The sequence below is a fragment of the Arthrobacter sp. Soc17.1.1.1 genome, from assembly GCF_036867195.1.
Lineage (GTDB): Bacteria > Actinomycetota > Actinomycetes > Actinomycetales > Micrococcaceae > Arthrobacter_D.
On sequence record NZ_JBAJII010000001.1, the window covers coordinates 624,108 to 737,079 of the forward strand.

Sequence of the window (112,972 nt, forward strand, 5' to 3'; positions counted from 1 at the left end):
GCCGTCAGCATCGCGTCCATCACCTCCTGCACCAACACGTCCAACCCGTCCGTGATGCTCGCCGCCGCCGTGCTGGCCCGCAACGCCGTCGAGAAGGGCCTCGTGTCCAAGCCGTGGGTGAAGACCTCCGTGGCCCCCGGCTCCAAGGTCGTCACCGACTACTACGAGAAGTCCGGCCTGATCCCGTACCTCGAGAAGCTCGGCTTCTTCACCGTGGGTTACGGCTGCGCCACGTGCATCGGTAACTCCGGCCCGCTGGAGGACGAGATCTCGCAGGCCATCCAGGACAACGACCTCGCCGTCACCGCCGTCCTGTCCGGCAACCGCAACTTCGAGGGCCGCATCAACCCCGACGTGAAGATGAACTACCTGGCCTCGCCGCCGCTGGTGGTCGCCTACGCACTGGCCGGGACCATGGACTTCGATTTCGACACCGAGCCCCTGGGCCAGGACGAGGCCGGCGACGACGTCTTCCTGAAGGACATCTGGCCCAACCCGGTGGAGGTCCAGCAGGTCATCGACGCGTCGATCGACGAGGGCATGTTCACCTCGAGCTACGCCACGATCTTCGAGGGCGACGAGCGCTGGCAGTCCCTGCCCACGCCCGCCGGCGACACGTTCGCCTGGGATCCGGAGTCCACGTACGTGCGGAAGCCCCCGTACTTCGAGGGCATGCAGCGCGAGGCGAGCCCGGTCGAGGACATCGACGGCGCACGCGTGCTGCTGAAGCTCGGCGACTCGGTGACCACCGACCACATCTCGCCCGCGGGATCGTTCAAGTCGGACACCCCGGCCGGCCGCTACCTCACCGAGAAGGGCGTGCAGCGGAAGGACTTCAACTCCTACGGCTCACGCCGTGGCAACCACGAGGTCATGATCCGCGGCACCTTCGCGAACATCCGCATCAAGAACCAGCTGCTCGACGGCGTCGAGGGCGGGTTCACGAAGGACTTCTCGCAGCCTGACGCACCGCAGGCGGCCGTGTACGACGCCGCCGAGAACTACCGCGCAGCGGGAACGCCGCTGGTGGTCCTCGCGGGCAAGGAGTACGGCTCCGGTTCGTCGCGTGACTGGGCGGCCAAGGGCACCGCGCTGCTCGGCGTGAAGGCCGTCATCGCCGAGAGCTACGAGCGCATCCACCGCTCGAACCTCATCGGCATGGGCGTCCTGCCGCTGCAGTACCCCGCCGGCCAGAACGCGGAGTCCCTCGGGCTCACGGGCACGGAGACGTTCGCGGTCAGCGGCGTCACCGAACTCAACGAGGGCCGCACCCCCCGTACGGTGAAGGTCACGGCCACCCCGGCCGACGGCGGTTCACCGGTCGAGTTCGACGCCGTCCTGCGCATCGACACCCCGGGCGAGGCGGACTACTACCGCAACGGCGGCATCCTGCAGTACGTGCTGCGCCAGCTCGCCGGCTAGCGCCGCGAGATTCCGGGCCGGGAGTGCACCTCCCGGCCCGGACCGTACGCAGGGCCCGCGCCCTGCCACCCGAACCGCGACACCGAGGGGGCGCCATGACCGAGTCAACGGAACTGTCGGCGCGCGTGGACGGCGATGCCATCTTCCGCGTCCTCCGCGGCGAGATCCTCGCCGGCGTCCACCCGCCGGGCACCGCCCTGCGGGAAGTGGTGATCTCGGAGCGTTTCGGCGTCTCGCGGACCCCGGTGCGGGAGGCACTCAGCAGGCTGCAGCACGAACGCCTGCTCGAGCGTGCGGCCCGCGGCCTGCAGGTCCCGCAGATCGACCCGCAGGAAGTCATCCAGATCTACGATCTGCGCGTGATGCTCGAGGAGGAGGCCGCCGGCCAGGCCGCCCTCAACCGGGGCACCGCGGACATCATGCGTCTCGAGGCGCTGCTGGAACGCGACCGCGCCGTCGTCGATCCCGACGACACCACGAAGGTCACCAACAACCTCGAATTCCACACGTCGCTGTGGGCCTCCGCGCGGAACCCCATCCTCATGGACCTCCTCCAGCGGCTCTCCACGCACCTCATCCACACACCGCGCTCCACCCTGTCCGTGGGGGACCGGTGGCAGGAGGTGCTCCTCGAGCACGAGTCGCTGATCTCCGCCATCACCGAGCGGCGCAGCGACGACGCCCGCGCCATCGCCCGCACGCACATGGAGACGGCCCGCACCCTCCGCCTGCAGCTGCTCCGCACCACCGCGGCGGACTGACCGTGGCCACCGAGGGCGGCAGGCACCGCCTCCTGCTCGACGTCGACACCGGGATCGACGACGCCGTCGCCCTGCTGTACCTGCTCGCGACGCCCGGGGTCTCCCTCGAGGGGATCACCTGCACGGCCGGCAACGTCGGGGCACGGCAGGTCGCCGTCAACAACCTGGCGCTGCTGGAGCTGTGCGGCCACGCCGGCGTCGAGGTCGCGATCGGCAGCGAGGTGCCGCTGGAGGTGCCCCTCGTGACCACGGAGGAGACGCACGGGGACCAGGGCATCGGGTACGCCGTCCTGCCCCCGCCGCGCGGGCGCGTCTCGGCGCGCCACGCCGTCGACGTCTGGCTCGAGGCCGTCCGCTGCCATCCCGGGCAGATCACCGCGGTGGTGACCGGGCCGCTGACCAATCTCGCGCTGGCCCTCCGCGCCGAGCCGGAGCTGCCGATGCTCCTGAAGGGCCTCGTGATCATGGGTGGCGCGTTCCACCACCCCGGGAACACGACACCGGTGGCCGAGTGGAACATCCACGTGGACCCGCATGCCGCGAAGGAGGTGTTCGCCGCGTACGAGGGACTGCCGGTCGAGAAGCTGCCCGTCGTGTGCGCGCTCGAGACCACGGAGCGGATCGAGTGCACGCCCGCCCACGTCGACGCGGTCGCGCGTGCCGCCGGTGCCGGGCCGGAACTGCTCTCGCCCGACGATCCCGCGGGGACCCTCAGCCGCAGCGACAACAGCGTCGTCGCCTGCGTCTCGGACGCGCTGCGCTTCTACATGGAGTTCCACCGCCTGTACGACCAGGGCTACATCGCGCACCTGCACGACCTCTTCGCGGCGATGGTCGCGACGGGGGAGGCCGACATCGAGGAGCGCCTGGCCACCGTGGACGTGGAGACGGCGTCGCCGCTGACCGTCGGGCAGACGGTCGCCGACACCGCGGGGATGTGGAAGCGGGCGCCCAACGCGCGGATCGTCACGGGCAACGACCCCGCGGCGGTGTTCGAGCTGATGGTCCGCCGCCTGTCCGACCTCGCGAGGATGCACGGCTGACCCGCACGCGGTGCCCCCCCCGCCTGTCCGGACCCCCGGTACACTGGACGTGCCCGCACTGCTGCGTGGCCGGCGCCGAGGTGACATGAGGTGCGTCCCCCTCCCTCGATCGCGCCCTAGGACTATCGTGAGTTCACCCCTGACCCTCGCACCCGCCACCACCGCGCAGCGGCCCCGCCGCCTGCTCGGTGTCCTCGGCGGAGCCCTGATCGTCGCCACGTACGTGTTCCTGGTGACCGTGCAGCCCGCGGAGATCGCCGGCGGGATGGGCAGCGCCGCCTCGCTCGTCACGCTCTTCGGGTTCCTCGGGGGAGGTGCCCTGCTGGTCGCCGGGATCCTGCCGACGCTCAGCACCGCGTCCCTGGTGGTGATGCCGCTCGGGATCGCCCTCAACATCGCGATCGGGCAGATCGCCGGATCGCTGGGCATGCAGATCTACCTCGACGCCATCGGGACCGTGCTCGTCGCCGTCCTCGCCGGACCCGCGGCAGGAGCCGCGACCGGCGCGCTCAGCAATGCGATCTGGGGCCTCTTCAACCCGTTCGCGCTGCCCTTCGCCGCCGGTGCCGCCCTGATCGGGCTGCTCGCGGGCCTCGCCGCCCGGTACGGCGCGTTCCGCCGCGTGTACCTCGCGCCCGTCGCAGGGCTCGTGGTCGGCGCGATCGGCGGGCTGGTCGCGGCCCCGGTGGCGGTGTTCATGTTCGGCGCGGCCGGCACCTTCGGGACCAACGCGATCATCGCCGTCTTCCGCTCGATGGGCGACAAGCTCCTGGTCGCCGCCACGAAGCAGGGACTGCTGTCCGATTCGCTCGATAAGATCGTGGTCTTCGTCGTCGTCGCGCTGATCGTGTACGCACTACCGCCGCGCGCCGTCCGCCGGTTCCCCTTCGCCCGCACCCACCGCGTGCTCGGCAGGCGCACGGGCGCACCGGCCGCCGCGGGCCCGATGACGAGCGCCCACGGAGACGGCGCCGCCTGAGCCATGCCGCGCCGTCGGATCTACAATCCGCTGACAGAGCTGCTCGCCGCCGTGCTGCTGGTGGTGCTCGTCCTCGTGGTGGACCGCTGGCAGTTCTCCCTCGCGGTCCTCGTGCTCGTGGTGCTGCCCGCCGTGCTCCTCTCCGCCAGGGCCCGGCAGATCGGACTCGCGATCACCCTGGTCGCCGGGCCGCTGCTGATCTCGTCGCTGCTCCTCCACGGCCTGTTCTATCCCGAGGGGCGCACCGTCCTCGCCGACCTCGGGGTCGCGCGCGTGACGGCCGAGGGGCTCGCCTTCGCGGCGCTCATGGGGCTGCGCATGAGCGTCTTCACGGGGGTCCTGCTGACCGCCGCCATGACGCTGGACCTCCCCGACCTCCTGGCGAGCATGACGCACCGCGGCTGGAACAGGAAGCTCGTCTTCATCGTGGGTTCCGCCGTCGGGCTCGTCCCGCACGTCGCCCTGCGCGGACAGCAGATCACCCGGGCGCAGCAGGCACGCGGCCTGGTGGTCGGGCGCAGCCCGCTCTCCCGGTTCCGGGCCCTGCTCACCGTCCTGACCCCGCTGGTCATCGGGCTGCTCGTGGACGCCTCCGAACGCAACCGCATGCTCGAGGCGCGGGGCTTCTCGTCCTCCGCGGCCCGCACCAGCTACCTGCCGGACACGGACTCCCACCGGCAGCGCCTGGTGCGCCGCGGCATGGTCGTCGCCGTGGCCGTCGTCTCGGCCGTCGTCGTGGCCGTCCGGTTCGCGGTGACGCCGTGATCACCCTCGAGAGCGGTTCCTTCGCCTACGACGACGGCACGACGCTCCTCACCGACCTCACCCTGGCGGTCGCGCCGGGGGAGTACGTGATCGTCGCCGGCGCGTCCGGCTCGGGCAAGACGACGCTCGCCAGGCTCCTGGCAGGGCAGACCGGGGGCGACGCCGGGTCGTCCTTCCGCGGGGCGATCACGCTCGACGGCGAGACGGTGCGGTTCGACGGCATGCCCACCGATCCCCGGATCGACCCGTCCGCATGGAGCGCGAAGGTGGGCCACGTGGCGCAGGGCGCGTGGGGCCAGCTGTCCATGATGTCCGCGACGGTCGGCGAGGAGATCGCCTTCGGCCCCGCCAACCGCGGCGTGCCCGCCGACGACCTGCGTCGGCTCGTCGGGGACGTGGCCGCGGCCCTCGGGCTCGGGGACCTGCTGCACCGGGACCCGCGACGGCTCTCCGGCGGCCAGCTGCAGCGGACGGTGATCGCCGCGGCGATGGTCCAGCGGCCGGGGATCCTCGTCCTCGACGAGCCGTTCCAGGGACTCGACGAGCACGCGGCACGGGGCGTCGCGACGGCGCTGGAGGAGCTGCGCCGCGACGGGGCGGGCATCGTCGTCTGCGAACCGCTGATGCCGCGGACCGCGCCGCCGGGCGCCCGCGTCCTCGCGCTCGCCGACGGGCGGTGCGTGTTCGACGGTCCGCTGGCCGACGCCCACCGGGCGGGTCTCGGGCGGCACGGGATCGGCATCGGCGGCGATCCGCCGCGCGCAGCCGCCCCCGGTCCGGTGGACCCCTCGGCGCCCGTCCTCGTCCGGATGGAGGGCGTCGGCTTCCGCCACACACCCGACGGGCCGACGGTAGGGGCCGGACTGACCGGCGTCGACCTGGCCGTCCGCGCCGGGGAGATCGTCGCCGTGCGCGGCCCCAACGGGTCCGGCAAGTCCACGCTGCTCCAGCACCTCAACGGGCTGTATCGGGCCGGGACCGGCCGGGTCACCGTGGGCGGGGTGCCGATCCTCTACCAGCCGACCGGCACGCTGGCTGCCACCGTGGGCTACCTGTTCCAGGACACCGACCAGCAGCTGTTCGAGCGCACCGTCCTCCGCGAGGTCTCCTACGGGCCGAGGGCCGCCGGACTCGCGAAGGACGCCGCCGTCCTGCGGGCCGCCGACGTGCTCGATCGGCTGGGGCTCGGGGGGTCGAAGCAGGCCCACCCGTACGAGCTGGGCTTCGTCCAGCGGCGGATCGTCGCGCTGGCGTGCCTCATCGCCACGGGCCCCCGCGTGTGGGCACTCGACGAGCCGACGGCCGGCCTGGACGCACCGACCCGCTCCCTGCTCGCCGGCCTGCTCGCCCGGCACGCCCGGGAGGGCGGCGCCGTGGTGCTGGCCACGCATGACGCCGCGTTCGCCGACGCGGTGGCGCACCGCACCGTCCGGCTGGACGCCGGCAGGGTCCTGGCGGACGACGTCGGCCTCCCCGGGAGCGGTTCCAGCCCCTAGGGTGGGTCCCATGGACGTATTGCGGCAGAGGCACAGGACCATCCGCTCGGAGGGCGCCGACCTCGCCGTGTTCGAGTACGGCCTGGAGCCCGGCCCGGAGGTGCCCACCGTGGTGTTCGTCCACGGCTACCCCGACGATCACCGTGTCTTCCACCCCGTCCTCCGGGAACTCGCCGGGACCCACCACCTCGTGGCCTTCGACACCCGGAACGCCGGCCGCTCGCGCCCCCGGGACGGCGCCGGCTTCAGCCTCGCGGAACTCGTCGACGACATCTTCGCCGTGATCTCCGCCGTACTGTCCGCTGTGACCGCCGTCTCCCCTCCCGGCCCTGCGACCGGCGCGGGTGCGCCGGGCCGCGTGCGCCTCGTGGGCCACGACTGGGGATCCATCCAGGGCTGGGCTGCGGTCCAGGACGAGCGCTCCGACGGCCTGGTCGCGGACTACACCAGCATCTCGGGCCCGGACCTCCGCCACTTCTCCCGCTGGTTGAGGAGCCGGTTCCAGGATCCCCGGCGCGCGCTGCAGGGGGTGGGGCAGGTGCTGCGCAGCTCGTACGTCGGTGCCTTCCGGCTCCCGGTCCTCCCGGAACTGGTGTGGGAGTACGGCCTGACCCGCCGCTACGAACTGACGGCGCGGCGCAATGTCGGCGCGGACCCCGTCCGGGGCCTGGCGCTGTACCGGACGAACATGGCTCCGGACGCGGCGCCGCCCCGGCGACGGCGGGTGACCGTGCCCGTGCACGTCATCGTGCCGCTGAAGGACCCCTTCCTGTCCCCGCACCTCGTGGAGGGCCTGGAGGACTGGGTGGAGGACCTGACGGTGACCACGGTGCCCGGCGGGCACTGGTGGATCGCCCGGGAGCCCCGGACCTTCGCGGGACTGCTCGCACCCGCGCTGCGGGCCGGTGACGCCTGAGCGGAGGAGCCCGGGGTGCCGCCGGCCCGGCTACGCCTCCAGCAGGCCCCGGATGTCCTCCGCCGTGAGCGCCGAGCTGAAGACGGCGTCGTCGTCCATCACGGACGTGAACAGCCTGGCCTTCTGCTCCTTGAGCTTCATGACCTTCTCCTCGATGGTGCCCTTGGACACCATGCGGTAGACCATGACGTTCTTCGTCTGCCCGATCCGGTGCGTCCGGTCCACGGCCTGTGCCTCGGACGCCGGGTTCCACCAGGGGTCCAGCAGGAAGCAGTAGTCCGCCTCGGTCAGGTTGAGGCCGAACCCGCCGGCCTTGAGGCTGATGAGGAAGACGGGCGCGTCGCCGTCCTTGAAGGAGTCGATGACCTCCCCGCGGCTGCGCGTCGAGCCGTCCAGGTAGGCGTACGGGATGCCGCGGGCGTCGAGCTGCTCGGCCGCCTTCTTGAGGTAGGACGTGAACTGGCTGAAGACGAGCGCCCGGTGGCCCTCGGCGATGATGCCGTCGAGGTTCTCGAAGAGCACCTCGAGCTTGGCGGAGGGCACCCCCTCGTGCTCCGGGTCGACGAGCGAGGCGTCGAGGCTGAGCATGCGCAGCAGCGTCAGGGAACGGAAGACGATCATCCGGTTGCGGTTCATGTCCTCGATCAGCCCGAGGAGCTTCTGCCGCTCGCGCTGGAGGTACGTCTCGTAGATGTGCCGGTGCTCCGGGTGCAGCTCGACCTCCAGGACCTGCTCCTGCTTGGGCGGCAGATCGGAGGCCACGGCCTCCTTGGTGCGCCGCATCATGAGGGGCCGGATGCGCTTGCGCAGCCGGACGAGCGGCCGGTTGTCGCCGATCTTCTCGATCGGCGTGCGGTAGTCCTCGGTGAACTTCCGCGCCGAGGGGAACAGCCCCGGCGCCACGATGTTGAACATGGACCACAGCTCCATGAGGTTGTTCTCCATGGGCGTGCCGGTGATCGCGAGCTTGAAGGGCGCGTCGAAGTCCTTGGCCGCCTGGTGCACCTTGGAGGCGCGGTTCTTCACGAACTGCGCCTCGTCCAGCACGAGGCCCGACCACGGGAGGTCCTGGTAGGCGGCGAAATCGAGCCGGAAGAGCGTGTAGGACGTGATGACGATGTCCGCACCGCGTACCTGGTCGCGGACGGGGATCCCGGAGGCGCCCTGCGTGTCACCGATGGAGACGACGTCCAGCCCGGGAGCGAAGCGGCGTGCCTCGTTGGACCAGTTAGGCACCACGGAGGTGGGGGCGACGACGAGGAACGGCGCGTCGAGACCGGTGGTCTCCTTCGCGTAGGTCATCAGGGCCAGGGCCTGCAGGGTCTTGCCGAGGCCCATGGCGTCGGCGAGCACCCCGCCGAGCTGGTGCCGCCACAGGAACGCCAGCCAGCTGAACCCCTCGGCCTGGTACGGGCGCATGTCGGCGTCGAGGCCCTCCGGTGCCGGGGTGGCCTCGACGTCCTCGAGCTCGAGCAGCCCGCTCACGGCATCCCGCCACGACTGCGCCTGCTCGGTCTCCTCCGCGAGGTCCTCGAAGTCCGCCCAGAGGCCGGCCTGGTAGCGGCTGATCTGCAGGCCGGACTCGGGGTCCCACTCGCTCAGCGACCGGGCCTCCTCGATGAGCTCGCGCAGCTGGTCGAAGACGGGCTGCTCGAGGGACAGGTAGGTGTTGTCGACGAGCTTCAGCTTCTTCCGGCCCTGGGCGAGGGCCCGGAAGATCGAGTCGAACGGGATGGTGCGCCCGCTCACGGTCACCATCACGCCGAGGTCGAACCAGTCGCGGTTGTCCGTCTCCACGGTGCTGATGCGCAGCGTGGGCGTCTCCGTCAGTTCGCGGTAGTCGGGCTTCTCGCCCACGACGTCGACGCTCACGCCGTCGAGTTCCGCGAGCCTGGGCAGGACGTCCTCCACGAACTCGACGGCCTGCATGTCCTCGAGCTTCAGCGACTTCAGCGGGACGGGCCCGAGGACCGCGCGGGCGGCGGAGGCGAGCGCGTCCTCGGCGTCGGCGTCGCGGTAGCCGTCGTCGCTGCCGGGTCCGCCCCTGCGGAAGGGCCGGCGCTGCACGGTCTCGCCGAGGGGGTAGTCGAAGTGCCAGTCGAGGGACACGGAGCCGTCGGTGCCGTAGGCGGTGGTCAGCACGAGGACCGGCGGCTGGATCTCGGGCAGCTCCACGCTGCCGTCGCTGCTGTCCACCTCGATGGACTGCCGCAGCTTCGGGTAGTACTCCTGCAGGAAGAGGGATCTCTCCTCCTCGGGCACGACGACGGAGCGGCCGCGCTGCAGCAGTTCGATGTCCCTGGGCGTCAGCTTCCGGGCGGTCGGGGCGAGCGTGATGGTGTCGTCGGGCGCCACGGTGTAGAGGCCGTGGGTGCTGATGACGTGGGCCGTGTCCGAGGGGTGGGGCTGTCCGTCGATGTCGAGGGCGGGTCGCAGCCGCAGGGAGCCGTCGTCGGTCTCGGTCGCGTCGAGCTTCAGGGTGGCCTGTTCGGCGAGCTCGATGGTCACGGACTTCTTGGCTCCCACGAACGCGATCCCGAGGCGCTGCGCCTCGTCCAGCAGCTGCCACAGGAGCGGGTTGCTGAAGTCGTCGAGGTACAGCCAGGAGTCGTTGTTGCCGAAGTAGTTGACCCCGGTGCCGCGGTGCAGCGCGGGGAACTGGGAGAACCAGCGGTGCTGCTCGGGGTCGAGCTTCAGCCCGTACGTCTGGTAGCTGATGCTGCCCCAGGACAGGTTGTTCTTGATCCACTTGCCCTTGCCGTTCTGGCTGACCGGCCGCACACCGAGGCGCGTGTTGAGCGTGCGCTGGCCCTGGCGCTCGGCCGCGGACCCCCATCGCTGGACGGCGACCTCGGGCGTGCGCAGCTCGAACTGCAGCCCGAGGGGCGTCAGGGGAGCGGTGGGCGCGCTGTCGTCCGACCCGAGGAGGTCCAGGAGGGACGCCTGCCAGCCCTCCGGCACGGACGGCCGGGGGGCCCGCCGCGCGCCGAGCTCGCGTTCGTGCTGCGCCAGGAGGCTCTCGGTGTTGCTCTGCAGGGCGGTCGCCGCGACGTGCTTGCAGTCCGCGCCCACCGGGCAGCTGCAGAAGTTCTCGAGCGGCCGGAACCGCCCGTCGCCCTTCAGCCCCAGGCGGAGCTTGGTCCTGTACTCGGAGGGGGCGCTGCCGCGGACGTGGCCGGTCAGGAGCTTCGCGTCGGCGTCCCAGGCGAGGGAGCTGACGGCGCCGTCCTTGGCGTAGGTCTGCCCGCGCTGGAACGCGGCCCCGCCCACGATCCTGATGATGTCGGTGACATCGACCATGGGGTGGCTGGAATTGGGCATAATTCCATGCTCTCACGCGACGGCGACGCTCTCCTGCACAGACCGCCGCATTCTCCGACGGCTGACCGGTTCCCGCCGTCGGTCCGTCCGCGCGCGATCCCTGCCCTACTGTTGGAAAGGGCACTGATGATCGGCGGGGGGCCGGCGGAGACGGAAGAGGGCACGCGTGTTCGAAGCAGCAAGCATCACCTATGCGGCGGCAGGGCTCGCGGTGTTCGCCGCGGCACTCCTGCCCCGGCTGCTCATGCGCGCCCCGGTCTCCATGCCCATGGTGTTCCTCGCGGCCGGCATCCTCGTGTTCAGCTTCTCGCCCGGCCTGCCCGACCCGGATCCGATGCAGTACAGCGACCTGACGATCCATCTCAGCGAAGTCTGCGTCATCGTCTCCCTCATGGGTGCCGGGCTCGCCCTGGACCGCCGGGTCGGCTGGCGCCGCTGGTCGACGACCTGGCGGCTGCTGGGCATCGCGATGCCGCTGTGCATCCTCGTCCTGACCCTGATGGGGATGTGGCTGCTCGGGCTCGGACTGGCCTCGGCGCTGCTGGTCGCCGCCGCGCTGGCCCCCACCGACCCCGTCCTGGCCTCCGAGGTGCAGGTGGGCGAACCGTCCGAATCGGAGGAGGACCTCGAGGCCGAGGACGAGGTGCGCTTCGGCCTGACCTCGGAGGCGGGTCTCAACGACGGACTCGCGTTCCCCTTCGTGTACCTCGCGATCCTCATCAGCACCGTCGGCATGTCCCCGTCCGCGTGGTTCCCGGAGTGGGCCCTCCTCGACGTCCTGTGGCGCATCATCATCGGCTGCGCCTTCGGCTACGGCATGGGTAAGCTGCTGGGCCGCATCTTCTTCCGGGCCCCCATCAAGAGCGCCCGCCTCGCCAACCACTCCGAGGGCTTCGTGGCGCTCGCGGCCACGTTCCTGACCTACGGCGTCACCGAGGCCGTGGAGGGCTACGGCTTCATCGCCGTGTTCGTCTGCGCCGTCACCATCCGGGCCGGGGAGCAGACCCACGGCTACCACGGTGTCCTCCACAGCTACATCGAGCAGCTCGAGCGGCTCCTGACCGTCGTGGTGCTGGTCCTGCTGGGCGGCGCGGTGGCACGCGGCCTGTTCGAGGGGCTGCGTCCCCTCGAGGTCGTGGTGGCCGTCGCGTTCATCCTCCTGATCCGCCCGGTCACGGCCTGGCTGAGTCTGGTCCGCGGCAAGACCGGGCCGTGGGAGCGCAGCGTCCTCGCGTTCTTCGGGGTGCGCGGGATCGGCTCGATCTACTACCTCGCCTACGCCCTGTCGAAGGGCGAGTTCACGGCGGACGAGGCGGCGCTGTGGCGCATCGGCGGCCTCGTGATCGTCCTGTCCATCGTGGTGCACGGCATCACCGCCGCGCCGGTCATCAACGCCCTGGACCGTGCCCGGCAGCGGAAGGCCCGCGCGCAGGGCGACGAGGCGCAGGCGCCGTCGACGCCGGTCTAGGCCCGCGGGTGGGCCGGCCGTAGCAGGTGGGTCCGGCCGTGGGTCGGGCCGTGGGTCGGGCCGTGGGTCCGGCCGCGCGTCAGGGACGCGCCGTCGGCCGCTCGAGGGTCGCCCGGACCAGCAGCCCGCCGACCAGCGCCCAGAAGGCCCCGCCGATGCCGAGGACGGACAGGCCGGACGCCGCCAGGAGGAACGTCACCGCGCCGCTCATGCGGCCCCTCGCATCGCTGAAGGACGCCGTCACGGCGGTGGCCATGGTGCCGATGAGGGCGAGCCCGGCGACGGCCTCCACGAGACCCGCCGGCGCGGCGCCGACCACGACGACGAGCGCGCCCGACCCCGCCGCCAGTACCAGGTAGGAGATCCCCGCCGTGAGGGCGGCGACCCAGCGCCGGTCCCGGTCCTCGCCGGCGCCCTCACCGGCCGCCAGGGCGGCGGACAGGGCCGCGAGATTGACGGCATGACCGCCGAACGGTGCTACGACGGCCGTGCCGAGTCCCGTCACGGTGAGCGCCGGCCGCCAGGGCGCGGTGTAGCCGAAGGAGGACAGGACGGCGACCCCGGGGAGGTTCTGCGACGCCATGGTCACCACGTAGAGCGGCAGGGCGATGCCCACCACGGCGGCGGGGTCGAGCACCGGGACGGTGGCCGTGACGGACGGGGCGAGCGAGGAGGCGTCGATCACGGTCCCGTCGACGGCGAGCCGGACCCCGATCACGGCCAGCGCCGTGACGAGGGCGAGCGGCACGGCCCAGCGGGGCAGGAGCGCGGACGCGGCCAGCCACACGAGGATCACCGGCAGCACGAGGAGCGGGATGGTGCCGAGCGACTGGAAGGGTGCGAGGCAGAGCGGCAGCAGCACTCCGGCGAGCATGGCCTGCGCGAGGTGCTGGGGGATCCGCGCCACGAGACCGCCCAGCCACGGCACGGCGCCCGTCAGCACGATCAGCAGGCCTGTCACGAGGAACGCGCCCACCGCCGCCGGCCACCCGCCGGCGGGCATGGCCGCCCCCGCGAGCAGGGCAGCGCCGGGCGTGGACCAGGAGAGGGTGACGGGGATGCGGTAGCGGAGCGCCAGCAGCACGATCCCGAGCCCCACGACGGCCGTCAGGGCCAGCAGGCCCGACGCCGCCTGTCCGGGCGTCGCCCCGGTGGCCCGCAGCCCCGCGAGGACGACGGCGAAGGAGGACGTGAAGCCGACGAGTGCTGTGACGATGCCCGCGAGGATCGGCTCCTGCAGGCCGGACTGCCGGTTCAGGCGCCGCGGCCCTGCTCGAGGAGCCGCTGCACGGCCTCGAGCTCGTCGCTGAGGGACTGCAGCCGGGCCGTGTTCTGCTCCACGGCGAGCCTGCGGACGAGGAGGTCCTGGCGTTCGCGCAGGTCGGCTTCGGAGACGGGCTGGTCGGCGGTCGGCTGGTCACTGGTCGGCATGGCCCCAGTCTGTCAGGACGCCGGGGCGCGCGCGACCACGCCTCACAGGGGTGTCACGTACGCGCCGGTGACACCGCCGTCCACCGAGAACTGGCTCGCGGTGATGAAGGAGGCGTCGTCCGAGGCGAGGAAGGCCACCGCGGCGGCGATCTCGTCCGGCTCGGCGAAGCGGCCCAGCGGTACGTGGATGAGCCGCCGCTCCGCCTTCTCGGGGTCGCTCGCGAACAGTTCCGCCAGCAGCGGCGTGTTGACCGGCCCGGGGCAGAGCGCGTTGACCCGGATGCCCTGGCGCGCGAATTCCACCCCCAGTTCACGGCTCATCGACAGCACGCCGCCCTTCGACGCCGAATAGGAGATCTGGGACGTCGCCGCGCCCACCAGCGCCACGAAGGAGGCCGTGTTGATGATCGAACCCCTGCCCTGGGCCTGCATGTACGGGAGCACGTGCTTGCAGCAGTAGTAGACGCTGGTCAGGTTCACCTCCTGGACGCGCCGCCAGGCGTCGATCCCCGTGGCGAGGATGGAGGCATCGTCCTCGGGCGAGATCCCCGCGTTGTTGAAGGCGATGTCGATCGACCCGTAGGTGTCCTGCGTGAACGCGTACATGGCCCTGACGTCGTCCTCGTCCGTCACATCCGTGCGCACGAACCTGCCCCCGATCCGCTCCGCGATCCCCTGGCCCGTGCTCTCGTCGCAGATGTCCGCGATCACCACGCCCGCCCCCTCGTGGGCGAGGCGCCGGGCGGTGGCGAGGCCGATGCCCGACGCGCCGCCGGTGATGACGGCGGTGCGATCCTTCAGGCGGTTGGTGACGAGTCCGTTGTAGGGCAGGTCCGTCATGGAGCACTCCTCGGGGTGGGCGGGATGGGGGCGGGGTGCGCGGGTCAGGCGTCGGTGGCGAGGAAGACGTTCTTGGTCTCGCTGAACGCGTCGAGCGCGGAGGGCCCGAGCTCGCGGCCGAAGCCCGACTGCTTGAAGCCCCCGAACGGGGTGGAGTACCGCACGGAGGCGTGCGAGTTCACGGACAGGTTCCCGGCGTCGATCGCACGCGAGACGCGCAGCGCACGGCCGATGTCGCGGGTCCAGATGGAGCCGGACAGGCCGTACGCCGAGTCGTTGGCGATCCGCACGGCGTCCGCCTCGTCGTCGAACGGCACGACGCACACGACGGGTCCGAAGATCTCGTCCGTGAAGGCCGGCGAATCGGGGGCCGACGGCGTGAGGACCGTGGGCGGGAACCAGAAGCCGGGCCCCGACGGCGCGGATCCCTGGAACGCGACGTCCGCGACGGCCCTCCCGTCCCCGTCGTAGACGAACCGGGCCACCGCCTCCCGCTGGCCGGCCGAGATGAGGGGCCCCATGGTGGTGGCGGCGTCCCGGGGGTCGCCGACGCGGACGGACGTCATCGCGCTCTCGAGCAGGGCGAGGACCTCGTCCAGGACCGGGCGTTCCACCAGGACGCGGGACCGCGCGCAGCAGTCCTGGCCCGCATTGTCGAACGCCCCGTCCGGGATCGCCGCCGCGGCCTTCCCGAGATCGGAATCCGCGAAGATGACGTTCGCGCTCTTCCCGCCGAGTTCGAGCGTCACCCTCTTGACCTGGTCCGCGCAGCCGGCCATGATCCGCTTGCCGACCGCGGTGGAGCCCGTGAAGACGACCTTCCGTACCGCAGGGTGCGTCACGAAGCGCTCGCCGACCACGGTCCCCTTGCCGGGCAGCACCGTGAGGACACCCTCGGGGATGCCCGCCTCCAGTGCCAGTTCACCGAGCCGGACGGCGGTCAGGGGCGTCAGCTCGGCGGGTTTGAGCACCACGGTGTTGCCCGCGGCGAGGGCGGGGGCGAATCCCCAGGCGGCGATGGGCATCGGGAAGTTCCAGGGCACGATGATGCCGACGACCCCGAGGGGTTCGTGGAACGTGATGTCCACGCCTCCCGCGACCGGGATCTGCTGCCCGACGTGCCGTTCCGGAGCCGCGGAGTAGTACGTGAGGACGTCCCGCACGTTGCCGGCCTCCCACCGCGCGAGGGCGATCGTGTGGCCGGCGTTGGCCACCTCGAGCGCCGCGAGGTCGTCGATCGCGGCGTCGACGGCCGCCGCGAACCGGCGCAGCAGCAGGGCCCGGTCGGCCGGTGCCACCTGCCGCCAGGCGGGGAAGGCCACCGCCGCCCGGGCGATCGCGGCGTCGGTCTCCTCGGGTCCGGCCATCGGCACGGTGCCGATGGGCTCCTCGGTGGCGGGGTTGAGGATCTGCCGTACAGGGCTCATGACGCGGCCCTCACGGTCCCGCGGCGCTGCAGCGCGTGGGCGAGGGCGGCGTCGACGAACCCGCCGAACAGGCGCCGGTCCTGCCCGTTCTCCTCGGGGTGGAACTGCACGCCGAGGAGCCATCCCGGAGAGGTCCCGTCGGCGCTCTCCACGACCTCCACCGTGCCGTCGGCGGCCCGTGCCGTGACCCGCAGCCCGCCCGCGACGGCGTCGAGCCCCTGGTGGTGGTAGCAGGGGCTCGACGCATGCTTGCCGAGCAGCCGGCGCGCGATCGACCCGGGTGTGGTGGTGAAGTCGACTCTCCCGAACACGCCGGGCGCGGGCCGGTACCGTGCAGCGTCCGGGTGGAGGTCGGGCAGGTGCTGGTGGAGGGTGCCGCCGAGGGCCACATTGAGGACCTGCGCACCGCGGCAGATCGCGAACAGCGGCAGGCCCGCGGCGAGGGCGGCACGGGTCAGTGCGAGGTCGTGCTCGTCGCGTTCCGGCTGGCTGACCGTGCGGGGGTGCGGCGCGGCGCCGTAGTACGAGGGGTCGACGTCCGAGCCTCCGATGACGACGAGCCCGTCGAGCAGGGACAGCACGTCCGCGTCGGTGCCGACGGGGGGCAGCAGGAGGGGGGTTCCTCCCGCGTCGTCCACCGCCCGGATGTAGGCGGCAGGCACGAGCGCCGCCGCCCGGTCCCAGACGCCCCAGGCCGCCGGCTGCCAGTACGTGGTGATGCCGATCCTCGGCCGGTAGGTGTCGCGCGCCTGATCGCCTGGCACAGCTGTCCTAGTGCCGCTCAAACCCGCGCCGCATTTCCCAGTCCGTGACGGCGGCGTTGAACTGCGCCATCTCGACGTCCGCGTAGTGCGTGTAGTGCTCGACGACGTCCTTGCCGAAGACCTCGAGCGCGACCGCGGACCCCGCGAAGAGATCGCGCGCCTCCTGCATGGTCACCGGGACGTGCTCGGCGTCCGAATGGTAGGCGTTCCCGTCCATCCGCGGTGGCAGCTCGAGGCTGTTCGCGACACCGTGGAGGCCGCCCGCGAGCATGGCCGCCAGCGCGAGGTAGGGGTTGGCGTCGGCGCCGGGCAGGCGGTTCTCGAGCCGTGCCGAGCCGCCCTGGCCCACGAGGCGGACCGAGCAGGTGCGGTTGTCCAGCCCCCAGGCGACCGCCGTCGGGGCGAAGGAGCCCTCGGCGAAGCGCTTGTACGAGTTGATGTTCGGGGCGTAGAAGAGCGTGAACTCGCGCATCGTGGCCAGAACCCCTGCGATGAAGTGGTCGTAGAGCGGTGTGCGCTCGTTCTTCCCGGCATCCCAGAACACCAGCCCGCCGTCCTCGCCCCGCAGGGACATGTGGATGTGGCAGGAGGAGCCCTCACGCTCGTTCGGCTTGGCCATGAACGTCACGGCCTGCCCCCGCTGCGACGCCATGTCCTTCGCCGAGAGTTTGTACACGCTGTGGTTGTCGGCGGTGACGACGACGTCGTCGTACTTGAAGGCGATCTCGTGCTGGCCGAGGTTGCACTCGCCCTTGGCGGACTCGACCACCATCCCCGCCTGGTACATCGCGTTGCGGATGTCCCGCAGGAGGGGCTCGACGCGCAGCGAGCCCAGGATCGAGTAGTCGACGTTGTACTGGTTCGCTGGGACGAGGTCGCGGTACTCCTTGAGCCGTGCGCCCTCGAAGGACTCGTTGTAGACGAGGAACTCGAGCTCGGTCCCCGAGAAGGCCCGCAGGCCGAGGTCGGCGGCCTTCGCGGCCTGTGCCTTGAGGATGCTGCGGGGGGCGACGTCCACCGGCTCGCCCGTCGTGAAGGACAGGTCCGACTGGATCATCACGGTGCCCTCGCGGTAGGGCAGGCGGCGGATGGTGTCGTAGTCCAGATCGAAGACCATGTCCCCGTACCCGGTCTCCCAGCTCGACATCGCGTACCCGTCCACGGTGTTCATCTCGGTGTCGACGGCCAGCAGGTAGTTGCAGGCCTCGGTGCCGTGGCCGAGGGCCGTGTCGAGGAAGAACTGGCCGTGGATCACCTTGCCCTGCAGCCTGCCCTGCATGTCCGTGAAGGCCAGCACCACCGAGTCGATCTCCGCGGACCGGATTGCCGAGGTGAGCTGGTCGATCGTGAGCATGCGCTCGTTGCGGGGATGCGGTTCCATGGGCTTCCTTCGGGGAGGGGCGGCGGTGGTGACGGTAGCGAGGGTGATGGCGACGGGCGGAGGGTCAGGTGAGGGTCGAGCCCTCCTTCTCCAGCAGGGCGAATTCCTCCTCCGGCGCGCTCGCCACCAGGTGGTGCCGGCTGTAGAACCAGAAGTACGCGAGGGCGGCCAGGAAGACGGCGGCGGTGATGGAGGCCGCGAGGATGTCCACGAAGAACGTGGCGATGAGGGCGATGACCGCGAGGACCAGGGCGATGCCCGTCGTCACCACGCCCCCGGGGGTGCGGTAGCCGCGCTCGAGGCCGGGCTCCCTGACCCGCAGGAGGATGTGGGACAGGTTCAGCAGGACGTACGAGACCGTCGCCCCGAACACGGCGATGTTGATGAGCAGACCGCCGTTCCCGGTCAGGGCGGCCAGGAGGAAGCCGATGGTCCCCGGGACCAGCAGGGCCACCCACGGTGTCTGGCGCCTCGAGGTCAGGGAGAGGAAGCGCGGGAGGTAGCCGGCGCGGGAGAGCGCGAACAGCTGGCGCGAGTAGGCGTAGACGATGGAGAAGAAGCTCGCCACGAGCCCGGCGAGTCCCGCGTAGTTGACGAAGTCGGCGAGGACGGAGTCCCCGCCCGCGGCGGCGCGCAGGGCCTCGGGCAGGGGGGAGTCGGAGCTGCCCATGGCCTCCGCGCCCGCCGCCCCGGGCACGAGGACCAGCATGAGTGCGCCGAAGACCAGGAGCAGCAGCATGGCCACGATGATGCCCCGCGGCATGTCCCGCTTCGGGTCGTGCGACTCCTCGGCGGCGAGGGGGACGCCCTCGATCGCCAGGAAGAACCAGATGCCGAAGACCAGTGCGGCGAGGACGCCGGAGAAGCCGTAGGGGAGGAAGGCCGATGATCCCGCCGACCCGTCGGGGACGATGTCGAACAGGTTGGCGGTCGAGAAGTGCGGCAGCAGTCCCACGACGGTGACGACGAGCGCGACGACGGCGATCACGGTGATCCCGAAGATCAGCTTCAGGGCCTCGCCCACGCCCCAGAGGTGGATCCCGATGAAGACGAGGTAGGTCACGAGATAGACGGGCCAGGAGTTGGTGAGACCGAAGAGCCCCAGCGCCTCGATGTACCCGCCGATGAAGGTCGCGATCGCGGCCGGGGCGACGGCGTACTCGATGAGCACGGCCATGCCCGTGGCGAAGCCGCCGAGTGGCCCGAGGGCGCGCCGGGCGAATCCGTAGCCGGCACCCGCGGTGGGCAGCATCGACGACATCTCCGCGAGCCCGAAGACCATGCACGTGTACATGATCCCCATGAGGATGAAGGCGATCAGCAGTCCGCCCCACCCGCCCTCGGCGAGCCCCAGGTTCCAGCCCGAGAAGTCACCCGAGATCACGTAGGCGACCCCGAGGCCTGCCAGCAGCACCCAGCCGGCAGCGCCGCTCCTGAGTTTTCGCTGCCTGAGGTACTGATCGTCGACGGTGGTGTAGTCGATCTTCCTGCGTGCCACGGGTACTCCTGGGGTGGACGGCCGGATGGAGCGGGAGGGCGGCCTTCCTCGGTGCGACGGACGGTACCGGGGGAGGCGATCGATGGCGCGGAACCCAATGGAGTGATATCAGTCCATTGAGTGCCCCCATGATTGACGCCGCCGCCGCGTTCGTCAAGGGGTGCGCGGAACGCCCGCCCGGGGCGTGCGGCACGGGTGCGGGCAGGCCCTGCGTAAGCTGGCACGATGAACAGCCCCGCTGATCCGGCGTTCGGGCTCATCCAGCCGGCGCGCAGGGGGAACGCGTTCGAGGAGACCGTCGAACGCCTCCTGCACGCCATCAAGCTGGGAGTCTTCCCCGCCGGGGCACGACTGCCGGCGGAACGTGACCTGGCGGAGCACCTCGGCGTGTCCCGCTCCACGCTGCGGGACGGCCTGGCGGACCTGCAGGCAGCCGGCTACCTCACCATCCAGCGCGGCCGGTACGGCGGCGCGACCGTCAGCGCTGAGCTGCCGAGCAGCGCCCCCGGTCGGGGCGGGGAGCCCCCGGAGCGCTCCGACGTGGAGGACGCCCTGACGTTCCGGGCCGTCGTCGAACCCGCCGCGGCGCGCCTGGCCGCACAGGCGACGCCCTCCGACGGGGCACGCACCCACCTCCTGGAGCTGCTGCACGCCGTGACGGGCGCCGATCCGGCGCGGTACCGGCCCCTGGACGCCCGCCTGCACCTGGCCATCGCCGAACTCGCCGGTTCGCCGTCCCTGACACTCGCCGTGGCCCAGGCGCGGTCCCGCACCGACGACCTGCTGGACCGCATCCCCTTCCTCGCGGTCAACCTCCACCACTCGGACCGCCAGCACGCCGCGATCGTCAGGGCCGTCCTCGGGCGCGATCCGCACCGGGCGCAGGAGGCGATGATGGCCCACCTGGACGGCACGGCCGCTCTCCTGCGGGGATTCCTCCTCGACGAGACCGGGGACCGGCGGCCCGGGAAATAGATGTGCCTCGGCAACCGTTCCCTCAAGAGGTCCACGGCTCCCGCCGTCGTTCCCGAATCGAGAGGTGCATCATGTCCGTCCCCCTGTCCATCCTGGATCTCGCGCAGGTCGCCGAGGGCTCGACGCCGGCCGAGACGTTCGCGTCCAGCGTGTCGCTGGCCCAGCACGCCGAGACCTGGGGATACCGCCGCATCTGGTACGCGGAGCACCACAACATGGGCAGCATCGCGTCCTCGGCCACCAGCGTGCTCATCGCCCACGTCGCCGCGCACACCTCGAGGATCCGGCTCGGCTCGGGCGGCGTCATGCTCCCCAACCATTCGCCGCTGACCATCGCCGAGCAGTTCGGCACCCTCGAGAGCCTGCACCCCGGCAGGATCGACCTCGGGCTCGGCCGGGCCCCCGGCAGCGACCAGACCACGGCGCGCGCGCTGCGGCGCGACCCCATGTCCGCCGACAGCTTCCCGCAGGACGTCCTGGAGCTGCAGGGCTACCTGACCGGTGACACGCGCGTCCCCGGCGTCCAGGCCACCCCCGGCAGGGGCACCAACGTGCCGCTGTACATCCTCGGCTCGTCGCTCTTCGGCGCCCGGCTCGCCGCGGCCCTCGGCCTGCCGTTCGCCTTCGCATCCCACTTCGCCCCGCAGGCACTGCAGGACGCCGCCTCGATCTACCGTCGCGAGTTCAGGCCCTCCGAGCAGTCGGAGAAGCCGCACTTCATCGCCGGGGTCAACGTCATCGCGTCCGACACCGCGAGCGACGCCCACCACGAGTTCCACGAGGCCATGCTGCGCCGCGTGACCCTGCTCCTCGGGCGTGGCCAGACCTTCACGCGGGAGGAGTCCGAAGCGATCCTCGCATCCCCCGGAGGCCAGCAGATGGCGGACATGGCGCGCTACAGCGCCGTGGGGACGCCCGACGTGGTCCGCGACTACCTGGAGCGCTTCGCGGCCCAGATCGGGGCGGACGAACTCATCGTCGCGACCCAGGCAGGCTCCACCGAGACGTGGCTCCGGTCCTTCGAACTACTGGCCGGCGCCATGCTTCCCGTGACGGTCTGAAGGTCACGGAACGAAGAGAGTTGGAACTCCTGCTTGCCATTACCCTCCCGGGTTTGGTTTAGTGGGACGCAGTTGTAGTGTTGCGCATTTGTATTTCGCACGGCCTGGCCCTTGCGGGGTAGGCCGCGTCTCTGAAAGAGCGGACAAGCACGCCGCGACTGGGGCACTCCGAAAGTCGGAGTGCGTCTGAATTTCAGAAGGATGAAAAAAATGGCAACAGGTACCGTGAAGTGGTTCAACGCTGAAAAGGGCTTTGGATTCATTGCTCCCGACGACGGAAGCGCAGACGTGTTCGCACACTTCTCCGCCATCAACGCAAGCGGCTACCGCTCGCTCGATGAGAACCAGAAGGTCAGCTTCGACACCGAGCAGGGCCCCAAGGGTCCTCAGGCGTCGAACATCCAGCCCCTCTAGGGTTCGGATCTTCTACTAGATCTTCCTTGACGAAGCAGGTCGGACCCCGGTCCGGCCTGCTTCTTCTTTTCCCCACCAGGAGCTCCCCATGAACCCCCGCACGCTGTTCCGCCTCGTCGCCGTCGCAGAGGCGGTGACCTGGGCCTTCCTGCTGCTGGGCATGTTCCTCAAATACGTCACACGCTCCACCGAGGCCCTCGTGCCGCCGGCCGGTGCCGTCCACGGCTTCGTGTTCCTCTGCTTCGTCGTGACCCTCGTGTTCGTCTGGATCAACCAGCGCTGGTCGCCGGCCACGGGCCTGCTCGGCCTCGCCTCCGCGATCGTGCCGTTCGCCACGGTCCCGTACGAGTGGTGGATCGAGCGCCGCGGACAGCTCGCCGGCGCGTGGCGGCTCGCCCCCGGCGCCGAGACACCCCGCAACCCCCTCGAGCGGGTGCAGGCGTGGGTGCTGCGGAGCCCGCTCGCGGCCCTGCTCGTCGCGGTCGTCGGGATCTCCGTGGTCTTCTCGGTCCTGCTGCTCGTCGGGCCTCCCGGATCCTCGAGCTGAGGCGTCATGACCGACCTGGCGAACACCGGCGACGACGAGCGGTTCTTCCTCCACAGCGGGCGCCGCTGGCGGAAGACCGACCCCTCTCTGCCCGAGGACGTGCGGAAGCGCCTGATGTCCCATCTCGGGCGCGGCCGCTCGGGCGTACGGAACAGTGCCCGGGGCGACGACGGTGCGGCACTCCCACGTGCCCGGCGTACTGTGCAGCTGGCCAAGGAGGGCCTCGGCGAACGGGGGACGCCCTGGTGGGAGCAGTCGGCGGCGGAACGGACGGCGCGGTGGAGTGCCGCGCTCGAGGAACTCGACGCGCTGCAGGCGAAGCGGTCCGCGCCACGGCAGGACGGCACCGGCCGGAATGATGCGGGCCCGGACGACGACGGTGCCTGAACGGCCGGAGGAACCGCACGGCGGGAACGCCGAGCCGGCCGGGTACTCCGGGCCGTCCGGCGCCGAGCTGCGCGCCGAGATCCTGCGCATCGCGGAGCAGCGGGGAAGCGGGAAGACGCTCTGCCCGTCCGACGCCGCCCGCAGCATCGGCGGTGACGCCTGGCGGGACCTCATGCCGGCGGCACGTCGCATCGCGTTCGAACTGGCGGGGGAGGGGCTGGTGGATGTGACCCAGCACGGCGACCGGGTGGAGCCCGACGTCCGTGGTCCCATCCGGATCGGCTGGATCGGCCGGTCCGCGAGCGGAGACGAGCGCAGGAACCCGCCGACGCCGGGAGGCCGCCGGTCCTGACGACGACGGACGACGGCGCCCCCGGAAGGAGGCGCCGTCGTCCACGGCCGTGCGGGCTGGGGAGCTACTGGCCGCCGAGGCCCGAGGTGGCGAAGCCCTTGACGATCTGGCGCTGGAAGATCATGAACACGATCAGCAGCGGCAGCGCGGCGAGGATGGCGCTCGCCATGGTCTGCGCGTACTGCACACCGAACGCGTTCCTGATCGTCGCGAGGCCCACGGGCAGCGTCAGCAGGTCCGGGTTGTTGATGACGATGAACGGCCACAGGAAGTTGTTCCACGCGCCGATGAACACGAAGATCGAGACCGCTATCAGGATGGGGCGCGAGAGCGGCAGCACGATCGTCATGAACGTCCGGAACCGCGAGGCGCCGTCGAGCCGCGCGGCCTCCTCGAGCTCGATCGGCACGGTGTCGAAGAAGTTCTTCAGGATGAACACCATCATGGGCGCCACGATCTGGGGGAGGATGATCCCCGGGTACGTGTCGATGAGCCGCAGGGCGTTCATCTGCTGGAACAGCGGCACGATCAGGATCTGGCCGGGCACCATGATCGAGGCGATCGTGACGGCGTAGAGCCACCCGCGGCCACGGAAGGTGGTGCGCGAGAAGCCGTAGGCCGCGAGGGCCGAGATGGCCACGGTCAGCACCGTCACCGCCACGGAGACGAGGAACGAGTTCATCATCCAGATGGGGACGTCACCCGCGGCGATGACGGCACGGTAGGACTCGAGCGTCAGGCCCTCCCGCGGGAGGATCGCGAAATCCGCGTTGGACGCGTCCGACTCCTTCTTCAGCGAGGTCAGGATGGCCCAGAAGAGGGGGACGAGCCAGAGGGCCGCGGCGATGACGAGGGCGATGATGCCGACGGCCAGCACACCCTTGTTCTTGCCGACGGTCGCGGCGAGGGTCTTGTTGCGCTCGTTGCGGGTCTCGTCGGCCTTCGAGATGGATCGGGCCGACGTCGTGGTCGGAGTCACGGTCGAGGACATGTCAGGCCGACTTTCTGTTCATGACGCGGAGCTGGACGATGGAGATGACGATGATGAGGGCGAAGAACAGGTACGAGATCGCCGACGCGTAGCCGAGGCGGTAGCCGGTGAAGCCGACGTCGTAGATGTACTCGAGCACCGATCGTGTGGCACCGTTCGGCCCGCCGTTGGTGAGCAGGAAGATCTGCTCGAAGACCTTCAGCGATGCCAGGATCTGCAGCATGATGATCATGACCGTGGTGCGGTTGATCATCGGGATGGTGATGGAGAACAGCCGGCGCCACGGCCCTGCGCCGTCGATCGACGCAGCCTCGTACAGGTGGTCCGGGATGTTGTTGAGCGCGCTCAGGTACAGCAGGAAGTTGAATCCGAGGGTCCACCAGACGGTGACGACGACCACGGAGAACATCGCCAGGTTCCCCTCGCTGAGGAACGGGATCTGCGCGAATCCGGCGCGCAGCAGCAGCCCGTTGAAGAGGCCGAAGTCCGGCTGGAACATCCACTGCCAGATCGCGACCGCCACCGACACGGGCAGCAGGTAGGGCGCGAAGAAGGACAGGCGCCACAGCCACTGGCCCGGCAGCCCGATGTACACGAGGTAGGCGAGGACGAACGACAGCACCACGAGCGGCACGGCGGTCAGCACCGTGAAGATCACGGTGTTGCCGAGCGCCTGCCACAGGGCGGCGTCCCCCAGGGCCTCGGTGTAGTTGGTGAGACCGGCGAACTCGGAGCCGCTGCCGGTGAGGCTCTGGTTGGTGAAGGACATCCACAGGCCGGAGAGGATCGGCCAGATCAGGAACATCGCGAACGCGGCCGCGAACGGCAGGACGAACCAGGCGCCGCTGCGGCCCTGGACGCTGCGCGCCCGGGCGCCGGCGCTGCGGGAACGGGAGGGTGGTGCGGACGAGGCGCCACCCGCGGCGACGGGTGCCTGTGCCTCATTGCTGCTGGTCAGGGAACTCATGGCGATGCCTCAGTCCTACGTCGGGTTCGGGGCGAGCAGCATCGCGTCGATGCGGCTGAGCAGGGAGTCGATGGCTGCGTCGGGGGTCGTGGCCCCGGTGAAGGCGCCGGTGAGCACCTGGCTCATCTGGTTCTGGAACTCGGTGCCCGCCCCCGCGAACCACACGGCGGGGTCGAACACCGGGTTGTCACCGGCGCCGGCGTACTCGGTCTGGGGGGTCAGCGCGGCGTACTCCGGGGTGTCCCGGATGGGTGCATAGGCCGGGATGTGGCCGGCGCCTGCCCAGGTGCCGCTCTGCTTGAGGATCCCTGCCACCAGCTCGTACGTCCGCCGGGTGGTCTCCTCGTCGCGCTCGAGCTGCCGGGGGAGGACCCATGCGTGCGAGTCGGCGTAGGAGGCCGGGGTGCCGAACATCGTCGGCATCGGCACCGCACCGAGATTCGGGATGGCCGCGGCGTAGGCCGGGAGCTCCCACTCGCCGGAGAAGATCATGCCGGTCTGCCCGGAGGTGAAGGCCGAGATGGCACCGGGGTAGTTCTGCGTGGCCGCCATCGCCGTGCCGTCCATGAGGCGGACGACGAACTCGATGACCTCGCGGGCCTTGTCACGGTCGATCGACGCCGGGCTGCCCACGCTGATCGAGTAGTCGCCGCCGGTCTGGCCGTAGAGTCCCCAGAAGAGGCGCCAGGACTGCCCGGTGTCGGTGACGTGACCGAAGGAGATGCCCTGGGCGCCGGTGGCCTCGGCCATCCTGGTGCCGGCATCGATCATGGCCTCCGGGGTCTCGATCGGGGTGAGGTTGCCGTCGGGGCCGAGCAGGCCTGCTGTCTTCGCGAGGTCCTTGTTGTAGAAGAGGATGAACGGGTGCGTGTCCAGCGGCACCGCGTACAGCTGTCCCTCGTACTGGCAGCTCTTCCACACCGCGGGAGCGAAGTCCTCCTCCCGGATGCCCTGCTCGGCGAGCAGGTCGAGGTCGAAGGGCTCCAGCAGGCCGCCGGGCGCGTACCCCGCGAGCCGCGAGACGTGCATGATCGCGGTCTGCGGCGCCTTGCCGCTCGCCGAGGACATCGCGAGCTTCGTGTAGTAGGGCGAACCCCAGGCGAGCGTGACCGGCCTGACCGAGAGCCCGGAGACCGAGGACCTCACCGCATCGATCATCGAGCGCATCTTGACGCCGTCCGCCCCCTGGAACAGGTCCCAGAGCTGCACGCCACCGGCGGTGGTCGCGGAGGTGGAGCAGCCCGCCAGGGATCCGCCGGCGGCCAGGAGCCCTCCCGCGCCGAGGAGTCCCTGGAGGATGGAGCGCCGGGATACCGGTGTCCTGAAAGTGGGATCGTGTCCCATCGAGTGTCCTTCCCGTCAGCCCGGCACGGAGCGATGGGCCGAACTTCGTTGTTCCCGCGGAGGTACCACGTTGAAAATCTAACGTTGTAAAAAATATGGGTGCTAGCGCGAACCTTGTCAACCCCCTTATGGTCGCACCCAGCTTCGATGGGATGATCGGAGGAGGACGACGACGACGAGGGGGAATCCGGGATGGACAATTCGCCGGAGCTGGAGCAGGGCGTGCCCGAGGACGCGGCGGGGGCGCTCCGGTCGGCGTCGCGCCGTCGCCCCGTCAGCGTGAAGGACGTCGCCGCACGCGCCGGTGTCTCCTGGAAGACCGTCTCCAACGTGGTGCACCGGAAGGCGCACGTGAAGCCGGCCCTGCGCGAGCGCGTGGAGCAAGCCATCGTCGAGCTCGACTACCGGCCGAATCTCGCGGGGCGGCAACTGCGCCAGGGCTCGAGCAAGGCTCTGGTCCTGGCCCTGCCGGACATCCGCTCGCCGTACTTCAGCACCCTCGCGCACGAGGTCATCCGGAGCTGCCGTGCCCTCGGCTACACCATCACGGTGGAGGAGATCGGGATGGATATCGCCGACGAGCGCCGCGTGCTGGAGGGCTACCGGGAGCGGCTCATCGCCGGCATCATCTACAGCCCCCTGGTGGTCCCGTCCGAGGAGGTGCTGGCGCGCCGTGACACGACGCCGCTGGTCCTCCTGGGCGAGCGCCTCGTGGATTCGGGCCTGCCGCACGTGGCCATCGACAACCGCGCCTCCGGGCGCGTCCTCACGCAGCACCTCATCGACGGCGGCCGGCGCCACCTCGCATTCATCGGCGCCCAGCCGGTCCTCGGGGCCGGGACGGCGCAGATGCGCCTCGACGGGTTCCTCGACGCGCTCGCCGCCGCCTCGCTCGAGGCGCCGGCCGAGCTGCGGCTCGAGGCGGACGAGTACACGCGGGAGGAGGGGGAGCGGCTGGGTCACCGCCTCCTCGATCTCGGGCTGCCGTGCGACGGCGTGGTGTGCGGCAACGACCTGCTGGCGGTGGGCGTGCTGCGCGCCTTCCGGTCCCGGGGTGTGTCGGTGCCCGGCGACATCGCAGTGGGCGGCTGGGACGACATCCCGGAGGCATCCTTCGGCTTCCCGTCGCTGACCACGATCGCGCCCGACATGGCGCAGATCGCCGCACTGGCCGGCGGATTGCTGGTCGCGGAGATCGAGGGGAGGCGCGACGGCGACGCGGAGTCCACCGCCGACTTCGTGCTGCGGATCCGCGAGTCGGCACCCTGAGTTTTACAACGTTGCATTTCTTCTGGTTCTGAGTTTCACTGAAGGGAACACGCTTTTCGATCCAGGAGTTCCGATGCCGCACAGCGACCCCGCCGTCACCTCGTCCACCGTGCCGAAGCCCGAACACCCCCGGCCCCAGTTCGTCCGCGAGGACTGGCTGAACCTCAACGGTGTCTGGCAGTTCGAGATCGACGCCGGCGACTCCGGCCTCGAGCGCGGCCTCGTCACCCGCGATCTCGAGCGCGAGATCCTCGTGCCGTTCGCGCCCGAGAGCCGCCTCTCCGGCATCGGGCACGTCGACTTCATGGAGGCCGTCTGGTACCGGCGCACCGTCACCATCCCGGCCGCATGGACCGGGAAGAAGGCGCTGCTGCACTTCGGTGCCGTGGACCACGACGCGACCGTGTGGGTGAACGGCGTCGAGGTGGCCCGCCACCGCGGCGGGTTCACCCCCTTCACCGCCGACCTCTCCGGTGTTGCCGGCCCCGGGGAGGAGGCCGTCATCGTGGTCCGTGCGAGGGATTCACGCCACGAGATGCAGGCCCGCGGCAAGCAGGCCACCTGGTACGACAACACGCACTGCCAGTACACCCGCACCACGGGCATCTGGCAGACCGTCTGGCTCGAGGCCGTACCCGAGGTGAGCATCCGGCGCCTGCAGATGGTGCCCAACCTGGCCGGGCGGAGCATCCGCCTCACCGTCCCCGTGACCAACAACCGCCCCGGCCAGACGGTCCGGGCCACGCTCGCGGACGCCCGGGGCACCGTCGTCGTCGCGGGCATCGCGGCCGACCTGGACCTCGCGCCCGAACTGCAGCTCCAGATCCCGGAGGACCGCTTCGTGCCCTGGTCCATCGGGACGCCTCATCTCTACGACCTCACGGTGGAGCTGCTCGACGCCGACGGCACGCCCGTGGACACCGTGCTCAGCTACGCCGCGGTGCGCTCGGTGGCGCTCGACGGGAAGAAGGTGCTCATCAACGGCGAGGTGGTGTTCCAGAAGCTCATCCTCGACCAGGGCTACTGGGAGGACTCCCTCATGACGGCCCCCGACGAGGCCGCGCTGCTCAGGGACATCCAGCTGTCCATGGAGGCGGGCTTCAACGGTGCGCGCCTGCACGAGAAGGTGTTCGAGGAGCGCTTCCTCTACCACGCGGACCGTCTCGGCTACCTGGTATGGGGCGAGTTCGGCGACTGGGGCGTCTCGGGTGCCGGCACCGTGGGTCACAACCAGGCGCCGACGGCGAGCTTCATCACCCAGTGGCTCGAGGCCCTGCAGCGCGACTTCAACCACCCGGCCATCATCGGGTGGTGCCCGCTGAACGAGACGCACCAGAAGCTGCACGACCGCATCACGGTGCTCGACGACGTCACCCACGGCATGTTCCTCGCGACCAAGCTCGCGGACCCCACCCGGCCCGTGATCGACGCCAGCGGCTACTCGCACCGCGTGGCCACCACGGACATCTACGACTCGCACTCCTACGAGCAGGACGCCGCGGCGTTCGCCCTCGAGCAGGGCGGGCTCGCGGAGGGCAGGCCCTTCGTGAACCGGAACCACGCCGACGAGGACTACTCGGTGCCCTACAACGGGCAGCCCTTCTTCATCTCCGAGTTCGGCGGCATCTGGTGGAACGCCGAGGAGGCCGCCGCGGCGGTCTCCGGCGACGACGAGTCCGAGTCGTGGGGCTACGGCCAGCGGGTGGCCAACGAGGAGGACCTCTACCACCGCTTCGAGGGCCTCTGCACGGTGCTGCTCGACAACCCCGACATGTTCGGCTACTGCTACACGCAGCTGACCGACACGTTCCAGGAGAAGAACGGCATCTACAACTTCGACCGGACCTCGAAGCTCGACATCCCCCGGATCCGCGCGATCCAGGACCGTGTCGCCGCCATCGAGCTCGCCGCACAGAAGGCCGACGCCTAGCAGTACCAGGAACGACCCGGACGGACGACGACGGCGGCACCCCGGTGGGTGCCGCCGTCGTCGTCCGCGCTATGAGAGGCCGCCGTCCGGATGCCTCCTGCCGGCCGCCTCCGCCTACTTCCGGGCGAGCTCCGGGTAGTGGATCTCGGTGACGTCCGGGTGGGCGCGGAGGCGGCCCTTGAGCATGTTCGAGCCGTAGGAGGACAGCATGGGGTTGTCGGGATCGTCCGACAGGCCGCGGGCAGCGGCCTTCAGGTCCTCCGCGAGGGGCACCGGCTCGATCACGGCGTCGAGGCGGGGCGACCAGAAGAACGGGATGGCATAGCGGTCCACCCCGGGTGCGGGCGCGGTGACACGGTGGATGGTCGCCGCGAGGTAACCCTCGGTGGCGACCTCGAGCATCTCGCCCAGGTTCACCACGAGCGCGCCGGGGATCGGCGTGACGGGCACCCACTCGCTCGCACTGTGGGGGAGGACCTCGAGGCCGCCCACCTCGTCCTGCAGCAGGAGGGTCACGAAGCCGTAGTCCGCGTGCGCACCGACGCCCTGCGAGCCGGCACCCTCGACGACGCCGCCCACGTAGTGGACGAGCTTGGCCATCCAGGCCGGGCTCCCCTCGAACGGTTCGGCGAAGTAGTCCTCGGGCAGGCGGAGGGCGACGGCGATGGCGGAGAGCAGCTCGGCGCCGACCGTGGACATCAGGCCGGCCCAGGCCATGGCCTGCTCCTCGAGCTCGGGCAGGGACTGCCGGGGCCAGAGGTTGGGCCCCTGGAGCAGCCAGAAGGGCTCGTCGGCCGGGTAGTCGGCCACCGGCTCGCGCTCGGGGGAGAAGTCGATCTGCTCGCGGGCATCGGGGCGGCCGCGCGTGATCTCGGTGCCGAGGCCGGCGTACCCGCGGAAGTGGGGGCTCGTACGGTTGTGGAGCTTCAGCCGCTCCTCGAGCGGGAGGTCGAAGAAGCGGCGCGTGATGGAGAACAGGTCGTCCACCTGGGTGGGCGCGGCGCCGTAGTTGATGACATGGAAGAAGCCGACGGTGTGGGCGGCTTCGCGCAGCTCGTCGATAAACGCGGGGTTGAAGGAGCCATCGGCGGAACGTGCGGTACTGAGGTCAAGGGTGGGGATCGATCCCGGAGAGTGCTGCATGCGCAGGACGTTACGCCCGTTGAAAAGGCCCGTTCGCCTTTACGTTACGCAGTATTGCGGCTTGACCCCCTCACATCGAGACCGCTCGGCGCCGTCCGTCGTCTAGGGTGCGAGCGCTGCGCGGAGGACCGCCGCGATGCTCCCCGTGACCTGTTCCTCCGTGACGGCGTCCGGATCGGCCGCGCACTCCACGGCCATGCCGTTCACCGTGGCCAGCAGGATGGTCGCGAAGACGGTGTAGTGCTCGGGGTCCGACGGCGCTCCGAAGGCACCCGCCCGCTCGGCGAGGGTGGTGGCGAGGAGGGTGCGGCGCGTGCGCCGGTGCTCGCGGAAGACGGCGCCCACCTCGGGGTCCCGGCCGGCCTGCAGGGCGAACTCCACCACGAGCGCGTGCCAGCGGCGCTCCCGCACGACACCGCGGGCGAGATAGCGGGCGGTGTGCAGGACGGTCTCGTCGAGGGAGGTGATGGCGTCCACCTGGCTGAGCACGTCGGCGGCGGTGTCGGCGAGGCGCTCGCTCAGCAGGGTGGCGAACAGCTCCTGCTTCGAGCCGAAGTTGGAGTAGACGGCGCCCTTGGTGTAGCCCGCGCGCTCGGCGATGGTGTCCAACCGCGCGGCGACGTAGCCGATCTCCTCGAAGACCTCCAGGGCCGCGACGAGCAGCCCTGCCCGGACGTCCTCGCGGCGGGGGCGCCGTCGTGGCCGTCCCGCCGTCGTGCTGCCGTTGTCCGTGTTCGTCGTCATCTGACCTCCAGGAGTTAGGATACCATTGGTATTGAATACTCTTGGTATTGAAATGAAGGATGCCGTGACCCACTCCCAGCCCGTCCCGTCCGCCCGGCAGCCGGCCGACGCCGCGCCCGCCGTCGCCGTGGAGGGACTCACCCTGCGCGCCGGGCAACGCACGATCTTCGAGGACGTCACCTTCGAGGTCCCCGCCGGGGCCCTCGCCGTCCTCACCGGCGCGTCCGGGACCGGCAAGAGCCCGCTGGCGCTCGCGATCGCCGGACGGCTCGCCCCGACCGCCGGGCGCGCGACCGTCCTCGGACTCGACCTGCCCCGGCACGCCGGCGCCGTGCGGCGCCGGGTCGGTGTCACCGGCAACGCCACGGTGACACCGCTCGACGAGACGCTCACCGTGAAGCACCACGTGGCCGAGGCGTTGCAGCTGGCCGGCCCGTGGTGGCGGCGCTCGGCGTCCGCCGCGCGCGTCGACCGCACCATCACCGCGGCCAATGACCTGCTCGGCGTGCTCGAGGGCGTGTTCGAGGACGCGAACGGGGATGCCGTGACGCCCCTGGTCCGGGCCCGGCTCCACCGGAGCCAACTCGTCCGGGATGCCGCGCCCGCTTCGCGCTTCGCGCTCGGCCTCGTCCTCGCTCTCGCCTCGGACCCGGACCTCCTCGTGGTGGACGACGTGGACCAGCTCCGCACCGTGCACGAGCGGCGCGCCGCCTGGGCCGCACTGCTCACGCTCGGCCGGACCGGCGGCCACGGGAAGCCGCTCACCGTCGTCGCCACCTGCCAGGACCGGCGGGAGCTCGACGACGTCCTCGACTCCGGACACCACCTCGGCGCGCTGCCCCTGCGCCCCGTCACCACCCACACCCTCGGGGCATTCCCGTCCCCGGCACCCGAAATCAGGTAACGCGTGTTCTCCCTGCTCCGCACGGAACTCTCCCGCTTCCGCATCACCCTCACCGCGAAGGCAGCCCTGCTGGTCATCGCGATCATCCCCGCCCTCTACGGAGGTCTCTACCTCGCCGCGAACTGGGATCCCACGGGCCGGCTCGACCAGCTGACCGCTGCCGTGGTGAACGAGGACCGCCCCGCCACCGCAGCCGGTCCCGACGGCGCCGAGAGCACCATCTCGGCCGGCGCCGACCTCGCGGAGTCGCTCACCTCCTCGGCCGACGCAGGCTTCACCTGGGTCGAGGTCGGCAGGGACGAGGCGCAGGAGGGCCTCGACGACGGCACCTACGCCGCCACCCTCGCCATCCCGTCGGAGTTCTCGTCCACCCTGGCCTCGGTGGGCGGCGACGCCCCGGCCCGGGCGATGCTCGACATCACCACCAACGACGCCGACAGCTACATCGTGGGCCAGGTGGGCAACACCGTCGCCGCCAACCTGCAGCGGCAGGTGCAGTCCGGCGCCACGGAGGACTACCTCGACAGCATCTACCTCGGTTTCTCCTCGCTCCACGGCAAGCTGACCGAGGCCGGCGACGGCGCCGGCAGGATCGCGGACGGCGCCAGGAGCGCCGACGATGGGTCAGCGTCGCTCGTCGTCGGGCTCGGGAGCCTCGTCGACGGCAGCTCCCAGCTCTCCTCCGGCAGCGCCCAGGTGGCGGCCGGCGCGGCCGATCTCGCCGCAGGGGCGGGCGATCTCGCCGCAGGCCTGGACCGGCTCGACACGGCGACGGCGGAGCTCGTGCCGCAGTCGCAACAGCTGGCCGCCGGGACGGCGTCCGCCGCCACGGGCGCAGCGACGCTGCGTGACGGTGCCGCCGGGCTCGCCACCGGGACGCAGGTGGTGGCCGACGGCGCCGCGCAGCTCTCGGCTTCGTCGGCCACCCTGGCGGACGGCACGCGGGGCGTGGCCGACGGCGTCACGCAGGTCGGGAGCGGGGCAGGCGCCCTGTCGGCGGGAGCCACCGGGCTCCAGGCCGCAGCCGACCAGGCGGCGGCCGGATCGCGGACCGTCGCCGACGGCCTCGCCGGGCTCGCCGCGAACTACGGCTCGCTCTCCGATGCCGAGCGGCTCGCCGCCCTCCAGCAGCTGGCCGCGGGTGCCGATGCCGCCGCCGCGGGCAGCGAGGGGATCGCCGGCGGCGCCGGGAGCCTCGCCGCCTCGGCCTCCGAGCTCGCCGCAGGGGCCGGGAGCGCTGCGGCCGGTGCGTCCGCCGCCGCCGACGGCGCCGCAGCACTGGCAGCCGGTGCCTCCGATCTCGACCAGGGTGCGTCCGCCGCCGCCGGCGGGGCCGCGCAGGTCTCCGAGGGCGCCGCAGGCCTCGCCGACGGACTCGTGCAGCTCGGAACCGGCACGGCAGCACTCGCCGACGGCACACCCGCACTGCGGGACGGCATCGTGTCCGCGTCCGCCGGCGCCGACCAGCTCGCAGCGGGGGCGACGACGCTGAGCAGCGGTGCCGGGCAGGTCGCCGGGGGAGCGGCAGGCCTCGCCGACGGTTCCGCCCAGGCGTACGACGGCGCCGCGCAGCTCGAGGACGGGCTCGGCACGCTGTCCACCGGATCCTCCGACCTCGCCCGGCAGCTCGACGAGGGCGCAGGGCAGGTGCCGGACTACGACGAGGCGCAGCGCTCCGTGCTGAGCGGCGTCGCGGCGTCGCCCGTCGCGATCGACCGGACGCACGCCAACGCCGTGGACGCCTACGGCGAGGGCATGGCCCCGTACTTCATCCCGCTGGCGCTCTGGGTGGGCGGCATCATCACGTACACCGTGCTCCGGGCCGTCTCGCCGCGGGCGCTCGCCTCCACGGCCGCCTCCTGGCGGGTCTCGGCCGCCGGCTACCTGCAGGGTGCGCTCTTCGCGGTGCTGCAGGCCCTGGTGCTCCTCGGCGTCCTGGTCGCCGCCGTCGGACTGACCACACCCCACCCGCTGGGGCTCCTGGCCTTCACCGTGCTCACCGCCCTCGTGTTCACGGCGATCCACCAGGCGCTGGTCGCGCTCCTCGGGGGCGTCGGCCGCCTCGTGGCCCTGGTGCTCCTGATGCTGCAGCTCACCTCCGCGGGCGGCACGTACCCCGTGGAGACCGCGCCGGGCTTCTTCCGGTTCCTGAGCCCGTTGCTGCCCATGACGCACGCCGTCGAGGGGTTGCGCCACCTGATCGCGGGCGGTGACGTCGGGGTCGTCTGGCTCGCCGCCGCACAGCTGGGAGTCTTCTTCGTGCTCGCTGCGGCGGTCTCGGTGCTGGCGTCCCACCGGCGCCGCTCCTGGTCCATGGAGACGCTGCACCCCAGCCTCGCGATCTGACAACCGAGCGTCCACAGGCACCCGGAGCGCATGCGTTCCGGGGCAGGACCGCCTAGGTTGGGTAGGTATCCGTTCCCGTCAGGAAGGCACCATCCCATGATCTTCATCGTCGTCAAGTTCACCGTGAAGCCCGAGTGGAGCGACCGCTGGATCGACCTCACGCGGGGCTTCACGGAGGCCACGCGCCAGGAACCGGGCAACCTGTGGTTCGACTGGTCGCGCAGCGTCGATGACCCGAACCGGTTCGTCCTCGTCGAGGCGTTCCAGGACGACGCCGCGGAGGCCCACGTGAACAGCGACCACTTCTCGCAGGCGATGCGGGACATGCCGCAGGCCCTCGTGGAGACGCCGGAGATCATCAGCGAACGCATCGGCGCCGAGGGCTGGGGCCGCATGGGCGAGCTGACGGTCGCCTGACGCAGGTCTCCGCCGCAGGCACCGGAGCAGGACAGGACGAAGGACCGCACCCGGCGGAACGGGTGCGGTCCTTCGTCCGTACCGGGGTGTCCTACGGGGTGAGGACGCTCTTCGGCAGGTGGTGCGTGGTCACCGCGCCGATGGGTGCCATCGGATGGAGCGGGTCGGGGGCGGTGCTGCCGGTCGGTCCGCCGAGGCGTGAGTGGCAGACCGCGCTGAGCAGCGCGTACGCGTCGCCGGTGGAGTAGCCGTGCGTGTGCACGAGGAAGTCGAAGACGTCCTCGTAGCCGCGCCGGATCGACTCCTGGACCGGGTCGCCCAGCCCCACGAAGATCCACTCCGACTCCGTCTCCACGCGCGGTGCCCGCAGGGGGAGATCCTTCACCACGTCGACGCTGATCACGGCGACGCCCTCGGCCTCGATCGCGACGAAGGACGACTCGCCCTCGGCCATGATCGCGTGGATGTCGCCGATGGACAGGTACGCACCCTCCGTCATGACCGGGAGGTAGACGGTGGTCCCGGGCCGGCAGTCGGTGAGGTCCATGTTCCCGCCCTGGGCGTAGGACGGCATGACCGTCGAGTGGGTGCCCTGCGCGGGCGCCGTACCGATGCACCCGATCATCGGTGCCGGCGCGAGGACGTGCCGGTCGGTCACGTGGACGCCCTGCGCGTCGATCGGGACCCGGCGCGTGAACATGCCGCTGCCCATCCTGTCCTGCAGCGCGCCGACGCCCGGAAGGCTGACGGACCAGCCGCAGTCCTTCAGCCTGATCTCGTGGATGGTGACGGCCAGGGCGTCGCCGGGCTGTGCGCCCTCGACGTACAGGGGGCCGGTGACGGGGTTGAGCTGCGCGGTCAGCCGGCCCATGTCCCTGTGGTCGTGCAGCTGGGCGTACACCTCGTCGTTCGTCTCGAAGCCGATGCGCTCCCCGGTGCCCGGCCTGATCCGGAGTGCGGGTTCGTCGTCGGCACTGAAGCCGGGCCGGCCGAAGGACTTGTCGAGGAAGTGGTCGAGGCCGTCGGACAGGGGGGTCGTCCCGGTGGTGGAGCTGGTCATGGTCGGTGTCCTTCACTGGCGGTCGTCACGGGCTGGTGGTCCTCGGGCATCCCGGGGTCGCGTCCGGAGACGTCCGTGGTGCGTCCGGTCCGCCGGTAGTACGCGAAGACGCAGGCGCCGAGGGCGAGCCACACGAGCCCGCCGATCTTCGCCTCGACCGCGGCGTTCAGCAGCACGTACCCGATGATCAGGAAGCCGATCACGGGCACCACCAGGTGCAGGAGGTAGTTGGTGGACTTCCTGCGGATGACGTAGTGCACCACCACGGAGACGTGGAGGAGGAGGAACCCGAAGAGCGCCCCGAAGTTCACGAGGGCCGAGATGATGTCGATCTGGCCCACGAAGAAGAGCACGAGGACGGCCGAGATCACCGAGACGGTGATGATCGCGTACTGCGGTACCTTGCGGGAATTGATGGCACTCAGGAACTTCGGCAGCTGGCCTTCCCGGCTCATCGAATAGAGGAGCCGGGATGTGGCGGCCTGCGCCGCCATGGCGTTGGCGATGCCGAGGGCCAGGACGTTCACCACGAAGAAGGCTGTGGCCCAGGTGCTGCTCGAGGCGGCCTCCACGAGGTCGAAGAACGCGTTGCCCGCGGCATCCTCGGAGAACGGCCCCTGGCCTGCCGCGAGGAGACTGGCCAGCCAGGTCTGCGTCACGAAGCAGAACGCTGCGATGAACAGGGCGATGATCATGGCCTTCCCGGCGGCGGTGCGCTTGCCGGTGGATTCCTCGGCCATGGTGGAGATGCCGTCGAACCCGAGGAAGCTGAGGACGGCGATGGACAGAGCCGAGGCCAGCAGGGGCCCGCTCACCGTCTCGGCGTCCCAGACGGGGGCCGTTGAGAACTCGGCGCCGGGGATCGTCCCCCCGTTCAGGGCGGAGACCGCGATGATGATGAAGATGACCACGAAGGCCAGTTCCACCACGAGGAAGATGCGGTTCATCAGTTTGAGCGAGCTGATCCCGAGCAGGTTCACCGCCGTGTTGAGGGCCACGAACACCAGTGCCCATACCCAGCGCGCCGATCCGGGGAAGATGCCGATCATCGACTCGGCGGCGAAGACGTAGAGGAGCGTCGGGATGAGGAGGTAGTCGAGGAGGATCGCCCACCCGGCGAAGAAGCCGATCGTGGGGTGGATCCCGCGGCCCACGTAGGAGAAGACGGAGCCGGCGAGCGGGATGGCCCTCGCCATCTGGGAGTACGCGAGGGCGGTGAAGATCATCGCCACGAGCCCGATCAGGTAGACGAGGGGCACCATGCCCTCGGCGGCGTTGTAGACGGTGCCGAAGATGGCCCAGGGGGCGATCGGCACCATGAAGATCAGTCCGTAGATGAGCAGATCCGTCGTCGAGACGGACCGTTTCAGTTCCTGCTTGTACCCGTACGACTCGAGCTGCTGCTGCGCGCTCAACTCATCGGGTGCGTGGGATGTGGCCACCGGAATGCCTTTCGGTCAGCGGGACGGGCGCGCCGGGGAGTGCACGGACGGTGCGACGCGCCACAGGAGGAGGATCGGGACCACGGGTGGCCGGAAGGGGGCCGGATGGTCTGAGCAGTATCCTCGCCCATAAAAGGTCTTTCTGGAAGACCTTTTGTTTCCGGGAGGTAAAACCTGACCTAGGCTGGTGCCATGAACGGGTCCGGCCGAGCAGGGGGCAGGGGATTGCCGCAGGAAGGGCTCCTCTCGGGCCCGCTGCAGGCGCCCCACCGTGCGGACGGGATCGCGGACAGGCTGATCACGGCGATCGCGGTGGGGGAGTACCTCCCCGGAGCCCGGCTACCGTCCGAGCGGGAGCTCGCGGACTCGCTGGGGGCGGGAAGGATGACCGTCCGGGAGGCCATCGCGCGGCTGGTCGCGCAGGGGATCCTCGAGACGAGGCGCGGCCGCAACGGTGGATCCTTCGTGACCCGGCAGTGGGAGGTGTCCTCCCGCCAGGCGGTGCAGCGGTCCCTCGGCATGCGCTGGGAGTCGATGCGCGATCTGCGCGAGACGCTCGGCCTCCTGCACGGAGCACTCGCCCGCTGTGCCGCGGACAACCGTCGGGACGACGACGTCGTGACCCTCCGGGCACGCCTCGAGGATTTCCGTGCAGCAGCATCCGGCCAGGCCTCGCAGGCCGCCGACGCCGCGCTCCACGCCGCCATCAGCGCCGCCACGCACAACGCACTCCTGAGCTCCCTGCTCGCGGCGACGGAGGCCCGTCTGAACTTGGCAGCGCCGTCGCATCCGTGGGGGCCGGAAGAGGGTGTCGAGGCGATGGAGGCCAGGGCCCTGAAGGACCACGAGCGACTCGTGGCTGCCATCTGTTCGGGGGACGCCGATGTCGCGGAACGGATAGCGCGTCAGCACGTGAGGATCGACTTCGAGATGATCGAGGCAGCGCTCGGGAGGACCGTCGGCTCCCTGGAGCCGGCAGGAGCCGAGCAGGCGGTCCGGTCGGATCCGTGACGTCCGTCAGGCGGCGCTTCCCACACCCGCGGGCAGTGCCTGCTGCAGGATGAAGTCGTCCTCGAAGCGGTCGCCGAGGCGGAACCGCTTGGTGCCGACCCTCTGGAAGCCGTGCTTCCCGTAGAAGCGGATGGCACGGGCGTTCTCCTGGTTCACGCCCAGCCACACACCCGGCAGGCCCGATGCGGCTGCGAGGTCGAGGGTCGCGGTCATCAGGGCCGCGGCCGAGCCCCGGCCGTGGTGCCCCGGATGCACGTAGAACTTGCTGAGCTCCACGACGGGCGAGATCGACAGTGCGGACAGGACGTCGGCATCCGTGGGCTGGTCCAGGACGATCATGCTCCAGCCCACGATCCCGCCCTGCTCGCGCAGGCACAGGATGGTGTGCCCCGGGAGATCGGCGAGGGCCGCGAACCGTTCGGCGGACAGATGCGTCTCGATGTGCCGGCGGATGTCCTCGGGCCGTGAGCCCGCGGGGCAGGCGAGGGGGAAGGTGACGGCTGCGCAGGCGGCGAGCGCTACCGCGTCGTCGGCCGTCGCCGTCGAGATGTCGATGGTCATGCTTCCAATCTAGGACGAACGACAGCAGGACGCGGACCGGGGTCCGCGTCCTGCTGTCGTTCCGGCTCCGCGCTCGGTGCCGACCGGCGCTAGCCGATCACGCGCTCGCCGTTGCGGGTGAGCTTCCAGTTCTCCTCGAAGAACGTGGCCGGGTCGATGGTGCCCTCCGCGATCAGGTAGTCGATGAGGAGCTGCCGGATCTCGGTGGTCTGGTTCACGAGCACGGGGGCCGTCGCGATGTGCGGGAAGTTGCCGCCACCGGACTGCCGGTAGTTGTTCGTGGCCACGGCGAAGCGCTGGGCCGGGTCGATCGGCGCACCGGCGTAGCTGAGGTTCACGATGCGCTGGCCCACGGGCTTGCTGATGTCGATGTCGTAGGAGACGCCGGACATCATGTCGTAGTTGTAGTCGGGGGTGCCCCCGGCGTTGGTCAGCGTGGCGGGATCGACGGGTGCTCCCGGGGCGGTCTGCGTGAAGTACTTCGCCGAGTACTCGAGGTAGTCCCTGACCTGCGCGCCGGTCAGCTCGACGCCGAAGAGCGTGTTCGGGAAGACGTACAGACCCGCCATGTCGCGGATGGTCACGGGACCCTGCGGGATCACGGCCGCCCGGTTGAAGGGTGCCACGATGGACAGGACCGGGAGGTCCGCGTTCGGCGTCCCCTCGAGCGCCTTGTGGACGGCGCCGGCCTGGACCTCGTTGACGAAGTCCATGACGGCCGTGTCGCGGATGCGCGCGTCCGCGGCGGACATCGTCTGGGTCGCGGTGCCGATCGGCGTGTTCACGTAGTCGATGGTGCGCTGGTGCTGGTCGGCCGCGATGGCCGAGATCTCCGGGTCCGCAGGCACGGTGTTGGTGTTGAGCAGCTCCGAGTGCGCCGAGGTGACGTCCCACTGGCCGCGGACCTTCGTGAGCTCGAAGTCCATGACGGACAGGCGCATGCCCCAGTTCCTGGGCTCCGTGAGGAGCACCTGCTCGCCGGTCTGCTTGTTCGTTACGAAGCGCTCCGGGATCTCCTGGTGCTCGTGGCCCGCGAGGATCGCGTCGATCCCGGGGACCTGCTCGGCGATCAGGGTGGAGGCGTTCTCGACCGGCAGCGCCCCGCCGTAGGAGGACGTGCCGGAGGGGCCCGAGTGCGAGCTGACGACGACGACGTCGGCGCCGGCGGACCTCATCTCGGGGACGTACGTGCGTGCCTGCTCCACCATGTCGTCGAACACCAGCCGGCCCTCGACGTTGTTCTTGTCCCAGATCGCGCTGCCCGGGGTGGTGAGCCCGAGGATGCCGACCTGGATGGGCTTCTGGCCCTTCAGCTTGACCGTCTTGATGACGTACGGCGTGAAGGCGTCCTCGCCCGTGACCGCGTCCTTGACGTTCGCGCCGAGGAGCGGGAAGTCGAGCTGCTCCTCATAGGTGCGCAGGAGCGGGAGCCCGTAGTTGAACTCGTGGTTGCCGAGCGTGGTGGCGTCGTAGCCCATGGCGTTCATCGCGGCAGCCATGGGGTGCGTCTCGCCGGTCTCGGAGACGGGCTCCACGGTGGCGAAGTAGTCCGTCAGCGACGTGCCCTGGATGGTGTCGCCGTTGTCGATCAGGAGGGTGGATTCCTCCCCGCGGTCCGCACGCACCTGGTCGACGAGGGTGGAGATCTTCGCGAGTCCGACGTCGTTGTGTGCGGCGTCGTCGTACTCGGCGTTGGTGAAGTAGTCCCAGTTCTCGATGTAGCCGTGGAGGTCGCTGGTACCCATGACGGTGATCGAGACCGTCGGGTCCTTGGGGCCCTTGCCCCCGCCGGGTGCGGCGGTCGCGGCGGGTGCGGATCCGATGGCCGCGATGCAGCCGATGGCGACCGCCGCGATGGCGCGGCGGTGCCCCCTGGTGAAACTTTGTGACACGTGAAATCAGCTCCTGTAGGAATGCGGTGGCAGCAGCCTACCCGTGACCGGTGACACACTGGTGACGCTGGCCTTGCTCCGGGTGAACGGAGGGGGTCGGGTACCGGGCGGCCTCTCCAGGGCCGCCCGCTGGGGAAGCCACGCCGGGGAGGACCGCGAATGACCACGCACACGGAGCAGCAGGACGCCTACCGGGAGGATGTGCTCGGACCCGGCTACGAGGTGCGGAGCCTCCCGCTGCGCCCCGACGACGAGGGCGACGTGGTGGCGACACTGGTCCGCAGCACGATCCCCGGCGGTTCGCGGAAGGCTGTGCTCTACGTCCACGGCTTCGTGGACTACTTCTTCCAGACGCACCTCGCCGATGCGTGGCACGGGGCCGGCTTCGACTTCTACGCGCTGGACCTGCGGAAGTACGGGCGGTCCCTTCGCGACCACCAGACCCCGAACTACATCACGTCCCTCGAGGACTACGACGAGGAACTGGACGAGGCGGCACGCATCGTCCGGGAGGAGGGCCACGACGTCCTCGTGGTCATGGCGCACTCGACGGGCGGTCTGGTCACCTCCCTGTGGGCGCACCGGCGCCGCGGCCGAGGGATCGTCGACGCGCTCGTCCTCAACAGCCCCTGGTTCGACCTCAATGCGAGCCTTCTCCAGCGCACCCTCGGCACCGCGGCGGTGCACCGGATCGGGACCCTCAGGCCGCGCACCGTCGTCGGGAGGCTCGGCTCCTCCTACGGCCGCTACCTGCACCGTGACAGCGGCGGGGAGTGGGACTACGACCTGACGTGGAAGCCGCACGGCGGCTTCCCGGTCGTCGCTGCCTGGCTGGCCGCCATCCGCCGCGGGCACGCCGAACTCAACCGAGGCCTCGCCATCGACTGCCCCGTGTTCGTCGCGTGCTCCGACGCCACCTCGAACCCGGCGAAGGAACCCGCGCGGGTCTCGTCCACCGACGTGGTGCTCGACGTCGGGCACATCGCCGCCCGCGCCCCGAAGCTGGGCGGGCTCGTCACCCTGGTGCGCATCGCGGGCGGCATCCACGACCTCACGCTCTCACGGGAGCCGGCCCGGTCCGCGTTCTTCGCCGAGCTCGCACGCTGGCAGGAGGCATACGTCCCTGCGGGCCCCGAGCGGTGACTTGCGGCGCTGTCAGGCCGGGCGGCGTGCTGCGAGGCGTTCGGCGAGGGCGTCCTCCTCGCACATCGCCGAGTGGGCCAGTGTGAACACCCTCGCGTCGGAGCGCAGATGACCGATGAGCGCGAGGGCGGAGCGGGCGTCCTGCGCCTCGGGGTCGAGGAGCTGGGCCGCGGTCGCCTGGAGCCTGGCGGCCCCTGCCTTCGCGGCCGCGAGCCGGAGGCCCTGGGCGGCGTCGCGCCACTGATCGGGGTCAGGGCTGCGGAAGGCACGTTCGATGGTGAGGATACGTTCGTCCAGCAGATCGGCGAAGCGGGAGACGAAGGACGACGCGGCCCGGGGCGAACCCAGTTCGGCGACGAGCCTCGAGACGGCCGCCTTGTCGATGATGGGCTGCACATCCACTCCTTCCACTCAGGACCGGTGGCGGAAGGTCACCGGAAGAGACCTCCTCGGGTCCCCACCGCGTGCCCAGTCTTCCCGTGCAACATGAAGTTGGAGCGCAGGACTGCTTGAGGTTTCCTCAAGATCATCCGAAGCCGGGACGGAGCCGGAGTCCAGCGGTCAGTCAGCGGGACCGAGGACGGTCGCCGATGCTTCTCCTGCGGCGGCCCCCTTCAGCTCCACGAGGATCGCCCGGCTCGGTGTCGTGCCCGTGTTCTCCCCGGAGTGGCGTTGCGCCGGCAGCCACACGGCCTGGCCCGCGGTGAGTCGCGTGTCGAACACCCTGTCGTCGGCGGAGAGCCGGCGCGAGAAGGAGCTCAGCGCGATCAGGACGCTGTTCGGGTGGTCGTGGGGCGTCGTCGCGTCGCCCGGTTCGTCGACGTACTCGAGGACGCGCACGAGGTCGTTCTCCCAGAGCACCGAGTAGTGATCGGGGTTGGTGATGGTCGGATCGTCGTTGATCATGGCTGGACTGTACGCCGCTTCCGATACGGCGGCCAGACCGCACGGCCGACCCGGCGCGGACTCAGGTGTCCTGGTGCGCGATGTCGTAGACCAGCACCGCGAACTGCCCCTGCTGCTCGACGGAGCGGAGGGTCAGCCGGTCGGATTCGACACGCAGGGGCAGCAGCGGCGCCCCTCCGGTGAGGGTGACGGGCGCGAGGGCCACCTCGAGTTCGTCGAGCAGGCCCGCCGCGAGGAACTGGCCCGCGAGGTCGCCGCCGCCCACGATCCAGATGTCCCGCCCGCCCGCTGCCGCACGGATCTGCCCGAACACCGGCCGCACGTCGCCCGAGACGAGCCGCACGTCGGCACCCTCGGGGACGGGGAGGTCCCTCGTGGTGAAGACGAACGTGGGCCGGTCCCCGTACAGGGTCCGCCACTTCCCGGGCTCCTCGAGGAGGTGCTCGAACGCCAGCACCCACTCGTACGTCGTCGAGCCCTGCACGAGCACACCTACCGACGCGAGGAAGCGTTCGTAGTTCGCCGGGGGCGGGGGACGGTCCACGGCGAAGAGCCAGTCCAGGGAGTTGTGATCGTCGGCGAGGTAGCCGTTGAGCGTGGAGGCCGTGTAGTAGACGACGCGGGTCATGGCCCATATTCCACCACTCGGCGCTCTCCGCGGGAAGGGGAACGTGACGGGCTACCCCCGCGCCTCGACCCCGCCGATGAACCGCCGCACGAGGGCGTCGAACTCCTCCTCGCGTTCGATCTGCGGCATGTGCCCGCACTTCTCGAACAGGTGGAACTCCGCGTGCGGGAAGACCGCCCGGGCGTGCTCGAGGTGCGACGCCGGCAGGATGCGGTCCTCGTCGCCCCACACCACGAGCGTGGGCTTGTGCTGCGCCGCGATCGTGCGGAGGAGTTCGGTCCGCCAGCGACGGCGCACGCCGCGGAAGGTCCCGAGGTGCCGCGCGACCGCGAGCAGCACCTCGTCGTGCACCGGGTTCCCGCCGACGGCCTGCGCGTGGTCGAGCCGTTCCTCGGTGACGAACGCCCTGTCGGAGAACAGTGCTCGTTCCGTGCGGTACGCGACCCTGCGTGACTTGTCCCTCATGAGCCGCCGGCCGAGGGGACGGACCGCGAGGACGCGCAGGGCGAGGGTGACCTCCCTGCCGAAGCCCGCGCTGTTCGCCAGGACGAGGCTCCGCACGCGCAGCGGTTCCAGGGCGCTGATCTTCATGGCCACCGCACCGCCGAGCGAGTTGCCCACCACGTGCAGCGGCCGGTGTTCGCCGAGGGTGTCCAGGGCCGCGATGACGAACCGCGCGATCGACTCCAGCGAGTACCGGCCCGCGGTCCGCTCGGACAGGCCGAACCCGGGGAGGTCCACGCTGATGACCCGGTGGTCCGGTGCGAGCCTGCCGTACAGCCCCTCCCAGTCCTCCAGGCTGCGCCCGATGCCGTGCAGCAGGAGTACGGGAGGCTGGTGCCGCGCACCCTCGTCGCGGTAGCGCACGCGGATCCCGTCGACGGTCAGGAAGCCGCCGCCCGGGGTCGCAGGGGACGACGCGCGCGCCGGCGACCGTCCGGCGCCGCTCATCGTCGCGCCTTCCCGGCGAGGCGGAGGAGCCTCGTCCCGCTGCGCTCGAGGGTGCCGAAGGACATCGGCGCCAGGCGGGCGACGACGTCGGGCACCTTGGCGCTCAGCCCGATCAGCAGGCGCGGCCGCCGGGACTTGACGGCCTCGAGCATCAGCTCCGCAGCCTTCTCGGCGGGGAACGTGAGGAGCTTGTCGAAGTCGTCCTTCGCGCGTTCCACGTCGACGTCCGTCAGGTTCCCCCCGATGCGCGCGTTGCGCGCGATGTCCGTCCGGATGCCGCCGGGGTGCACGGTCGTGGTGCCGATGCCGCGGGGTAGCAGCTCGTTCCGGAGCGCCTCGGTGAACCCGCGCAGCGCGAACTTGCTCGAGGAGTAGGCCGTCTGGCCCTTCGGCCCCACGAGGCCGAACAGGCTCGAGACGTTGACGATGTGCCCGCCCGCGCCCATCCTCGGCAGCAGGTGGTGCGTGAGCCGCACGGGTGCGGAGAAGTTGATGGCCATGACCCAGTCGAAGTCGTCCAGCCTGATCTGGTCGAAGTGCCCGGCCAGCGCCACGCCGGCGTTGTTGACCAGGAGGTCCACCCGGTCCGTCGCGGCCAGCAGTTCGGCGGCGAGACGGTCGACGGCGTCGCGGTCCGCGAGGTCGGCCACGAACGTGGTGACCCTGCCGCCGGGGTAGGTGGCCCGGATGGAGGCGGCGACGGCGCCGAGCCTCTGCGCGTCGCGGTCGACGATCAGCAGTGTGCTGCCGCGTTCGGCGAGGCCGCGCGCGAGGTGCTCGCCCATCCCGCCTGCGGCTCCGGTGACGACGGCGGTGGCGCCCGCGAACTGGAAGGGGCGGATGCTCATGCGTGGATCTCCTGCAGGTCGGGTGCGGGGGCGGCGGGCGGGGCGGGTGCGTCGAAGACCATGTTCCTGGTCAGGTTCCCTCGGAGCGCCGTGGGGGCGTCGAGGAGGTAGTTCTGCCGCATGGTCCACGGCTGACGGTCGCCCTGCTTGGGGAAGGCCGAGACGGCGCGCTGCACGTAGCCCGAGGTCAGGTCGAGGATGGGCCGGGCCTTCATGGCGCCGTCGGCCGCAGGGGCGCCGTAGCGGTGGCCGGTGCGGTCGAGGTGTCTGATGAGGCGGCAGACGTAGCGCGAGCTGAGGTCCGCCCGGAGCGTCCAGGACGCGTTGGTGTAGCCCACGCACAGGGCGAGGTTCGGCACGCCGCTGATCATCAGCCCCCGGTACACCCACGAGTCACCGAGGTCCACGGGCCGGCCGTCCACGGTGAAGGTGGCGCCGCCGAGCGGCAGCATCACCAGGCCCGTGGCCGGGACGACGACGTCGGCCTCCAGCTCCCGGCCCGAGGCCAGGCGGATGCCGGTGGGGGTGAACGTGTCGATGGTGTCCGTGACCACGGAGGCCCTGCCGGACTTCAGGGCCTTGAAGAAGTCGGCGCCGGGCGCGACGCACAGGCGCTGGTCCCACGGGTTGTACGCCGGGGAGAAGTTCTCCTCCACGGTCTTCTCGTCGCCGAGGATCCGCTCGGTCTGCGTGCGGATGAGCTTCTTGGCGATCTCCGGGCGGCGGCGGCAGAGCTGGTAGAAGGCCTGCGTGAACAGGACGTTCTTGGCGCGGGCCACGTGGTGGGCGATCCCGGCGGGCAGATGGCGGCGTACGGCGTCCGAGAACCTGTCCCGGCTCGGCACGGCCGTGATGTAGGTGGGGGAGCGCTGCAGCATGGTCACGTGCGCGGCGTCCCGCGCCATGGACGGGACGAGCGTGACGGCTGTGGCGCCGCTGCCGATCACGACGACGCGCTTGCCTGCGTAGTCGAGATCCTCCGGCCAGAACTGGGGGCGCACGATCTCGCCCCGGAAGGACCCGAGGCCGGGGAAGGACGGCTCGTACCCGCGGTCGTAGTCGTAGTAGCCGCTGCACAGGTAGAGGAACCCGCAGGTGAGCTGTCGACGCTCGGTCGTGCCGCTGCCGTCGTCCGTCACGTCGAGTTCCAGCGTCCAGCGGGCGTCCGCCGAGGACCAGGCGGCGCCGACCAGTCTGGTGGAGAAGCGGATGCGCTCGCGGATGCGGGGGTCGTCCGCGGTGTCACGGATGTACTGCAGGATCGAGGAGCCGTCGGCGATCGCCTTCGCCTCCGTCCACGGGCGGAACGGGTAGCCCAGGGTGAACATGTCGCTGTCGGAGCGGACGCCCGGGTAGCGGAAGAGATCCCATGTGCCGCCGATCGCGCTGCGCGCCTCGAGGACGGCGAAGCTCTTGCCCGGCAGCTCGGTGGAGACCCGGTAGGCGGCTCCGATGCCGGACAGGCCGGCGCCGACGATCACGACGTCGAGGTGTTCGAGGGAAGTGTCCATCCTTCGATTGTCCCGTCGGGCGAGGGACTCGGGCTTGACTCCACGCGACAAGTATTTACCCTTGGACGACATGGGCTCCGTCATCCGTTCCGCCGGCATGCGCGGCTTCCGCGACGTCGTCGAGCAGTTCGGCGGGGATGCGGCGGCGCTCGCGGCGCAGTACCGCGTGCCGCTGGAGGCGATCGACAGCGACGACGTGCTCGTCTCCGATGTCGCCATGGCGAAGCTCCTGGAGGGTGCGGCCCGCGAGCTGCCGTGTCCCGACCTGGGACTGCGCATGTCGGAGTACCAGGACATCGGCATCCTCGGCCCGCTCGCGGTAGCCGTGCAGAACTCGCCGACGGTGGGTGCGGCGCTCGACTGCGCGTCCCAGTTCCTCTTCCTCCACAGCCCGGTGCTCCGCTTCACGATCGTGCCGGACCCGGAGGGGCGGAGCGGGGTGCTGGGCCTCTGCTACGGCTCCTCGCAGGGGACGCCGCCGCGCCAGGCCACCGACGCGATCCTCGCCTTCGCCCACCGGATGATCCGTTTCCTCGTCGACGGGCCGTACGGTCTCCACTCGGTCCACCTCTCCCACCAGCCCAGGGTGCCTGCCGTCCGGTACACCGGGTTCTTCGGCGCCGAGGTGCGGTTCGGGCAGCCGGCGTCGCTCCTGCGGGTACCGCGGAGCCTGCTGGACCGGCCGCTGGCCGGCGTGGACGGCACGCTCCGCGAGATCGCGCTCGAGTACCTGCACAGCCACTTCCCCGAACCCGGCCGGGTGGTCGCGCCCCAGGTCAGGAACGCCATCGAGCGCATGCTCGGTACCTCGCCACCGCGGATCGATGCGGCGGCACGGCTCCTCGGGGTGCACCCGCGCACCCTCCAGCGTCGGCTGGCCGCCGAGGGCGCCACGTTCGAGGCACTGCTCGACGACGCCCGGCGGGACGCGGCGCTGCGGCTGCTCACGCGCACCGACCTGCCGCTGCAGCAGGTCGCGGGACTCGTGGGCCTGTCCGAGCAGTCGGCGCTCACCCGCTGCGTGCGCCGGTGGTGCGGTGCGACGCCGAGCGCCGTCCGCGCCGGCGGCGCCGGCTCACCGGTCGGCGTCCTGCCGGACGGCCGGGGCCTCGCGTCCGGCGCCCCGACCTAGACTGGCTGGCAACGGACGGGTCCAGGGGGAGGGGAGCGATGCCGGGTATCACGAGCGCCGACGTGGCCCGCGAGAGCGGTGTCTCACGCACCACCGTCAGCTATGTCCTCACCGGCCGGAGCGGCGTCAGCATCTCGGAGGACACCCGGCGCCGCGTGCACGAGACCGCGGCCCGGCTCGGGTACGCCCCCTCCGCCGCGGCCCGCGCGCTGCGCACCGGTCGCAGCGACCTCGTGCTGTGCATCCTGCCGGACTGGCCCGTGGGCCCCGTGATCGAGACGCTGCTGGACGAGCTCGCCGACGGGCTCTCCGGGCGCGGGCTGTCCGTCCTGGTGCACCACGGCCGGAGGACACGGCCCCTGAGCGACCTCTGGCGTGCCGTGACACCCCGCGCGGTGATCGGGTTCGCCCCGTTCGCCGACGACGATCTCCTCGCGATGCGCCGTGCGGGAATCCAGGTACTGGGCACCCTCGGCGAGGAGCACCGGCCGGACGCCGGCCTCCCCGCGGAGAGCCAGCTCGAGATCGGCGCTCTGCAGGTCCGGCACCTGGCCGTCCGCGGGCACCGGCGTCTCGGCTATGCCTGGCCCACGGACGCGCGGCTCGAGGTCTTCGCCCGGGACCGGCTCCTCGGCGTCCGCCGGACCTGCGCCGGGCTGGCCCTCGAGGAGCCCCTGGTGCTGCCGGTCGGTCTCGAGGCCGTCGACGCCGCGGCCGCCGTCCGCCGGTGGCGCGAGCAGGGGGTCACCGCCGTCGCCGCCTACAACGACGACGTCGCGCTCGCGGTGCTCGCCGGGTTGCGGGGCGAAGGGCTGACCTGCCCGGACGACTGCGCGGTGGTGGGCGTCGACGACGTCCCCGCGGCGCGGCTCGCGGCACCTCCGCTCACGACGGTGTCCCAGTCGATCGGGGTGCAGGCCCGCTATCTCGCCGCGCTGGTGCTGGCCGACCTCGACGGGCTGGAGAAGCCGTCACACCCCGGTCACGGGCTGCAGCTCGTGGAGCGGGACTCGGCGTAGACTTCTCCGTTCGCCGATACGGGTGCCACGCATATGGGCAAGCCGTCCTAGGTGCACCACCTCAAGGTTGTAGCCGGTGCTCCCTGGCATGCAACATCAGGAGGGGCCGGAGCATTGCTCCGGCCCCTCCTGTCGCTCGGTGCCCGCCCGATGCCCGATGCGCTACGGGTAGCGCTCCACGTAGCTCGGGGTGCCGGTGTTCGCGTTGCTCACGGGCGCGCCGGTGTCGTTCACCACGTGGTCGATCGTGCCTGCCCCGAGGTTCACGGTCAGGAGGTGGTTCAGCACCACGCCGGGGGTGTCCGGCACCTCGAACCCGCGGGTGGCGTGGATGGTCGGGTCCACGTTGGTGAAGATGTACGAGCCGCCGCCCCAGAGCGTGTGCTGCTGCACGTCGTCCGCGACCTTGTAGCCGGCCCAGCCGAGGACACCGTCGTGCTGCCAGGCCGCCTGGTTGGGCGGGTCATAGGGGAGTTCGTTCTGGAAGAAGACCGTGCGGCCGTTCTCGCCGTTCCAGATGACGTTGTACTCCTGGTAGTGCTCCACGAAGAGGCCGGTCGCCGTGACGTCGTCGCCGTTCACGATCACGCCGTTGCGGCCGGTGCTGACGTCCCAGCCGAAGGATCCCGCGTTGCCGTGGTCCGCCCGCCACACCCAGGTGTGATCGATCAGCACGTTGTCGCTGTTGATCTCGAGGCTGACGTCCGCCTTGCCCACGTGGGGGCCGCCGATGCGGAAGTAGACGTCGCTGAGCGTCGTCGGATTCGCTGGATCGTTCTTCTTCGCGCCGTTGTTGCCGTTCTTCGTGCCGACCTGCAACAGGACGGGGGAGTTGACGGTGCCGCCGTCGATCGTGACGCCGGCGATGACGACGCCGGGGACGTCCGCGACGTGCATCGGCACCGCGCCGTCCACGGCGGTCAGGGTGGCGTGACCCAGCCCGAGCACGACGGTGTCCGCGCGCTTCACTGCGATGGTCTGCGCGATGTCGTAGACGCCTGGGGTGAGGAGGAGGTGCTTGCCGCGGGCGAGCGCGTTGTTGATGGCCTGCACAGGATCGCCCGGCTTCGCGACGAAGAACTCCGACAGCGCGATGGTGCGACCCGGCGTCGGGCCGTCCTTCCAGGAGATCCCGCGGGAGTCCACCTGGGCCGCGGGGACGCGGACGCTGTAGGCGCCGGAGGAGTCCGCGACCAGGTAGGGCTTCTCCCGGCTGACGGGCGTCCGGTCGAGGGTCGTGTACGGGGGAGCGGGGAAGCCCTCGTCCGACGGCGCGCCCTCGGTGCCCGAGAAGACGGCGTTCCAGACGCCGTTGGACCAGCTGCCGATCTCGCTGTTGCGGGTCAGCCACTGCTGCTGCGACCCGTTGACGATGTCCCCGGCCCTCGAATCGGCGAGGTACCCGCCGCTCGCGAACTGGGGGCCGGCGGTGCAGTAGTCCATGAGCGAGAGAGTGCCGCCGGTGACGTCCACGCGCCGCAGCGAGACGGCCTGGGAGACCGCCCAGAAGTTCGCCGTCGCGCGGCAGCCGTCCTGACCGGCACCGTTGACCTCGAGGGTGAGGTTGGAGAGCGTCCTCCAGAAATTGTTGAGCGCGATGCAGTTGCTCGTCCCGTTGCCCTCGAGGCAGCGGTTGTACACCTCGATCTTGCCGTTGATGACGACGTCGGACGGGGAGGCGCCGAGACCCGCGACCTCGGTGTAGTAGCCGACCCTGAACTGCAGGGGTTCGGCGTCGGTGCCGTAGGTGCCCGGCAGGAACAGGAGGGCCGCCCGCTCGGTGCCCATCTCGTTGTCGATCTGGCGTGCGTTCACGGCGTCCACCGTGGCCTGGATCTCGCTCACGGGCATGCTCGGGTCGAAGACCGTCACGTTCGGGCCGAGGTCCACGCCCGACGCCGGTGATGCCTTCTTCGTGGCGATGGGCGCTGTGGCCGCCGGGTCGAGGGGCGGGGCTGCGACGGCCGTGGCACCGGTACCGGCTGCCAGGAGCGTCGCGGCTGCGAGGATTGCTGCCAGGCGGAGCCGCCCGGTCCTGAGGGGATGGGGGATGGTCATGCTGAACGGTTCCTCTCCGTCGAGGTGGTCCTGCCGAGGATGGCAGGTGAATCGTGTCACCCTGCCGCAAGGAAGTACATCCCCGCACCGGGACGAAGTCAAGGAAGGCCGGGAACGGTGCGGTTTTCCTTGATGCGCCGGTACGGCGGTGATACAGCTTGGGGAGCGTTGCCGACGAGCGTCGGCAGCCCAGGAACGCCCGACGCGAGGAGACACCATGGCAACGCCCGACGACGAAGAGCGCACCCTCAGCGACTGGAGCCGCACCCTGACCCAGGCGCTCCAGATCCTCGACCTCGAGGTGGACCACCCCCGGATCGTGGAACTGGCCGACCGCTCCGCGCACCTGGTGGGACCGCACGCAGGGGTCATCAGCGCCTTCCTGGTGGGCTACGCCGCCGGCACCGTCACCACGAAGAGCCGGGAGGAGACGAGCGCCGCCGTCGAGAAGGCCGCGACGACCGTGACGACCGTGATCGAGAAGGACGAGGAGACGCAGGAGCAGAAGGGCTGGACCGGCTCGGCGCAGTGACCGCCGCTCCTCAGGCGGGGACGGGCGTGGTGGCCCGCCCGCCCAGCCGCGTGAGCGTCCAGGCCAGCACTCCGGCCACCAGGACGGCTGCGGCCAGGCCGAGGCCCGAGTAGCCCAGCAGCACGAGGGCGGGGCCCGCGAGGGCCCCGCCGAGTGCACCGGCCAGGTTCATGATCAGGTCCGACGAGCCCTGCACCGGTGCCCGCTCGGTGACCTCCACGGAGCCCGCGAGGAGGGCCGAGGCGGAGACGACGCACGCGGACCAGCCGAGCCCGAGCAGGATCAGGCCCACCGTCACCCAGGCGTTCGAGGCGGAGCCCTGCCACGAGGTGAGCAGCGCAGCCAGCAGGAGCAGCTGGCCGAGGAGGATGCCCCGGACGTTCCCGGCACGGTCCGCGATCCACCCGAACACCGGGGACAGCGCGTACATCCCGGCCACGTGCAGGCTGATGGTCAGACCCACGACGGACAGTCCGGCCCCGTGGTCGTGGAGGTGGACGGGCGTCATGGCCATCACGGAGACCATCGCGGCGTGGCCGACCGCGATCGCCGCCACGGCGAAGCGGGCGGCCGGGTTGCGGGCCAGGATGGCGAGGCCGCGCCGCCTCGCCGGCACGGGCAGGCCGACCGGGCGGTCCGCGGCGTCGCGGCTCAGGGCGGTCAGCAGCGGATCCGGCCGCAGCCCCGATGCGTAGACGAGGGCCGCTGCGGCCTGGGCGACGGCGGTGAAGACGAAGCCCCCGCTGAGCGGAGGGATGCCGAGCACCCCGGCGACGGCCTGGCCCGGTTCGAAGAGGTTGGGGCCCAGCACGGCGCCGATCGTGGTGGACCAGACGACGACGGAGAGGCTGCGCCCGCGCGTGGCCTCGGTGGCGAGATCCGTGGCGGCGAAGCGCGCCTGGAGCCCGGTGGCTGCTCCGGCGCCGAGCAGGACCAGCGCGACGAGCAGCAGCGGGAAGAACGCGAGGGAGGCGGCCGCGATGGCGAGGAGCCCACCCAGGCAGGCCACCACGGCACCGGTTGCGAGGGAGATGCGGCGGCCGCTGCGCTGGGCGAGTGCTGCGAGGGGGACGGCTGCTGCTGCGGCGCCGAGCGTCGCCATGGTCGCGGCCATGCCGGACCACGCACTCGAGCCGGACGTCTCGGCCGCGAGGAGCGCGCCGAGGGACAGCGTGGCCCCTGCACCGAGTCCGCCGAGGATCTGCGCGGCCACGAGGACCCGCACGACACGGCGCTGCTGGTCGTGGTGCTGGTCGTGGTGCTGGTCGTGCTCGTGGTCCTGCCCGGGGTCCTGGTGGTTCCGCGGCCTGTCCTGCCGGTCCTGCTGCTCCACTGGGTCCGCCCCTCATGGTCTTCGTGACCGGGGCAGTCTACGCGGATCCACCACCCACGGACAGGGCCGGGCGGTCGCCCACCCGGCCCTGTCCCGCACGCTCCCGGTGATGCCAGCGAGCCCGCGGGGTCAGACGCTCGACGCCGCTGCCTGCTTCGCCGGGGTCTCCTGCGTCCGCACGTCCGGGAAGCCGTCCGGCTCGGCGTCGGTCACCGGGACCGTCGCGGCCGAGTAGTGCTCGGTCGGGGCGGTGTGGCTGCTCGGCTCGAACCGCACGATGATCTGCTTGGAGGTCGGCGTGTTGCTGCCCTGCGCCACCTCGTCCAGCGGCACGAGGACGTTCGCCTCCGGGTAGTACGAGGCCGCGCAGCCGCGCGCCGTCGGGTACGACACGACGCGGTAGGCCCGCAGCACACGCTGCACGCCGTCGTCGTACACGCCGTGGATGTCCACGTTCTGCCCGTCCGTCAGGCCCAGTTCGGCGATGTCCTCCGGGTTGATGAACACCACGTGGCGGCCCTTCTTGATGCCGCGGTACCTGTCGTTGTGGCTGTAGATGGTGGTGTTCCACTGGTCGTGGGCGCGCAGCGACTGCAGGATCAGCGTGCCCGCGGGTCGCTCGAGGTACTCGAGGTCGTTGACCGTGAGGACGGCCTTCCCGGTGGGCGTGTTGAACGTGCGTGAATCCCGCGGGCCGTTCGGCATCACGAAGCCGCCATCGAGGCGGATCCTCCGGTTGTAGTCCTCGCACCCCTCGACCACGCGCGAGATGTGGTCGCGGATCAGGTCGTAGTCCTTCTCGAAACCCTCCCAGTCGGCGTCGAGCCTGCCGTCCAGGGTGGCACGGGCGAGGCGGCTGATGATGGCGGGTTCGGACAGGAGGTTGTCGGAGACCGGCTCCACCGTGCCGCGGGAGGGGTGGACGGCGCAGACGGTGTCCTCGACGGAGACGAACTGCTCGCCCGTGGCCTGGCGGTCGATCTCCGTACGCCCCTTGCAGGGCAGGATCAGCGCCTCCTTGCCGGTGATCAGGTGCGAGCGGTTGAGCTTGATGGAGATCTGCACCGTCATGTCGGTGTTCTCGAACGCCTCCTCGGCCACCTGCGTGTCCGAGATGGCCGAGACGAGGTTGCCGCCGAGGGCGATGTACGCCTTGACCCGCCCGTCCCGCATGCGCTTGATGGCCTCGACGGCGTCGGCACCGTGCTCCCGGGGCGGTTCGAAGGAGAACTCCTTGCCGAGCGCGTCCATGAACGTGGCCGGCATCTGCTCCCAGATGCCCATGCTGCGGTCGCCCTGCACGTTGCTGTGGCCGCGGATGGGGGAGGCGCCGGCGCCGGGCTTGCCGATGTTGCCGCGCAGCAGCAGGAGGTTGATCATCTCCTTGATCGTGGCCACGCCCTTCTTCTGCTGCGTGATGCCCATGGCCCAGGTGATGATGACCTTGTCGGCGGCGATGTACCGGGCGGCCAGTTCGTCGATCTCCTCGATGCGCAGCCCCGTGGCCTCGACCACGGTGGCGTCGTCGAGCGTGAGCAGGTAGTCGCGGAGCTCGTCGAGGCCCTCGCAGTGCTCCTCGAGGAACGCGTGGTCCAGGACCGTCCCGGGGTTCTTCGCCTCGGCCTCGAAGACGCGCTTCGACACGGCCTGGAGCAGCGCCATGTCGCCACCGAGCCGGACCTGGAGGAACTGGTCGGCGATCTCGGTGCCCTTGCCGGCCACGCCGCGGACCGTCTGCGGGTTCTTGTAGCGCTTCAGAGCCGCCTCGGGGAGCGGGTTGACGGCGACGATCTGGCCGCCGTTGCGCTTGCAGTTCTCGAGTTCGGTGAGCATGCGTGGGTGGTTCGTGCCGGGGTTCTGGCCCATGACGATGATCAGGTCGGCATTCTCGTAGTCCTCGAACGTGACCGTGGCCTTGCCGATGCCGATGGTCTGCCCCATGGCCCAGCCGGAGGACTCGTGGCACATGTTGGAGCAGTCGGGCAGGTTGTTGGTGCCGAAGCCTCGGGCGAACAGCTGGTACAGGAACGCGGCCTCGTTCGAGGTGCGGCCGCTGGTGTAGAAGGCGGCCTCGTCCGGGGAGTCGAGGCTCTTGAGCTTGGTGCCGATGATCTCGAAGGCCTCGTCCCAGCTGACCGGCCGGTAGTGGTCCTCGCCGGCGGGCTTGTGGAGGGGCTCGACGAGCCGGCCCTGCATGCCCAGCCAGAACTCGGAGCGGGCGCGGAGGTCGGTGAGGGAGTTCTCGGCCCAGAACTCGGAGGAGATGACCACCGGTGCCGCTTCCCAGGTGACGGCCTTCGCGCCGTTCTCGCAGAACTCGAAGGTCTTCCGCTTGGCGGGGTCCGGCCAGGCGCAGCTCGGGCAGTCGAAGCCGTCCTTGTGGTTCATCTTGAGGACGGTCCGCAGCGTGCGCTCCACGCCCATGTGCTCGATGGCCGGCTTCATGGAGTGGTAGACACCCGGCAGGCCCGCGGCCCATTCCTTCGGCCGGTCCTCGACGTGAAGGCTGGCCTCGTCCGGCTCGACTACTCGGGGTTCCTTGCGCGTCATGGCGAACGTCCTTCTCCGCGGCCCGGGTGGGCCCTCCTCGGCAGGGGGATCACCTGCCCTTGTGTATCAGGCCTAACAGGGTGCCGGTCGAAACCGCAAGCGTCACCCGAAGATTCCGTGGATGCTTGACGGCGCCCCGGGCGCTCGAAGGCCCTGCCGCCGCTCGAGGAGGTCCTAGTATGCCGGATCCCGGGCCGTCCCAGAACAGGATCGACGGGCGTTTATTTAGTTGACCTAACGAAACGAGGAGCGTACAGTTACTTAGAGCAACGAAGTATACGAGGCCAGGAGTACCCATGTCAGTAGCGCAGCACACCGCTGCAGAGCTGGTGCACCACATCTTCGATCTGCAGCGCGCCCTCCGGGGTGTCACCGCCGCAGGGATGAAGTACTCGGAGCTCGGCCCCGCGCACACCGGCGTCCTCTTCTTCATCGGGGAGGGCGGTCCGATGCGGGCATCGGCCCTCGCGGGGAGGCTCGGCATCGGGCCGTCCGCCCTGAGCCGGCAGCTCGCCGACCTGGAGCAGTACGGCTTCGTGGTGCGGACGCCGGACCCGCTGGACGGCAGGGCCTGCCTGCTCTCGCTGTCGGAGGAGGGGCGGACGTATCTCGCCGACACCTACGAGCGCAGGGCCGAGACGCTCCGGGAGATCCTCTCCGACTGGACCGAGGGCGAGGCCGAAGCGGCGTCGCAGTCCGTCCAGCACCTCACCGCAGCACTCCGCTCCGCCGCCCCGTCCCACGGCGCGGCGCCGTCCGGGCCCGCAGAGCCGGCCAGGACACATCGCACCACCGCACACCGCACGGGCAACGACGGCCGTCATCCGAAGAGCACCACCGAGATCATGAAGGAAGAACGCTGATGGCCACCCATTCCACCAAGGCGAAGGCCGCTGCGGTCGCCGAACCGCAACCGCCCGCAGCACCCACCGGGGCCGGTGAGCCCATGAGCCACGCGCAGATCCTGCAGGCGCTCACGGGTCTGCTCGCGGGCCTGTTCACGGCGATCCTCAGCAGCACCATCGTCGCCAACGCCCTGCCCACCATCATGAGCGACCTCAACGGCTCCCAGACGGACTTCGCGTGGGTCATCACCGCCGCACTGCTGGCCAACGCCGCGACCACCCCGATCTGGGGCAAGCTAGCCGACCTGTTCGACAAGAAGATCCTGGTGCAGGCGAGCATCGTCATCTTCGTCGCCGGCTCGGTCCTCGCCGGCTTCGCGGAGAGCATCCCGCTGCTCCTGACCGCGCGTGTCATCCAGGGTGTCGCCATGGGTGGTCTCACCGCACTGGCACAGGCCATCATCGGCACCATCATCGCGCCGCGTGAGCGTGGCCGGTACTCCGGCTACATGGGCGGCGTCATGGCCGTCGCCACTGCGGGCGGCCCGCTGCTCGGCGGCTTCATCGTGGACTCCCCGCTCGGCTGGCGCTGGACGTTCTTCGTCTGCGTGCCGCTGGCGATCATCGCCCTCGTGCTCCTGCAGCTGACCCTCAAGCTCCCCGACACGCGCCGCAAGGCCCGCATCGACTGGCTCGGTTCCATCCTGCTGACCGCGGGCGTGAGCCTGCTCCTCATCTGGGTCTCCTTCGCCGGCAAGGAGGGCTACTACGAGTGGTTCTCCCGCGAGACGGCCCTGATGGTCGGCGGCAGCGTCATCCTGCTGGCCCTGCTCCTCGTCGTCGAGTCGAAGGTCGCCGAGCCCGTCATCCCGCTGAAGATCATCTCCCAGCGCACCACGGCGCTCGCGATCATCGCCTCGATCGCCGTCGGCATCGCCCTGTTCGCCTCCTCGAGCTACCTCGGCCAGTACTACCAGGTGGCCCGTGGCGCCACGCCCACCGAGGCCGGCCTGCTCACCCTGCCCATGATCGCCGGCAACCTGCTCGGATCCATCGGCGCCGGTCTGCTCGTCACCAAGTACGGCAAGTGGAAGCGGTACCTCGTCGCAGGCTCGCTGTTCCTCATCGCGGGCCTCGGGCTCGCGAGCACCATCGACCACCTGACCCACCTCTGGCTCGTCGGCACGTACACGTTCGTCTTCGGCCTGGGTCTCGGCCTGATGCTGCAGAACCTGGTCCTCGCGGTCCAGAACACCGTGGCCGTCAAGGACATCGGGTCCGCCAGTGCGTCGGTCGCGTTCTTCCGCTCCATGGGTGGTGCAGCGGGCGTCGCCGTCCTGGGCGCCATCCTCGGCACGCGGGTGGAGACCAAGACCACCGAGGGCCTCGCGGCCGCCGGGATCCCCACGACGGGCGGTGCGGCGGGCGGTTCGCTCGACCTCGTCGACCTCCCCGCACCGATCGCCGACATCGTGCGTGCCGCCTACGGCGACAGCACGGCCATGATCTTCCTCATCACCGCGGTCATCGCGGTCGTCGGCCTCGTCTGCGTGCTGTTCATCAAGGAGAGCCCGCTGCGCCGCACGGTCGACTTCGCCCAGGCGGCCCCCGCGGGTCCCGCCGCGTCGATGTCACCGGCAGCGACGGGCACCACGCCGGCCGTCGCCGGAGCCCCCTCGGGCTCGGCGCCTGCCGCACCAGGAACGGAGGCGGCCGCGGAGCAGCCGTCGGCCGAGTCCGTCGTCGTCGCGATGCAGCCGTCCCACGGCCGGCACAGCGCCGGTCCCGTCGCCATCTCGAAGGCCGACGTCGACCGTGTCGCCCGGGAGCTGTCCGAACTGGACGCCGAGCTCTCGGAGCGCGCGGACGCCAACCGCTGAGCGCCTCGCCCGGTACTCAGCAGTAGCATCCAAGCATCACCGAACAGGCCGCCGGGACTCCCGGCGGCCTGTTCGCATGTCCGGCTCCAGCGATTTGTTCTCTCGTCCCACAAACCCCTTGTCCCCGCCGCGGATGTGACGTAGCGTACTCAGCACGGGTCGTCGAAACGTTTAGACGGCCGGTCGCCGGAGAAGGCACGCCGGCGCCGTTCCCCCGCAGACACAGGAGTCCGCATGGCCAACATCCACGACGTCGCACGCGTCGCCGGTGTGTCCATCAGCACCGTCTCCTATGCCCTGAGCGGGAAGCGTCCCATCGGGGAGAAGACGCGACTCCGCATCGACGAGGCCGTCCGCGAGCTCGACTACACGCCGAACGCCGCCGGTCGGATGCTCGCGGGGACGAGGACGCGCATCTTCGCCCTCACCGCACCCCTGAGGAGCGACACCTACGCCCCCGCGCACATGGCCTTCGTCCTGGCCGTGGCGACGGCGGCCAGGAAGTACGACTACGACGTCCTCCTGCTCACGGAGGACGAGGCGACCGACGGTCTCCGTCGTGTCTCCTCGAGCCGGCTCGTGGACGGCATCATCGTCCTCGACGTCTCGATCAACGACGAACGTGCCGAGCTCGTGCGGTCGCTCTGTGTCCCGGCCGCCCTCATCGGCGTGCCGGGGAATGCGGACGGGCTGGTCTGCGTGGACCTCGACTTCGAGGCGGCCGCGGCGCTCGCGGTGGACCGGCTCGTCGATGCGGGGCACACCTCGCTCGCCCTGCTGGGGCATCCGGAGGTCGTCTACGAGCGGGGCTCCAATTTCCCCACCCGGTTCCGTGACGGCTTCCTGCGACGGGCCGCCGAGCGCGGCGTCGCCGCCCGCTTCACGACGACGGAGAAGGACCCGCCGGAGGTCCGGGCAGCGCTGTCCGGCATCCTCGACGGCGCCCCGGCCGCCACCGGCCTCGTCGTGCATGCGGAGGAGGGCGTCCACAAGGCGGTCCTCGAGGCCGTGGCGGGCCGTGGGCTGTCCGTGCCCGGGGACCTCTCCGTCATCGCGGGCGCCCCGACCTTCGACACCTCCGCCTTCACGCCCCCGCTCGATGTCATCCCGCTGATCCCGGCGGACACCTGTACCCGTGCGGTCGAGCTGGCGGTCCAGCAGCTCGACGGCACCGTCGCACCGCGCGTCGAGCTCGTCGCGCCCACATACCGCGAGCACGGTTCCGTCGCGGCACCCCGTCCGGGCTCGTAGCGCCGGTCTTCCACCCACCGGTCCGTCCCCGGACCGGCCACACGCAGTAATCGAAACGTTTCGACGAATCCCGGCAGACCTGGAGGCAGCCGGCCATCACTACGAAGGAGTAGACATGAAGAAGAGCAGAATCATCCTGGGGGCCGCGTTCACGGCCGCGGCGCTCACCCTGTCGGGATGCGCCGGTTCCGCTCCGGACGCGCAGTCCGGTGCGGGCGGCGAGGGGGACACCCTGAAGCTCTGGCACTTCGAGAGCGAGACGAGCGCCATGGGCATCGCCTGGACCGAGGCCATCAAGGTGTTCGAGGAGGAGACCGGCGCCACGGTCGAGTTCGAGGAGCGCAGCTTCGAGCAGATCCGCTCCACCGCCAGCCAGGTGCTGAACTCGGACGAGGCCCCGGACCTCCTCGAGTACAACAAGGGGAACGCCACGGCGGGCCTGCTGTCCAGCCAGGGCCTGCTGACCAACCTCGACGACGCCGTCGAGCAGTACGGCTGGGACGACAAGCTCGCCCCGTCGCTGCAGACCACGGCGAAGTACGACGAGCAGGGCATCATGGGCTCGGGCAGCTGGTACGGCGTCCCCAACTACGGCGAGTTCGTCGAGGTCTACTACAACAAGGACATGTTCGCCGAGGCCGGCCTCGAGGTGCCCACCACGCTCGACGAGTTCGAGGACGTGCTCCAGGCGTTCACCGACAAGGGGGTCACGCCCATGGCGGAATCCGCGGCGGAGTACCCGCTCGGGCAGCTCTGGTACCAGCTCGCCCTCACGCAGGCCGACCGCGGCTGGGTCGAGGACTACCAGCTGTACAAGAACCCGGTGGACTGGGAGGGCGAGGAGGTCTCGTTCGCCACGGAGACGGTCAAGGACTGGACCGACAAGGGCTACATCTCCGCCAACGCCACGGGCTCGACGGCGGAGGACGCCGGCACGGCCTTCATCAACGGCACCAACCCGATCTTCTTCTCGGGCAGCTGGTGGCACAACCGGTTCACCACCGAGGCCACCGGCTTCGAGTGGGGTACCTTCCTGTTCCCCGAGGCCGAACTCGCCCCGGGCTCGGCGGGCAACATGTGGGCAGTCCCCGAGACGGCCGCGAACAAGGACCTCGCGTACAAGTTCATCGACATCACCATGCGCCCCGAGATCCAGAACCTCATCGGGAACAACGGCGGCGTCCCGGTCGCCGCGGACCCGGCGGACATCACGGACGAGAAGAGCTCGGAACTCATCGCGAACTTCAACGAGCTCACCGAGAAGGACGGCATCGCGTTCTACCCGGACTGGCCCACGCCCACCTTCTACGACGAGCTGAACGCCGGGCTCCAGGAACTCATGAACGGCACCACGTCGCCGGAGGAGTTCCAGCAGCAGGTCGGCGAGCAGTACCAGAGCGGCGTCGACGACATCGTCGGCTGACCGCCCCATCCTCCCGGCCGCGCCGCTGTCCGCCCTGCTGACCGGCGGCGCGGCCGGGCCCCCTGATCACCCCTGCCTGGAAGGTGCACGCCCATGGCGATCGCAACCCGGTCCACGGAACGCCCCGCGCGTCCGACCACCAGTCTCATCCCCGGCTCCAGCCGGAACTCCTTCTGGTTCTACCTGCTGCCGGGCCTCGCCCTGCTCCTGCTCATCATCGTGGTGCCGCTCATCTGGAACGTCTACCTGACCTTCACCTCGTACCGCGGCATCCGTCCGCCGGAGTTCATCGGCCTCGAGAACTGGGTGGAGCTCTTCGGCGACACCACGTTCTGGACCTCGTTCCGCAACTCCGTCGCCATGATCGTCGCGATGGTGGTGGTGCCCACCGTGGTGGGCCTCGTCCTCGCGGCGATGCTGTTCGACCTCATCGGCCGCAAGTTCGGCGGGCGGCTCGCGAGCTTCCTGCGGGCCACCTACTACCTGCCGCAGATCCTTCCCGGCGTCATCGCGGCCATCGTGATCGGCTGGATCCTCCGGCCCGAGAACGGTGCGCTGAACCAGGTCCTCGCCGCCGTCGGACTCGGCGGTCTCCAGGGCAACTGGCTCGGCGACCCGGCCACGGCCCTGCCCAGCATCATGGTCATCATGGTCTGGGTGCAGCTCGGCTACCCCGTGGTCATCTTCATGGCGGCCCTGCAGCGGGTCGACCCGGAGCTCTACGAGGCCGCGGAGCTCGACGGCGCCAACTGGTTCCAGCGCTTCCGGGCCATCACCGTCAGCATCATCCGGCCCGAGATCTTCGTGGTCACCCTCACGTGCGCCATCGCCGCGCTCAAGGTGTTCGGTCCCATCTACGCCCTGACCGGCGGCGGGCCCGGCACCTCCACGATCGTGCCCGCGTACTACGCCTACAGCGAGTTCTTCCAGTCCCAGCAGGTGGGCTACGGCGCCACGATCGCCACCGCGCTGACGGTGGTCATCGCCGTCGTCGCCATCATTTTCGTCCTCGTGCAGACGAGGCTCGAACGCAGCGAGGAGGCACGCTGATGGCCATCACCGACACCACCGCCGAGCGCACCGCACGTGATGCGGTGCAGGAACCGCCCCGTCCACGACGGCGCGGCGGACGGGCGCGCAGGACCGCCGGCGACTGGGTGATCCTGGCGGTGGCCGTCCTCATCGGGCTGCTCATCGCCGTCCCGTTCCTGCTGATCCTCGCCAACTCGTTCAAGTCGCCCACCGACTACGCGCAGGGCGGGCCGCTCTCGCTGCCCTCGGCGCTCTACTTCGACGGCATCACGGCCTTCTGGGAGCGCGTCGACTTCCCCCGGAAGCTCTGGAACAGCTTCTTCATCAGCGGCACCGTGGCGGTGCTCGCCGTCGGGATCTCGATGTTCAACGCCTTCGCCCTCGGCATCGGGCGGGTGCGCGGCCGCACCTGGCTGGTGCTGCTGATCCTGCTCGCCAACATGCTGCCGCAGGAGGTGCTGCTCTACCCGCTGTACTTCATGTTCCGTCAGGTGGGGCTCTACGACAGCGTGTGGGCCGTGATCATCATCTTCACCGTCATCCAGAGCGCGTTCGGCACCTACCTGCTGGCCTCCGTGTACGGGACGTTCCCGAAGGAGCTGCTGGAGGCGGCGTCGCTCGACGGCGCGAGCCGCTGGCAGATCCTGTGGCGCGTCATCTTCCCCATCTCGAGGCCCACCCTGAGCGTGCTGCTCATCTTCTTCTTCATCTGGACCTGGAACGAGTTCCTGATCCCGCTGACGTTCCTCGTCGGCAACGATCACCAGACCGTCCCCGTGGCGATCACCGTCCTGCAGGGCGACCGGCTCATGGACGTCACCACCACCAGCGCGTCCGCCCTGCTCGGGCTCCTCCCCACACTCATCTTCTTCCTCATCTTCCAGCGCACCCTCACCCGGGGCATCACGGCAGGAGCAGTCAAGTAACCATGAAATTCACCGACGGATTCTGGCATGTCCGCCCCGGCGTCGATGCGCAGTACGCGCAGGAGGCCTACGACATCGAGGCGGAGGACTACCGGCGCCTCGTGGTCTCGGCCCCGACCAAGACCATCGAGCGGCGCGGGGACACGCTCAACCGGTCCCTGCTGACGGTCACGCTCAGCACGCCGCTCGACGGCGTGATCGGCGTGCGGATCGAGAACCACCGCGGTGACACCCCGCACCGGGGCTTCGAGCTCGTCGGCGCGGTGGAGGGACTCGGTGCGGCGAAGGCGGACGACGACGGCGGGGTGCTCACCGCGGGCGGCCTCACCGCGCGGATCAGCAGGGGAGCGCCGTGGGACCTCACGTTCGAGGCCGACGGGCGCACGCTGACCTCCAGCGGGCACAAGTCGGTGGGCCGCATGGGCCTCGCACCGGACGCGCCCGTCACCACCGAACCGGCCGGCGTCGCCGGCGTGTCCACGACGGGACGGGCGCCGTCGCCGTCGTACCTCCACGCCCAGCTCTCCCTCGGCGTCGGCGAACTCGTGTACGGGCTCGGGGAGCGCTTCGGTCCGCTCGTGAAGAACGGGCAGACCGTGGACATCTGGAACGCCGACGGCGGCACCTCCAGCGAGCAGTCCTACAAGAACGTGCCGTTCTACCTCACCAACCGGGGCTACGGCGTCTTCGTGAACCACCCCGAGCACGTGTCCTTCGAGGTGGGCTCCGAGGCCGTGGAGCGCGTGCAGTTCTCGGTGCCCGGGGAGACGCTCGAGTACTTCGTGATCCAGGGACCCACACCGGCCGACATCCTCGAGCGCTACACGCGGCTCACGGGACGGCCCGCGCAGGTGCCGGCGTGGTCCTACGGCCTGTGGCTGTCCACGAGCTTCACCACGGACTACGACGAGGCGACGGTGGGACACTTCGTCGACGGCATGGCGGAGCGCGACCTGCCGCTCAGCGTCTTCCACTTCGACTGTTTCTGGATGCGTGAGTTCAACTGGACGGACTTCGAGTGGGACCCGCGCGTGTTCCCCGACCCCGAGGGCATGCTCGAGCGGCTGCACGGCAGGGGCCTGCGGGTCAGCGCCTGGATCAACCCGTACATCGGCCAGCGTTCGAAGCTCTTCGACGAGGCCGCGCAGGCCGGCTACCTCGTGCGGCGCGACGACGGCACGGTGTGGCAGTGGGACCTGTGGCAGGCGGGCATGGGCCTCGTGGACTTCACCAACCCGGAGGCCACCGCCTGGTTCCAGGGGAAGATCCGCACGCTGCTCGGCCAGGGCGTGGATGCCATCAAGACGGACTTCGGGGAGCGCATCCCGCTGGGTGTGCAGTGGCACGACGGCACCCCGGCCGAAACGATGCACAACCTCTACCCGCAGCTCTACAACAGGGCCGTCTTCGACGTCCTCGAGGAGGTCCGCGGGACGGGGGAGGCCGTCCTGTTCGCCCGCTCGGCGACCGCCGGCGGGCAGCAGATGCCGGTGCACTGGGGTGGCGACAACTCGTCCTCGTTCGAGTCGATGGCCGAGACGCTGCGGGGCGGGCTCTCCCTCGCGCTGAGCGGCTTCGGGTACTGGAGCCACGACATCGGCGGGTTCGAGGGCTCGCCGGATCCGGCCGTGTTCAAGCGGTGGCTCGCGTTCGGCCTGCTCTCGAGCCACTCCCGCCTGCACGGCTCCACGAGCTACCGCGTCCCGTGGGCCTTCGACACGGGTGACGAGCCCGAGGGGCAGAGCGCCGTCGACGTCACGCGGATCTTCGCACGGCTGAAGCTCGCGCTCATGCCGTACCTGTACGGCGTCGGGCTCGAGGCCCACACCGCCGGGACGCCCTTCATGCGGCCCCTGCAGCTCGCCTTCCCGCACGATCCCGCCGTCGCGCACCTCGACCGGCAGTACATGCTCGGCCCCGACCTGCTCGTCGCGCCGGTGTTCTCTGCCGACGGCGACGTGGAGTACTACCTGCCGGCCGGGACGTGGACGCAGCTGCTCACGGGCGAGGTGGTCACCGGGGGCGTGTGGCGGCGCGAGACGCACGGCTTCGACAGCCTGCCGCTCTGGGTGCGGGAGGGTGCGGTGCTGGTCACCGGCACCACCGACGACGCCCGGCGCGTGCCCGACTACGACTACCTCGACCACCCGCTCGTCACCGTCTACCCCGGCGCGGCCGACGGCGCCGTGGCCCGCGTCGTCACGCCGTCCGGCTCCGAGGGCGAGTTCAGGGTGTCCCGGACGGCGAGCGGCTACCGCGTCGCCGGCCCGGACGGAGTCGGGTTCAGTGCCCGCTTCGCCGGAGGTGGGCAGGTACGCTCCGACGGCGGAGTGGTGGACCTCGAGGCGGGGCCGGCACCGGAGGCCAGTAGCATCGGAGGGTGAAACCGTTCCTCCTGCTGGGTACCCGTGCCGAGAACTACGCGGCGGACGCCGAATACCGCAGCTTCCTGCGTTTCGGCGGGCTCGCCGAGGGCGAGCTGCGCCGGATCCGCCTGGAGGCCGAGCCCCTGCCCGCGCTGGACCTCGCGGACTACTCCGGCATCTTCCTCGGTGGGAGCCCCTTCAACTCCTCGGATCCGCAGGAGTCGAAGAGCGGGGTCCAGGTGCGGGTGGAGCAGGAGCTGGGTCGGCTGCTGGACCGGGTGGTCGCGGAGGACCACCCGTTCCTCGGTGCGTGCTACGGCGTCGGCACCCTGGGCCGGCACCAGGGAGCCGTCATCGACTCCACGTATGCAGAGTCGGTGGGCACCGTCGAGGTCACGCTGACCGCGGACGGTGCCGCCGACCCGCTGCTCGCCGGACTGCCGTCGTCGTTCGCGGCGTACGTGGGGCACAAGGAGGCGTGCGCCACGGTGCCGGCGTCGGCGGTGCTGCTGGCATCGTCGGCCACCTGCCCCGTGCAGATGTTCCGGGTGGGGCGGAACGTGTACGCCACGCAGTTCCATCCCGAACTCGACGTCGAGGCACTCGTGGGCCGCATCGACACCTACCGCCACGCCGGCTACTTCCCGCCCGAGGAGGCCGACGAGTACATGGCGCGCGCACGGGCCACCGTCGTCGACCAGCCGGAGCTCATCCTCCGGGCGTTCGTCACGAGGTACGCGAGGGACTGACGCGGTGCGGTTCCCGCCCTGATCCTGCCTGCGCCGATCCTGCCGCAAACCTGAGGGTCACCCGGCACCCCGGCGTCCTACGATCGTGGCGTGGGGGATCAACGATGACGACGGCGGGAGCCCGTGCGCGCGAGGCGCGGCAGGAGAAGGAGCTGCAGGCGCTCCAGGCGGCGGAACGTGCCGAGCAGCTGCGGGCCGAGCTGACCCGGGCGCGGATCGACCTCGAATTCTTCGAACGCGGGCCCGCTCGTAGCACGCGGCAGGGCGCGTCGCCTCCCGCTCCCGGTGGACGTCGCGGACGGGCCCGGCGGGGCGGTGCGCGGACTCGGGGCGTCGCCGTCGGCCTGTGGTTCGTCGCGTTCTACCTGCTGCTCGTCGCCCTCGCCAACGGGACCCCGGCGGACGCGGTCACGGCGACGTCCACCGGCTCCGACCACCGGTCCGCACCGTCCGTCGAGGTCGGCGCCGGCGTCCTGTAGCTGCCTGTCGTGCGTCGGTGGTGCGCTGTACTGTTCGAGGAACACGCGCAGGACGACACGGAAGAGGTAGCTGCCATCGGTTCCAGCACGAGCACCAGTCCGGCGGCCCGCACGGTCCCCGTCATCCCCACCGCGGGCGAGAAGCGGCATCACCAGGTGCTCATCATCGGTGGCGGCAACGCAGGCGTGTCCCTTGCGGGACGCCTCCGCCGCTACCGGGTGAAGGACATCGCGGTGATCGAACCGCGGAGCCGGCACCTCTACCAGCCCCTGTTCTCGCACATCGCCGGAGGAACGGCCGACGCCCTCGAGGCCGTGCGGCTGCAGTCCGCGGTGACGCCCAAGGGGGTCACCTGGATCCAGGACAAGGCCACCGATGTCAGCACGGAGTCCCGGACGGTGCTGCTCGAGTCGGGCTCGGCCGTCACGTACGACCACCTCGTGATCTGCCCCGGCATCCAGAACGACTGGACGGCCATCCCCGGCCTGAAGGAGGCGATGGAAGGGCCGTACGGCGCCTCGAACTACGAGTACGAGCTCGCACCGAAGGCCTGGAAGCTCTTCCGGGACCTGACCCACGGCACCGTCGTCTTCACGCAGCCGCCGGGACCGGCATCGTGCGACGGCGCCGCGCAGAAACCCATGTACCTCGCGTGCGACCACTGGCAGCGCCAGGGCGTCCTGAAGGACATCCGGGTGGTCCTCGCCGTGTCCACACCGACGATCTTCGGCATGGAGCTGATCGACGAGGAACTGGGCCGGAAGATCGACGAGTACGGCATCGAGGTCCGGTACAGCACCGAGCTCGCCTCCGTGGATCCCGAGGGCCGCACGGTAGACCTGAAGAACACCGTCACCGGCGCGTCCGAGACCCTCGGGTACGACGTCCTCCACGCGGTGCCGCCGCAGTCTGCACCGGAGTGGCTGAAGACCACGGACCTGCCGGCGGCCGGCAACCCCGGAGGCTTCGTCGAGGTGGACCCCGTCATCCTCCGGCACACGCGCTTCCCCGCCATCTGGTCGCTGGGCGATGCCGCCTCGACCCTCAACTCGAAGTCGGGCGCCGCCCTGCGGATGCAGACGAAAGTGCTCGCGAAGAACCTGAGAGCCGTGCTGAAGGGGAAGAAGCCCACCGCCGAGTACAACCACTACTCGGCGTGCCCCTTCGTGGTCAGCCGGAACACCGTCGTCTTCTCGGAGTTCGACGACAAGTACTCGCCCATGCCCACCATCCCCGGCTGGAACAACCTCGCGAAGGAGCGGCGCCTCACCTTCATCGCCGAGCGCGTCATCCTCCCGAAGGTCTACTGGAACCTCATCCTCCGCGGCAGGGCATAGGGCTGCAGCGCGGCAGGATGCAGGCGCATCCGCAGGCGCGGACCGATCATCCGCCGAGCTGGAACAGCGAGTCCTCGACGGCTTGCGTGATCTCGTGGATCAGCTCCGTCTGCTCGGCCTCGTCGCCGTCACCCACGGCCTCCGTGTAGATCACCAACGCCACGGTGGTGCCCTGAAAGGTCAGGAGAGCGGCGTCATGGAGGTCGTCCTCCACCTGCCCGTATTTGTGCTGCACCAGGATGTCGGGGCGTGAACCGGCCGGGATGAGGGCCTCGTCGTTGGTGTCCTGCATGTAGCCGAGGAGTTCGGCGGTGTCCGCCTCGTCGAGCAGTTCCCCCGCCGAGAGGTCGCGCAGCACGAGGGCCATGTCCGCGGCGGTGAGAAGGTTCTCCTCCGGGTCGTAGTCGATCCCCAGGGATGCGGCGTACGCAGTGAGCTGCGGGTATCCCACCGCGTCCATGAGCAGGAGCCAGGCGTCGTTGCTGCTGTTGTTGACCATGGCCTCGAGCTGGAAGGCGGCGTCGTAGTCGCCCAGCGCGTCATCGAGGCTCGCTTCTCCCTGCTCCACGAGATGGTAGAAAGCAGCCGCGGTGATGATCTTGGCCGTGCTCGCGGCGAAGAACCGGCCCTCGTCCCCGAACGTCCGGGCGGCACCACGGGGCACGTCCGAGAGCGCGACCCCCACCCGGTAGTCCCCGGCGTCATCGAGGATGGCTGTGATCGCCTCCTCGAGAGATGCCGGTGCCGCCGCGACGGGAGCCGTCGGAACGGTCGAGGGCCCGTTGGAGTCGAGCGGCGCATCGACCGCCGGCCGGGGGACGGCGACGGCGACCAGGGCTGCGAGCAGAAGACCAGCGGCGATCCACAGGGTCCTCCTGCGGCGCACGCGGCGTGAGGGCCGGCGGCGCGCAGGACGCTGCTTCCGCGAGTCGGCAGTGCCGGTCATCGCTGCCGGCCTCCTTCCCGCATGCTGCTGAGTGATTGCGCCGACCCCCCCCGCCTGCCAGCGGGTGGCCTACCGAGGCCGCCCCCGCCCTCCTCAGCCTAGTGAATGCACGGTGACGTGGCCCGCCGACGCGGCGATATCCGCGCACGGAGCTTCACCGACCGTTCATCCTCCATTGTGGGCCCCGTCTGGTGGGGGCTGTTGGATCGGGGAGGTGCCTCGATCGCGCACCTCCCCTTCCGAAAGGATCCCCATGCCGTACCGCCCCAGCAGTACCTTCCAGCGCGCCGCAGCTGTAGGCGTCGGTCTCTCCCTGCTCGCCGTCCCGGCACCGGCAGCGCCGGTCGTCAGCGCGTCGGATGCCCGGGCAGCAGCCAAGAGACCCACCACGGGCCCCATCCTCGTGGGGCACCGCGGTGCCGGCGGCACGGCACCCGAGAACACCGTGGCGGCGTTCCTGGACGGCCGGGCGTCCGGTGCGGACTTCATCGAGATCGACGTGCAGCTCAGCGCCGACGGTGTCCCCTTCCTCTTCCACGACGACACCCCCGCCCGCACCACCGACGTGGAGGACGTCTTCCCGGGCCGTGCCTCCGACCCCATCACGTCCTTCACCTGGGCCGAACTGCAGCAGCTCGACGCCGGCTCGTACTTCGACCGGCGCTTCGTGGGGGAGCGGATCCCGCACCTCGACGACGCCGCCGCCGTCGCGGCGGGCGCCGCCGGCGTGTACATCGAGATCAAGTCGCCCTGGAATTCCCCGGGCATCGAGGAGGTCGTGGCCTCGGAGCTGCGGAACGATCCCGCGTGGCGGACGCTGGTCGAAGCCCGCCGGGTCCAGGTGATCGGTTTCGACGAGGCCTCCAACCGGAGGTTCGCCGCGCTCGCACCCGACGTCCTGCTCCAGCAGCTCACGTGGATGATCCCGGGGCCCGAGGTCCTGGCCGAATGGGCGGCCTTCGTCGACTCGGTGGGCGCGTACTACCGCGGCCTCGCCCCGCAGGAGGTCGCGCGGGTCAAGGACGCCGGGCTGATGATGAGTGTCTACACCGTCAACTCGCCCGAGGACGTGCAGGCCGTCGTGGACCTCGGTGTCGACGCCGTCACCACCGACTTCCCGATCCAGAACGGCCGGCACCTCCGCGGACTCCCCGCCTTCCCGGAGGCGACCGTCGAGATCGGCGGTGCCGTCAACGACCCCGCGGGCGACGACGTCGCGTTCGGAGCCGGCGAGTACGTCACCCTGCGCAACGTGTCGGGTTCGGCCGTCGACGTCAGCGGGTACTTCCTCCGCGACGCCACCAACAGCATCCTCCGGGTAGGGGAGGGCTACGTGCTGCTGCCCGGCGCCGAACTCCGCGTCCATGCCGGCGCCGGGACCGATTCGCCCACGGACTGCTTCAACGGGCTCGCTTCGCCCGTTCTGGCCGACACGGGCACCTCCCTCGGACTGTGGACGCCGGACCTGCGCCTCGTGGACGTCTTCGCGAACTAGTCCGGCGGAGCGCCCGGCCGCGCCGTCGCCCCCTTGTCGCTGTCACAGGACAGGTCTAGACTCGAATAATCAACCGGTTAGTTGATCAACGAGGAGGTGGATCATGCGGGATGACGATCTCGATGCCGCCTTCTCGGCGCTCGCCGATCCGGCCCGCAGGGCCATCGTCGCGCGGCTGTCGCGCAGCTCGGCCACCGTGAACGAACTGGCGGAACCCTTCACCATCACCAAGCAGGCCGTCTCGAAGCACATCCAGGTGCTCGAGCAGGCAGGCCTGATCACGCGTACCCGGGACGGGCAACGCCGTCCCTGTCACCTCGACCCCGCCGCCCTCGAGGCGCTGACCGGCTGGATCGACACCTACCGCCTCGAGGCCGAGCGGCAGTACCGCAGGCTCGACGGCGTCCTCGCAACCCTGAAGGACCAGCACAGCAAGGATCAGCCATGAGCAATCCCACCACCATCACGGCCGAGCCCGGCCAGCAGTACGTGGACATCGTCCGGGAGTTCGACGCCCCCCGGGACCTGGTGTTCCGTGCCTTCACGGAACCGGACCTCGTCCGCCAGTGGCTCGGACCCCACCGCATCACCACGGACATCCGTGAGTTCTCCGCCGTCACCGGCGGCGCCTACTCGTACGTCCACCGCGACGACGACGGCGGCGCCTACGGATTCCGTGGCATCTTCCACACCGTGATCGCGCCCGAGCGGATCATCCAGACCTTCGAGTTCGACGGCGCACCCCACCACGTGAGCCTCGAGAGCATGACGTTCGAGGATCTGGGGGACGGCCGGACGAGGTGTTCGGGCCGGTCGGTGTTCCTCACCGGCGAGACCCGCGACGCGATGATCAGCAGCGGCATGGAGGTCGGCGTGAACGAGGGCTACGAACGCCTCGACGCGGTCCTGGCGTCACTCGCCGTCGCGAGCTGACGCCCGGGTCCGCGACCCGGCATGGGTCCCGGACGCGGACGCATGTCATGGGCCGGACCCTTGTCCGGCCCATGACCGCCCCGTAGCATCCGGTCATGGAGATCATCGAGTACCACCCGCGGCGTGACCAACTCGTGTACACCTTCGGCGGCAGCGCCCCCGTGCTGACCGTCCGGCCCGGTACGGCGCTCAGGCTCTGGTCCGAGGACGCCTTCAACAACGCGCTCACCTCGGTGGACGACGTCTCCGGGGAGAAGGTCGACCTCGCCTTCGTCAACCCGCAGACCGGACCGTTCTACGTGGAGGGCGCCGAGCCAGGGGACACGCTCGCACTCCACGTCGTCGACCTCACGCCGGCGCGCTCCTACGGGGCTTCGGCCACCATCCCGTTCTTCGGCGGGCTCACCAGCACCGACCGCACCGCCACCCTGCAGGAGCCACTGCCGGACATCACCTGGATCTACCACGTCGACACCGAGCGGCGGACCGTCGGATTCCAGTCGAGGCTCGGTGACTTCGAGGTCGCGCTGCCGCTCGAGCCGATGCTCGGCACCATCGGCGTCGCGCCTCCGGGTGGTGAGGTCCGCTCGGCCCTCGTGCCCGAACGGTTCGGCGGCAACATGGACGCGCCGGATGTGAAGCCCGGCACCACCGTGTACCTCGGGGTCAACGTCGAGGGTGCGCTGTTCTCCATCGGCGACGGCCACTACCGCCAGGGGGAGGGCGAGGCCTGCGGCACCGCCGTCGAGGGCGCCATGCACTCGACCATCATCGTCGAACTCATCAAGGGCGGCGCCCCGGGCTGGCCGCGGCTCGAGACCGACTACCACTGGATGGCGGTCGGCTCCTCGCGCCCCATGGAGGATTCGTGGCGCATCGGGCAGCTGGAGATGATCCGCTGGTTCAGCGATCTCTTCGGGCTGCACCATCTCGACGCCTACCAGCTCCTCACCCAGACGGCCCTCGCACCGATAGCGAACGCCGTCGACGCCAACTACAGCGTCATCGTGAAGGCGCCCAAGGCACTCTTCCCCGCCGTCGACGCCTACGGCGGACTCCACGCGCATCTCCGGCGGCAGGCCGCAGAGCTGCGCTGAGCCGCGCCGGCCGCGTCCAGGCCTGGGATCCTCCGCCGTCCCACCTGACACTCCGCCCCGGAACAACCCGCCCCGACCGAAGGACACCGATGGACCTGCACCTCAACGGCTCGACCGCACTCGTCACCGGCGGAACGAAGGGCATCGGCCGCGCGATCGTCGAGTCCTTCGCCGCCGAGGGCGCGAATGTCGCCTTCTGCGCCCGTTCCGCCGATGAGGTCGGGGCGACGGAGGCGGCACTCGCCCCCTCGCCCGGTCGCGTCACGGGCTACGTGCTCGACGTCGGCGACGGCCCGGCGGTGCGCGCCTGGGTCGACGCCGTGGCCGGGGACTTCGGCGGGATCGATGCCGTCGTGAGCAACGTCAGCGCCCTCGCGATCGCGGATACGCCGGAGAACTGGGAGGCGAGCCTGCGGGTGGACCTCCTCGGGACGGTGAATCTCGTCAAGGCGTCACTGCCGCACCTCGGACGCAGCAGGATCCCGTCGATCACCGCCATCTCGAGCGTCTCCGGCCGGGAGGTGGACTTCGCGTCCGGCCCGTACGGCACCGTGAAGACCGCACTCATCGGCTACATGGCGGGCCTGGCGTTCCAGCTCGCCGGGCAGGGGATCCGCGCCAACACCGTCTCGCCGGGCAACACCTACCACGCCGGCGGCGTGTGGGAAGGCATCGAGCAGGGGAACCCGGAACTCTTCGCGACAGCGATGGGGCTCAACCCGACGGGCCGCATGGGCACACCGCAGGAGGTGGCCGACGCCGTCGTGTTCCTCGCCAGTCCCCGCTCCAGCCGCACCACCGGCGCCAACATCCTGATCGACGGCGCCCTCACGCGGGGCATCCAGCTCTAGGAGCCTGCCCCCGCGGTGGCTCCTGGTGCTCCGCCGGACGACGAAGGGCGCCGGATGATCCGGCGCCCTTCGCGTGCATCAGCCGTGGCAGGCCGCTACTTGGACAGGAAGCGGAGGAGGATCTCGTTGACCTCGGCACCGTGGGTCCACAGCAGGCCGTGCGGTGCGCCCTCGATCTCCACGTATTCGGCCGACGGCAGGCGCTTGGCGAACTCGCGACCGGTCGAGTCGATCGGCAGGATGCGGTCCTCCGTGCCGTGGACGATGAGGGACGGCACGGTCACCTTCTCGACATCGGAGCGGAAATCGGTCAGCCAGCTGTCGACGACGGCGAAGGACGCGTACCAGGACGACCCTGCGGCGACGTTCCAGGCGTTCTGCAGCGCCTCCTCGCTGAGCCGGTTCCCGAGGAAGGCATCCGTGTTGAAGAAGTCCTTGTAGAAGTTGCTGAACCAGGCGTAGCGGTCCTCGATCGCGGCGCTGCGGATGCCGTCGAACACGGTGGAGGGCACGCCCGTCGGATTGTCGTCGGTCTGGAGCAGGAAGGGCTCGAGCGAGCCGAGGAATGCGGCCTTGGCGACGCGCGCCTCACCGTAGGTGCCGATGTAGCGGCCCACCTCGCCGGTGCCCATCGAGAAGCCGACGAGGACGACGTCGTTCAGGTCGAGGGTCTCGAGCACGGTGTTCAGATCCGCGGCGAAGGTGTCGTAGTCGTAGCCCGTGGTGGGCTTGCCGGACTTGCCGAAGCCCCGGCGGTCGTAGGTGATGACCCGGTGGCCGGCGTTCAGGAGGGCGGCGGTCTGCTTCTCCCAGGAGCCGCCGTCGAGGGGATAGCCGTGGATCAGGACGACGGGCTGGCCCGTGCCGTGGTCCTCGTAGTAGAGCTCGATGTCCGTGCTGTTCTCGGTGCCGACCTTGATGAAACCCATGACCTGGTCCTTTCCTCGAGCGGTGAGAACGGTCGTTCTCGCCTGCTGGTCACAGCGTATAGAACGATCGTTCTCTTTTCAAGTAGAATGGACGGATGGATCCCATGGAGACGCGTACCCGCATCGTCGCGACCGCCGACGAGCTGTACAACGCACGGGGCATCCAGGCCGTGGGCATGGATGAGCTGCGCTCGGCAGCCGGCGTCTCGCTCAAGAAGCTCTACCAGGAGTTCCCGTCGAAGAGCAGCATCGTCATGGCGGTGCTGGAGCGGCGCCACCGGTCATGGGCGGAAGGGCTGGAGGCGGCGGTCCGCCGGGTTCCCGGACCCCGCGAGCGCCTGCTCGCGATCTTCGACTACCTCGCGCAGTGGTTCTGCGAGGACTCGTTCCGCGGGTGCGGCTTCATCAACAGCTTCGCCGAGGTCGGTGCGGTGGACCCCGAGGTGGCCCGGTACGCGCGAGAGCACAAGGCGTCGTTCCAGGAGTACGTCGGAGCGCTGGCGGATGAGGCGGGCGCACCGGCGTTCCTCGCCCCGCAGCTCTCGATCCTCGCCGAGGGGGCCCAGACGACGGCAGCGATCGCGGGGACGGCCGACGCCGCACAGCAGGCGCGGCGCGCGGCCGAGGTGCTGATCGACGCCGCGCTCGGAGCCAGGGCCGGCAGGGCCGCCTAGCCCACCAGGTCCCGGTACTCCGGGTGCTCGTCGATGAACGCCGCGACGAACTCGCACTGCGGCACCACGGTGAGCTTCTGGTCCCGGGCGTCGTCGAGGGCGTGGCGGATCAGTGTGCTGCCGATGCCGTGACCCTCCATGTCCTCGTCGACCACGGTGTGCGTGAAGACGATGGTGTCGCCGGAGCGTTCATAGGCCGCGATGCCTGCGGATTCGCCGTCGAGGGTGGCGATGTAGCGGCTTCTGCCCTCGTTGTTGCTGACCTGGACGTCGCCGCCTCCGGTGTTCTCGGTGCTCATGGTGCCACTCTGGCATCCGGTGCGGAGACCGGTCAACGGAGCCCGTCGGCCTGCACCCCGCCCTCCCGGAGCACTAGTGTGCGGGGGCGGTCCGGTCTGCCGTGCTGCTGTCCCGCAGCCAGGCGAGGGCTTCGGTCTCCGACGTGAAGTAGCGGGTGACCGTGGGGGAGCGGTGGGAGAAGCCCGACATCACTTCGTCGACGGCGTCGGCACCGACGAGCGCCACCCGCGTGAAGCCCCGGTAGGACGCCATGCCCACGCGTGCCTCCGGGGTGATGCCGGAGATGCCGTGCATGTGGACGAGGAGCGGCAGGTGGGTGGGTCCGTGGAATTCGGCCAGCGCGCGGGCGGCGGCGACGGCGGCCGCATGCGTGATCTCGACACCGCGGTTCCACCGCAGGCGGAGGATCCCCTTGTCGAGGTGCGCGCTGAAGAGGTCCATCCGGGTCCTTCACGGGAGAGGCATGGGCAATGCCTTGCAGCGTAGCAAGGACCTCCCCCGACATCGGCCACCGGTCCCCGGGTGCCCGCCCTCGGCAGCGGCAGGCGTGCAGGATGTAGCGTCTGCTGCATGACACTGAGCATTCTGGTGACAGGGGCGAGCCGCGGGATCGGTGCGGCCATCGCACGGGAGTTGGCGGGACGGGGTCACCGGATCGCGGTGCATGCCGGACGGGACGCCTCGGCGGCAGGGCTGGTCCGCGACGGTCTTCCCGGTGCCGGACACGTGGTCGTCGTCGGTGATGTGGCGGATCCGGAGGCGTGCCGGCGGATCGTCGACGACGCGGTGGATCACCTCGGCGGTCTCGACGTCCTGGTGAACAATGCCGGCATCTTCGAGGCACACCCCATCGCGACGACGTCCTACGGGGACTGGCAGCAGGCGTGGCAGCGCACCCTCGACGTGAATCTGCTGGGCCCCGCGAACCTGGCCTGGCTGGTGACCCGCCACCTCCTGGACCGGCCGGCAGGCCCGGAGGGTGGTCGGCTGGTCTCGGTCGGCTCGCGCGGTGCCTACCGCGGCGAACCCGTCACCCCGGCCTATGGGGCCGGCAAGGCGGGACTGCATGCGATGACGCAGTCCCTCGCCGTCGGTCTCGCCCCGCACGGCATCTTCGCGGCGGCAGTGGCACCGGGTTTCGTGGAGACGGACATGGGCAGGACCGTCCTCGACGGACCCGGGGGCGACGCGGTGCGGGCGCAGAGCCCCTTCGACCGGGTCGCGACGCCGGAGGAGATCGCGCAGGCCGTCGCCTGGCTCGCCATCGATGCCCCGGTATGGGTGAGCGGCACGGTGGTGGACGCGAACGGGGCGTCCTACCTCCGGTAGTCGGGGCCTGCGCCGGCGGCTGAACATCCCACCACCGGTGGCCATCGCCCGCGCGGGAGGACTAGCGTCGGGGAGGAGGTATCCGTCGAACAGAAGGAGTTCCCATGTCACGCGTAGCTATCATCGGTGGGCACGGCAAAGTAGCACTGCATCTCGCGAAGATCCTGAGCAGCCAGGGCCACCAGGTCAGCTCGATCTTCCGCAACCAGGACCATTCGGCAGATGTGGAGCAGGCGGGCGCCACTCCTGTGGTGGCCGACGTGTCCGAGCTGTCGGTGGAGCAGATGGCCGAGGCCTTCCGCGGACAGGACGCCGTCGTCTGGTCGGCCGGCGCAGGCGGCAGCAGCGTCGAGGCCACCTACGCGGTGGACCGGGACGCGGCGATCCGTTCGATCGATGCTGCGGAAGCGGCGTCGGTGGGCCGCTATGTCATGGTGTCCTACCTCGGCTCCCGGAAGGATCACGGCGTGCCCGAGGACAACGGCTTCTTCCACTACGCAGAGGCCAAGGCCGCGGCCGACGAGCACCTGCGCAACTCCGGGCTCGCCTGGACCATCCTCGGCCCGGGGTCGCTGACCACCGAGCCCGGCACCGGCAGGATCGAGGTCTCCGACGAGCCCCGGCAGGACTCCGTGACCCGCGAGGACGTGGCCCAGGTGGCGGCCGTCGTCCTCGGCGAACTCGGGACAGTCGACAGGACGATCCGGTTCAACAACGGCGAGACGCCGATCGCGGACGCCATCCAGGCCTCCCTCTAGGATCTCCCGGCATCACCGGGCGGCGTCCCTCGGGGCGCCGCCCGTCGGGACCTACAGCCCCTCGGCCGCGTGGAACGTCCGGAGCGCCTCGACGACGAGCCTGTGGTCCTCGAGCTGCGGCAGGCCGGACACCGTCACGGTCGCCACGGGACCGACGCCCCTGATGTAGAACGGGAACGAGCCGCCGTGGGCGGCGTACGTCGCGGAGTCGAACATCGGGTTGTCGTCGATCCGGCCACCGTTGCGACGCGCCCGCAGGCCGACGAGCAGCGACGGCACGGAGTACCGCTCCGCCGTGCGGCTCTTCGCGTCCAGCCAGAAGTCGTTGTCCGGTGTGGCGCCCTCGAGTGCGGCCCGGAACAGGATGTGGTTCGGCTTGCAGATACTGACGGCGATCGGGAGGTTGCGCCCCACGCCCAGCTGGACGAGCAACTGCCCGAGGGCGACGGCGTCGTCGTTGGTGAACCGCGTGAACTGGAGTTCGGCGACCTCGCCTTCGATCTTCGCTATGAGCGCCTCGAGTGCATCGGCAGGTTGGTCGCTGCCGCCGTCGGGGTCGAACGGACGGATGACTGTCGAAGGGGCATCATTGCTCATTGCACAAATCTACGCGGTGACCGGGCTGGGGAGGAATCGGATCCCCGCCCCACACCGCCGGATCTTGACAGCGGCGCGCCGTTCGGGAGGCGGTCACAGCCCGGGTGCGCAGGGTCCCGATCCGAGGAGGGCCAGTCCGGCGCGGTCCCCCTGGCCGAAGGTCGTCTGGCCGAGGTTCTCGGCGTACATGAGTTCGTCCGGGTCGTCCACGTGGTCGAGCCCGACGACGTGCGCGAGCTCGTGCATGATCGTCGCCTTCACGTAGGTGCGGCCGTCCGGGAAGAGCAGGGTGTCGGCGGCGTCGGGTGCGTCGAGCTGCACCTGCCCGCCGACGTAGACGAGGGGCTGTCCCGGCGTGCGGGCGTAGTCGCTGCCGCCGAGCCCGGCGACGTCGCCCGCGAGGGCCGGGATCTCGGCGGGACTCGTCCAGGTGATCAGGACCGGCACCCAGGTCTTCCCGTACAGCTCCGGCTGGTAGAGGTCGCGTTCCTCGCTCGGTCCCTCCGACGTGGTGCCGTCGTCCACGAACTGCAGCCCTGTCGCTGCCGACACCTCCGCGACGGCCTCCTGCACCAGGCCCTCCGACCCGGCAGGGGCGTTGTCCGGCCGCACCACGAAGTGCACGGGCCGGCAGGGGTCGTAGCCGATCCACTCCTGCTCCTCGATCGGCGACTCGAGGAGCCGGTACGCCGTGGACGGCGGTACGGGGGGCGGGGTACCGAGCGGCACCGGACCGGCCTCGACGCCGCGGGGCGGCACGTTGGCACCGGGCAGGTACGGCAGGGCGGCCGGGAGCACGAAACGGTCGAACAGTGACGGCGTCGCATACAGGAGGACGACGAGCGCGAGGACGGCGACGGTCGAGAGGCGCAGCGGGATCCGGCCCGACGGCGAACGGCCCACCGCGGGCTGGTCGCCCCGCTCGTGGAACCACTCGCGATCCTGTGTCCCCATGTCCTGTGCTGCCCCTCCACCCGATGTCCGTGCGTCCATCGTGCTCCGTCATCCGGTGCTTCAGCTACCGCCCGGTGTGTCCTTGGGCAATGCTGCGCGAAGGCTGCCGGTTGCGGGGGCGGAGTGGAGCACGGAGAGCCCAGCACGCACCATGCGGTCATCGAGCGCGGACGACGCCGGCAGGGCGTCGGCCAGGGCGTCGGCCAGGCGGGACGCGCCCTGCGGCGTCCGGGCATGCACCTCGGCCAGGGCGGACCAGAGCTGCCCGACCGTGTCGCAGGCGGTGCTGCTGCCCGTGCGGCCCGCGACCACCCAGCCCGTCCCGGCGACCCGCACCACGGGCGCACCCGGCAGGGTGGACACGATCGTGGTGACGGCCTGCGCCACGAGCAGCAGGTCGCGCGTCGTCCGGACCGGCCCGAGGACCGGGTCCGCGACGACGGTGCGGCCGCACGCGCCGCACATCAGGCGTCCGGCCAGCGGGCCGTCACGGCATCACGTCACCCGAGTTGGGGCCCAGGGTCTGGCCGACGAAGAGGTTGCCCCCGGGGTCGCTCGCGAGCAGCAGCGCGGTGGGTGCGACCTCGGCCGGCACGCCGAACCTGCGCAGCGGCAGCTCCTTCCGCTTCGCCGCCTTCCAGTCCTCGGAGATGCCGTCGACCAGCGGGGTCTCGATGGGGCCGGGGGCGATGCAGTTGGCGAGCACGTTGTCCGCCGAGACCTCGAGCGCGAGTGCCTTGGTCATGCCGATCACGCCCGCCTTCGCGGCGCTGTAGTGGCCCAGCCCTGTGCCGCCCTTGATGCCGAGCTGGGACGAGATGTTGATGATCCGTCCCCACCGCCGGTGCCGCATCGGGCCGATCACCTCCCGGCAGCAGAGGAACACACCGGTGAGGTCCACGGAGATCGTCTCCGTCCACAGCGCGAGGCTCATGTCCTCGAGCGGCGACTCGGTGAGCAGCCCGGCGCTGTTCACCAGGACGTCGACGGTCCCGATCCCGTCCCGTGCCTCGGCGAAGGCGCTCCGGACGCTCTCCTCGTGTGCGACGTCGACCTCGATGATCCCCGGACCGGGGGTGCGGTCCATCACCACCACGCGGTCGCCCTGGGCGGCGAACGCCTCGGCGATCGCCGCCCCGATGCCGCTGCCACCGCCGGTGACGACGACGCCCCGGGGCCCCGCCACGGGGGGAGCGCCGGCGGTCATGCGCGCATCTTGATGGTCAGGCCACCGTCCACCACGAGTGACTGGCCGGTCACGTAGCGCGACGCGTCGGAGGTCAGGAAGCCGATCACGTCGGCGACCTCCTCCGGCCTGCCGACCCGGCCCCAGGGGATGTCCCTGCCCGCCCGCTCGAGGCCCTCGGGGCCGAGGGAGTTGACGGGGTCGAGGGACTGCGGCGTCTCGATGAGGCCCGGGATCACCGCATTCGCGCGGATCGCCCGCGGGCCCAGTTCGGAGGCGACACTCCGGATGAGCCCGAGCACGCCCGACTTCGCCGCGGCGTAGTGGGCGTGTTCCTCCCACCCGTAGACACCCCCGGCGATCGAGGACACGGCGACGAGCGCACCGGGGCCGCTCATCCGCTGGGACGCCGAGCGCAGCGTGCGGAGGACACCGGTCAGGTCGACGTCGAGCATCGCGTCCCAGAGGTCGTCCGTCAGCTCGTTCAGCGGGGCGTTGCGCAGGATGCCCGCGTTGGCGACGGCGTAGTCGAGGCGCCCGTACTCGTCCAGGGCACGCTGGGCGAAGGCGTCCACGGACTCCGTGGACCGCACGTCGACCTCGTGGATGACGGCGTCACCGCCGGCGGCCCGCACGCCGGAGAGGGTCTCCTCCGGGTCATGCGGGTCGCCGGGGAAGGTGCCGATGACGGTCCGGACGTCCCGGCCGGCGTAGTGGACGGCGAGGGCGCGGCCGATGCCGCTGGCGGCACCCGTGACGATGGCTACCTCAGACTGCTGCATGCGGTTCCTCGAGGGCCACGGCGGCGACGGGACGCGCCGCGATCATCAGGACACCGGAGAGCAGCGTGCCCACCGCGCCCACCCAGAGGGCGGCAGCGCCGGTGCCTGCCGCAGCGGCGACGAGCGTGAACAGAGCGCCGCCGATGATCGTCCCGGGCTGGCTCATGGCACCGATGAACGCGAGGCCCGTGGCACGGCAGCTCACGGGGTAGCACTCGGCCATGAAGTACTGGATGGCGGCGTAGGGCCCCACCAGAAAGAACAGGCCGGTGCCGTACGTGAGGATGATCAGGAACGGACTGGACACCAGCGGGCTCAGCATCACGGCGAAGGAGAGGCCCGAGATGATCCAGCCCACGATGATGGTCCGCTTCCGGCCCACCTTGTCGCCGATCCAGCCGTGGAACACGTAGCCGAAGTACGCGAGCAGGTTGATGACGATCAGCATCCAGAAGGCGTCGGAGAGTTCCACGCCCTTGGCGTTCGCGAGCACCGAGGTGCCGAGGACGCTGAAGATCGCGATACCGAAGAAGTTGAGGATCCAGGCGAGCGAGAAGACGATCGTGTTGCGGCGGAACTCGCCCTCCCAGATGCGCTTGAGGGGCGAGGTGGAGGAGTGCTCGACGCCGTAGGCGCCGGCGAGCGCGTGGGCCTCGTCGCTCTTGCCGCCCTTCTCCAGTTCGGTGAGGCGCTTGTGCAGCTCGAACTGCGGCGTCTCCTTCAGCTTCTTGCTGATGAGCAGGACGATGATGATCGCGGGGATGGTGGCCATGAGGTACAGCGCGCGCCAGCCGAGGAGCGGCAGGAACACCAGGGCGAGGGCACTCGCGAGGAGGAAGCCCAGCGGCCAGCCGCCCTGGATGAAGGAGTAGTGGAAGCCCGGACGCTTGCGCTTCCGCTCGTCCTCGGTGACCTGGTACACCTCGTTCATGTAGGTGGCGTTGACGGCCTGCTCGGAGAAGCCCAGGCCGCCGAAGGACCGCACGAAGACGAGGAGCGAGTTGCTGATGACGCCGAGGCCGGCAGGGATGAAGGCGGTGACGCCCGAGACGACGGCGGTCCCGCCGACGGTGAGCATCATCCCCTTCTTGCGGCCGAGGCGGTCGATCACGGGACCGACGCCGAAACACACGATCGCTGTTCCGACGGCGATCCAGGTGTTGACCGCGTAGGCCTCCGGTGCCGTCCAGCCGAATTCCTCCTGCATGGCCGGCAGCAGGGTGCCGAACAGGCCGTAGTCGAAGACCGCCACGGTCCAGGCGAGCAGGGCGAGGACGGTCGCCGTGCTGGTCTTCTTCTTCGAGAACACCGGGAACGTGCGTTGCTCATTGCTCGTCGGCGTCGAAAGGTCGACACCCGCCTCTTTGATGGACATCAGTTCGATTCCTTTCGGGGATTGCGTGCCAGGAACGAGTCGGCGATCTGGTCGAAGGTGTGCCAGGTGACGCCCTCGTGCGAGTTGAAGTGCTGGATGAGGCGCTCGAGCATGAGCAGGACCTGCGGCCGGCCCGAGACGTCGGGGTGGATGGTCATGGTGAAGACGGCGGAGTCCATCTCCGCGTAGACCCAGTCGAACTGGTCCCGCCACATCTGCTCGATGTCCCGCGGGTTGACGAAACCGTGCGAGTTGGGGGCCGCCTTGATGAACATCATCGGCGGGAGGTCGTCGAGGTACCAGTTCGCCGGGATCTCCACGAGGTCGGTCTCCTGGCCGCGGACGAGCGGCTTCATCCAGGCCTCGGCGGGCTTGGAGTAGTCGATCTTCGTCCAGCTGTCCCCGACCCTCACGTAGTAGGGCTCGAAGTCGTTGTGCATGAGGGAGTGGTCGTACTTGATGCCGCGCTCGAGCAGGATCTCGTTGGTGATGGGGGAGAACTCCCACCACGGCGCCACGTACCCGGTGGGACGGCGCCCCGAGACCTGCTCGATGAGCTCGATCGACCGGTCGAGGATCGCCGTCTCCTGGTCGCGGGTCATGGCGATCGGGTTCTCGTGGGAGTAGCCGTGGACGCCGATCTCGTGCCCCGCGTCGACGATCATGCGGGTGAGGTCGGGGAACGTCTCGAGCGAGTGGCCCGGGACGAACCAGGTGGAGGGGAGGGAGTACTTCTCGAAGAGGCGGAGGATGCGGGGGCCACCGACGTCGCCGCTGAAGAGCCCGCGGGAGATGTCGCAGGGCGAGTCCTCGCCCCCGTAGGAACCGAGCATTCCGGCAACTGCATCGACGTCAACGCCGAAGGCGATCTGGATGTCTTTCGTCATGGGTCGGCCTTTCCTGGGATGGGTGAAATCGGGGAGGGGTCAGGCGGGCGGAGCGGGAGCCACGGCGGCAGGGTCGCCCCGCTGCCGCATCTCCCCGACGACCTGCTCGGCGGACAGCCCGAGGGCGAGCAGTGCCTGCAGGAGGATGCGGGCCTGGGAGGGGCGGAGCAGCCCGGACGGGACGGCTCCCGCGTCCTCCAGGGTCCTTCCGCCGCCGGCACCGTAGACCCCCCGCACCGGTCCCGCGTGCACGCGGGTGCTGGTGACGACGACGACGCCGTCGCGTACGGCCTCGCGCACGGCGTCGCTGAGCTCCGCGTTCGCATTCCCGAGCCCGGTGGCCTCGAGGACGATCCCGCGGGCACCGGCGGTGACCGCGGCGGCGAAGAGGGTCGCGTCGGCGCCCGGGTAGCAGGCGACGATGTCGACGCGGGTGCCCGTGCCGTCCGGAGGGACGGCGAGCGGTGCCGTCCGCCGCAGGGCAGGGCGCAGCGTGATCGCCCCGCCGGCCGAGACCGACCCGGCGGACCCGAGATCGGGGTTGCTGAACGCGTGGAGCGCCGTCGTCTCGGACTTCCTCGTAGCCGGGAGGGGGAAGACCTCGCCGTCGAACACGATGAGAGCGCCCCTGCCCCGCGCTGCCGGAGACGCCGCCAGCGTCAGAGCGGCACGCAGGTTCCCCGGGCCGTCCGGGTCCGCGCTGTCGGCGGCGCGTTGCGCCCCGGTGAAGACCACCGGCCGCGGATCGTCGTGCAGGAGGTCGGCGAGGTATGCCGTCTCCTCCATCGAGTCGGTGCCGTGCGTGACGACGATCCCGAGCGTCTCCGGGGACTCGAGTGCGGTCCGGATGGCCGCGCAGACAGCGAGCATGTCGTCGAAGGTGAGCAGGTACGAACCCTTCTGCATGAGGTCGACGACCTCGACGGAGGCGCTCGTCCCGGCCGCGGCGAGGACGGCACCCCCTGCATCGGCGGCCACGGTCGATCCGTCGGCGGCGTGGACGCGGGAGGCGATCGTGCCGCCCGTCGCCAGCAGGACGACGTGACCTGTGAGGGATTCCAACGGTGCTTCCTCCTTACCCAATCGTTTGGGCGAGCGTTACGGAAAGCAGAAGTCCGGGGCGGGTGCCAGGGGTTCTGCGCGGTGCGACCTGCGTGGAACTGGACGAAACCCAAACGTTTGGGTTGAATGAGGAAAACCATAGGATGTGACCTGTATCTCGTCAATGGATCGCCCGAGATTTCACGCAGCCGAAACAAAGCACCACCGGGAAGGGAGTAGGCCCGTGGATCCAGTAGGTAGGCGACGCGCCGCGGTCACCCTGAAGGACCTCGCAGCGGAACTCGGCATCCACGTCTCCACGGTCTCCCGGGTGCTGCACTCGGACACGGACGTCGCCCGGGGGGCGGCGTCGAAGGAGACCGCCACGAGGGTGCGCGATCTCGCGAAGCTGAGGGGCTATTCACCCGATCCGCAGGCCACCAGCCTGCGCACCCGCCGCACACGGGCGATCGGGGTCATCGTGCCGCGCCTCTCGGACATCGTGCTCGCCACCATGTACGAGGGCGTCGAGGAGGCCGCTGCCGAGAGCAACCACTCCACTTTCGTGATGAACTCCCACGACGATCTCGACGAGCAGCGCCGCAAGGCCGAGATCATGCTGGCGCGGCGCGTGGACGGCCTGATCCTCGGCGACGTGCACGCCGGCAGCAGCCTGGTGGACGACCTCGTGAAGCGGCACGTGCCCTTCGTCCTCATGAACCGCCGCTATCCGGGCTTCCCGTCGTCCACCTGCGACGACACCGGTGGAGGCCGGCTCGTCGCGGATCACCTGTGGGCCACGGGGCACCGCTCCGTCGCGATCATCGCGGGCGAGACGTACGCGAGCACCGGCGTGGACCGGACCGCGGGCTTCGTCGAACGCTGGCACGACCTGGGCGGAGAGGTGCCGGCGGACCGCATCCTGCCCTCACGCTTCGACACCGAGGGCGGCCGCCGGGCGGGCGAGGAGCTGCTGCGCCTCGGCGGGAAGACCCCGACGGCGGTCTTCGCCGTCAACGACTTCGCCGCGATCGGGGCCATGGGCGCCTTCCGTGCCGGAGGGCTCGTCGTCGGCGAGGACATCGCCGTCGTCGGATTCAACGACACGTCCCTGGCCGCGCAGCTGCCCATCCCCCTGACATCGGTGCGCTCGCCGATGCTCGAGATCGGCAGGACGGCCGTCGGGATGCTCCGCCGGGTGATGAATGGGGAGGACGTCGGCTCCGTGCGCCACCCCTCGGAGCTGTTCGTGCGCGAGAGCAGCGCGTCGATCACCGGCGCGGTGCGGCGGGGGTTCCGGGCCGGCTGACGCGACGCCCTAGCCGGCCGTCCCCCAGACGGCGCGCCGCACCTTCGCCGCGTCCGCCCGCGCGGCGAGCGCCTGCTCCATGGTCACGGGTTCGAAGTGCGTCAGGGTGCCGGGCGCGCTCCGGGCGACGACGTCCATGTCGGCGCTGATGACCGTCGCCACCATCGCGTAGCCGCCGCCGGAGACGGCGTCGCGGTGCAGCACGATCGGCTCCTTGCCGCCGGGTACCTGGATCGATCCGATGGCATAGCCGGCGTCCACGATGTTCGAGGGATCCGACCCGGCACCGAAGGGCTGCGTGCGCGGCCTCCACTCGAGGTCCGGGCCCGAGTAGCGCAGGCCCGTGCGGTCCGCCACGGGCGTGAGCTTCCACGCCGTGCTCACGAGGGTCTCCATGCCCTCCGCGGTGAGGCGGTGGTCGTAGAGGCCCGGCAGGATGCGCACCGTCACCTCCTTCGCGTAGACGGGCCGCAGGTCCTCCGGGATGGTGTCGAGCGGCGAGGCTCCGGAGGGGGCGCCGACGGGGACCGTGTCACCGGCCTTGAGGGTGCGTCCCTGGAAACCGCCGAGGGCGCCGAGCGTGTAGGTGCTGCGGCTGCCGAGGACCTCGGGCACGTCGATGCCGCCCTGGACGGCGACGTAGTAGCGCGTGCCGCCCGAGAGCATCCCGAAGGACACCTCGTCCCCGGCGGCCAGGGACAGCCGGGTCCACTGGTCCGCGGTCTGCCCGTTCACCTTCACCTGCACGGGCGCGCCCGCCACGGCGATGACGGCGTCGGTGTCGGTGGTGAACCGCGGGCCGAGATAGGCGCACTCGAGCACGGCGTCGCCCGGGCTGTTGCCCACGAGGGCGTTCGCCATCGACGCGGACAGCTGGTCCATGGCCCCGCCCTGCGGGATCCCGACGTTGTAGTAGCCGAACCGGCCCCGGTCCTGGACCGAGGTGGCGAGGCCGGGTTCGAGGATGTCAAAGGCCATTGAGCTTCTCCAGAATGTCCCGGTTGTGCGCGGTGGGGTCGGTCAGTGCCTTCTGCAGGTCGAAGGTCACTGGTACCTGGCGGTAGGTGAACGTCCCGGCGTCGACCTCCGCCTGGATCGCCCGGTACTCGTCCTCGCCGACGGGCTTGAACTTCACGATGTCGCCGGGCCGGAAGAAGATCATGAAGTCCGAGAAGTCCTCGAGCTTCTGCGCCGGGTCGAAGATCGGGGCGGCGGCGATACCGAACATCTGGTAGCCGCCGGCACCCCGCACCGAGTAGATGCAGGCGAAGCAGCCGCCATGGCCGACGGTCAGTGGGGGTGTGTCCGTGCGGGGGCTGAGGTACTTCGGGACCTCGAGCTGTTCCTCCTGCGGGACGATCTGGAACATGAAGGGCAGCCCTGCGACGAAGCCCACCATGGACACGAGCCACGGCGATTCGTGGTGCTTCCGGATGAACTCCTGCGGGGAGGACAGGCCGTTCTCCTCGGCCGCGAAGTCCAAGTCGGTGCCGTCGGGCCGCTGGTGGCCCTTGCGGAAGCGGGCCCCGGTCTCGCGGGTGTAGGGGTCGTCGTACCAGACGGGGATCTCGATGATGCGGGTCTCGAGGGTCTGCTCGCTCAGCTGGGCGACCTCCTCCTCGACCTGCCGCACGAGTGCCTCCAGCTCGTCCGGCGGCACCGCGTCGGGATCGAAGCGCAGCAGCAGGGAGGCGTTGGCCGGACAGATGTCCACGACACCGTCGATCGCGCGTGCCGTGAGCCGCGTCGCCATGGCGTTCGCCTTGAAGTTGGCGGCGAGGCTCATGCTCTCGGAGATCTCTACGAAGAGGAACTCGTCGCCGCCCCAGGTGTAGCGGGCGGCGTCGAGGTGCTGGGGTGCGTGGCTCATGCGTCAGCTCCGAGGAGGTCGGGGGTCGATTCGATGAACTTCGAGTGGTGGGTCACGTCGCGTACCTCGGGCCGGTGGAGGACCGTCGACAGGAGCGGGAGCGTGGTCCTCACGCCCTCGATCCGCACCTCCCCGAGTGCGCGCGCCGACCGCCGGACGGCGTCCGTGCGGGTCTCGTCCCACACCACGAGCTTGGCGAGCAGGGAGTCGTAGAACGGTGCGACGGCGGATCCCGCGACCACGCCGGAATCGATCCTCACCCCCGGGCCCCCGGGCCAGTCGAGGCGCGCCAGGGTGCCGGGGCTCGGCAGGAAGCCCTGCGACGGGTCCTCGGCGTTGATGCGGAACTCGAAGGCGTGGCCCCGGAAGGTGATGTCGTCCTGGCTGAGGCGCAGCCTGCCGGTGGACGCGACGAGGAGCTGCTCCCGGACGAGGTCGAGGCCGGTCACCATCTCGGTGACCGGGTGCTCCACCTGCAGCCGGGTGTTCATCTCGATGAAGGCCGCCTGCTCGCGGTCCGGGTCGTAGAGGAACTCGACGGTGCCGAGGCCGGAGTAGCCGCACTGGCGGCCGAGTTCGATGGACGAGGCGCGGATGGTGTCGCGGACGGCGTCGGGCAGCAAGGGTGCGGGGGCCTCCTCGATGATCTTCTGCTGGCGGCGCTGCAGTGAGCAGTCCCGGTCACCGAGGTGGATGACGCGCTCGCCGTCGCCGAGGATCTGCACCTCCACGTGGCGGGCGCGGGAGACGAACTGCTCGAGGTACACGGCGGGGTCGCCGAACGCCGCCTGGGCCTCGGCACGGGCGACGTCGAGCGTCCTGACCAGGTCCTCCTCCTGCGTCACGAGCCGGATCCCGCGGCCGCCACCGCCGGCGGACGCCTTGACCACCAGCGGGTAGCCGATCTCCCGCGCGAGGGGGAGGGGGTCGACGTCGGGTGCCAGCGCGCCGTCGCTCCCGGGCAGGGTGGGGACGCCTGCCTCCCGGGCGGCCTGCCGTGCACGGGACTTGTTGCCCATCAGTTCGATGGCGTCGGGGGAGGGGCCCACCCAGGTGAGGCCGGCGTCGAGGACGGACCGGGCGAAGCGCGGGTTCTCGGACAGGAAGCCGTAGCCGGGGTGGACGGCGTCGCACCCGGCGTCCTCCGCGGCCCTGAGCACCGCGGCGCCGTCGAGGTAGCTCTTCGCGGCCGGCGCGGGTCCGACCACCCGGACGTCGTCGGCCAGAGACGCCGCGTAGGAGTCGGCGTCGGGTTCGCTGGCGGCGAGGACGGTCTCGAGACCGAGCTCCCGTGCCGCCCGGATGACGCGGACGGCGATCTCCCCGCGGTTCGCGATCAGGAGGCGGTCCATCCGCTAGCCCTCGGACACCGTGGCGATGACGTCGCCGGGGTTGACGGTCCCGGAGTCCTCGACGGCGAAGCTCTCGAGGGTGCCGGCCACGTCGCTGCGGATCTCGGAGAACTGCTTCATGATCTCCACCACCCCGATGGTCTGGCCCGCCTCGATGGCGTCACCCTCGTTCGCGTAGGGGTCCTTGTCGGGCCCGGGCTTGCGGTAGAAGATGCCGGGCAGTGGGGAGACGATGTCGGCCACGGGGGTCCTTTCGGGTGGAGTGTCGGGAAGTGTCGGTTGGAGTATCGGGTGGAGAGTCGGGTGGTCAGGGGGCATCGAGGGCGGAGCGTACGGCCGCCGCGACCTCGGGGGAGTTGGGGGCGTCCGAGTGGACGCAGATGCTGTCGAACGGGATGGTGAGGAGTGAGCCGTCGGAGGCCTCCACGACGCCGTCCGTGAGGGCGCGCGTCACGCGTCGCGCTGCCGCGGCGGGGTCCGTCGGTTCCGGCCGGCGCTGGATGAGGAGTTCGCCGGCGGGCCCGTAGTTGAGGTCCACGTACAGTTCGGCGACGAAGGGCACGCCGAGTTCCTCGCACACGCTCTGGTGCGCGGTGCCGGCGATCCCGTAGACGGCGACGTCGAAGAGCCGCGCCACCCGGGCGGCGCCCCTCATCAGGTCCGGGTCGCGGGCCAGCATCCCGTAGAGGGACCCGTGGGGCTTGATGTGGTTGAGGTCTGCGCCCTCACGCCGCAGGAAGGCGCTGAGTGCACCCACCTGGTAGAGCACGAGGTGCTCCACCTCCTGGGGGGTCAGCTTCATCTCGCGCCGCCCGAAGCCCACGAGGTCCGGGAGTCCGGGGTGGGCGCCGATCAGCACGTCCTGCGCCCGGGCCGCCGCGACGGTCTCCGCCATGGTGTCCGGGTCTCCCGAGTGGAAGCCGCAGGCCACGTTGATGGCGTCCACGGTCCCGAGGAGCGCGGGGTCGTTGCCGAAGGAGTGCAGGCCGAGAGATTCGCCCATGTCCGAATTGATCATCGGCGTCGTGCGCCGGGGAGCGTCCGTCATGCGACAACCCTAGAGAGCGCCGGCGGACCGATATAGTGGGCGCGCGCCCTCGCTTCTCTCCCCTCGGAGGGCAGATGCACACAGGAGGATCCCATGATCGTCGCCGATCTGCTGGCTGCCGACGCCCTGCAGCTGCGCCTCCACACGCCGTCGTCGGTGGAGCGGCTGGCCTGGGACATCAGCTGGTGCGCTCCCGCCGAGACCATCGATCCCACGCCGTTCCTCAGCAGCAACGTGGTCCTGCTGACCAACGGGATCGGGCTGAACATCGAGGACCAGCGGACCTGGACCGCGTACGTGGAGCGCCTCGTCCGCGTGCGGGTGGCGGCCATCGCCTTCGGCACGGGGACGGCGCACCGACTCATCCCGCCCGGTCTCGTCCGGGCGGCGACGGAGCTCGACGTGCCGCTGCTGGAGATCCCGCAGTCGGTGCCGTTCCTGCAGGTCCATCGCCATGTGACGAACGTGCTGGAGGTGGAGCGTTTCACGGCCGTGAACAGGTCGTGGGAGCTGGCACAGGAGTGTGCGCAGCTCGCCGCCTCCGGTGCGCACCTGCAGGTGGTGCTCGACGCCGCGGCGCAGGCCGCCGAGGGGCATCTCGCCATCGTCGACGCCGCCGGCGTGGTCATCGCGCGCTCGCCGTCGGCCTCGGTCTGGACCGCCGCGGATCTCACGGAGCTGCCGGGGGCGGGGCGCGGCAGCATCCCCCTGCCCATGGGCAGCGGTGACTCGTTCCAGCTGATCGTGCGGGACGCGGCGTCGGACCACCCGGTGGACACCCTGCTCGCACCGGCGGCGTCGATCATCGCCGTGCAGCTGCAGACGGCGCTGCACACCACCACCCACAAGGAGCGGGAGCTGGAGTCCCTCCTCGACCAGGTGCCGGACTGGGCCGGCGTCGCCCTCGAGGAGTTCACCGCGACCTTCCGGTCCACCGGACTCGACGTGCGCGAGCCCACCCTCGTGCTCGCCGCGACCGCCGGGCGCCGGAACCTCTCCAACGCGTGGCGGATCCGGCTCCTGTTGCAGTCGCGGTTCCTCGACGTGCGCGTGCAGGTCCGTGCGGGCGTCCTCTACGCCTTCGCCCAGGGACCGCTCGGCGGCGCGGATACCGAAGACGCCGCGGCGGGTCTGCTCGAGGCCTGCATCCGGGAGCTCCCCGGCCAGTCCCTTGTGCTCAAGGGACCCTGCCACACCATCGACGAACTCCGCCTGGGGATCCATCAGGCGGGGACCACGGTCGGGGAGGTCCGGGCGCCGATGCGCGCACCGGACCTCGGGATCCGCGCGCTGATCGCGTCGACCGCGTCCTCGGGCGCCCGGGCCGGTGCGCACAAGCTCCTGGCGCCGGTCCTCGCCTATGACGCCGCGCACGCCGTGGACCTGCTGGGCACGCTGGAGGCGTTCCTCGAGCACGATGCGCAGCCCGGCCGCACGGCGGCGAAGCTGTTCATCCACCGCAACACGCTCGCCCAGCGGCTGGGGAAGCTCGAGGGCCTGCTGCGGGTGTCGCTGACCTCGCTCGAGGGTCAGGCCACGTGCCTGCTGGCGCTGCAGATCCTGCGGTCCGAGGCCCCGCCCGGGCGTCCGGCACTGTCGCTGCTCGATCGCCGCTAGCCCCCGGGAACGACGGCCGGGACCCGCCGTCGTTCCCGGCTTCTCCAGCCGGCGGGCACGAACAGCGGCGTGTCCCGAGGCGACACACGCATCCAGATCGAAACCCGGGAACGACGACGGCCCCGCCTGCCACCCGAGGGCAGCAGACGGGGCCGGGGGACCAGCGGCTAGGAGGTCTCGATGTCCTTCGTGGCGTAGTCGAACCGGAACGTCACCGACGTGTCGGAGAGCAGGTGCAGTTCGTGGTTGGCGCCGTCGCGCACGCCGAACCGGCCGTAGTTCTCCGCCCACGAGCCGTTGACGAGGATCTTGAACTGGTAGGTGCCGGCGGGCAGCTGGAGGGTCTGCTTCCAGGTGTTCTCCGTCGGCTCCCACACGAACTGCAGTTCGCGGAGGTCCGAGCTCCAGTGCCCGGCCTCGCCGAACAGCGGGTCGAAGTCGCCGGAGAGGGCGACGGACTGCGGCTGGTCGTGCCAGGCGTCCTCGGCGGGGGTATCGGTCGGCTCGTGCACGGGCTCGGAGTCGGACACCTCGAGGGTCGGGGTGACATCCGGGGGCGTGGGGTCCTCGGCGAGAGCCGTCTTGGCCTGGGCGACCTCCGTCGGATCCACGTCGACGTCGGCCTGCGCGGCCTGCGCCTCCTCGCCCAGCTGCTCGGGGGCCACCGGCGCGTGCACCGGAGCCTCGGCAGGGGTCTCCGGCACGGGAGCGCCACTGATCATGGCGTTGACGAACTGCTCGGAATCGGTGAAGGCGTGGACCGCGCGGACGCCCTCGTCGGTGGCGGTCCAGCCGCTGCGGCCCTTGACGAGCCAGCCGGCCTTGACGAGCTTCGACGTCGCCGTCGTCAGGGCCTTGAAACCGCGGGGGACGCCGCCGGAGAGGAGCTCGGCTTCCTTGGCGTCGAACGGGACCTGGGCGACGGCCTGCGCCATCAGTTCACTGGGGGCGACGGCGGTGCCCGCGGACTGGTGAGCGGCGAGCAGGGCGAGGGTCATGCGGAGTCGGTCGTTCGTGCGGTTCCGGGGGGCCATGGCGGTCTCCTTCGTGGGGCGGGCGGCAACCTGCCGTCGTGTCCCTGCAGTTTCCCGCCCCGGCGGAGGACATCCATGGGGATGGGTTCCTACCCCGGCGGGCTCGACGATGCGTGGGACTGCGGACGACAGCACCCTGACTTTATCCGAGTCCTGCACATCGCGGCTATTGTGCGCTGCATGACGTCCCCTCCCCGCGCCTCGCCGGTACGGACCATCGCCCGCGTGGTACTCGGCGCGTTCCTGCTGTTCGCGGGCACGGCGCACCTGACCTTCGCGCGGTCGGACTTCGCAGCGCAGGTGCCCGCCTGGCTCCCGCTCGGAACGGATCTGGTCGTGGTGGTATCCGGCGTCGTCGAACTGGTGCTCGGCGCCGCACTGGTCCTCGCCGGCAGGCGCCGCGTAGCCGTCGGCTGGGTGGTCGCGGCGTTCTTCGTCGCGGTCTTCCCGGGCAACATCGCCCAATACGTCGACGGCGTCAGCGCCTTCGGGCTCGACACCGACCGTGCCCGGCTCGCCCGCCTGTTCTTCCAGCCCGTACTGGTGGTGTGGGCGCTGTGGTCGACGGCGGCCTGGCGGGACCGCCGGATGCTGCTGGGGCCCTGACGGACGCTGCGACTCAGCCCGCCGCCCTGCGGGAGTCCATGCCGACCGTGATCCAGAAGGCGAGATCGGCGTCGTCGTCGATCCTCACGCTCGGCACGGTGAGCCAGCCCGGACCCATCGGCCGGTCGCCGCCCATGCGCGCAGCTGTCCCGCCCCGTCGCAGAAGCTCCTCGTGGTCGGCCGGGTCGGTGCGGACGAGCAGGTCCCCGTTCGGACCGGCGCCGACCGCCAGGCGGTCGTCGACCATGAAGGACTGCAGGCCGAACATGCGGACCTCACGCACGTTCCCGCGCGACGCGAAGAAGTCCCGGAGCCGTTGTGCCAGGTTCTCGCGGGGATCAGGGGTGTCCATGGTCGCTCCCTTGCTCGAGGTACACGCCGAACGTGGTGTGGTCGCAGTATCCTGCCACGTCGCGTCGCCGCGCGGGGTGCCCGGATTCAGCCCGCCGTCAGGAGCCGTGCCGCCGCTTCGTCGACGGCGGCCCCCGAACCGGCGAGGTGCCACCGCCTGCCGAGGTGTTCGACGATCCTGGTCCTCCCGCCGACCCCCTCCACGAGCGCGCGGCCCGGCAGCCAGTCCCAGTCCGCGCAGTCCGGCTGCAGCCACAGACCGATCCGGCCCGCTGCCACGTCGGCGAGATCGGCCGTTCCCGAGCCGCTGATGCGCAGGGTGGCTGCGCCGTCCATGATCCGCGACAGCACGGCCATCATCGAGGAGTCGGAGACGTCGGACCGGTCCAGATAGGAGGCCACGCTGCAGTCGCGCAGCGGTGTGTCGGCCAGTGGCTCGACGGTGCTGCCGTTCAGCGTCGTGCCCCGCCCCAGACCGGCCACCCAGGTCTCCCCGGTGGCGGGGACGTCCACGGCTCCTGCGAGGAGCACGCCGTCGTCGTCGAGAGCCACGGCGGAGCACCAGGTGGGGAGTCCCGACAGGAAGTTGAACGTGCCGTCCACGGGGTCGATGACCCAGCGGCGGCCGTTCCGTGACGCCACGGAGGATCCCTCCTCGCCGAGCACGCCGTCCTCGGGGCGCTCGTCCCGGAGGCGGTCCCTGATCAGTGCCTCCGCTGCACGATCGGCGGCCGAGACGAGGTCTGCGGCCGAGGTCTTCTGCTCGACGTCCACGCCGTCCACCCGCATCTCGCGGGCACGCCGGGACGCATCCTGTACCAAAGCTGCCGCAAGCCCGACGTCGTCCACCGGACCAACGTACCCGCGGCCGCCGGCGGCCGGAAGTGCGCTCCCCGGAGCGCCAACTGGCCCCGCCACGGACACCGCGGGCCCCCTCTCCGTTCACCGCGCCGCCATGTCCGGTTCGTAGACAGGGGAGGTTGACACCCCACCTCGTCCGTTCGGGAGAACCATGACTCCGTCCAGTCCCACCCGCCGCCCGCGCGCGCACGCCGCCGCCGTCGCCGCGGCGCTCACCGGCACGCTGCTGCTGGCAGTGCCCGCGAGCGCCGCGGTCGTCCCCGCGCCGATCAGCTACTCCGCCGACGGCGCGGCCCTCGGCCTCACGCCGATCGGGTCCTACGAGAGCGGGGTGTTCGACCAGTCCGCCGCGGAGATCGTGGCCTATCACGCCGCGACCAAGCGGCTCTTCGTGGTGAACGCGCAGCTGGGCGCGGTGGACGTGCTCGACGTCGCCGATCCCGCGGCGCCGGCCAGGCTCTTCACCATCACGGGCGCGGGCGTCGCGAACTCCGTGGCCATCCGGCCGGACGGCCTCGGTGTCATCGCGCTGGAGAACACGACGAAGACCGCCGACGGGTCGCTCGTCTTCTTCGATGCCGCGGGTGGCGGCGAAGTCCTCGGCACGGTGGAGGTGGGCGCGCAGCCGGACATGGTGAGCATCTCGAAGGACGGCGGGCACGCCGTCGTCGCCAACGAGGGCGAGCCGGACGACGCGTACGCGGTCGACCCCGAGGGGTCGGTCAGCGTCGTGTCCCTGCCGGGTACGGTGGCCGCGCCGGCGCAGGACGCCGTCCGCACGGCAGGATTCGGGGCGTTCGAATCGGCCGCCAAGGGCGGCACCAGGGCACTGCCCGACGGCGTCCGGATCTTCGCAGGCATCGAGGGCTCCGCCCGGCCCGTGTCCGAGGGGCTCGAGCCGGAGTACATCGCGATCGACGGCGGTACCGCCTACGCCGCACTGCAGGAGGCGAATGCCGTCGCCGTCGTCGACCTCGCGTCCGCCACCGTCACGGACATCTGGCCGCTCGGCGCCAAGGACCACGGCCTGCCCGGCAACGGCCTCGACGCGTCGGACCGGGACCCGCGGGACGCGCCGACCGTGAACATCCGCACGTTCGAGGGCCTCCACGGCCTGTACATGCCGGACGGCATCAACGCCTACACGGCCGGCGGCCGGACGTACCTCGTCACCGCGAACGAGGGCGATGCCCGCGAGTGGGGCAGCTACGTGGAGCCCGCCCGGGTGAAGGATCTCGGCAAGGACGGCATCCCACCGCTTTGCGCGACGAGCCCGCTGGTGGGCCTGACCGGTGATGCGGACCTCGGCCGCCTCACCATCAGCACGGCCAGTGAACTGACCGACGCGGGCTGCTACGACGAGCTCTACGCCTTCGGCAGCCGCAGCTTCTCCATCTGGACCACCGACGGCGAGCAGGTGTTCGACTCGGGGGAGGACTTCGAGCAGATCACCGCCGCCGCGATTCCCGGGTTCTTCAACTCCAACCACTCCGAGAGCAACCTCGAGGGCCGTAGCGACGACAAGGGCCCGGAGCCAGAGAACCTCACCATCGGCGAGGTGGGCGGCCGCACCTACGCGTTCATCGGCTTCGAGCGCGTCGGCGGCATAGCGGTGTACGACATCACCGACCCGGGCACCAGCGCCTTCGTCACCTACGTGAACAACAGGGACTTCGCCTCCTCCGTGGAGGAGGACCCGGCCACGCTGCCGCTCGCGGGCGACCTCGGCCCCGAGGGACTCACCTTCATCCCCGCTGCAGGTTCGCCCACCGGGGAGCCCATGATCGCCGTCGGCAACGAGGTGTCCGGCACGACGACCCTGTTCGGGATCGAGCTCGCCGCCGAGCAGACGCCCACCCCGACGCCGACGCCGACGCCCACGCCGACTCCGACTCCGACGCCGACGCCCACCGGCGAGCCCACCCCGACGCCCACCGGCGAGCCCACGGTTGACCCTACGACGGAACCGACCATCGAGCCGACCGATCAGCCCACGGATGAGCCGACCGACCCGACCGACGCCCCGATCACCGGTGGCAGCGGCACCGGTGGCGGCGGCGGCGGAACGGGTGATGGTACCGGCGGCGGGACGGACGACAGCGGTGTCTTCAGCCCGAGCGGCGCCCTGGCGCAGACGGGCGCGAACGTCCTGCTGCCCGCCGCAGTCGGCGTCCTGCTCGCCCTCCTCGGCGGAGCGCTGCTGGTCCTCCGCCGCCGGAAGACCGGGTCGGAGGACGAGATCGCGGGCTGACGCTTCCCAGGGACGCAGCTCGAAAACGACGATGCCCGGCACGCGGTGTGCCGGGCATCGTCGTGTTCAGCGCGAAGGAATCAAACGGCTGCGGCTACCCGACGGCGTACGGCATAGACGCCGCCGACTGCTGCGAGGAGAAGCCCACCGCCAAGCGCCAGGGCGCCGGAGTTGTCGTCCTGGGGCGTCTGAGCCACACCGGTGTCAGCGCCACCGACGGGCATCTGCCCAACCTGCGGCGGTACGGGCTGGGGAGCAACCGGCTGTGTGACGACAGAGTTCTCGGCGACGATGCGGTCGACGATGATCGAGTTGTATGCCGGTGTGCCTGCCGCGTCGCAGCCGAAGCCGTCGCTGTCGGCGTCCAGCCCGGGCTGGTAGCCAGGAGTACCTGCCGGGATGTTGTAGACACCGACTGCCGCCGCCTCGGAGCAATTGTTGAACGGCAGGCCGACGGCGAGAGCCGGCGCGGCCGAGAGGATGGACATGCCGGCAACAGCGGCAGTAGCGAGGGCGATCGAGGACTTCTTCATTGAATGCTCCTGAGACGTTGGTGGTGCTGGTCTGCTGACCGTACGGCCCCGAACGTCTCACGAGCACCGTGTGCCCCACCTGAGAGGTAGTTGCGCTCCCCAACAAATACCTGTAGCGGACGCAGCTCGAACGCGACGATGCCCGGCACGCGGTGTGCCGGGCATCGTCGTTCCCGCGGGCGCTACAGTGCGCTTCCTCAGTTCCGTCTCGCCGTGACCAGCAGGTACTCCCAGTCGACGGTGGTGCTGCCGGTGCCTGCGCTGAACCGGGTGACGAGTGCCGCCAGGTCGGCGTCGAGCGCTGCCGCCTTGGCCGCGTCGTCGCCGATGAATGTGTAGACGCTGATCGTGGGCCCGTAGTTGGATTTGAAGTAGTCCACGAACTCCTCCGGTGCGTGGAAGCGGTCCACCCGCACCACGCGCCGTTCAGCCCGCAGATCCGTCACCTGGCCGTCGAGGAGCGACCGCACGTGGTCCTCGTTGCCCCACAGCGGGGGAGGCTGCGCCCCGGGAGGCGGCGGCGGTGCGTAGGGCTTCATGGTCGCGAACATCTGGCCGACGAATCCTTCCGGCGTCCAGTTGATCAGCCCGATGCTGCCGCCCGACCGGCAGGCCCGCACCAGCTCGTTGGCCGCGAGCTGGTGATGCGGCGCGAACATGACGCCCAGGCAGGACATCACGGTGTCGAAGGACCCCGAGTCGAACGGGAGGGCCTCGGCGTCGGCGACACGCCAGTCGAGGCTCACGCCGCGCTCCTGTGCGAGGCGCTGCCCGATGTCGAGGAGTTCGGGCGTCAGGTCCGACGCCGTCACGGTCGCGCCACGCTCCGCCGCGGGGATCGCAGCGTTGCCGGTCCCGGCAGCGACGTCGAGCACGTGCTGGCCGCGGGTGATGCCGAGGGCACCCACGAGGTCCAGGCCGAGGCTCGGGACGATGTCGGCCGCGATGGCCGCGTAGTTCCCCTGCGCCCACATGGCACGGTGCCTGGCCTTCAGCGCCCTGTCCGCCTCGGTGGTGGTGGTGGTATCAGTCATGGTGGTTCCTGTTCCTGTGCTGGATCCGGGCTGCGTCGCCCGGTGTCTCTCTGACGGCACCAGTGTTGCCACCGACCGTGTGCACGAGCGTGTGACGACGTCGCCTCCCGGACCCGGGCGGCTCCTACAGGTGGTGCCGAACCGCGAGGTCCTGGGTCAGCAGGGGATTCTCGATGCCCCGCGCCAGCAGCGTCATGGCCGGCAGGACGGCTTCGTCCCCGAGCGCCGCGCGAGCCGACAGGGCGCGGACCGCGAGTTCGCGGTGCCCGTACCGGCTCGAGCGCTCCCCGAGCTCCCGGGCGAACTCCAGTGCCTGGTGCGGATCGGTGGCCAGCGCCGCCGTGCTGGCGAGGTCGAGGTTCCGGCCCCGGAACCACCGGTACCAGGGGTTGGGCTGCACGCCGCGGCGGATCCAGGTGCTCGCCGCACCGGTGTCCCCGCGGGCGAGCAGCACCTGCGCCTTCGCGTGGGCTGCGGCGTCGAGGAAGCAGCGGTCGCCGAGCGACGCCGCCAGGGCCATCGCATGGTCCGCCATGTCCTCGGCCGCGGAGTCGTCCCCGATGCCGAGGTGCACCTCGCTGCGGAGGGCCTCGACGAACGGCGTGAACGCCGTCCAGTGCTCGCCGGCGACGAGCGCCAGGACGGTGTCGAGCTCGAGCGCGGCTCGATCGCGGTGCCCGGTCAGGAGATGGACCCGGCCGAGCATGGCCCGCGAGAACGCCTCCTGCCGCGTCCGTCCGATCCCGACGCTGAGGCGCACCGACTCCTCGAGGGCGACGACGGCGCCCGGGTAGTCGGCGGTGTCGGTCGCGAGCATCCCCGCGACGCCGAGCGCCCGCGCCCGTTCATCGGGCAGGCCCTCCGCGGCCTCCGTCGCGCGCGCCAGCCACCGGGCGCCGCTGTCGGGGAAGCCGCGCTGCACGGCGAGGAAGCCGAGCTCGCGGTATGCCGCGGACCGGATGGCTGGCGGGCCGTCACCGGCCAGGGACAGGGCGCGGTGCAGCAGGTCGGCGACCTCCGCGCCCCGACCGCCCGCCCCGTGGATAAGTGCTCCGGCCAGGTCCAGCAGGGCCTTCGCCTGCAGGGTCCGGTCGCCGAGGCGCTCCGCGAGGTTGCCGGCGACCCGGAGGTGGGTCAGGGCGGTGGCGGTCGCACCGGCGGAGAGGCAGGCTTCGGCCGCTTCGAGATAGGACGCGACGGCGGTGGGCGTGGCGGGCAGGCCGGCCTCTCCGCCGGTGTCCGGGGCGGCCAGGGCGTGCTGCACCTCGGCGGGCAGGCCCGACCCCAGCTGCTCACCGAAGACGTCCCCGCAGTGGGCGGCCGCCGTCCGTGCAGCGCCGCGGTCGCCCGCCGCCACGAGCGAGCGGACCAGCAGGGCGTGGAAGTCGGCGTTCAGGGGATCGAGTTCCACCGCCCGGGCGCCGAGCCGGATCGCCGCCGCGCTGTCGCCGTCGGCGAGCGCCGCCAGGCCGCCCTCGTACACGAGCGTCTCGACCGCGTGCCGCAGCCGGTGCCGCTCCATCATCAGCCATGCATCGAAGGGCGGGTGGTCCGTGAAGTCGAGTCCGTCGAGCAGTTCCGCGGGGACCTCGGCCGGCGGCCCGGCGCCGAGGTCGGTGTCGAGCCGGAACCCCGGCGGCAGCCGCAGGGCGACCGGGTTGCCGCCGAGAACGGCCCCCGGGCCGAGGATGCGCCGCAGGTCGGCGAGGTGCCAGCGGAGGGCGCCGAGGGGATCGTCCGCTCCAGTGAACAGCAGCGATGCCAGGTGGCTGCGGGCGGTCGGCGTCGCGTGGAGGAGGAGGTGGGTGAGCAGGCCCCAGGATTTCCGGCCGCGCGGCTGGCGGCCCTCTCCATCGGGGTGCGTGATGGAAGGCGGCCCGAGAAGCTGGATGACGATCCCGGCCATGCCCCACTGTAGATCCGCGGGCGTCCGGACGGAACGGCCGGCGGCGCACATGACGTGGACATGGCGCCGGTGTGGCGCGCGGGACGCCGCGCCGGCACACGGGGCGGGAGAAGCGGCGCCCTAGCGCGTCGACGGATGGGCGCCCGCCGCGTTGCGTGCGGCGAGGATGTGCGTCCGCATGACGGATTCCGCCCACTCGCCGTCCCGCGCCGCGGCGGCGGCCACGAGTTCCGCGTGGTGCTGCATGGACCGGCGCAGCGCCTCCGCACTGTACTTCCGGAACGTGTGCGCGACGACGGCGGGACGCATGACGCTCTGCAGCGCGGTCGCGACATGGCGGTTGCCGCACCGCTCGATGAAGATGCCGTGGAACGCCGCGTTGAGTGCGCCGAGCCCTGCCAGGTCCCCTCCTTCCGCGACCACCGCCTCCATCCGCTCGGACAGGGAGGCGAGCTCCGTGATGTCGTCGTCGGTCAGCTTGGGGACGGACAGCAGGACGGCGTGCGGCTCGAACCCGGCCCGCACGTCGTACAGCCCGGCGACGTCGTCGGGGGAGAAGCTGACCACCTGCGCGCCCTTGTTGCGGCTGAGCTCCACGAGACCCTCGGCGGCGAGCCGGTTGAGTGCCTCGCGGATGGGGGTCCGGCTGACGCCGATGCGGTCGGCGAGCGTGGTCTCGCGCAGCCAGGATCCGGCGGCGAGCTCGCCCGATGCGATCATGGAGCGGACCTGCCCGTACGCGCTGTCGTTCGATGTCCGGGTTGAGTCAGGGGTGACGCTCATACCTGTCACGCTAACGCGTCGGGCCAGCGGGCGGCGGCCAGGGCGCTGCGCGTGCCGCCCCTCGAGACGAACGACGACGACGCCCGGCCCGTCAGCTCGACGATCCGGTCCGAGGCGAGCATGTACTGCTCCAGGTCGATACCCGTCGCGATGCCGAGACCGTCGCACAGGTGGACGAGGTCCTCGAGGGCCGCATTGCCGAGCACCGTGGGGTCGCCCGGGAACCACAGGTCGCCGCCGAGCCCGGCGAAGGAGCCCTCGAGCCACGTGGCGCCGGCCATCATGCAGGCCATCGCGTTGGCCGGCGCGAAGCCGTTCCGGTTGTGGAGGTGGACGCCGACGTCGAGCCCCGGGTACAGCGCGCGCACCTCGGCGATGCCGTCATACATCTCGGCCGGTTCCTCCTCGCCCGAGGTGGCGGCGAGGTACACGCCGCCGGCCCCGGCGTCGACGGCGGCGCGCACCACGCGCAGCCGCTCCTCCCGCGGGACGGGGCCGCGCGCCGGTGCGAAGAACGCGCAGGCGACGGCGACGACGAGCCGCACGCCGGAGGCCGCCGCGAGCACGCCGATCCTCTCGACGTCGGCCAGGATCTCGTCCACGGTGAGCCGCTGGTTCCGGAGGCCCACCTCCTCGTCCGCGGACACGACGACGACGAGCTCGTCCAGCCCGCAGTCGACCGCGCGTTCGGCACCCCGGAGGTTCGGGGCGAGCCCGCGGTAGCGCACGCCGTCGACGCGGGGGACCGCGGCCATGACCTCGGCGGCGTCGGCGAGCTGGGGGAGGACCTTCGGGTGCGCGAAGCTCACGGCCTCGATCTCGCGGACCCCGGCGTCGATGAGCAGGTGCACCAGCTCCACCTTCTCGGCGGTGGGCACGGGCTGCGGGACGGACTGCAACCCGTCGCGCAGGCCCACCTCCACGAGGCGGATCGAGGCGGGCAGCCCGGGGACGGTCATGCCAGCCCCCGCCCCCGCAGCGACGCGAGGGCGCCGTCGTCGACCCCCACCTCCGCGAGCACCTCGGCGGTGTGGGCGCCGAGCGACGGCCCGGGCCAGCGGATGCTGCCGGTGGTGCGGCTGAGCCGGGGGAACACGTTCTGCTGGGAGACGGCGCCGAGCACCGGGTGCTGCACCTCGGTGATGGACTCCCGCGCCAGGTACTGGGGGTCGGCGAGCATGTCCACGGGCCGGAAGATCTTGCCCGCCGGGACGCCGTGCTCCTCGAGGGATGCCTCGAGTGCTGCAGCGTCCTGCTCGGAGGTGTAGGCGCCGATCAGAGCGTCGAGCTCCTCCTGCCGCTCGCCCCGCGCACCGTGCGTGGCGTACCTCGGGTCCGTGGCGAGCCCGGGCTGCCCGATCGCCGCGGCGAGCCGTGCGAACACGGTGTCCTGGTTCGCCGCGATCAGCACCCACTTGCCGTCCCGCGTGGGGTACACGTTGCTCGGCGCGACATTGGGGAGGATCGCCCCGGTCCGCTCGCGCTGGTACCCCGAGATCTGCCACTCGGGCACCAGGGACTCCATGACGCCGAGGACCGCCTCGTAGATCGCCGAATCCACCACCTGCCCGCGCCCGCTCACCTCGCGCTCGCGGACCGCGGCGAGCGCTCCGATGGTCGCGAAGAGGGCGGCGAGCGTGTCGCCGATCGAGATGCCCATGCGCGAGGGTGGCGTGGACGGATCGCCGACCACATAGCGCAGGCCACCCATGGCCTCGCCGATCGCGCCGTAGCCGGCACGCTGGGCGTAGGGGCCGTCCTGCCCGAACCCGGAGACGCGCACCATGATCAGGCCGGGATTCGCCTCCGCCAGCTCCCTGTAGCCGAGGCCCCAGCGTTCCATGGTCCCCGGCCGGAAGTTCTCGACCACGATGTCCGCGGTGCCGATGAGCTTCCGCGCGAGGTCCTGGCACTCGGCGTCGCGCAGGTTCAGGGTCACCGAGCGCTTGTTCCGCCCCACCACGGACCACCACAGGGACTGCCCCTGCGGCAGCTGCCGGCCCCACTGGCGCAGCGGGTCGCCTGTGGCCGGGTCCTCGATCTTCACGACGTCGGCGCCGAGGTCACCGAGGAGCTGGCCGCAGAACGGGCCCGCCAGCAACTGGCCCATCTCCACCACGCGGAGGCCGGTGAGGGAGCCCGCTGCAGGAGTGTCGGCAGGCGGGCCGGCGGAAGGGTCGGCGGGAGTATCGCTGGCAGTCATCGGCAGGCCTCCGGGCGTCTGATCAGCCCGGGCGGAGCGCCCGAACGTATACAACTTTGCACCGGAACCGGGGCGAGTCAAGGAGCGGGCGCGGTATTTGAAACCAGTTGTATGCAATTCATTGACGCATCGAGCGGTCGCCCCTACGCTGACTGGCACGGAGGCCTGCAGCGAGGCGGCATGCCGGCACGACCAACCCCCTGAGGAGACCTGATGGCGTTTCGGCTCGGCGTAGACGTGGGCGGCACGTTCACGGACATCCTCCTCATCAACGAGGCCACCGGCGAGACCCACCGGTACAAGACGGCGTCCACCCCGGAGGACCAGTCCATCGGCGTCCTGCACGGGATCGAGCAGGCCTGCAGGGCCGCCGGCGTGCCGATGTCGGAGGTCACCGAGGTCCTCCACGGCACCACCGTGGCCACCAACGCGATCCTCGAGCACAAGGGCGCCCGCGTGGGTCTCGTGACCACGAAGGGATTCCGGCAGGTGCTCCAGATCGCCCGGTCGTTCGTCCCCGGCGGGCTGGCAGGGTGGATCATCTGGCCCAAGCCGGAGCCGCTCGCCGATCTCGAGGATACGGTGGAGGTCGCCGAGCGCGTCACCACGAGCGGTGAGGTGCGCATAGCGCTCGACGACGACGACGTCCGCACGCAGCTCCGCCGCCTGAGGAAACGCGGCATCGAGGCCCTGAGCATCAGCCTCATCAACTCCTACGCCAACGGGGAGCATGAGGCACGCATCGCCGACCTCGCCGCGGAGGAACTGCCCGGCGTGCCCGTCTCCCGCTCGTCCGTCGTGCTGCCCGAACTGCGCGAGTACGAACGCACCATCACCACGGTGGCCAACGCCTACGTGCAGGGTCAGGTCTCCCGCTACGTCGGCAACCTCGAGGACAAGCTGGGTGCCGCCGGCATCGAGGGCCACCTGTCCATCCTCAGGAGCGACGGCGGACTCGTCTCCGGCAAGGTCGCCGCGGACAACCCCGTGTCCCTGCTGCTCTCCGGGCCGGCGGGTGGTGTGACGGGTGCCGTCTGGGCCGCCGAGCAGGCCGGCTTCAAGAACCTGCTCACCTTCGACATGGGCGGCACGTCCACGGACGTCGCCCTCGTGCAGGACCTGACGCCGCGCATCGGCCGCGAGACGACTGTCGGCGACCTCACGGTCCGTGCCACGTCGGTGGACGTCCGGACCGTCGGGGCAGGCGGCGGGTCGATCGCGCACGTCCCGCAGCTCACCGGCGCCCTGCGCGTCGGGCCGCAGTCGGCGGGTGCGGTGCCCGGCCCGGCGTCGTACGCCAAGGGCGGCAGCGAGCCGACGGTCACGGACGCCAACGTGGTGCTCGGCTTCCTGCCGTCGCAGCTGGCAGGTGGCGAGATCGGCCTCGACATCGAGGCCGCCGCCACCGCGGTGAAGACCATCGCCGAGGCGATCGGGCTGGACGGCGTGGAGGCCGCGGCCGAGGGCATCATCGACATCGTCAACGAGAACATCTATGGCGCGCTGAAGCTCGTCTCCACGCAGCAGGGGTTCGATCCGCGCGACTTCGCCCTCGTGGCGTTCGGCGGGGCCGGTCCGCTGCATGCCAACGCGCTCGGCAAGCTGACGGGCGCCTGGCCCGTGATCATCCCGCCGTCGCCCGGTGTGCTCTGCGCCTACGGGGATGCGACCACGAGCCTGCGCGACGAGTCGGCCCGCACCCTCGTGCGACGCTTCAGCGAACTCGACGACGCCCACGTGCGGACCGTCCTCGAGGAGCTGGCCCTCACCGCGAAGGAGTCGCTCCTGGCCGCGGGTCTGCACGAGGAGGACCTGACGGTCACCTACTCCGCGGACCTCCGCTACCACGGGCAGGGCTTCGAGATCCCCATCACCGTCGACCTGCGGACCTTCGCCGGGAGCGGCGGCGACGTCGGACTGACCGCCCTGCGCGCATCCTTCGACGCCGAGCACGAGCGGCTCTTCGCCTTTCTGCTCGACAACGAGCACGAGTTCGTCACCGCGAGGGCCACCGTGAGCGGACCCCGCCCGCAGGTCGCCTCCGTGACCCTGGACGCCGGCCCCGCCGATCCGCTGCCCGCCCTGCGCAGCACGCACGTGATCTTCGTCGGCGGGCAGCACCAGGAGGCGTCCATCTACGACCGGCACCTGCTGAGGGCCGGCAACGTGATCACGGGCCCCGCCGTCGTCGCCGAGATGGACTCCACCACCCTCGTGCTGCCCGGACACACGGCCACGGTGCACCACCACGGCAGCCTGCTGATCAGGCCGATCGAGAACGACACCGCTTCCAGCCCGACGAGTGAGGACTGACCCATGGCACAGCTGATCGAGACCTCCACCTCGCCCCTGACCGCGGTGGACGTGGACGTGGTGACGCTCGACCTCATCGAGAACGCCCTGCGCAGCGCCCGCTACGAGATGGACGAGACGCTGTTCCGCACGGCACTCTCCCCGGGCATCCGTGAGCAGCACGACGAGTTCCCGCTCATCGCCGATCCCGAGGGCAAGATGATCGTCGGGCAGTTCGGGCTCTCCATCCCGGACTTCCTGGCGAACTTCAGCGGCACCATCGAGGAGGGGGACGTCCTCATGACGTCGGACCCCTACTCGTGCGGCGCCGCGATCAGCCATGCGAACGACTGGCTCGTGGTGATGCCCATCTTCTTCGAAGGGCGCATCGTGGGCTGGGCGTCGCAGTTCGGGCACATGACCGACGTCGGCGGGAAGACACCGGCGTCCATGCCCACGGACGCCCGGACCATCTTCGAGGAGGGCGTGATCATCCCGCCCTTCAAGCTGTACCGGAAAGGCGAGCGGGACGACACCGCGCTCGGCATCATCCTCAACCAGGTGCGGAAGCCCGACTGGAACCGCGCCGACCTGAACGGGATCGTCGCCGCCTGCCGGACGGCGTCGCGCCGCGTGCAGGAGATGTGCGCGCGATTCGGCGTGGACACGTACACCTCGGCACTGAATGCCCTGCTGGACCGGAACTACCGCGCCATGAAGGTGCTGCTCGCGCTGGTGTTCGAGGAGGGCAAGCCGCTCTCCTTCACGGACTTCATCGACGACGACGGCCGCGGGTACGGCCCGTACGAACTGACGATGACCATCACGCGCACGGGCGACAAGGTGCTGATCGACCTCACCGGCAGCAGCCCGCAGGCGCAGGGGCCCATCAACTACTACATCAACGAGAACCTGATCAGGATGTTCTTCGGCATCTACATGATCACCGTCGCCGACCCGCAGATCCTCTGGAACGACGGCTTCTACCCGCTCGTGGACGTCGAGATCCCCGAGAACTCGTTCTGGAAGCCGGCCTACCCGGCGGCGCTCAACGGGCGGAACCACGGCATCGGCCGCCTGTTCGACCTCTTCGGCGGTCTCCTCGGCCAGGCGAACCCGGACCTGCTCAACGCCGCCGGGTTCTCCTCCTCACCGCACTTCATGTACTCCGGGAACTACAGCGCCGGCGAGCGCAAGGGAGAGTGGTTCCAGCTGTACTCGATCGGCTTCGGCGGGATCCCCGGGCGCCCCGTGGGCGACGGCCCCGACGGCCACTCGCTGTGGCCCTCCTTCGTCAACATCCCGTGCGAGTACCTGGAGAGCTACTACCCGCTGATCATCGACCGCTGGGAGACCATCCCGGACACCGGCGGCGCGGGCCTGCACCGCGGCGGCAACGGCGTGGATGTCGCCTACCGGTTCCTGGAGGCCGGCACCATCGCCATCCACGACGACCGCTGGCTCACCTACCCGTGGGGCGTGAAGGGCGGCGAACCGGGGGCTCGGGGCACCAAGTGGATCGACCGGGCCGACGGCACCCGTGAGGTCCTGGCCTCCAAGGTGCACGACGTCGCCGTCGGCCGGGACGACGTCCTGCACTTCGTGACGTGGGGTGGCGGCGGCTGGGGTGATCCGCTCGCCCGTGACCCGGAGCTCGTGTGCAGGGAGGTGCGGCGCGGGCTCGTCACGCAGGCGGGAGCGCGGACCTACGGCGTGGTGTGCGACGACGACGGCGACCTCGACGCCGCAGCCACCGAGACGCTGCGTGCCTCGCTGCGGGAAGGGCGCGAGGAGCCCCTGCCGCTGTTCAACCGCGGCGACTCGATGGAGAACCTGCTGGCCAACAGCCTCGCCGAGACCGGGCGGCCGGCCCCCACGCCTCCGCTGGCGGTCTAGTGGCGTTCTCGTCGGGCTTCGACGGGACACTGACGCCCGGCCCGCGTCCGGCCGTGATCGCGGTCGATCTGATGCGGGCCTACTTCGATGCGTCCAGTCCGCTGTGCCTGCCGTCGGCCGACTGCCTGCACGGGGCCGCCGCTGTCCTGGCAGCGGCCCGGGCCGCCGGTCACCCTGTGTTCCACACGGCGGTCCGGTTCGACGACGAGGCGCACGGCGGGGTGTTCCTGCGGAAGGTGCCGGCGCTGCGCCTGCTCGTCAGCGAATCGCCGGGCGCGATTCCGCCGCTGGGCGAGCTGATGCCTGACGTCGCGCCCCTCGAAGGTGAGACGGTCCTCGTCAAGCAGTCCGCGAGCGCGTTCTTCGGCACCGGACTGGCCGCCCTGCTGCGCGGGGCCGGCGTGGACACGGTGGTCATCGTCGGCGTCAGCACCAGCGGGTGCGTGCGGGCGACGGCGGTCGACGCGATCCAGCACGGCTTCGTGCCCCTCGTGGTGCGGGACGCCGTGGGGGACCGGGACGAATCCGTGCAGCAGGCATCGCTCTACGATCTGCAGGCCAAGTACGCCGAGGTCGTGGACGGGGCAGAGCTCAGCTGGTGAGTGCGCGCTCGCCGGGAGCTGAGCAGTCAGGCGCCAACCGGTTGACGGCTCAGCGCGCGGCGGCGATCGGATGGAGGTCGGTCGCCTCCAGCATCACGGACTCGATGCTCGCGGTCAGCGGCCCGTCCGTCTCCGAGGCGGACTTCGCGTCGATCCAGCGCTGGTCCGTGCCGAACGCCTTCCAGTTCGCCGCCGGATCGCCGTCGTGCTCGAGGAGGTAGACGAGCACGTCGGGGGAGCCGACGGGCATCCAGTAGCCCAGGCTCTTCATGTTGTGCTCGATGAACAGATCGATGGTGGAGTCGCGGAACCGGCGCATCAGGGCGTCCATCCTGCCCGGTGATGCCGTGTAGGTGCGGAGTTCGTAGGTCATGGCTCTCCTTGCTGGCGGTGCGGTGGTCAGGCCCAGCCTAAGCGCGTCCGACCCGTCAGCGGATTTCGGCCCCTGCCGTCGCAGCGCCGAGCCCGATGAACGCCCCCAGTTCCTCGAGTCCTGAGGGACGGCCGGGCATGAAGTTCGTCAGTTCGCGGGACCGGATGACGACGGCCCGCCACTGTCCCCGCGAGATGGCCACGTTGATGCGGTTGCGGTTCAGCAGGAATTCCGCGCCGCGGGGTGCCTCGGACACCGCCGAGCAGGCCATGCTCACGAGCACTACCGCGGCCTCCTGCCCCTGGAACTTGTCGACCGTCCCCACCCGGATCCCCCGCAGGTCCGCGGCGTCCAGGGCGGCGCGGATCTTCTGCACCTGGGCGTTGTAGGCGGCGACCACCAGTACGTCGGTCTGTACCAGGGGCCGGGACGGCCTGTCTCCGCCGGGATGCCACGCGAGGCCCAGGTGCCGGCGCACCTGCACGACGACCTCCGCGGCCTCCTCGTCCGAGGCCACGACATTGCCGGTGTGGTCGACCAGGACGACCTCGACCCCGGCCGGCAGCCCCTCGAGCCGGCGGGCCGCGGCAGCCGGAGCGGCGTCGAGCTTCCCGTCGTAGCTCAGCCGGGACACGGCGTCGCAGAGGTGCGGATGCATGCGCCAGGAGTCGGCAAGGAAGTAGCCGAGGTTCGCGGGGAGCGTCGCATGGCCGGCGGACAGCCAGCCCAGGGCCGACTCGTCGACTGGCTCCGGGTGCGAGCCCTGCGTGACCTGCGGCAACTGCTGCGGGTCGCCCAGCAGCATCAGGCGCGACGACGCCCGAGAGACGGCCAGCGTGTTGGCGAGCGAGAACTGTCCGGCCTCGTCGATCACGAGCAGGTCCAGCGACCCGGGCGGCACGATCTTCCCCGTCATGAACCACGACGTCCCGCCGATGAGGCATCCGTCGTCCCCGCTGAGGAGGGTGCCGACGGCACCGTCCGAGGTGTGCGGCCAGGGCACGGGATGCTCCTGCTGCAGCTTCTTGCCGATCTGTTCCGGGTCCACGCCCGCAGCCACCGCTGTGGTGAGGAAGTGCTCGACGACGGCGTGGGACTGCGCCACGACGCCGACCTTCCAGCCCTTCTCGACCAGGCGCGCGATGACGCGCGAACCCACATACGTCTTGCCCGTGCCGGGAGGGCCCTGCACGGCGAGGTAGGAGGAGTCGAGGCCGAGCACGGCGTCCGTGACGGCGGTGACGTAGTCGGCCTGTCCGGACGCGTCGTGCGCGACGAGCGGCAGGGCGCTCCGCGTCGCCAGGCGCGGTGCGGAGCGCTGCAGGACGTCGAGCCCGGGGTGGCGCGGGACAGCCGGCAGTGCCGCGCCGACCGTGCTCGCCAGTTCGGCGAGGGACGCCTCCAGGCTGACCGTGGCGATCGGCTGATCCGGTGTCAGGGCAGCGGGCAGGTGCCGGTACGGCGGCACGTTCGACGACGACTTCTCGGTGACCGTGACCAGCGTTCTGTCCGGAGAATCCGGGTCCGCCTCGACGCGCTCGACCACCGTCCCGAAGCACCCGCCTCGGCCGAGCCGGCTGTCGGACGGGACCTGCACGCCGTCCGGGAGCGGGGCGTCGTACATGCGGAACCACGTCGAGCCCGGACGCACGTCGGAGCCATCGGGCAGGACGCCGCGCAGCTGGATCGTCCTGGATTCCGTCCTGGCTCTGGGCGTCGGCTTCGCCCAGTCCTCCACGACGGTCGCGGACTCCACGACGAAGACGTCCCGCTGGTCGGACCAGCTGTCCCGGTCGTTCTCGAGCCGGTCGAAGTGCTCCCACCAGAACTGCTTGCGCTCGCGGCGGTGGTAGCCGGTGGCTGCGGCGACCATCGCGACGGCCTGGTCCTCCGCCGTCGGCCGATCGCCCGTGCGCTGCGCGAGGTGGTCGCGCAGCCGGAGCTCGTCCGGCGTGGGTTCGTCGGCGGACCTCGGCTCGGGCCTCGTCGGCGCGTCCTGCCCGCCGTCGGACGGATCGGCTCCCCCCCGAGCGTCGGGCCGGGGCAGCTGCAGCAGCCAGTCGCGCAGGCGGAGGGTGGAGAGGCAGTCGTACTCGTTGTAGTCGGTGATCGACGCAAGGATCGTCGCGGCGGCGTCCTCGTCGCCGTCGTCCCGCGCTGCGCAGTACTGGGCGTAGGCGACCACGGAGGCGCCGGCATCGGCCACGTCGCCGGTGCGGAGGTGATCGCCCATGTAGAGGGGCTCGAGTTCCTTGATGGAGTAGGAGGCCGCGGAGACCCGCAGCGAGTGCCGGACCGTCGCGTACAGGTCCACGAGCAGGCCGCTGCGGAGCCAGTCGTCGACGATGTCCTCGCCGGCGCCGTGCCGGAGCGAGAGGGTCCGCAGGGCCGTCTTCTCGTAGGGCGCGTAGTGGTAGATGTGCAGGTCCGGGTGGGCGCTGCGGCGCTTCTCCACGTAGTCGAGGAAGTCGAGGAACGCCTGCCGTTCGTCCCAGCGGGAGTGCGCCCAGAAGGGCCGGAACACCGGCGCGTCGTCCGCGTCGGCCGGTTCCATGACGCCGAAGAGGTACTCCAGCCCCCAGCCGCCGGTGGCCGGGTCCTGCCAGAGCGGATCGCCCTCGAAGTCGAAGAAGATGTCGCCCGCGCTCGGTGCGGGCAGCGCCGCGAGGGTGTGCTCGGCGAGCACACGGTAGCTGATCGTGCGCTCTTCACCGTTCTTCATGTAGGTGCGCGAGCCGTCGACGACGGCGGTGCCCGTCTGCATCCGTGCCTGGTCCCGCAGCCGCACCAGGGGACCGCGGGTCTCGGCGTCCGGGAGCCCGGCGAGCGCGTCGATCGTGGTGATGCCCCTGGTGATCAGGTCCTTGCGCCGAGACGAGGTCATACCGGCGACCATCAGCAGGTCCCGGTGCAGGGCGACCTGCTCGGCGCAGTAGTCGCAGCGCCCGCAGTGGATCACGCCGCCCTGGCCCCACTCGACCGCCGTGTCGGCCGCGCGATGCGCCGCGGTGAGGGCGCGGAACCGGTCCCGGCGTTCGCGGTAGACGGGCAGCAGATCGGTGAGGGAGTGGACGCTGTGCTCGAGGTTGCCGAGTACGAGGGTGACCTGCGGGGCGGGCTCGAGGCCGAGGCGGATCAGCTGGTCGCCGTAGGCCGCCAGCTGCAGCAGCGCGCCGACCTTGGCGTGCCGCGCGAGCTTCGTGTCCCAGACGGCGTAGCGTCCGGCGTGCTCGGCATCATGAGGCTGCCGGACGAGGAAGTCGGCGTAGCCGAGGAACTCGCCGTCGAAGAAGGTGGCCTGGAAGACGACGTCGGCTCCGGCGGTGAGGACGGCGGCGGTCTCCTCGTGCTTGGCGAGGAGTGAAGCGCGGTCGATCGTGTCGCCCCGCTCCACCCGGTACACGCCGGTGTGCCGCTCGGGGTCCCAGACCCCGTACCGCGTGGTCAGGTCCTCGAGCACCTTGAGTTCGTGGACGTCGCCCAGGGCGCCGGCCAGCCGCTGCAGCTCGTCGACCGCGAACTCGGCCTTCGGTGTGCGGCCGAGCTTCTCGTCGAGGATGCGCAGGGTCCGGTATTCGCACTCGCTCGCCGCGACGAGGTCGGTCGCGGAGAAGACCAGGTCCGGCTGAAGGGCCGGTGCGGTCGGGTCGAGCAAGAACATGGTGCCCCCGGCATCGGTGGTGCGCGGGCATGGATCCCGTGCTGGTCAGAATGTAGCAAGACCCTCGGACAACGAGCGTGCCCGCGTGACCCTGCCCGGGAGCTTCAGATGAAGAGCTCCGGACGCCGGCAGGTCAGGTAGGTGTTGAGCTCCCGGGCGCGCTGGACCTCCGCGTGGTCGATGTCGGCGAACAGCAGTTCCTCCCCGTACCCCGCCATCCCGAGGAACGTCCCGTACGGGCTGGCGATGCAGCTCAACCCCGTGAAGTCCGGGGCCGTGTGGTTGGCGTAGGCGATGTAGACGCCGTTCTCCAGGGCACGGGCAGGCACCAGCAGGGTGGAGATGCGGTCGGCGTTGTAGGTGTGCTCGGGAGCGCGACCACCGACGTCGCCCGTTGCCGGCACGGCCGTCGGGATGAGGAGCACATCGGCGCCCCGCTGCGCGGCACTGCGCGCGAACTCCGGGAATTCGATGTCGTAGCAGATGCCGAGCGCGACGGTCAGTCCCAGCAGGGGCACCAGGTCCGGGAGATCGTGTCCGGGCAGGAAGACCGACTGCTCCTCCGCCCCGAACAGATGCGCCTTCCGGTAGCGGGTCAGCTCGGCGCCCTGCCGGTCGAACAGCGAGGCGCTGATATGCCGGCCATCAGCAGTGGCGTCGACGGTCGATCCGACCAGTGCGATGCCGTGCCGACGGGCGATTCCGGCGAGCTCGCCCCGGATACCCTCCCCGTCGGAGTCGAAGACCACCGCGGGAGCGTAGCCGGTGGCGAAGAGTTCGGGCGTCACCAGGATCCCGGCACCCCGCCCGGCAGCGCGGGCGGCATACGTGTCGATCCGCTGCAGATTGTCCTCGACGGCGTCGGTGGCCCCCAGGGCCTGAAGCAATGCCAACCCGGGCACAGCCCACCCCTTTCCACGCAGTCGTCAACATGAAGTTTCAGCACCCAGTTTACGGATGCCGACCCGTTGACGGCCCCCATGATGGGCACAACTATTGACCCAAACCGCATGACCGTCGATGAAGGTGGGAACGATGGACTCCGCAGACGCAGCTACGGCAGCCGCACTACGTCGCAGGCTCGAAG

Annotated in this window: 105 protein-coding genes (2 of these 105 only partly in view); 50 read left to right on the top strand and 55 right to left on the bottom strand. The window is 70.7% G+C overall.

What is annotated here, in order from left to right; all coding sequences use genetic code 11:
- From V6S67_RS02945 to V6S67_RS02975, 7 genes are all read left to right on the top strand, one after another.
- Window positions 1–1,422 carry the 3' portion of an aconitate hydratase gene (locus tag V6S67_RS02945; protein ID WP_334208817.1) on the top strand. Its footprint begins 1,419 nt before the window's first position, so the window shows 1,422 of its 2,841 coding nt (coding positions 1,420–2,841); its start codon lies off the left edge, out of view; the stop codon is at window positions 1,420–1,422.
- Window positions 1,423–1,517: 95 nt separating this feature from the next.
- Entirely contained in the window at window positions 1,518–2,183 is a 666-nt protein-coding gene (locus tag V6S67_RS02950) for a GntR family transcriptional regulator (protein WP_334208818.1), read from the top strand.
- 2 nt (window positions 2,184–2,185) lie between these two features.
- Window positions 2,186–3,226 (top strand): nucleoside hydrolase, encoded by a 1,041-nt coding sequence (locus V6S67_RS02955; protein WP_334208819.1) that lies wholly within the window; start codon window positions 2,186–2,188, stop codon window positions 3,224–3,226.
- Between the two features lie 127 nt (window positions 3,227–3,353).
- Complete coding sequence (locus V6S67_RS02960; RefSeq protein WP_334208820.1) at window positions 3,354–4,205, top strand: ECF transporter S component; 852 nt, start codon at window positions 3,354–3,356, stop codon at window positions 4,203–4,205.
- 3 nt (window positions 4,206–4,208) lie between these two features.
- A complete protein-coding gene (locus tag V6S67_RS02965) occupies window positions 4,209–4,970 on the top strand; it encodes an energy-coupling factor transporter transmembrane component T (RefSeq protein WP_334208821.1) in 762 nt (253 codons plus the stop codon).
- Window positions 4,967–6,466, top strand: a complete 1,500-nt coding sequence (locus V6S67_RS02970; protein WP_334208822.1) for an ABC transporter ATP-binding protein — start codon at window positions 4,967–4,969, stop codon at window positions 6,464–6,466. The genes V6S67_RS02965 and V6S67_RS02970 overlap by 4 nt, the downstream gene beginning before the upstream one ends.
- Window positions 6,467–6,476: 10 nt before the next feature.
- Window positions 6,477–7,382 carry an alpha/beta fold hydrolase gene (locus V6S67_RS02975; RefSeq protein WP_334208823.1) on the top strand — a complete coding sequence of 302 codons (906 nt, stop codon included), beginning with the start codon at window positions 6,477–6,479 and terminating at the stop codon, window positions 7,380–7,382.
- A 30-nt stretch (window positions 7,383–7,412) separates the two neighbouring features.
- On the opposite strand, the gene V6S67_RS02980 is transcribed toward V6S67_RS02975, so the two are convergent.
- Window positions 7,413–10,703: a DEAD/DEAH box helicase gene (locus V6S67_RS02980; protein ID WP_334208824.1), complete on the bottom strand. Its 3,291-nt coding sequence runs from the start codon at window positions 10,701–10,703 to the stop codon at window positions 7,413–7,415.
- Between the two features lie 166 nt (window positions 10,704–10,869).
- Between V6S67_RS02980 and V6S67_RS02985 the strand changes: the two genes are divergently transcribed.
- The gene (locus V6S67_RS02985) at window positions 10,870–12,171 is read left to right on the top strand and encodes a cation:proton antiporter (RefSeq protein ID WP_334208825.1); all 1,302 of its coding nucleotides are present in this window, start codon (window positions 10,870–10,872) and stop codon (window positions 12,169–12,171) included.
- Between the two features lie 79 nt (window positions 12,172–12,250).
- Here V6S67_RS02985 and V6S67_RS02990 read toward each other — a convergent pair whose 3' ends face one another.
- The 7 genes from V6S67_RS02990 to eat all read right to left on the bottom strand — a co-directional run bounded on the left by V6S67_RS02990 (window position 12,251) and on the right by eat (window position 19,512).
- Window positions 12,251–13,399 carry a benzoate/H(+) symporter BenE family transporter gene (locus V6S67_RS02990; protein WP_442884844.1) on the bottom strand — a complete coding sequence of 383 codons (1,149 nt, stop codon included), beginning with the start codon at window positions 13,397–13,399 and terminating at the stop codon, window positions 12,251–12,253.
- A 26-nt stretch (window positions 13,400–13,425) separates the two neighbouring features.
- Window positions 13,426–13,602 (bottom strand): hypothetical protein, encoded by a 177-nt coding sequence (locus tag V6S67_RS02995; RefSeq protein WP_334208826.1) that lies wholly within the window; start codon window positions 13,600–13,602, stop codon window positions 13,426–13,428.
- Window positions 13,603–13,644: 42 nt separating this feature from the next.
- Window positions 13,645–14,442, bottom strand: coding sequence for a 3-oxoacyl-ACP reductase (locus V6S67_RS03000; RefSeq protein ID WP_334208827.1), 798 nt, complete (start codon window positions 14,440–14,442; stop codon window positions 13,645–13,647).
- A gap of 44 nt (window positions 14,443–14,486) precedes the next feature.
- On the bottom strand, window positions 14,487–15,869 hold the full coding sequence (locus V6S67_RS03005) for an aldehyde dehydrogenase family protein (RefSeq protein WP_334208828.1): 1,383 nt from the start codon (window positions 15,867–15,869) through the stop codon (window positions 14,487–14,489).
- Complete coding sequence (locus V6S67_RS03010) at window positions 15,866–16,633, bottom strand: gamma-glutamyl-gamma-aminobutyrate hydrolase family protein (RefSeq protein WP_334208829.1); 768 nt, start codon at window positions 16,631–16,633, stop codon at window positions 15,866–15,868. Before V6S67_RS03010 ends, V6S67_RS03005 begins: the two co-directional genes overlap by 4 nt.
- A gap of 7 nt (window positions 16,634–16,640) precedes the next feature.
- On the bottom strand, window positions 16,641–18,014 hold the full coding sequence (locus V6S67_RS03015) for a glutamine synthetase family protein (protein WP_334208830.1): 1,374 nt from the start codon (window positions 18,012–18,014) through the stop codon (window positions 16,641–16,643).
- Between the two features lie 64 nt (window positions 18,015–18,078).
- Window positions 18,079–19,512, bottom strand: a complete 1,434-nt coding sequence (eat, locus tag V6S67_RS03020; RefSeq protein ID WP_334208831.1) for an ethanolamine permease — start codon at window positions 19,510–19,512, stop codon at window positions 18,079–18,081.
- 225 nt (window positions 19,513–19,737) lie between these two features.
- Between eat and V6S67_RS03025 the strand changes: the two genes are divergently transcribed.
- The 6 genes from V6S67_RS03025 to V6S67_RS03050 all read left to right on the top strand — a co-directional run bounded on the left by V6S67_RS03025 (window position 19,738) and on the right by V6S67_RS03050 (window position 23,248).
- Window positions 19,738–20,487 carry a FadR/GntR family transcriptional regulator gene (locus tag V6S67_RS03025; protein ID WP_334208832.1) on the top strand — a complete coding sequence of 250 codons (750 nt, stop codon included), beginning with the start codon at window positions 19,738–19,740 and terminating at the stop codon, window positions 20,485–20,487.
- Window positions 20,488–20,558: 71 nt separating this feature from the next.
- Window positions 20,559–21,548 carry an LLM class flavin-dependent oxidoreductase gene (locus V6S67_RS03030; RefSeq protein ID WP_334208833.1) on the top strand — a complete coding sequence of 330 codons (990 nt, stop codon included), beginning with the start codon at window positions 20,559–20,561 and terminating at the stop codon, window positions 21,546–21,548.
- Window positions 21,549–21,758: 210 nt separating this feature from the next.
- Window positions 21,759–21,962: a cold-shock protein gene (locus tag V6S67_RS03035; RefSeq protein ID WP_026533290.1), complete on the top strand. Its 204-nt coding sequence runs from the start codon at window positions 21,759–21,761 to the stop codon at window positions 21,960–21,962.
- 88 nt (window positions 21,963–22,050) lie between these two features.
- Window positions 22,051–22,509 (top strand): DUF3817 domain-containing protein, encoded by a 459-nt coding sequence (locus tag V6S67_RS03040; RefSeq protein ID WP_334208834.1) that lies wholly within the window; start codon window positions 22,051–22,053, stop codon window positions 22,507–22,509.
- A gap of 6 nt (window positions 22,510–22,515) precedes the next feature.
- Window positions 22,516–22,896: a 2-polyprenylphenol hydroxylase gene (locus V6S67_RS03045; protein WP_334208835.1), complete on the top strand. Its 381-nt coding sequence runs from the start codon at window positions 22,516–22,518 to the stop codon at window positions 22,894–22,896.
- A complete protein-coding gene (locus V6S67_RS03050; protein ID WP_334208836.1) occupies window positions 22,889–23,248 on the top strand; it encodes a DUF3253 domain-containing protein in 360 nt (119 codons plus the stop codon). The genes V6S67_RS03045 and V6S67_RS03050 overlap by 8 nt, the downstream gene beginning before the upstream one ends.
- A gap of 64 nt (window positions 23,249–23,312) precedes the next feature.
- On the opposite strand, the gene V6S67_RS03055 is transcribed toward V6S67_RS03050, so the two are convergent.
- The 3 genes from V6S67_RS03055 to V6S67_RS03065 are packed head-to-tail and all read right to left on the bottom strand — an operon-like array spanning window position 23,313 to window position 26,550.
- Entirely contained in the window at window positions 23,313–24,239 is a 927-nt protein-coding gene (locus V6S67_RS03055; RefSeq protein ID WP_334208837.1) for a carbohydrate ABC transporter permease, read from the bottom strand.
- Window position 24,240: 1 nt separating this feature from the next.
- Complete coding sequence (locus tag V6S67_RS03060; RefSeq protein ID WP_334208838.1) at window positions 24,241–25,206, bottom strand: carbohydrate ABC transporter permease; 966 nt, start codon at window positions 25,204–25,206, stop codon at window positions 24,241–24,243.
- A 15-nt stretch (window positions 25,207–25,221) separates the two neighbouring features.
- Window positions 25,222–26,550, bottom strand: coding sequence for an extracellular solute-binding protein (locus V6S67_RS03065; protein ID WP_334208839.1), 1,329 nt, complete (start codon window positions 26,548–26,550; stop codon window positions 25,222–25,224).
- A 192-nt stretch (window positions 26,551–26,742) separates the two neighbouring features.
- Here V6S67_RS03065 and V6S67_RS03070 point away from each other — a divergent pair, with 192 nt between their 5' ends.
- Together V6S67_RS03070 and V6S67_RS03075 are read left to right on the top strand one after the other, a co-directional pair.
- Window positions 26,743–27,819: a LacI family DNA-binding transcriptional regulator gene (locus tag V6S67_RS03070; protein ID WP_334208840.1), complete on the top strand. Its 1,077-nt coding sequence runs from the start codon at window positions 26,743–26,745 to the stop codon at window positions 27,817–27,819.
- Window positions 27,820–27,892: 73 nt separating this feature from the next.
- Window positions 27,893–29,749, top strand: coding sequence for a glycoside hydrolase family 2 protein (locus V6S67_RS03075; protein ID WP_334208841.1), 1,857 nt, complete (start codon window positions 27,893–27,895; stop codon window positions 29,747–29,749).
- A gap of 114 nt (window positions 29,750–29,863) precedes the next feature.
- Here the strand turns inward: V6S67_RS03075 and V6S67_RS03080 are convergent, their stop codons facing one another.
- Both V6S67_RS03080 and V6S67_RS03085 read right to left on the bottom strand, forming a co-directional pair.
- Complete coding sequence (locus tag V6S67_RS03080; RefSeq protein ID WP_334208842.1) at window positions 29,864–30,892, bottom strand: isopenicillin N synthase family dioxygenase; 1,029 nt, start codon at window positions 30,890–30,892, stop codon at window positions 29,864–29,866.
- A 102-nt stretch (window positions 30,893–30,994) separates the two neighbouring features.
- A complete protein-coding gene (locus tag V6S67_RS03085; protein WP_334208843.1) occupies window positions 30,995–31,636 on the bottom strand; it encodes a TetR/AcrR family transcriptional regulator in 642 nt (213 codons plus the stop codon).
- A 64-nt stretch (window positions 31,637–31,700) separates the two neighbouring features.
- On the opposite strand from V6S67_RS03085, the gene V6S67_RS03090 reads away from it, so the two are divergent.
- The 3 genes from V6S67_RS03090 (at window position 31,701) to V6S67_RS03100 (ending at window position 35,303) form a co-directional block, all read left to right on the top strand.
- Window positions 31,701–32,540: an ATP-binding cassette domain-containing protein gene (locus V6S67_RS03090; RefSeq protein ID WP_334208844.1), complete on the top strand. Its 840-nt coding sequence runs from the start codon at window positions 31,701–31,703 to the stop codon at window positions 32,538–32,540.
- 3 nt (window positions 32,541–32,543) lie between these two features.
- A complete protein-coding gene (locus tag V6S67_RS03095; protein WP_334208845.1) occupies window positions 32,544–34,886 on the top strand; it encodes a YhgE/Pip domain-containing protein in 2,343 nt (780 codons plus the stop codon).
- Between the two features lie 96 nt (window positions 34,887–34,982).
- Complete coding sequence (locus V6S67_RS03100) at window positions 34,983–35,303, top strand: putative quinol monooxygenase (protein ID WP_334208846.1); 321 nt, start codon at window positions 34,983–34,985, stop codon at window positions 35,301–35,303.
- A gap of 91 nt (window positions 35,304–35,394) precedes the next feature.
- Here V6S67_RS03100 and V6S67_RS03105 read toward each other — a convergent pair whose 3' ends face one another.
- Both V6S67_RS03105 and V6S67_RS03110 read right to left on the bottom strand, forming a co-directional pair.
- Window positions 35,395–36,363 carry an acetamidase/formamidase family protein gene (locus V6S67_RS03105; RefSeq protein ID WP_334208847.1) on the bottom strand — a complete coding sequence of 323 codons (969 nt, stop codon included), beginning with the start codon at window positions 36,361–36,363 and terminating at the stop codon, window positions 35,395–35,397.
- The gene (locus V6S67_RS03110; RefSeq protein WP_334208848.1) at window positions 36,360–37,805 is read right to left on the bottom strand and encodes an APC family permease; all 1,446 of its coding nucleotides are present in this window, start codon (window positions 37,803–37,805) and stop codon (window positions 36,360–36,362) included. The genes V6S67_RS03105 and V6S67_RS03110 overlap by 4 nt, the downstream gene beginning before the upstream one ends.
- 192 nt (window positions 37,806–37,997) lie before the next feature.
- On the opposite strand from V6S67_RS03110, the gene V6S67_RS03115 reads away from it, so the two are divergent.
- On the top strand, window positions 37,998–38,816 hold the full coding sequence (locus V6S67_RS03115; protein ID WP_334208849.1) for a FadR/GntR family transcriptional regulator: 819 nt from the start codon (window positions 37,998–38,000) through the stop codon (window positions 38,814–38,816).
- Between the two features lie 6 nt (window positions 38,817–38,822).
- On the opposite strand, the gene V6S67_RS03120 is transcribed toward V6S67_RS03115, so the two are convergent.
- A complete protein-coding gene (locus V6S67_RS03120; RefSeq protein ID WP_334208850.1) occupies window positions 38,823–39,377 on the bottom strand; it encodes a GNAT family N-acetyltransferase in 555 nt (184 codons plus the stop codon).
- A gap of 89 nt (window positions 39,378–39,466) precedes the next feature.
- The gene (locus V6S67_RS03125; protein WP_334208851.1) at window positions 39,467–41,269 is read right to left on the bottom strand and encodes a bifunctional metallophosphatase/5'-nucleotidase; all 1,803 of its coding nucleotides are present in this window, start codon (window positions 41,267–41,269) and stop codon (window positions 39,467–39,469) included.
- Window positions 41,270–41,428: 159 nt separating this feature from the next.
- On the opposite strand from V6S67_RS03125, the gene V6S67_RS03130 reads away from it, so the two are divergent.
- The gene (locus V6S67_RS03130) at window positions 41,429–42,412 is read left to right on the top strand and encodes an alpha/beta hydrolase (protein WP_334208852.1); all 984 of its coding nucleotides are present in this window, start codon (window positions 41,429–41,431) and stop codon (window positions 42,410–42,412) included.
- Between the two features lie 12 nt (window positions 42,413–42,424).
- On the opposite strand, the gene V6S67_RS03135 is transcribed toward V6S67_RS03130, so the two are convergent.
- The 6 genes from V6S67_RS03135 to V6S67_RS03160 form a co-directional block, all read right to left on the bottom strand.
- Window positions 42,425–42,808 carry a hypothetical protein gene (locus V6S67_RS03135; RefSeq protein ID WP_334208853.1) on the bottom strand — a complete coding sequence of 128 codons (384 nt, stop codon included), beginning with the start codon at window positions 42,806–42,808 and terminating at the stop codon, window positions 42,425–42,427.
- Between the two features lie 165 nt (window positions 42,809–42,973).
- A complete protein-coding gene (locus tag V6S67_RS03140; protein ID WP_334208854.1) occupies window positions 42,974–43,318 on the bottom strand; it encodes a cupin domain-containing protein in 345 nt (114 codons plus the stop codon).
- Window positions 43,319–43,379: 61 nt separating this feature from the next.
- The gene (locus V6S67_RS03145) at window positions 43,380–43,946 is read right to left on the bottom strand and encodes a dihydrofolate reductase family protein (RefSeq protein ID WP_334208855.1); all 567 of its coding nucleotides are present in this window, start codon (window positions 43,944–43,946) and stop codon (window positions 43,380–43,382) included.
- Between the two features lie 51 nt (window positions 43,947–43,997).
- Window positions 43,998–44,897, bottom strand: coding sequence for an alpha/beta fold hydrolase (locus V6S67_RS03150; RefSeq protein ID WP_334208856.1), 900 nt, complete (start codon window positions 44,895–44,897; stop codon window positions 43,998–44,000).
- Window positions 44,894–45,745, bottom strand: a complete 852-nt coding sequence (locus V6S67_RS03155) for an SDR family NAD(P)-dependent oxidoreductase (RefSeq protein WP_334208857.1) — start codon at window positions 45,743–45,745, stop codon at window positions 44,894–44,896. The genes V6S67_RS03150 and V6S67_RS03155 overlap by 4 nt, the downstream gene beginning before the upstream one ends.
- Window positions 45,742–47,256, bottom strand: a complete 1,515-nt coding sequence (locus tag V6S67_RS03160; RefSeq protein WP_334208858.1) for a flavin-containing monooxygenase — start codon at window positions 47,254–47,256, stop codon at window positions 45,742–45,744. Before V6S67_RS03160 ends, V6S67_RS03155 begins: the two co-directional genes overlap by 4 nt.
- Window positions 47,257–47,326: 70 nt before the next feature.
- Between V6S67_RS03160 and V6S67_RS03165 the strand changes: the two genes are divergently transcribed.
- Together V6S67_RS03165 and V6S67_RS03170 are read left to right on the top strand one after the other, a co-directional pair.
- Window positions 47,327–48,388 carry an AraC family transcriptional regulator gene (locus V6S67_RS03165; protein WP_334211506.1) on the top strand — a complete coding sequence of 354 codons (1,062 nt, stop codon included), beginning with the start codon at window positions 47,327–47,329 and terminating at the stop codon, window positions 48,386–48,388.
- Between the two features lie 38 nt (window positions 48,389–48,426).
- The gene (locus V6S67_RS03170) at window positions 48,427–49,407 is read left to right on the top strand and encodes a LacI family DNA-binding transcriptional regulator (RefSeq protein WP_334208859.1); all 981 of its coding nucleotides are present in this window, start codon (window positions 48,427–48,429) and stop codon (window positions 49,405–49,407) included.
- Window positions 49,408–49,569: 162 nt separating this feature from the next.
- Here the strand turns inward: V6S67_RS03170 and V6S67_RS03175 are convergent, their stop codons facing one another.
- The gene (locus tag V6S67_RS03175) at window positions 49,570–51,465 is read right to left on the bottom strand and encodes an adenylyl cyclase (protein ID WP_334208860.1); all 1,896 of its coding nucleotides are present in this window, start codon (window positions 51,463–51,465) and stop codon (window positions 49,570–49,572) included.
- Window positions 51,466–51,682: 217 nt separating this feature from the next.
- On the opposite strand from V6S67_RS03175, the gene V6S67_RS03180 reads away from it, so the two are divergent.
- On the top strand, window positions 51,683–51,997 hold the full coding sequence (locus V6S67_RS03180) for a DUF6457 domain-containing protein (RefSeq protein WP_334208861.1): 315 nt from the start codon (window positions 51,683–51,685) through the stop codon (window positions 51,995–51,997).
- A gap of 10 nt (window positions 51,998–52,007) precedes the next feature.
- Here the strand turns inward: V6S67_RS03180 and V6S67_RS03185 are convergent, their stop codons facing one another.
- On the bottom strand, window positions 52,008–53,330 hold the full coding sequence (locus V6S67_RS03185) for an MFS transporter (RefSeq protein WP_334208862.1): 1,323 nt from the start codon (window positions 53,328–53,330) through the stop codon (window positions 52,008–52,010).
- Between the two features lie 129 nt (window positions 53,331–53,459).
- Window positions 53,460–55,880 carry an FdhF/YdeP family oxidoreductase gene (locus V6S67_RS03190; RefSeq protein WP_334208863.1) on the bottom strand — a complete coding sequence of 807 codons (2,421 nt, stop codon included), beginning with the start codon at window positions 55,878–55,880 and terminating at the stop codon, window positions 53,460–53,462.
- Window positions 55,881–56,176: 296 nt separating this feature from the next.
- Between V6S67_RS03190 and V6S67_RS03195 the strand changes: the two genes are divergently transcribed.
- The 10 genes from V6S67_RS03195 to V6S67_RS03240 all read left to right on the top strand — a co-directional run bounded on the left by V6S67_RS03195 (window position 56,177) and on the right by V6S67_RS03240 (window position 68,169).
- The gene (locus V6S67_RS03195; protein ID WP_334208864.1) at window positions 56,177–56,743 is read left to right on the top strand and encodes a MarR family winged helix-turn-helix transcriptional regulator; all 567 of its coding nucleotides are present in this window, start codon (window positions 56,177–56,179) and stop codon (window positions 56,741–56,743) included.
- Window positions 56,743–58,605: an MFS transporter gene (locus tag V6S67_RS03200; protein WP_442884684.1), complete on the top strand. Its 1,863-nt coding sequence runs from the start codon at window positions 56,743–56,745 to the stop codon at window positions 58,603–58,605. Before V6S67_RS03195 ends, V6S67_RS03200 begins: the two co-directional genes overlap by 1 nt.
- A gap of 234 nt (window positions 58,606–58,839) precedes the next feature.
- Window positions 58,840–59,856, top strand: a complete 1,017-nt coding sequence (locus V6S67_RS03205; RefSeq protein ID WP_334208865.1) for a LacI family DNA-binding transcriptional regulator — start codon at window positions 58,840–58,842, stop codon at window positions 59,854–59,856.
- Between the two features lie 115 nt (window positions 59,857–59,971).
- A complete protein-coding gene (locus V6S67_RS03210) occupies window positions 59,972–61,279 on the top strand; it encodes an ABC transporter substrate-binding protein (protein WP_334208866.1) in 1,308 nt (435 codons plus the stop codon).
- 93 nt (window positions 61,280–61,372) lie between these two features.
- A complete protein-coding gene (locus V6S67_RS03215; protein ID WP_334208867.1) occupies window positions 61,373–62,329 on the top strand; it encodes a carbohydrate ABC transporter permease in 957 nt (318 codons plus the stop codon).
- A complete protein-coding gene (locus tag V6S67_RS03220) occupies window positions 62,329–63,237 on the top strand; it encodes a carbohydrate ABC transporter permease (RefSeq protein WP_334208868.1) in 909 nt (302 codons plus the stop codon). The genes V6S67_RS03215 and V6S67_RS03220 overlap by 1 nt, the downstream gene beginning before the upstream one ends.
- A 2-nt stretch (window positions 63,238–63,239) precedes the next feature.
- Window positions 63,240–65,621, top strand: a complete 2,382-nt coding sequence (gene yicI, locus V6S67_RS03225; protein WP_334208869.1) for an alpha-xylosidase — start codon at window positions 63,240–63,242, stop codon at window positions 65,619–65,621.
- Entirely contained in the window at window positions 65,618–66,352 is a 735-nt protein-coding gene (locus V6S67_RS03230) for a glutamine amidotransferase (RefSeq protein ID WP_334208870.1), read from the top strand. The genes yicI and V6S67_RS03230 overlap by 4 nt, the downstream gene beginning before the upstream one ends.
- Window positions 66,353–66,456: 104 nt before the next feature.
- On the top strand, window positions 66,457–66,831 hold the full coding sequence (locus V6S67_RS03235; protein ID WP_334208871.1) for a hypothetical protein: 375 nt from the start codon (window positions 66,457–66,459) through the stop codon (window positions 66,829–66,831).
- Between the two features lie 123 nt (window positions 66,832–66,954).
- Window positions 66,955–68,169 carry an NAD(P)/FAD-dependent oxidoreductase gene (locus V6S67_RS03240; RefSeq protein ID WP_334211508.1) on the top strand — a complete coding sequence of 405 codons (1,215 nt, stop codon included), beginning with the start codon at window positions 66,955–66,957 and terminating at the stop codon, window positions 68,167–68,169.
- Between the two features lie 46 nt (window positions 68,170–68,215).
- Here the strand turns inward: V6S67_RS03240 and V6S67_RS03245 are convergent, their stop codons facing one another.
- Window positions 68,216–69,115, bottom strand: a complete 900-nt coding sequence (locus V6S67_RS03245; protein ID WP_334208872.1) for a serine hydrolase — start codon at window positions 69,113–69,115, stop codon at window positions 68,216–68,218.
- A gap of 253 nt (window positions 69,116–69,368) precedes the next feature.
- On the opposite strand from V6S67_RS03245, the gene V6S67_RS03250 reads away from it, so the two are divergent.
- From V6S67_RS03250 to V6S67_RS03270, 5 genes are all read left to right on the top strand, one after another.
- Window positions 69,369–70,610 (top strand): glycerophosphodiester phosphodiesterase family protein, encoded by a 1,242-nt coding sequence (locus V6S67_RS03250; protein ID WP_334208873.1) that lies wholly within the window; start codon window positions 69,369–69,371, stop codon window positions 70,608–70,610.
- Between the two features lie 103 nt (window positions 70,611–70,713).
- Window positions 70,714–71,058, top strand: a complete 345-nt coding sequence (locus V6S67_RS03255; protein WP_334208874.1) for an ArsR/SmtB family transcription factor — start codon at window positions 70,714–70,716, stop codon at window positions 71,056–71,058.
- A complete protein-coding gene (locus V6S67_RS03260) occupies window positions 71,055–71,543 on the top strand; it encodes an SRPBCC family protein (RefSeq protein WP_334208875.1) in 489 nt (162 codons plus the stop codon). The genes V6S67_RS03255 and V6S67_RS03260 overlap by 4 nt, the downstream gene beginning before the upstream one ends.
- A 95-nt stretch (window positions 71,544–71,638) precedes the next feature.
- Window positions 71,639–72,640: an acetamidase/formamidase family protein gene (locus tag V6S67_RS03265; RefSeq protein ID WP_334208876.1), complete on the top strand. Its 1,002-nt coding sequence runs from the start codon at window positions 71,639–71,641 to the stop codon at window positions 72,638–72,640.
- A gap of 89 nt (window positions 72,641–72,729) precedes the next feature.
- Window positions 72,730–73,491, top strand: coding sequence for an SDR family NAD(P)-dependent oxidoreductase (locus tag V6S67_RS03270; protein WP_334208877.1), 762 nt, complete (start codon window positions 72,730–72,732; stop codon window positions 73,489–73,491).
- Between the two features lie 95 nt (window positions 73,492–73,586).
- Here V6S67_RS03270 and V6S67_RS03275 read toward each other — a convergent pair whose 3' ends face one another.
- Window positions 73,587–74,420 carry an alpha/beta fold hydrolase gene (locus V6S67_RS03275; protein WP_334208878.1) on the bottom strand — a complete coding sequence of 278 codons (834 nt, stop codon included), beginning with the start codon at window positions 74,418–74,420 and terminating at the stop codon, window positions 73,587–73,589.
- A gap of 95 nt (window positions 74,421–74,515) precedes the next feature.
- Here V6S67_RS03275 and V6S67_RS03280 point away from each other — a divergent pair, with 95 nt between their 5' ends.
- Window positions 74,516–75,094, top strand: coding sequence for a TetR/AcrR family transcriptional regulator (locus V6S67_RS03280; RefSeq protein ID WP_334208879.1), 579 nt, complete (start codon window positions 74,516–74,518; stop codon window positions 75,092–75,094).
- Here the strand turns inward: V6S67_RS03280 and V6S67_RS03285 are convergent.
- Both V6S67_RS03285 and V6S67_RS03290 read right to left on the bottom strand, forming a co-directional pair.
- Window positions 75,091–75,393 carry a GNAT family N-acetyltransferase gene (locus V6S67_RS03285; RefSeq protein ID WP_334208880.1) on the bottom strand — a complete coding sequence of 101 codons (303 nt, stop codon included), beginning with the start codon at window positions 75,391–75,393 and terminating at the stop codon, window positions 75,091–75,093. The genes V6S67_RS03280 and V6S67_RS03285 overlap by 4 nt on opposite strands.
- A gap of 73 nt (window positions 75,394–75,466) precedes the next feature.
- Entirely contained in the window at window positions 75,467–75,835 is a 369-nt protein-coding gene (locus V6S67_RS03290) for an STAS/SEC14 domain-containing protein (RefSeq protein ID WP_334208881.1), read from the bottom strand.
- A 129-nt stretch (window positions 75,836–75,964) separates the two neighbouring features.
- Here V6S67_RS03290 and V6S67_RS03295 point away from each other — a divergent pair, with 129 nt between their 5' ends.
- Together V6S67_RS03295 and V6S67_RS03300 are read left to right on the top strand one after the other, a co-directional pair.
- Window positions 75,965–76,723, top strand: coding sequence for an SDR family NAD(P)-dependent oxidoreductase (locus V6S67_RS03295; protein ID WP_334208882.1), 759 nt, complete (start codon window positions 75,965–75,967; stop codon window positions 76,721–76,723).
- A 104-nt stretch (window positions 76,724–76,827) separates the two neighbouring features.
- Complete coding sequence (locus tag V6S67_RS03300; RefSeq protein WP_334208883.1) at window positions 76,828–77,481, top strand: SDR family oxidoreductase; 654 nt, start codon at window positions 76,828–76,830, stop codon at window positions 77,479–77,481.
- Between the two features lie 51 nt (window positions 77,482–77,532).
- Here the strand turns inward: V6S67_RS03300 and V6S67_RS03305 are convergent, their stop codons facing one another.
- The 8 genes from V6S67_RS03305 to V6S67_RS03340 form a co-directional block, all read right to left on the bottom strand.
- A complete protein-coding gene (locus V6S67_RS03305) occupies window positions 77,533–78,078 on the bottom strand; it encodes a heme-degrading domain-containing protein (RefSeq protein ID WP_334208884.1) in 546 nt (181 codons plus the stop codon).
- A 93-nt stretch (window positions 78,079–78,171) separates the two neighbouring features.
- Window positions 78,172–79,032, bottom strand: a complete 861-nt coding sequence (locus tag V6S67_RS03310) for a peptidase (protein WP_334208885.1) — start codon at window positions 79,030–79,032, stop codon at window positions 78,172–78,174.
- 60 nt (window positions 79,033–79,092) lie between these two features.
- Complete coding sequence (locus V6S67_RS03315; protein WP_334208886.1) at window positions 79,093–79,497, bottom strand: hypothetical protein; 405 nt, start codon at window positions 79,495–79,497, stop codon at window positions 79,093–79,095.
- A 22-nt stretch (window positions 79,498–79,519) separates the two neighbouring features.
- Window positions 79,520–80,239, bottom strand: coding sequence for an SDR family oxidoreductase (locus V6S67_RS03320; protein WP_334208887.1), 720 nt, complete (start codon window positions 80,237–80,239; stop codon window positions 79,520–79,522).
- A complete protein-coding gene (locus V6S67_RS03325) occupies window positions 80,236–81,000 on the bottom strand; it encodes an SDR family NAD(P)-dependent oxidoreductase (RefSeq protein ID WP_334208888.1) in 765 nt (254 codons plus the stop codon). The genes V6S67_RS03320 and V6S67_RS03325 overlap by 4 nt, the downstream gene beginning before the upstream one ends.
- The gene (locus tag V6S67_RS03330; RefSeq protein ID WP_334208889.1) at window positions 80,987–82,375 is read right to left on the bottom strand and encodes an MFS transporter; all 1,389 of its coding nucleotides are present in this window, start codon (window positions 82,373–82,375) and stop codon (window positions 80,987–80,989) included. The genes V6S67_RS03325 and V6S67_RS03330 overlap by 14 nt, the downstream gene beginning before the upstream one ends.
- The gene (locus tag V6S67_RS03335) at window positions 82,375–83,262 is read right to left on the bottom strand and encodes a polysaccharide deacetylase family protein (RefSeq protein WP_334208890.1); all 888 of its coding nucleotides are present in this window, start codon (window positions 83,260–83,262) and stop codon (window positions 82,375–82,377) included. The genes V6S67_RS03330 and V6S67_RS03335 overlap by 1 nt, the downstream gene beginning before the upstream one ends.
- A 39-nt stretch (window positions 83,263–83,301) precedes the next feature.
- Window positions 83,302–84,324 (bottom strand): asparaginase, encoded by a 1,023-nt coding sequence (locus tag V6S67_RS03340; RefSeq protein ID WP_334208891.1) that lies wholly within the window; start codon window positions 84,322–84,324, stop codon window positions 83,302–83,304.
- A 223-nt stretch (window positions 84,325–84,547) separates the two neighbouring features.
- Between V6S67_RS03340 and V6S67_RS03345 the strand changes: the two genes are divergently transcribed.
- The gene (locus V6S67_RS03345) at window positions 84,548–85,612 is read left to right on the top strand and encodes a LacI family DNA-binding transcriptional regulator (RefSeq protein WP_334208892.1); all 1,065 of its coding nucleotides are present in this window, start codon (window positions 84,548–84,550) and stop codon (window positions 85,610–85,612) included.
- A gap of 9 nt (window positions 85,613–85,621) precedes the next feature.
- On the opposite strand, the gene V6S67_RS03350 is transcribed toward V6S67_RS03345, so the two are convergent.
- The 5 genes from V6S67_RS03350 to pxpA form a co-directional block, all read right to left on the bottom strand.
- Window positions 85,622–86,590: a biotin-dependent carboxyltransferase family protein gene (locus V6S67_RS03350; protein ID WP_334208893.1), complete on the bottom strand. Its 969-nt coding sequence runs from the start codon at window positions 86,588–86,590 to the stop codon at window positions 85,622–85,624.
- On the bottom strand, window positions 86,580–87,482 hold the full coding sequence (locus tag V6S67_RS03355; RefSeq protein ID WP_334208894.1) for a 5-oxoprolinase subunit B family protein: 903 nt from the start codon (window positions 87,480–87,482) through the stop codon (window positions 86,580–86,582). Before V6S67_RS03355 ends, V6S67_RS03350 begins: the two co-directional genes overlap by 11 nt.
- Window positions 87,479–88,834: an acetyl-CoA carboxylase biotin carboxylase subunit gene (locus tag V6S67_RS03360; RefSeq protein WP_334208895.1), complete on the bottom strand. Its 1,356-nt coding sequence runs from the start codon at window positions 88,832–88,834 to the stop codon at window positions 87,479–87,481. The genes V6S67_RS03355 and V6S67_RS03360 overlap by 4 nt, the downstream gene beginning before the upstream one ends.
- A 3-nt stretch (window positions 88,835–88,837) precedes the next feature.
- Window positions 88,838–89,077, bottom strand: coding sequence for an acetyl-CoA carboxylase (locus tag V6S67_RS03365; protein WP_104049356.1), 240 nt, complete (start codon window positions 89,075–89,077; stop codon window positions 88,838–88,840).
- Between the two features lie 64 nt (window positions 89,078–89,141).
- Window positions 89,142–89,882, bottom strand: coding sequence for a 5-oxoprolinase subunit PxpA (pxpA, locus tag V6S67_RS03370; RefSeq protein ID WP_334208896.1), 741 nt, complete (start codon window positions 89,880–89,882; stop codon window positions 89,142–89,144).
- A gap of 93 nt (window positions 89,883–89,975) precedes the next feature.
- On the opposite strand from pxpA, the gene V6S67_RS03375 reads away from it, so the two are divergent.
- Complete coding sequence (locus V6S67_RS03375) at window positions 89,976–91,499, top strand: PucR family transcriptional regulator (protein WP_334208897.1); 1,524 nt, start codon at window positions 89,976–89,978, stop codon at window positions 91,497–91,499.
- A 167-nt stretch (window positions 91,500–91,666) separates the two neighbouring features.
- On the opposite strand, the gene V6S67_RS03380 is transcribed toward V6S67_RS03375, so the two are convergent.
- Window positions 91,667–92,533: a pullulanase X25 domain-containing protein gene (locus V6S67_RS03380; protein ID WP_334208898.1), complete on the bottom strand. Its 867-nt coding sequence runs from the start codon at window positions 92,531–92,533 to the stop codon at window positions 91,667–91,669.
- 180 nt (window positions 92,534–92,713) lie between these two features.
- On the opposite strand from V6S67_RS03380, the gene V6S67_RS03385 reads away from it, so the two are divergent.
- Window positions 92,714–93,139 (top strand): DoxX family protein, encoded by a 426-nt coding sequence (locus V6S67_RS03385; RefSeq protein WP_334208899.1) that lies wholly within the window; start codon window positions 92,714–92,716, stop codon window positions 93,137–93,139.
- A 13-nt stretch (window positions 93,140–93,152) separates the two neighbouring features.
- Here the strand turns inward: V6S67_RS03385 and V6S67_RS03390 are convergent, their stop codons facing one another.
- Both V6S67_RS03390 and V6S67_RS03395 read right to left on the bottom strand, forming a co-directional pair.
- Window positions 93,153–93,491 (bottom strand): TfoX/Sxy family protein, encoded by a 339-nt coding sequence (locus V6S67_RS03390; protein ID WP_334208900.1) that lies wholly within the window; start codon window positions 93,489–93,491, stop codon window positions 93,153–93,155.
- A gap of 86 nt (window positions 93,492–93,577) precedes the next feature.
- Entirely contained in the window at window positions 93,578–94,339 is a 762-nt protein-coding gene (locus V6S67_RS03395; RefSeq protein WP_334208901.1) for an inositol monophosphatase family protein, read from the bottom strand.
- Window positions 94,340–94,502: 163 nt separating this feature from the next.
- Here V6S67_RS03395 and V6S67_RS03400 point away from each other — a divergent pair, with 163 nt between their 5' ends.
- Window positions 94,503–96,602: a choice-of-anchor I family protein gene (locus V6S67_RS03400; protein WP_334208902.1), complete on the top strand. Its 2,100-nt coding sequence runs from the start codon at window positions 94,503–94,505 to the stop codon at window positions 96,600–96,602.
- Between the two features lie 80 nt (window positions 96,603–96,682).
- On the opposite strand, the gene V6S67_RS03405 is transcribed toward V6S67_RS03400, so the two are convergent.
- The 6 genes from V6S67_RS03405 to V6S67_RS03430 all read right to left on the bottom strand — a co-directional run bounded on the left by V6S67_RS03405 (window position 96,683) and on the right by V6S67_RS03430 (window position 103,061).
- Window positions 96,683–97,135 (bottom strand): excalibur calcium-binding domain-containing protein, encoded by a 453-nt coding sequence (locus tag V6S67_RS03405; protein WP_334208903.1) that lies wholly within the window; start codon window positions 97,133–97,135, stop codon window positions 96,683–96,685.
- Window positions 97,136–97,332: 197 nt separating this feature from the next.
- A complete protein-coding gene (locus tag V6S67_RS03410; RefSeq protein WP_334208904.1) occupies window positions 97,333–98,169 on the bottom strand; it encodes a class I SAM-dependent methyltransferase in 837 nt (278 codons plus the stop codon).
- A gap of 124 nt (window positions 98,170–98,293) precedes the next feature.
- Window positions 98,294–100,075 (bottom strand): AfsR/SARP family transcriptional regulator, encoded by a 1,782-nt coding sequence (locus tag V6S67_RS03415; protein WP_334208905.1) that lies wholly within the window; start codon window positions 100,073–100,075, stop codon window positions 98,294–98,296.
- A 120-nt stretch (window positions 100,076–100,195) separates the two neighbouring features.
- Window positions 100,196–100,858 carry a GntR family transcriptional regulator gene (locus tag V6S67_RS03420; RefSeq protein ID WP_334208906.1) on the bottom strand — a complete coding sequence of 221 codons (663 nt, stop codon included), beginning with the start codon at window positions 100,856–100,858 and terminating at the stop codon, window positions 100,196–100,198.
- 5 nt (window positions 100,859–100,863) lie between these two features.
- On the bottom strand, window positions 100,864–101,817 hold the full coding sequence (locus tag V6S67_RS03425) for a hydroxymethylglutaryl-CoA lyase (protein WP_334208907.1): 954 nt from the start codon (window positions 101,815–101,817) through the stop codon (window positions 100,864–100,866).
- Window positions 101,814–103,061 carry a CaiB/BaiF CoA transferase family protein gene (locus tag V6S67_RS03430; protein ID WP_334208908.1) on the bottom strand — a complete coding sequence of 416 codons (1,248 nt, stop codon included), beginning with the start codon at window positions 103,059–103,061 and terminating at the stop codon, window positions 101,814–101,816. The genes V6S67_RS03425 and V6S67_RS03430 overlap by 4 nt, the downstream gene beginning before the upstream one ends.
- 213 nt (window positions 103,062–103,274) lie before the next feature.
- On the opposite strand from V6S67_RS03430, the gene V6S67_RS03435 reads away from it, so the two are divergent.
- Genes V6S67_RS03435 through V6S67_RS03445 form a run of 3 tightly spaced genes read left to right on the top strand, consistent with a single transcriptional unit; the run spans window position 103,275 to window position 107,851 of the window.
- Window positions 103,275–105,374, top strand: coding sequence for a hydantoinase/oxoprolinase family protein (locus tag V6S67_RS03435; protein ID WP_334208909.1), 2,100 nt, complete (start codon window positions 103,275–103,277; stop codon window positions 105,372–105,374).
- A gap of 3 nt (window positions 105,375–105,377) precedes the next feature.
- Entirely contained in the window at window positions 105,378–107,249 is a 1,872-nt protein-coding gene (locus V6S67_RS03440) for a hydantoinase B/oxoprolinase family protein (protein WP_334208910.1), read from the top strand.
- Window positions 107,249–107,851, top strand: a complete 603-nt coding sequence (locus V6S67_RS03445; protein WP_334208911.1) for an isochorismatase family protein — start codon at window positions 107,249–107,251, stop codon at window positions 107,849–107,851. The genes V6S67_RS03440 and V6S67_RS03445 overlap by 1 nt, the downstream gene beginning before the upstream one ends.
- A 49-nt stretch (window positions 107,852–107,900) precedes the next feature.
- Here V6S67_RS03445 and V6S67_RS03450 read toward each other — a convergent pair whose 3' ends face one another.
- The 3 genes from V6S67_RS03450 to V6S67_RS03460 all read right to left on the bottom strand — a co-directional run bounded on the left by V6S67_RS03450 (window position 107,901) and on the right by V6S67_RS03460 (window position 112,787).
- The gene (locus V6S67_RS03450) at window positions 107,901–108,224 is read right to left on the bottom strand and encodes an NIPSNAP family protein (RefSeq protein ID WP_334208912.1); all 324 of its coding nucleotides are present in this window, start codon (window positions 108,222–108,224) and stop codon (window positions 107,901–107,903) included.
- Between the two features lie 55 nt (window positions 108,225–108,279).
- Window positions 108,280–111,885 (bottom strand): TM0106 family RecB-like putative nuclease, encoded by a 3,606-nt coding sequence (locus tag V6S67_RS03455; protein WP_334208913.1) that lies wholly within the window; start codon window positions 111,883–111,885, stop codon window positions 108,280–108,282.
- A gap of 104 nt (window positions 111,886–111,989) precedes the next feature.
- Window positions 111,990–112,787, bottom strand: coding sequence for a nitrilase-related carbon-nitrogen hydrolase (locus tag V6S67_RS03460; protein WP_334208914.1), 798 nt, complete (start codon window positions 112,785–112,787; stop codon window positions 111,990–111,992).
- A gap of 133 nt (window positions 112,788–112,920) precedes the next feature.
- On the opposite strand from V6S67_RS03460, the gene V6S67_RS03465 reads away from it, so the two are divergent.
- Window positions 112,921–112,972, top strand: partial view of a hypothetical protein gene (locus tag V6S67_RS03465; protein WP_334208915.1) — the 5' end (the start) only. Its footprint extends 122 nt past the window's final position; the window shows 52 of its 174 coding nt (coding positions 1–52); it begins with the start codon at window positions 112,921–112,923; its stop codon lies off the right edge, out of view.

Coding starts and splice junctions, on each gene's coding strand:
- V6S67_RS03440 (WP_334208910.1), top strand. CDS start 105,378: ATGGCACAGCTGATCGAGACCTCCACCTCGCCCCTGACCGCGGTGGAC.
- V6S67_RS03150 (WP_334208856.1), bottom strand. CDS start 44,897: ATGAGCGGCGCCGGACGGTCGCCGGCGCGCGCGTCGTCCCCTGCGACC.
- V6S67_RS03065 (WP_334208839.1), bottom strand. CDS start 26,550: ATGGGACACGATCCCACTTTCAGGACACCGGTATCCCGGCGCTCCATC.
- V6S67_RS03000 (WP_334208827.1), bottom strand. CDS start 14,442: ATGACGGACCTGCCCTACAACGGACTCGTCACCAACCGCCTGAAGGAT.
- V6S67_RS03430 (WP_334208908.1), bottom strand. CDS start 103,061: ATGACTGCCAGCGATACTCCCGCCGACCCTTCCGCCGGCCCGCCTGCC.
- V6S67_RS03410 (WP_334208904.1), bottom strand. CDS start 98,169: ATGACTGATACCACCACCACCACCGAGGCGGACAGGGCGCTGAAGGCC.
- V6S67_RS03130 (WP_334208852.1), top strand. CDS start 41,429: ATGACCACGCACACGGAGCAGCAGGACGCCTACCGGGAGGATGTGCTC.
- V6S67_RS03265 (WP_334208876.1), top strand. CDS start 71,639: ATGGAGATCATCGAGTACCACCCGCGGCGTGACCAACTCGTGTACACC.
- V6S67_RS03040 (WP_334208834.1), top strand. CDS start 22,051: ATGAACCCCCGCACGCTGTTCCGCCTCGTCGCCGTCGCAGAGGCGGTG.
- V6S67_RS03200 (WP_442884684.1), top strand. CDS start 56,743: ATGGCCACCCATTCCACCAAGGCGAAGGCCGCTGCGGTCGCCGAACCG.
- V6S67_RS03140 (WP_334208854.1), bottom strand. CDS start 43,318: ATGATCAACGACGATCCGACCATCACCAACCCCGATCACTACTCGGTG.
- V6S67_RS03335 (WP_334208890.1), bottom strand. CDS start 83,262: ATGACGAAAGACATCCAGATCGCCTTCGGCGTTGACGTCGATGCAGTT.
- V6S67_RS03315 (WP_334208886.1), bottom strand. CDS start 79,497: ATGTGCGGCGCGTGCGGCCGCACCGTCGTCGCGGACCCGGTCCTCGGG.
- V6S67_RS03075 (WP_334208841.1), top strand. CDS start 27,893: ATGCCGCACAGCGACCCCGCCGTCACCTCGTCCACCGTGCCGAAGCCC.
- V6S67_RS02980 (WP_334208824.1), bottom strand. CDS start 10,703: ATGCCCAATTCCAGCCACCCCATGGTCGATGTCACCGACATCATCAGG.
- V6S67_RS03015 (WP_334208830.1), bottom strand. CDS start 18,014: ATGGAACCGCATCCCCGCAACGAGCGCATGCTCACGATCGACCAGCTC.
- V6S67_RS03145 (WP_334208855.1), bottom strand. CDS start 43,946: ATGACCCGCGTCGTCTACTACACGGCCTCCACGCTCAACGGCTACCTC.
- V6S67_RS03180 (WP_334208861.1), top strand. CDS start 51,683: ATGGCAACGCCCGACGACGAAGAGCGCACCCTCAGCGACTGGAGCCGC.
- V6S67_RS03030 (WP_334208833.1), top strand. CDS start 20,559: ATGTCCGTCCCCCTGTCCATCCTGGATCTCGCGCAGGTCGCCGAGGGC.
- V6S67_RS03170 (WP_334208859.1), top strand. CDS start 48,427: ATGCCGGGTATCACGAGCGCCGACGTGGCCCGCGAGAGCGGTGTCTCA.
- V6S67_RS03250 (WP_334208873.1), top strand. CDS start 69,369: ATGCCGTACCGCCCCAGCAGTACCTTCCAGCGCGCCGCAGCTGTAGGC.
- V6S67_RS03235 (WP_334208871.1), top strand. CDS start 66,457: ATGACGACGGCGGGAGCCCGTGCGCGCGAGGCGCGGCAGGAGAAGGAG.
- V6S67_RS03310 (WP_334208885.1), bottom strand. CDS start 79,032: ATGGGGACACAGGATCGCGAGTGGTTCCACGAGCGGGGCGACCAGCCC.
- V6S67_RS03005 (WP_334208828.1), bottom strand. CDS start 15,869: ATGAGCCCTGTACGGCAGATCCTCAACCCCGCCACCGAGGAGCCCATC.
- V6S67_RS03350 (WP_334208893.1), bottom strand. CDS start 86,590: ATGGCCTTTGACATCCTCGAACCCGGCCTCGCCACCTCGGTCCAGGAC.
- V6S67_RS03375 (WP_334208897.1), top strand. CDS start 89,976: ATGATCGTCGCCGATCTGCTGGCTGCCGACGCCCTGCAGCTGCGCCTC.
- V6S67_RS03155 (WP_334208857.1), bottom strand. CDS start 45,745: ATGAGCATCCGCCCCTTCCAGTTCGCGGGCGCCACCGCCGTCGTCACC.
- V6S67_RS03045 (WP_334208835.1), top strand. CDS start 22,516: ATGACCGACCTGGCGAACACCGGCGACGACGAGCGGTTCTTCCTCCAC.
- V6S67_RS03085 (WP_334208843.1), bottom strand. CDS start 31,636: ATGACGACGAACACGGACAACGGCAGCACGACGGCGGGACGGCCACGA.
- V6S67_RS03360 (WP_334208895.1), bottom strand. CDS start 88,834: ATGGACCGCCTCCTGATCGCGAACCGCGGGGAGATCGCCGTCCGCGTC.
- V6S67_RS03330 (WP_334208889.1), bottom strand. CDS start 82,375: ATGTCCATCAAAGAGGCGGGTGTCGACCTTTCGACGCCGACGAGCAAT.
- V6S67_RS03295 (WP_334208882.1), top strand. CDS start 75,965: ATGACACTGAGCATTCTGGTGACAGGGGCGAGCCGCGGGATCGGTGCG.
- V6S67_RS03025 (WP_334208832.1), top strand. CDS start 19,738: ATGAACAGCCCCGCTGATCCGGCGTTCGGGCTCATCCAGCCGGCGCGC.
- V6S67_RS03285 (WP_334208880.1), bottom strand. CDS start 75,393: ATGAGCACCGAGAACACCGGAGGCGGCGACGTCCAGGTCAGCAACAAC.
- V6S67_RS03060 (WP_334208838.1), bottom strand. CDS start 25,206: ATGAGTTCCCTGACCAGCAGCAATGAGGCACAGGCACCCGTCGCCGCG.
- V6S67_RS03435 (WP_334208909.1), top strand. CDS start 103,275: ATGGCGTTTCGGCTCGGCGTAGACGTGGGCGGCACGTTCACGGACATC.
- V6S67_RS03035 (WP_026533290.1), top strand. CDS start 21,759: ATGGCAACAGGTACCGTGAAGTGGTTCAACGCTGAAAAGGGCTTTGGA.
- V6S67_RS03215 (WP_334208867.1), top strand. CDS start 61,373: ATGGCGATCGCAACCCGGTCCACGGAACGCCCCGCGCGTCCGACCACC.
- V6S67_RS03190 (WP_334208863.1), bottom strand. CDS start 55,880: ATGACGCGCAAGGAACCCCGAGTAGTCGAGCCGGACGAGGCCAGCCTT.
- V6S67_RS03055 (WP_334208837.1), bottom strand. CDS start 24,239: ATGTCCTCGACCGTGACTCCGACCACGACGTCGGCCCGATCCATCTCG.
- V6S67_RS03415 (WP_334208905.1), bottom strand. CDS start 100,075: ATGGCCGGGATCGTCATCCAGCTTCTCGGGCCGCCTTCCATCACGCAC.
- V6S67_RS03400 (WP_334208902.1), top strand. CDS start 94,503: ATGACTCCGTCCAGTCCCACCCGCCGCCCGCGCGCGCACGCCGCCGCC.
- V6S67_RS02950 (WP_334208818.1), top strand. CDS start 1,518: ATGACCGAGTCAACGGAACTGTCGGCGCGCGTGGACGGCGATGCCATC.
- V6S67_RS02995 (WP_334208826.1), bottom strand. CDS start 13,602: ATGCCGACCAGTGACCAGCCGACCGCCGACCAGCCCGTCTCCGAAGCC.
- pxpA (WP_334208896.1), bottom strand. CDS start 89,882: ATGACGGACGCTCCCCGGCGCACGACGCCGATGATCAATTCGGACATG.
- V6S67_RS03290 (WP_334208881.1), bottom strand. CDS start 75,835: ATGGACCTCTTCAGCGCGCACCTCGACAAGGGGATCCTCCGCCTGCGG.
- V6S67_RS03275 (WP_334208878.1), bottom strand. CDS start 74,420: ATGGGTTTCATCAAGGTCGGCACCGAGAACAGCACGGACATCGAGCTC.
- V6S67_RS03385 (WP_334208899.1), top strand. CDS start 92,714: ATGACGTCCCCTCCCCGCGCCTCGCCGGTACGGACCATCGCCCGCGTG.
- V6S67_RS03160 (WP_334208858.1), bottom strand. CDS start 47,256: ATGGACACTTCCCTCGAACACCTCGACGTCGTGATCGTCGGCGCCGGC.
- V6S67_RS03080 (WP_334208842.1), bottom strand. CDS start 30,892: ATGCAGCACTCTCCGGGATCGATCCCCACCCTTGACCTCAGTACCGCA.
- V6S67_RS03300 (WP_334208883.1), top strand. CDS start 76,828: ATGTCACGCGTAGCTATCATCGGTGGGCACGGCAAAGTAGCACTGCAT.
- V6S67_RS03450 (WP_334208912.1), bottom strand. CDS start 108,224: ATGACCTACGAACTCCGCACCTACACGGCATCACCGGGCAGGATGGAC.
- V6S67_RS03100 (WP_334208846.1), top strand. CDS start 34,983: ATGATCTTCATCGTCGTCAAGTTCACCGTGAAGCCCGAGTGGAGCGAC.
- V6S67_RS03245 (WP_334208872.1), bottom strand. CDS start 69,115: ATGACCGGCACTGCCGACTCGCGGAAGCAGCGTCCTGCGCGCCGCCGG.
- V6S67_RS03210 (WP_334208866.1), top strand. CDS start 59,972: ATGAAGAAGAGCAGAATCATCCTGGGGGCCGCGTTCACGGCCGCGGCG.
- V6S67_RS03380 (WP_334208898.1), bottom strand. CDS start 92,533: ATGGCCCCCCGGAACCGCACGAACGACCGACTCCGCATGACCCTCGCC.
- V6S67_RS03175 (WP_334208860.1), bottom strand. CDS start 51,465: ATGACCATCCCCCATCCCCTCAGGACCGGGCGGCTCCGCCTGGCAGCA.
- V6S67_RS03195 (WP_334208864.1), top strand. CDS start 56,177: ATGTCAGTAGCGCAGCACACCGCTGCAGAGCTGGTGCACCACATCTTC.
- V6S67_RS03320 (WP_334208887.1), bottom strand. CDS start 80,239: ATGACCGCCGGCGCTCCCCCCGTGGCGGGGCCCCGGGGCGTCGTCGTC.
- V6S67_RS03220 (WP_334208868.1), top strand. CDS start 62,329: ATGGCCATCACCGACACCACCGCCGAGCGCACCGCACGTGATGCGGTG.
- V6S67_RS03255 (WP_334208874.1), top strand. CDS start 70,714: ATGCGGGATGACGATCTCGATGCCGCCTTCTCGGCGCTCGCCGATCCG.
- V6S67_RS03270 (WP_334208877.1), top strand. CDS start 72,730: ATGGACCTGCACCTCAACGGCTCGACCGCACTCGTCACCGGCGGAACG.
- V6S67_RS03105 (WP_334208847.1), bottom strand. CDS start 36,363: ATGACCAGCTCCACCACCGGGACGACCCCCCTGTCCGACGGCCTCGAC.
- V6S67_RS03305 (WP_334208884.1), bottom strand. CDS start 78,078: ATGAGCAATGATGCCCCTTCGACAGTCATCCGTCCGTTCGACCCCGAC.
- V6S67_RS03390 (WP_334208900.1), bottom strand. CDS start 93,491: ATGGACACCCCTGATCCCCGCGAGAACCTGGCACAACGGCTCCGGGAC.
- V6S67_RS03070 (WP_334208840.1), top strand. CDS start 26,743: ATGGACAATTCGCCGGAGCTGGAGCAGGGCGTGCCCGAGGACGCGGCG.
- V6S67_RS03165 (WP_334211506.1), top strand. CDS start 47,327: ATGGGCTCCGTCATCCGTTCCGCCGGCATGCGCGGCTTCCGCGACGTC.
- V6S67_RS03405 (WP_334208903.1), bottom strand. CDS start 97,135: ATGAAGAAGTCCTCGATCGCCCTCGCTACTGCCGCTGTTGCCGGCATG.
- V6S67_RS03325 (WP_334208888.1), bottom strand. CDS start 81,000: ATGCAGCAGTCTGAGGTAGCCATCGTCACGGGTGCCGCCAGCGGCATC.
- V6S67_RS03355 (WP_334208894.1), bottom strand. CDS start 87,482: ATGAGCCACGCACCCCAGCACCTCGACGCCGCCCGCTACACCTGGGGC.
- V6S67_RS03280 (WP_334208879.1), top strand. CDS start 74,516: ATGGATCCCATGGAGACGCGTACCCGCATCGTCGCGACCGCCGACGAG.
- V6S67_RS03115 (WP_334208849.1), top strand. CDS start 37,998: ATGAACGGGTCCGGCCGAGCAGGGGGCAGGGGATTGCCGCAGGAAGGG.
- V6S67_RS03420 (WP_334208906.1), bottom strand. CDS start 100,858: ATGAGCGTCACCCCTGACTCAACCCGGACATCGAACGACAGCGCGTAC.
- V6S67_RS03120 (WP_334208850.1), bottom strand. CDS start 39,377: ATGACCATCGACATCTCGACGGCGACGGCCGACGACGCGGTAGCGCTC.
- V6S67_RS03425 (WP_334208907.1), bottom strand. CDS start 101,817: ATGACCGTCCCCGGGCTGCCCGCCTCGATCCGCCTCGTGGAGGTGGGC.
- V6S67_RS03455 (WP_334208913.1), bottom strand. CDS start 111,885: ATGTTCTTGCTCGACCCGACCGCACCGGCCCTTCAGCCGGACCTGGTC.
- V6S67_RS03260 (WP_334208875.1), top strand. CDS start 71,055: ATGAGCAATCCCACCACCATCACGGCCGAGCCCGGCCAGCAGTACGTG.
- yicI (WP_334208869.1), top strand. CDS start 63,240: ATGAAATTCACCGACGGATTCTGGCATGTCCGCCCCGGCGTCGATGCG.
- V6S67_RS02965 (WP_334208821.1), top strand. CDS start 4,209: ATGCCGCGCCGTCGGATCTACAATCCGCTGACAGAGCTGCTCGCCGCC.
- V6S67_RS03205 (WP_334208865.1), top strand. CDS start 58,840: ATGGCCAACATCCACGACGTCGCACGCGTCGCCGGTGTGTCCATCAGC.
- V6S67_RS02975 (WP_334208823.1), top strand. CDS start 6,477: ATGGACGTATTGCGGCAGAGGCACAGGACCATCCGCTCGGAGGGCGCC.